The following is a 115,343-nucleotide window of genomic DNA, read 5'->3' on the forward strand; positions in this document are numbered from 1 at the left end:
TAAACACTCATAAGGCTATTAATCGTCAAGCAGTATAATTAAAATACTTTAAGTTTAAAGCTACGAGATTGACGGCAGAGCTGATCATATAAAATAGACTACCTTAGTAAATTATGACAGTCTGCTAGAACTATTATCATATTTATCCGAGATTGTATTCATATCTAAATCAAAAATATGACAGCTGGTCAACGTTGAGCTTTGGCCAGCTTGCTAAACACTATCAGGTGCAACGTTAATATAGAGCCATCAAAGAATACCAGTCATATGATAGCAAACGAAATAGGCTTTACTGTGGATATTAATCCAGTTGGTGAAAGCTTAAGTTTATCGCTCAATGACTGTAAGACTCACTATAAAACGCCATGTCAGTGATCCATCATCTTTACAGAAAACAATGAGCTTAATCTCATAATCAGCGGCAAAACCAATTTTATAGCTGGTACGATTACCACTATTGATGAAGCTAAATCTACAAGACTTAAAAGAAACCATGGCAGTATAGGAACTAAAAATATTGAGAACAGCACGAGTTAAGAGAGCGATATATAGTCAGTTCACTTTAAAAGAGTTATGGTTTGGATGAATGTCATAAAACAGCTTTGATAAGTCATTTTCTATCCAACCTTGTCTTAAGAATTTTACTTGAGCCCACTTGTTTTCGATAAGATTTAAGTCAGGACTGTAAGGCGGCAGCCAAAGGATACGATGACCATGACGGTTGAGCAGTTTGGCAATGCGACGGTTTTTGTGAAAGGAGGCGTTATCCATAACAATCACACATTTGGTTTTAAGGCTTGGAATCAGTTTGTACTTGCACCAGTCATAAATCACCCGCCAATTGACGTTCTTTTCAATGAATTCTAGCGCAAACAAGGCCTTTTGATATAAAGCTCCGATGACGTTGGTACGTTTTTTGCCTTGCCAATTGTCGCTGTCGATACAGGGCTTACCTATCGGTGCATAACCATATGGTCTTATCGTTTCATGCTCAAAGCCACTTTCGTCCATATAAACGATGGGAAAGCCTTGCTGTTTGAAGCACTGAAGCTTGGCTTCAAACTCAGCTCTTTTCATCGGGCAAGCGTTTGGGTGTTCTAAGGTCTTTTTTTTTGCTGATTCCCAAGCGCTTTAATGCCTCACAAATCCCTGAGGCACTGCAGTTCAAGCGGGCAGCACGTTCGTAATGATAGCTGTCGGGATAGTCTTCAACGTCTTTACGCAACGCATCATCGGGTATCTTTCGCGCGGTGACATTGCGAGTGGTTTTACTGTGAAGCCGCTTCTTCCACTTTTGAATGGTGGTCGGGCTGATGTCATAAAATACGGCAGCTTCAGCAAAGGTCATGCCTTTATCTAAGCTTTTAAGCACTTGTTTGCGAAAGTCTAAGGAATAGGTCATGATTCATTGAGGTGTTAGTTAAGATGTTTTATTTTATAACATTTTTAGGGTGATTTGGCTATAATACAATTTTTGTGGGAGTAAAAGTATATTGAAGCTCTTTTAGATATCGCTATTTAGAATAAATAGTATAAAATATATACTGATAAATGCATAATTTTTATACTTCATTAGTGACCAAAATCAGAATATTTAGCTCATTAAATAACTTTAAATTACGCTAAATGTCATTTAGTATATTATCCTTTACCCCTTTACATGTAAGGCTTCGTAGGTTAAAAAATTTAAGATGCATCAATAAAATATGTCTGCCCAGCCTGTTATGCAGGGGGTCGCGGGTTCGAGTCCCGTCCGCTGCGCCATATTTAAAACTTAGTGAGCTTTTAATTAAGTGCAAAATTTTTGACCTCAAGTAATGATTTGCTTGAGGGTTTTTTATGATGAAACCTTAATAAAAGATTTTAAGTTTAGCGTTAACTACTGCTAGAAGTTGAGGAAGTTAAAATTTAGTAAAATATTGTGGACTTAGTATCAGAGCAATATATAATCTTTATTTAAAAGAAGCTTTCAGATTTTTATTGCGATATTGAGCTACCATGCACGTTTTTATTTCTAAGCAATGCCAGCAAGAAGCCAAGGATTATCGAGTTGAACAAAAAATACAGGAATTAGCGGATTGGGTAAAATCAGGAGATTTACAAAAATTTTTTGAGTTGTTTGGGCGCTTTCAACACCCTTATTATGTGCGAAAAGGCATTGGCTATCGCTATCGCTTAGTGGTAAAAATGACGGAGGTTAATTACCAAAATCAAAGCCATCCAGTCATTGTATTTTTTCGAATATTTATCCGCAGCAGTAGTGATTACAAAACATTGTTTCATCAAGCTGACCAAAACGGGGATTTTTTTTATAATCAGCAGTGTCTAGATAACGAAATTTTCCAGTATGTAAAAAGTATCCTCACTGACCAAAAGTCTGAACCTTTATTAACTAGCAAAACCCTCACTCATAACGACAGCCTGAATTATTTGATGCAGGCTAAAGTTAACCAATTTTTGCTTAACAAGCCTCAAACGTCAGAAGAGTATTATCAAGAACAGAGCTCTTGGATTTTTGGGGTGCGAGCGTTACTAGATGACGCGCAGCTAGAGCAGGTTTTCGAGCATATCGGACGCGGTTTAGAATCTCAACAACTCCAGTCATTTAGCGTTGCCGGTAATGAGTTGCAATTTCAGCCCTTACAGTTGCTCTTGAGCCAAAATAGCGATTGTAGCTTTGACCCTTTTTCGCGCTATTTACCTATTGATAGTTTGCTTGAAAAAACAGCTTGGTTGCAATATCAGCAGCAGAGATTGCCGTTATATCTAAACGAGTTTCAGCAAACGGTTTGCGACACTATTTTTTTAAATAACGACAGCTTTCCCTTGCTGGTCAATAGCTCCGAAAATCATGGGAAAACCAGTTTACTTGCTGTGTTGACCGCTCATTATTTGTTGCAGCCAATCGATGAAAGTTATGGCATTTTGCCTGTGCTGCTGCTATGTGAGACGCATGAAAAACACGCATTAAAAACGGCGATTTTTCATTATATCCGCTATCAGCAGTCGCTAAATCCAGTAAGTCATCTAAATCTAGACAGTTTGTATCAAAAAATCAATCGCTGCTGCATGGATATGATGGATTTATTAAAGACGTTTAATCCCTTATCGATTAACGTTTTTGATGAGGATAAATTTATTGACCGGTATCAATTTGGCAAATTATGGAAAAAAGTGCCATTTATCAAAAATCAGCAGTTAAGTCATATTCCTGTAGATTTGGCATGGTTTGTCATTCAGCACTTAATTAAAGGCGAGCATGGGCTTTTGGGTGAGGGTCGGACTTTTAGTGATAGGCTTAACAGTTATAGCGGGCTTTCCTTTGAGTTGTATCAGCAGATTTATGAGGAGGTTTGGCAGGCGTGGTATCAGCCTTTAACGGAAGGCGAATTTTGGGATTATCAAGATGCCTTAAGCGCGGTGAATACCAACGCGGATTTTTCACAGCGTTATGCCGCGATATTGGTTGATAACGCCGAAAACCAGACTCATTTAGCTTATCAAGTGCTTATGCGGTGTAGTGCTTGGTGGGATAAGCCAAAACTGTTGCCTGCCGCGCCGATTGTTTTTATGGGAAACAGTCAAGCAAATATCCCTTATCAGCTGTTTAATTGGCAAGATGAGCTCAATACTTTACTGCACCGGCTTTATCAGTACCAAACTGAAGGTGAAACTTTTACCGCGCAGAGAATCAACTATATTGCTGATTTTGTGAGCCAAAGTCATTATGCCGTGCAATCTCAGCGCAGTAAGACAAATTTGATTAAGTTTGCTGACAGTATCAGCCAAGATACGCTTTTGGTAGATACCGAAGTTTTATTTGTCGATGCGCAAGATGATGAGCTGACGCAAGCGTTGCTACTGAGCCAAAATGTACCGTTAATCGTCAATAGTGAGGCTAAAGATGACGCCAATCTGCTCAAACAGTCTAAATATATCGGTCATTGGTTTGATTTTACTCATACTTCGCAAATAGATATTCCGCGATATAGTTTGGCGACATTACCTATCAAGCAGCATAGCATTGCTTTGATGAATTTTGTCCATCAAGATTTTATCTACTTTAAGGATAAAAAGGACAGCTTTGGCTTTTTAAGTTTTAAGCAGCGCTATCAGCTAAGCGCCCAACTCGATAGCTTAAGACAGGCGATGCAGCAAGGACTAAAGCGGATATTTATTTTAGGACATTGCCATGAGCTGCCGCTTTGGCAAAGTTTGTTTTGTTCAGTTTTAGACAGCGATTTCATTCGACAGGCAACTCTACAGGATATTAACCCAAACTTTTTGCAAGAGCGGCAACAGCTTGCCAAGCTTGAGCAGCAGGCGCTTGACGATCAAGATATTGAGCAAATTTTTGCTGTCGCTCAGTACTATTATCAGCGCTTGCAGTATCCAAAGTATTTTTATTTATTACTTAAGGGCTGTGAATTAAGCACCGATTATGCAGATTATTTTGAGCATTTGTTAACTGAAAACCAAAAGCAGTTGACGTTTGATTATTTGTGGCAGCAGCAGCAATCAAAAGTTATTCTTGATTACCATGAATTTATGCCCAAAGCTGCAAAAAATAATCTAATGGCGCTGCGACTTATTGAAGGCGTAAGTCTTGACACAAGCTTTGCCAATGCGTTTATCATCGCGACCAATCAATATGCCAAACAGTATAATTTGCCGGTTTATCAGGATTTTTGGCAAAGTGCTTTTGCGCAAATATTGGCTTTGCTGCTAGTCGATGATTTAGAGGCGCAGTGGTCGCTGATTAGCAAACAGCTTTATAAGCTTCGTGATTTAGGAATTTCGATTCCTAGTCATATCTTAGCCATGAGCCATTATCAGCAGCAGGAAACGCAAAAAGCACTTGCCTTATGGCAGCAGGTTGAGCGCCATGACGCCAACATTACCTTGCCAAAAGTCTATTATGAATTGACGTTGCAAAATACGAAAAGCTGGCAAGAACAAACTATTATTTTATTAAAATTGAAGCGATTGGGTGACTTGATGAACGTATTAACCGCGAATGACTTAAATGAGCTACAACTGAGCTATTGGGAAAAAATCCTACCGTATTTGTTTGAGGAAGATGAGCTTGAGCCGGTACTGCTTACGTTATTGCCGCAAGTCCATAATCAAGAAATTTTAGACAGAATTTTTGATTATTGTCAATCTGACGCCTCAGACAATTTTATGACGCGGTTACAACGTTTAAAAACGGTTCAGGCGTGTTTGACCGGCGATTGGGCAGTGGTGATTGAGCGGCTTGAGCACTATTTACCGGTTCAAGATGGGGAGGAGATGCTCACTAAACTCTCCCAAGCATTTACTACAAAAAAGATAGGGCGTGGTCCTAAAGCTATGCAAAAAACAGTGATGCGCAACAAACTGCCTAAACCTCAAGACGAGGTGGTCGATATTTTATACGCGTTAAATTTGAATTCTAAGATTTATAGCGCAATGACAGCGGCTGACTTTGAGCGTTATCAGCAGCAGCCACATATTAAACGGATTTTTGATTTGATTCGACAAATCTTGTCCGTTAAATCGGGCGAGGGTATTGATGACATCGCTTGGAATATAGACTTTGCCGCCATGCGTAGCCTCGCGTATTTGCTAGAAAAGAGTGACAACCTTGCCGATGCGCTGTCTTTTTATAGCAATGTCGCTAATTTTAGTAGCGATAAAAAGTTAACCATATTTGCCATAGAGCGGCTTTATGTTTTACTCAATCGTGCCAAACAGCTGCTTGCCGATGGTTTAAATGTTAGCGATAGTAACGAAACTGACGATTTGCACTCAAGTGAGGACTTGACGGCTAGTATTGGTAAACTTGAAAAGCATTTTGAAAAGCTGCTGAAAAAAGTTAAGTTAACTGAAGACGTGCAAGTTTTGCCACCTCTAAAATCAACGGAGGAGGTCATCAAATCGATTTTGGCGTTAACTCAAAAGGAGCATCGCGAAATTCAGTGCCTTGAAAAACAGCAGCGCGAAGCTGTGAAACAAAAAGAAGCAGAAGCAAAGCGTCAGGCGCTAGAGTCGCAACAGCTTGCCGAGCAGCAAGAAAAAATAAAACAAGCGTTGATAGCCAAACAAAGTGCAGCTGCTAAACTTGAACAAGAACGATTGGAGCAGGAGCGATTAGAACAAGAGCAATTAAATCAGAAAAAACTGGAACAACAAAAGCGAGAGCAGGAAACTCGGCAAGAAACTGTTAGCCAAGAACCGCAAGCGCTAGCTGATACAGATGGCTTTGAACAAAGTATAGCATCGACCTTGGCTGATGAGTCTAAAGCGGGTCAAGAGGTTCTATCAAACAACGAAAATGAACCAACAACGCCTGATGCTGAAAGCTATAATCAATCGCTGATTGAGGTAGAAGACACCGTTTTAAAGACAGCTTGTAGTAAGGTATCAGTAACGAGCAGTAAGCGACTTAGCTATAAAGCCACGACAGAATTACATTTTTTCAACTGGCGTATCTTTGTTAATCGCTTACATCAGCGCTTAAATATTGAAGATGGTACTACAGGTGAGCGCTGTTCATTGTATCTTGCTGAGCAGCGATTACAAAGTGATTGGGGGTTTGTACAACATGAAAACGGCTTTGAATTTAGCTATTTGCCTTTGAGGCTTAATTTGACGGGTGATGGCGTTGTTTTGACTCACATTGAGCATGGTGCTGAGTTGAGCGTCGCGTTTTAGTGCGGCAAGTAGACGTGGCTATAGTAAAAATCCTTCATTGCTATGAAGGATTTTATTGTCAAACAATAAAGTTATCAGTACCAAGCGTCTTTGGGTTTTTTGCCGTTTGGCCAGTCGTTGACCTTTTTAGCAAAGTCCGGTCGCGGCTGATGGGTAAAAAAGTGCGCCACATCAACCGCATCTTGGTCGCTGAGCACGTTGCAATGACCCCAAAGCCCTTTAGTTTGGGTTCCCATTGGCATATTGTATTTGACAAAGGCAGCGGCTTTATAAGTTCGCGCAAGCCCTGCGCCAATGTTAAACGACTCATCGCCCCAAAGCGGCGGAAAGATAATATCGCCGCGGCTGTCTTTCATGCCCTCACCATTGTCGCCGTGACAAGTGGCGCACTGGGCATGATAGATTTGCTCACCGCGAACGGGGTCGGGGACGAGCGATTCATCAATCTTGCCTGCGTTTTCGATGTCAACTTTTTGCGCTTTGGGTGTATTTTGGGCAAGCCATTTCATATAGGCCAAGATGGCTTTCATTTCGGGCGATTCACGATCCAGCGGTTTGCCGTTCATGGAGCGCTGAAAACAGCCGTTGACGCGGTCGGTTAAGTCAATCTCGCGACCAGCGCGTGGCATTACGCGTGGGTAAAAGTTATAGCTGTTAATGTACGGGTCACCTAAAGGAATTTTGCCCTCGGCGATATGACAGCTGTTACAGTTCATGCTTGCACCCACGTTTTCGGGCAGTAGCCGGCGCGTCTCGTTAAGCAGGCGTTTGCCGTAAATGATGTCGTCGGCGTTTGGCTCCTCTAAAATCGCGGTATCTTGCGGGATGATATAGGTGCCGATATCTTTATTCGCATCCTCTGCGGTAACCAAATCATTGCCGTCAGCATTGACCAGCTTATATTCTACACCACTGTGAGCGGCAGGTTCAGGGCTGCTACAACCGACAATCCCTGAGGCTAAAATGGCAGTGACAAGGGCAGCTTTGGGCAACAAATTCAAATTATTTTTCATGATTTGCTCCTTTTGCGTTTTTTGTGTGGTTGCTAACGGTCAAATCCGGCGCAATGTCGGTTGCTGTTTTGGGCTTTTTATTTAAAAACGCGCGCATTTTAACCACATCGTTAACGTCAATATTTGGCGCTTGGTTCGTCCAACTGTTGCGAACGTAGTTAACGACCTTAGCAATGTCCTCATCGGCAGGCATGGTAAAGGTCATCCGGTCGTGCGGTGTTTCGGGCATGCGACCGCCGCTTAAGGTGATTTGTAGCACGGAGTCTGCATTTCGGGCATAAACGGCGCTGTTGCCATCAAGGGCAGGGAAAATTCGCGGAACGCCTTTGCCATCAACGCGGTGACAAACGGTGCAGTATTCCACATAAAGCAGCGCGCCGCGAGAGTCGTATTTTCCGGCAAGCAGTTTTTCGGTGGTGGTGTCTTTTTTCTCAGGCAATTTGACTTCTTTATTTGGTGCAGGGCTTAGCGTTTTTAAATAAGAGGACATCGCATGAATGTCATCGTCGGTCATATATTGAGTGCTGTTTTCAACGACTTCCGCCATTGCCCCAAAGGCGGCGGTGGTATCGGTGCGACCGGTTTTAAAAAATAGGTTTAAGTCGTCAATCAACCATGTGGCAAGACCGCGATGCTCGCCGCGGATGCTTTTTGCGCGCCAACCGTCAATGACCGCGCCGCTTAGGTAGTCTTTGGAATCGGCATTAGTAAGGGCAACTTCTTGAAAGCCAATTCCACGTTCAGTATGGCATGAGCCGCAGTGACTGGGACCTTCGACCAAATATTGACCGCGAGCCAGCACGTTATCGCTCGATTCTGGAATAAACTCACGCTTGAGCGAAAACAGTGCCTGCCAGTATGCCAACGGCCAGCGCCAATTGAGAACAGGTGGCAGCTCGCTTTTTTTATTCGGTTCATTGACCGGCTCAACGCCGCTCATAAAGTAAGCATAAAGCGCTGCCATTGACCGCGCCCAAGCGTTAACGCAAGAGCGAACCAAAATTTATTACATTCAAAAGCTTTACGAGCAACTTACAGATAAAGAAAAGCAGGTCGCCAATGAGCTACTTCAGGGCAATCTGAACAAAATCATTGCCGACCGTTTGGACGTTTCTATCCGGACGGTGGAAGTTCATCGCGCTCAGGTCATGAAAAAAATGCAGTCGCAGCACGTGAGTGAGTTGATTCAAAAGCTTGCCATGCTAGAATCGCAAAGCAAGCTTGTTTAAAGATTAAAATTATCGGTTTAAAACCTACTGGCTTAAAATCAGGCTATCATCCTCAACTTTTTCGCCGCGCGTTTGCTCAAACATATCAAGCAGGTCATGAACACTCATTCCGCGGCGCTTTTCACCGGCTACATCCAAAACAACTTGACCTTGATGCAGCATCACGGTTCGGCTGCCGTGAGCCAGCGCTTGCTGCATGGAGTGGGTGACCATCATGGTGGTTAACTTATTATCATTGACGATTTTGTCGGTCAGCTCAAGCACAAACGCCGCCGTTTTTGGGTCAAGGGCAGCGGTATGTTCATCAAGCAGCAAGATTTTGGACGGCTGCAAAGATGCCATCAGTAAGCTGACCGCTTGGCGCTGACCGCCGGACAATAAGCCCATTCGATCGCTCAAGCGGTTTTCAAGACCAAGCTTTAACACCGACAGCTTTTCACGAAACAGTTCTCGGTTGTTTTGATTTAAGGCAAAATTAAGACCGCGTTTGCCGCCGCGCTTAAAGGCAAGCGCCATGTTTTCTTCAATGGTTAGCGCCTCGCAAGTCCCTGCCATCGGGTCTTGAAACACGCGAGCCACCCAATGCGCGCGCTGATGCGCTGACTTTTTGGTGACATCAATGCCATTGAGCAAGATGGAGCCGCTATCAACTTGCGTGGTTCCACTGACCGCATTTAAAAAGGTGGATTTTCCTGCGCCGTTGGTGCCAATGACGGTGACAAATTCGCCATCAGCAATGTTGAGATTAATCCCGCGAAGTGCCGGATTTTCAATCGGCGTTCCGGGATTAAAGGTTAAGCGCAAATCTTTTGCTTGCATCATAATGATGATTCCTTGTATTGGTGGTTATGATGCTCGCGACCGGCGGCTTAACACTTTACTCTTGGCTTTAGGTAATACGAGTGCCAACACGACCAGCAGCGCGGTGATGAGGTTTAAATCTTGCGGTCCAAAGCCAATGCTGCGCAGGGCGCTACTTGATAGGGCAACTTGAATAAACAGTTTATAAAGCATCGCCCCGATAATGACGGCAAGGGTAATGAGCCAAATGCGCTTAGCCGGAATAATGGTTTCACCAATAATGACCGCTGCAAGACCAATAACAATCGTTCCGATACCAATGGAGATGTCCGCGCCGCCTTGGGTCTGTACAAAAAGCGCTCCGGCAAGGGCAATTAAACCATTGGAAATTGCCATGCCAACGATGGTCATCTTTGAGGTGTTAATCCCTTGAGCTTGCGCCATCCGTAGGTTTGAGCCGGTCGCGCGCATCGACAGCCCAGTTTCGGTATTATAAAACCAATCCAAAAACAATTTGGCTAAAATCACCACCACGCCAATCACCAAGCAGCGCATCCAATAGCCGTTACTGTCGGTGACAAAGCTGCTAAAGACGGTTTGCTCACCAAGCAGCGGTAAGTTTGGTGCGCCCATGATTCGCAAGTTAACTGAATACAGCGCCACCATCACCAAAATACTGGCAAGCAATTGTAAAATTCCCAATTTAACGTGAAGCCAAGCGGTGACAATGCCGGCAGCAGAACCGGCAATCATGCCAAAAAGGCAGGCAAGCCAAGGGTTGACGCCTGCAATAATTGAAATCCCTGCCACCGCGCCGCCAAGCGGAAAGCTACCGTCAGCGGTCAAGTCAGGAAAATCAAGGGTTCGAAACGAGATAAGAACGCCCAAAGCCACCAAGCCGTAAATCAGCCCGCTTTCAAGCGCCCCAAAAAAAGCAATCAAAGACATAAGAAATCAATAAGCCAAAACCAAGCGGCTGACGTCAATGTCAGCGCTTGGGGGAAAATTTAACAGATTAAGCAATCTGCAGTTAGAATAAACCAAAACATGGTGCCTCACTCAGCAGCCGTGACGGTTAACAGTAAAATCGCGTTATTTTACCACTTCTTTGGCTTTATCGATAACCGCTTGTGGTAATGTAATACCTTCAGCTTTGGCATTGCTTGGGCTGACGTACAAGTCAAGCTTTTGCGGGGTATAAACCGGAATTGACCCTGCTTTTTCACCATTTAAAATTTTGGTGACGATTTTGCCGGTTTCGCGACCCAAATCATAATAATTCACCCCAAGCGCTGCCACCGCGCCGCGCTCAACCGAACTGGTATCAGACGCAATCAATGGGATTTTGCTTTCTTTAGCAATTTGGAATAACGACTCGTAAGCGGACACCACGTTATTGTCCGTTGAGGTGTAAATCATATCTACTTTGCCCTCAAGGCTTCGCGCTGCCATGGCAATATCATTGCTGCGCTGGGCGGGCGCTTCATGAACGTTAATGCCAAGCGGGGTTAATTTTTGCTTTAGGTTTTTTAAAATAATCGTTGAGTTCACCTCCCCAGGGCTATAAACGTAGCCGACGTTTTTTAAATCAGGGATGATTTGGCGCATCAGCTCAATTTGCGGCTCGTAGGGCAGGGCATCGGACGCGCCCGTTACGTTCGTTCCTGAACCATCAAGCTTAGGAACAAGTTTGGCTTCAACAGGGTCGGTGACCGCTGAAAATACCAAAGGAATGCTGCTCGTTGCCGCAGCTACCGACTGCGCTGATGGGGTAGCAATGGCAACAATCACGTCTGGGTTGTCCGCGACAAACTGCTTGGCAATTTGCCCTGCCGTTGCGGTATTGCCTTGAGCGCTTTGAAAGTTAACCTTTAAGTTGTCGCCTTCTTTAAAGCCAGCTTCTGCAAGCTCCTCAATCACGCCGCGGCGAACGTCATCAAGCGCGGGATGCTCAACAATGGCGGTAATGGCAACCGTTTTGGTGGCGCTGTTTGAGGCGGTAGCTTTGTCGCCGCCTTCGCTTGCGGTATCGCTAGGCTGGCTGCAACCGGCAATCATCACACTGCAAAGTCCGCCGCACAATAACGCTTTGGCAAATCGGTTTTGGTAAAACATAACAGTCACTCCTGATTGAGTCCGTATCATTTATAAAAAATTGCGTTTATTTTGTCGCCTCAACCTTCGTATTGGCGTTGGCTTTGCTATCGACATTGACCGCGTCTTTCATTAAGTCCGCGCTTAAGGCTACCCCTTGAGCTTTGGCATGAGTGGGGCTGACAAATAAAGTCAGCTTATTCATAACTTCAGGCTTAACTTGATTGACTGGCTCACCATTTAAAATACGATAAACCATTTTGCCGGTGGTTCGACCAAACGCATAATCATTCACCCCAAGTGCGGCAGTTGCCCCGCGCGTGACGCTAAATTCATCCGAGGCAACAATCGGCAATTTTAGCTCGTTTGCCGCTTGCGTCATCGCTTCAAAGGCAGACGCCACATTATTGTCCATTGAGGTGTAAATCACTTGCGCGCGACCTTGTAAGCTTCGCGTTGCCATGCCGATATCGGTAGGTCGGTTTGCTGGAATATCGAGCAGCTTTAAGCCGCGATTGGGAAGCTCAGCTTTTAGGCGGTCACGAAGCGATACCGAATTGGCTTCCCCTGGGCTATAAACATAGCCAACGGTTGTTAAATTTGGGACAATTTTTTGCAATAAATCAAGCTGCGGCGGCAATGGCAGCTGGCTTGAAAGTCCGGTTAAATTGTCCTGAAACGGTTTGCCATCTTGAGTTAATAACTTGGCGCCAACAGGGTCAGACACCGCCGTATAAATAATCGGAACGGTTTTGGTTGCCGTGACCATCGATTGCGCCGACGGGGTCGAAATTGCCACAATCGCATCCGGATTGTCACCGGCAAACTGCTTGGCAATTTGACCTGCCGTTGCCGTATTGCCCTGAGCGCTTTGAAAATTAACCGTTAAATTTTGCCCCTCAACGTAGCCATTATCAGCAAGCTCATCGATGATACCTCGGCGCATGTCATCAAGTGAGGGATGCTCAACGATTTGAGTAATGGCAAGCGTCTTTGCAGGCTGGTCCGCGCTTTTGGTGGCAGCTTCGGACTTGGTCGCTGAACCGGAATCATTAACCGGTTTTGAGCAGCCAACAAGCGTTAAAGCGCTTACAGCAATAGCAGCTAAAGCGGCGCTTGGTCGAAATAAGGAGGCAATCATCATGGTTTTGCAAACCTTTTAATTAGCAGCAATGGGTCGAAAGTTTGAGCGGTAAAATAATGAGCGACCAAATATAATAATATCGGCTATATTATGACAGCAATGTCACTTATCGCAATAAAAAATTACCTAGCATAAATGACTTGTCCGCCAATAATTCAATTAAATGCTATTTTTTAAAAATGGCATGAAAAAAAGACGCCCAATCGAGCATCTTTTTTTTATAAAACGGTTAAATCAAAACCAATAACATCAAAAATTAAGCTAAAACATCGCCAACGGTCGCCTCATCAGGCAACGTAATCACCGTAAGCTTGGTTTTTGGGTCACCTGACGATAAAATCATGCCTTGGGATACGCCAAACTTCATTTTGCGCGGCGCAAGGTTGGTCACGCAAATCACCTTTTTACCCAAAAGCTGACTTGGCTCATAAAACTTACGAATGCCGCTAAACACATTTCGCAGCTCAGCTTCGCCAACATCAAGGCTAAATTGTAGTAACTTATCCGCGCCGTCAACCAAATTGCAATCCAAAACTTTGGCTACTTTCATTTCAACCTTGGCAAAATCATCAATGCCGATGTAATCGCCGTCTTTACTATCGCTGTTGGCTTCATCTTTTTTAGCGTTTTTCTTAGCATCGTCTAGTTTTGTTGCAGTTTGACCAGCGTCCGCGATTTTCTCAAGCGACTCTTTGGATGCGGCAACCATCGCAGCAATATCTTTTTCTTCGATTCGCTGCATAAGCGGTTTAAACTTATTGATTTTATGAGCTAACAACCACTGGTTTCGGCTTTCAAAGCTCAAATCCTCAATGTTTAAAAAATCTTTAGCGTTGGCGGTCAATTCTGGCAATACGGGCGCTAAGTAAACCATCAACTGACGGAAAATGTTGATCGCCACTGAGCAAACGTCCTGAACTTCTTGCTCTTTGCCCTCGATTTTTGCAAGTGACCATGGTTTTTTGTGGTCGATGTACTCATTGGCTTTGTCAGCGCATTGCATGATAAGACGCATGGCGCGGGCAAATTCGCGATTCTCATAAGCTGCGGCAATTTCATCGCCGGTTTTGGTGATGTCTTCTAACAGTTCTGGCTCAGCGCAAATCTCGGTCAGCATACCGTCGTATTTTTTGACCAAAAATCCGGCGCTTCGGCTGGCGATGTTGACCACTTTACCGACAAGGTCAGAGTTGACCTTTTGCATAAAGTCTTCTAAATCAAGGTTAATATCCTCAACTTTGCTGGTCAATTTGCTAGCAAAATAATAGCGCAAATATTCAGGGTGCAAGTGTTCAGCAAAGGTTTGCGCTTTGATAAACGTGCCGCGCGATTTGCTCATTTTCTCGCCGTTAACGGTCAAAAAGCCGTGAACAAAGATTCCGGTTGGCGTTCTAAACTCACTGCCGGCAAGCATGGCAGGCCAAAATAGCGCGTGAAAATAAACGATGTCTTTACCGATAAAGTGATAAACCTCGGTTTTATTTTCGTTTTCTTGCCCCCAGTAACGGTCAAAATCAAGCGCGTTGTCAGTGCCTGCGCGCTTTTCGCACAGGTTTTTAAAGCTTGCCATGTAGCCGACCGGCGCATCAAGCCAAACGTAAAAATACTTGTCCGGCTCGCCTTCAGGACGGTCAGGGATTTTAAAACCAAAATAGGGTGCATCGCGCGAAATGTCCCAGCTGGCAAGACCGGCGTCGAACCATTCTTGTAGTTTGTTGGTGACCGAGGACTGCAAACGATTGTCTTCTTGCGTCCAGTTCTTTAAAAATTCAGCAAATTCGGGCAATTCAAAAAAGTAATGTTTTGACGTTCTTAAAACCGGCGTCGCCCCTGAAATGGTGGAGCGTGGGTTTTTCAGTTCGGTGGCGTGATAAGTGGTGCTGCAAACCTCGCAGTTATCGCCGTATTGGTCTGCCGCGCCGCACTCTGGGCAGTCGCCTTTGACAAAGCGGTCGGCTAGAAATAGCCCTTTTTCAGGGTCAAATAATTGCTCAACGTCGCGGGTTGAGATGTGACCGGCATTATTTAAGCGGCGATAAATCAGCTCTGAAAATGACTTGTTTTCTTCGGAATGGGTTGAGTAATAATTGTCAAAACCAATCATGAAATTGGCAAAGTCGGCTTCATGGGAAGCTTTAATTGTGGCGATATAATCTTCCGGTGCCATGTTATTTTCTTCGGCTTTGAGCATGATTGCCGCGCCATGAGCATCATCGGCGCAAACGTAAGTCACCTGATGACCTTGCGCCTTCATTGCGCGAACCCAAATATCCGTTTGGACATGCTCAACAAGATGCCCCAAATGAATATCGCCGTTAGCATAGGGCAGGGCACTGGTCACTAAAATCTCACGCACAATCATTACCTCGTTCATGATAAAAAATAGCTTATGATACCGTAAATTGGGGTAAATTGCGTTACCCGATTGCAATTAAGCGGGGATAATTTGGCAAGGTCAATAAAAACCAATCATAACTTTTTATTGGCGACACCCTAACTTTGTTTGCGCTATTTTTTGCAAAATTGTTCTGTTATTTTTAACAAAATGGTTTATATTAAGGGCGCATCAGCGTTCAGCGGAGGAAACTTGATGCCATCTGGCAAAGCTAAGCCGTTAACTTTTAACGCAATATTTTAATAATAATTAAAATTAGCAAAAATGATAACTCTTATATCACTATTGGCTAAATCACGTCTTTTCTTGACGATTTTTTAATTCTTTCAGCTAAGTTAGCCTTCTAACTGCCAAAATTAGACAACTTTCAATTATTTTTTTATCAAAAATAATTTTCCGTTTTACTGCAAACCATGAAGCAGTCTTTGCTTTGTGGGTTGTGGTCACAATAATGATGCCTAAACATAGCCCTGCTATCTTTTGCTCAATTCACTATAACTCAAAGATTAAGCCTTGATCTTAATCTTCTTGCGCGCTTGCGCCCTGCTTTCGTCATGTTAATTTTTAATGGCGACGCTTTTTATCACTCTAATAAGGATTATTTTATGACCCAAATTTGCCAAGACTTAACTGGAAAAGTGGCGTTAATTACTGGCGCTGCTGCCGGAATTGGTCGCGATATCGCCCTCACTTATGCCAAAGCTGGCGCAAAAATCGGCGTGGCGGACATTAACATTGAAGGCGCTCGCGAAACTGTGCAAATGATTAAAGACAATGGTGGCGAAGCGCTTGTCATCAATATGGATGTCCGCGAAGAAGACCAAGTCAATAGCGGCACCAAAGAGTTGGTTGATACGTTCGGCGGTCTTGATATTTTGGTGTCAAACGCTGGGATTCAGCTGATTGACCCGATTAATAAAATGAGCTTTGAAAATTGGAAGCGGCTGCTTGCGACCCATTTAGACGGCGGCTTTTTGACCACCAAAGCCGCGGTTGAATATATGTACCCTGAGAATAAAGGCGGCACGATTATTTATATCGGCTCAATCCATGCTCATGATGCCTCGCTATTTAAAACGCCTTATATCACCGCCAAACATGGTTTGCTTGGACTTTGCCGAGCGGTTGCTAAAGAAGGCGCGCCGCACAACGTTCGAACGCACATGATTTCTCCTGGGTTTGTAAGAACCGCAATGGTTAATGACCAAATTCCACTGCAAGCCAAAGAAAAAGGCATCACCGAAGATGAAGTGGTCAACGATATTATGTTGGTCAATACTTTAAATAAAGAATTTACCACCATTGAAGATGTGTCGCAAACGGCACTGTTTTTAGCAGCGTTCCCAACCAATGTCTTTACCGGTCAATCAATTAATGCAAGCCACGGTTGGTGCATGCGTTAAGAGCCACGTTTTGTTAAGTTAACATTTTGCTAAACAGCTCACTTTTTAAACGTTTTAAGCCATAAGGTCGGGCAATCTGGTCTTATGGTTTTTTTATGGGGTCAATTGGGCTAAACTGTGGGGCTATATAAGCATGGGCGCGCTTTGGACGTGATTAGCTTTGAAGTGATGGGTTATATTTTGATGGAATTGGGGAGACTGTGATGATGGACAACGAAGCTTTAGCGCTCAGTTTAAGTAGCGCCGTTGAAAATAAACAGTTTGCACAAGCCATCAGTCAAATTCAGGCGCTCAGACCGATTGATAAAGCCGATGTGATTGCCTTGATGCCGCCAAAGCTTGCTTGGCAATTGCTTGAGCAGCTGCCCAACCGCTCGGTGGTGTTTTCTTATTTAGATACTGACAATCAAGTCAGCATCGCCCAAGTGCCGCCGCGTGAGCAGATGGTGCAGTTAATCACCGAAATGCCAAGCGATGAGCGCGCCGATTTATACAAATCACTGAACCAAGAGCAGCGTGATGCGCTGCTGCCGGCGCTTGCCCAAGTCGAGCGCGAGGACATCCGCAGGCTGGCAAGCTATGAGGAGGGCACGGCAGGGTCGCTGATGACCTCGGACTATGCCACCTTACACATCACTATGAGTGTGGCTGAGGCGATGGCGTGCTTGCGCCGTGAAGCGCCCGATGCCGAAACCATTTATAATATGTATGTTATCGATGCGGCGCGAAAGCTTTTGGGCGTGGTGACCCTGCGGACACTGATTTTAGCAAATCCTGAACAGCCCATCAGCGACATTATGATGAAAACCATCGTTTCAAGTGGCGTCAATGACAAGCAAGATACGGTAGCTAAAAAAATCGCCCGCTATGACTTGATTGCGCTGCCGATTATTGATGAGGGCGGGGCGCTGGTTGGGATTGTCACCCACGATGACGCGATGGACGTGGCAAGCGATGAGGCAACCGACGACTTTCACAAATCAGGCGGCGTGACCACGATGGTTGGCAAGCTAAAAGACGTCAGCATCACCATGCTTTATAAAAAGCGCGTGTTTTGGCTGGTGTTTTTGGTCTTTGGTAATTTATTATCAGGGCTTGGCATTGCTCATTTTGAGGATATTATTGCTGCCAACTTGGTCTTGGTGTTTTTCTTGCCGCTGCTTGTTGATAGTGGCGGTAACGCCGGCTCGCAATCGGCAACGCTGATGGTTCGGGCGCTTGCCACGGGGGATGTGGTCATGCGCGATTGGTTTTCCTTGCTTGGTCGCGAGGCAATTTTAGCCTTGCTGCTTGGGGCTACGATGGCGGTTGCCATTGCCATTATCGGTTATATTCGCGGCGATGCTACGGTGTCTTTGGTGCTTGCCCTGAGTATGGTTTCGGTTGTTATGATTGGCTGTTTGATTGGCATGAGCTTGCCGTTTATTTTAAGCAAATTTGGTCTTGACCCTGCCAGTGCCAGTGCACCGCTGATTACCTCAGTTTGTGATGCCTCAGGCGTTGTCATGTATTTGTTTATTGCGTCATACTTTTTGCCGTTGTCTTAATTTTGCTAAAAGTCATTTGCAAAAAGTCGTTAAAACTAACTGTAAAAATTGCTTCTTAAAAATATAGTTGCAATCGCGTTATACTAAGCTGACTACCCTAACAATAAAAGAGCTGCTATGTTTAATTTTATAAAAAAAAGAGCGCAAGCTCCTGACAGTAATGCCATCGATAAAGTGCTTGCAACTTATCAAATCAATGGCAACAGTATCAAAGATTATCTGACCAAAATGGCACTAAACCAAGATGAGCTGACCCTTGATTTGCGGCTGCCACCTGAAGTTGACCCTGAAACCATTCAGCAGGAACTTGGGTCGTTGCTGCACCTTCATGGTATAACCGTGATTCACATGAATGTTCGCGTGAGCGCCGCGACCAAAGGCGAATCAAAAACCCTGCCAAAAACTACCAATGCGATGGCAAATAAAGGCTCAGCTAACCAAACTCAAGCCAATAATGAGCCGCCCATTACCAAAGCTGCGCCCACGCAAGCTCAGATAGCTCCGCATCCACGGATTCGCCATATCATCGTGGTGGCTTCTGGCAAAGGCGGCGTTGGCAAATCGACCACCACGGTTAATATTGCGCTAGCCCTGCAAAAGCTTGGCAACCGCGTGGGCGTGTTGGATGCTGACATTTATGGTCCAAGTATCCCTGCCATGCTTGGCGCAAGCAAGGTGAAGCCTGAGCTTGAAAATGAGCAGTTTGTACCAATTGAAGCTCATGGTCTTGCGATGTTATCGATTGCAAGCCTGCTTGATTCGGACAACACGCCGGTGGCTTGGCGCGGTCCGAAAGCTACCGGCGCCTTAATGCAGCTTTATAACCAAACCAACTGGCCAAATCTTGATTATTTAGTCATTGATATGCCCCCCGGAACCGGCGATATTCAGCTGACTTTGGCGCAGCGCATTCCAGTGACCGGCGCGGTTATTGTGACGACGCCGCAGCATATTGCGCTGCTTGATGCCCAAAAAGGCATTGAGATGTTCAATAAAACTCACATCCCCGTCATCGGCGTGGTCGAAAATATGGCGCTGCACACTTGTAGCAATTGCCAACATACCGAAGCTATTTTTGGTGAAGGCGGCGGCGAGCAAATCGCTGAGCAATATCACGTGCCGTTACTTGGTCAATTGCCACTGGCAAGCGGTATTCGCAAGCAAGTTGATAGCGGTAAGCCAAGTGTGGCGGCGGACGATGACTTTACCATTTATTACCTTAATATCGCTAAAAATATCGAAGCCAATATCGCCAAATTTGCCAAACCGGTGAACAACCAGCGCATCTTTTAAAATCGTTTTAAGACGCTGTTGAAGTATTTGAAAGCTTGATTGGCGGTATAAATTTTTATCAAAATTGCGTATAATCGACGCTATTTTTACATTTAAAAAGGGTAGAGGTCATCATGTCAATTAAATCTGATCGCTGGATTCGCAAAATGGCCGCTGAGCAGGGCATGATTGAACCGTTTGAAGCTGGTCAAGTTCGCTTTAATGAAGCGGGCGAGCGCTTGGTCAGCTATGGCACCTCAAGCTATGGTTACGATGTTCGCTGTGCCCGTGAATTTAAAGTGTTTACCAACGTTCATTCTGCCATCGTTGACCCCAAAAACTTTGACGAGCGCAGCTTTATCGACATCGTTGGTGATGAGTGTATCATTCCGCCAAACTCGTTTGCGCTAGCAAGAACGGTTGAATATTTTCGAATTCCGCGTGATGTGCTCACCATCTGTCTTGGTAAATCGACCTACGCGCGCTGCGGCATTATCGTCAATGTCACCCCGCTTGAGCCGGAATGGGAAGGTCATGTGACGTTAGAATTTAGCAACACCACCAATTTGCCGGCGCGAATTTATGCCGGTGAAGGGGTCGCACAAATGCTATTTTTCCAAAGTGACGCCGATGATGTTTGTGAAACGAGCTATAAAGATCGCGGCGGCAAATATCAAGGTCAGCGCGGCGTGACTTTGCCTAAAACTTAACACTTTAAATTTTAAACCATAAACACCAAAAGCAATGCGACATCAAATGACGCATTGCTTTTTTTCATGTTGTATAATGAACTTTTCTCTGCTAATTTGACCAAAATATTTATAAAGAGTAATTTTTATCAATATATCATTCCAACTATGTTGATAATTAATTGCTACCTCAATAGCTATCAGCACAACTCATCACCCCTCAGAGGTTGTTATGAATTCAATGAAACATGCGCAAATCTCTGCCCGTCGCCGCGGTGGTCAGCCCAGTGATTATCTTGCCATTCATCAGTTTATCGACAGCACCAAAAACCTTTGCAGTGACAATCGCCATCGTATTTTTCATACCATGTGGGCGGTGAATGAAATCGTTCTTCCTATTTTTGGGCATACCCTCATTAATAGCGATGGCATAGAAATTGACATTAAAGACGTTTGCGAAAAAGACCACTTATTGGTGGATTTTCGCCATCGATTTATCCCCACGATAAGCGATTTTGTCCATGCCATGAAGGGTGAGCTTTGCCCCAGTAAAAAACAGCACATTGAGCAGTTTCATGCCACTTTTGCTTCAAGCCATCCTGCCGTTAGCCGCTTATTGCTGTCGCCTTTGGCAATAACGGGTCAGCTAAAGTCCTTATTATTGACGCATAACAGCTGGTTTATGCTTGAGGTCATACCGCGATTGCCGGAGTTGAACGCAGGGTCAGGTCAAGCTCAGCCTATAATTCACGATTTTAGCTTGTCAGGAAGTGGAATATTTCATGAAATGGCATTTGAGCTTTGGATGGACAATGGTAATGACTATCCGCCCTCCGCGCGCTTGCTTCATCGTCTTTAAAATCAACTTCTTTTTTATCCCAGTGTTATAACAACCAACGCAAAATCAACTAAAGGACGAATCTTATGAGTCAAAAATACGCCATTCACAAGTTTGATTTTATGTACAATGATGAATGGTACGATGCCGACCGTCGTTACGATACCTTGTACCATATTGCAGACGATGAGGTGAGTGCCCGACAGTACTGGGCTGCGCTTGAGCGTGATTCACTAGCAGAGTTTGAACTTGAAAACCTCAGCACTTTTAACAATGGCGAGTTGAGCGAAGCGCAATATCGCGACATTGTCCAATTTATCACTAATGATTGTGGTCTGCCATTAGCGGTAGAGGATGATGGGTTTTTTTATCCTGAGGAGGTTCCGCTTGACAGCATGAACGATGAGCAGCTGCTCACGTTTTTGCAGTTGGCACAAAGCAATCACTATATCTTAAAACCTTATATTTCAGGAGCGCCGCGTTACGTGATTTATACCCAAGAGCGCGGTTACTTGCTGCAAGACCCTAGTGGCTACTCAGAAAGTATTTGGTTTACTCATGATGGAAATGAGGTGATTGCGCAGTACTGTTCGAAAATGTACTGTCATCAAGATGATTTGTATGATAAACAAACTCAGTTGACCGAAGCAGATTTGCAAAATCCAATCGTCCAAAGCTTGATCAATCAGCCTGAAAGTGGCATTCGGATTGATTATAATGCTGATAAAACTCAAGGAACGATTTATTTTGAGGACTGTAGCTCAGAGGTGGTGACCGCGTTAAATGCAGTGTTGCAATGGCCGTCATATAAAGTTCAGCAAGTTGATGATGTGGCTTTTACTAAGATAAGCCAAAATCCCTATGAGCTTTTGCGCGACTAGAACGGGATAAAAATTCAGCTGAACGGACTTGAGCAGTTCAGCTGATTTTTAAGGACTAATCAATAGACTTACTTGAGCACTTTAAGCCCCGCTTTATTGTCGCGTTTGGGCTTTGGCGTTTCAGTGGTATTTTTAGATTCAACTGCCGGCTGATAATCTTCATACTCACTGGGGTCAAAAAACATCCCTTGTGAGTTTTCTTTGGCATAAATCCCCATCACCGCGCTCAGTGGCACCCAAATTTCTTGCGACACCCCACCAAAGCGCGCATTAAAATGAATAAAGTCATTTTGCATGACCATATTTCCGGTCGCGCGGCTTGCAATATTCAGCACAATGCGACCATCTTGAACATATTGTTTGGGCACTTGAACATTTTTTGCAGTGGCATCAACCATCAAATACGGCGTCAACTCATTATCTTCAATCCACTGATAAAGCGCCCGAACCATATAGGGTCGCGTTGGGGTTAAGGTTTCAGAATCACTCATATTATTTTCCTAATATCTTTGTTCATTTTATCGAATACTTGCTTGAAAACTTTGGCGTTCAAATAGCCGATTTTGATAGTCAATAAGCGGTCGGCTAATTGTCCGCGGCAGTTTAATCGCCATTTCATCAAGCCGCCAAAGCAGAGGGGCTAGCAAAACATCACACCAACCAAACTCATCGCTCATAAAATAAGGCTTGTGGGCAAATAAAGGCGAAAGGGTGATTAATGAATCTGACAGCTGTTTTTTTGCCAATAAGGCGCTTTTGTCATCGAAGCTGTCGGGGTGGGTGAGTAGCTGCTTGGCAAGCACAAGCCAGTCATTTTGAATTCGCCAAGCCAACTGCCGAAACTGCGCCCGAGCTTGCGGCGATTCAGGAAGCAATTTGTTATTGTGATAGCGCTCCTCTAAATACTCAAAAATCACATTGATTTCATAAAGGGCTATCTCGCGCTGTTGTAAGACGGGCAAAGTGTTATAAGGGTTTAATTCTGCCAAATCTTCAGGGCGCTCAAAATCAAGTTTAGACAAGTAATACGCCAACTGCTTTTCTTCTAATAATAGCCGCACCACATGGCTGTTGTAACCATCATCGGCATATAAAATCAGCTGCGAGCTTGGAATGTTTGCCGAATCAATCATGACATCCTAAGGAGTTTAAAAACAATTATCGTAAACAATGTTACTCATATTGGCAAGCAATAAACAAGGCTTTGCCGCTTTTACTCAATAATGACCATAAAAAAAGCACTACCGAAGCAGTGCTTTTTTATCGAAAACCAAACTATTTTACGTCTTTCCAGTACTCTTTGTTAAGCAGGTAAACTGGAATGAGAAGTACAAGTAAGAATAAAATCACAAAAGCGCCGTAAACTTTGCGGTCATGACGGGCAGGCTCTGCCATCCACGCCATAAAGTTAACGAGGTCACCAACTTCAGATTCAAATTCTTCTTTACTCAGCTCCTCTTGCAAGTTATGAAGCACGTGCGGCATGGCAGCGTTTTTGAGAACAAGGTTGTTCGCCCCCCAAGGTCGGCTTGGGTCTTCATAAAAGGATAAAAGGTAGGTATAAACCCAATCATCACCGCGAAGCCGTGTTTCAAGCGATAAATCCGGCGGCGCCGCCCCAAACCAAGACGCTTGAACTTCAGGGTCAATCTCTGCATCAATTTGATCGCCAATTTGATCGGTAGTGACCATCAAATACTTTTCAACCAATTCCGGCGGAATCTCCAAATCCTTAGCGATTCGTGAGTAGCGAACATATTTAGCAGAGTGACAACCGGCGCAGTAGTTTAAAAACATCTTAGCGCCGTTTTGCAAGGAGCCTTTATTGGTAAAGTCAATTGGGGCTTTGCTACACGCTAAGTGCTCGGTGGCACCTTTGGCATTAACGAATGTGCCGCAGCCTTTCCCTGATGCCATTGCGCCTGTTGCTGACAACGCTAATGCCGCACCTAAGCCCAAACCAGTTAAGGATTTTGTTAGGGTGTTCATCAGTGACCTCCAGTGACGCGTTCAGGTGGCTGTTTACACTTCTCAATTGAGGTGTAAATTGGCATCAATAAGAAAAATAAGAAGTACAAAATGGTAAAGATTCGCGCCATGATGGTTGCTGTTGGTGTTGCAGGCGTTGCCCCAAGGTAACCCAATACCACAAAGCTGACTGCAAAAATCGCAAGGGCAGCTTTTGACATCATTCCTTTATAACGGATTGAGCGTACAGGCGATCTGTCAAGCCAAGGAATCAAGAACAGAACGGCAATTGCCGCGCCCATCGCGATAACCCCACCAAGCTTACTAGGAACGGCGCGCAAGATTGCGTAGAACGGCGTGTAGTACCAAACTGGGGCAATGTGCTCCGGCGTTTTCAGGGAGTTTGCAGCCTCAAAGTTTGGTGGCTCAAGGAAGAAGCCGCCGCCTTCTGGGAAGAAGAACACCACGGCAAAAAAGCAAATGAAGAAGACCACAATCCCGACCATATCATGAACGGTATAGTAAGGATGGAACGCCACCCCATCAAGTGGAACGCCGTTTTTGTCTTTAAGCTTTTTAATGTCAATGCCGTCAGGGTTATTTGAGCCCACATGATGCAGGGCAACCAAGTGCATAAACACCAAACCGACCAGTACCAAAGGAATGGCAACCACGTGCAAGGCAAAAAAGCGGTTAAGGGTAATCCCTGAGATGATATAATCTCCGCGAACCCACTCGGCAAGACCATCACCGATGACCGGTAAAGCGGCTGGCAAGTTAAGAATAACCTGAGCGCCCCAAAATGACATGTTGCCCCAAGGAAGTAGATAACCAAAGAAGCCTTCCGCCATCAGCGCGAGGTAAATGCCCATTCCGATGAGCCAAACCAGCTCACGCGGCTTCTGATAAGAGCCGTAAAGTAGCGCTCGGAACATATGTAAGTAAACCACAACGAAGAATGCTGAAGCCCCCGTTGAGTGCATATAACGGATAAGCCAGCCGCCTTTCACATCGCGCATGATGTATTCAACCGAAGCAAACGCCCCTTCAGCGCTTGGGTTATACATCATAGTTAGCCAAATGCCGGTAACCAATTGGTTTACCAAGACCACCATGGACAATACGCCAAAAAAGTACCAAAAGTTAAAGTTTTTTGGTGCATAATATTTGGACATGTGGTATTCATAGGTTTCAGTCGCCGGAAAGCGCGCGTCCACCCAATGCATGAATCGTTTTCCCAAACTCATTGTTAAGCCTCCCCAACCGTCAAGATGGTACCATCCATGCTATATTCTGGGATGGGTAGATTAAGCGGAGCCGGAACGCCACTATAGACGCGACCTGCAAGATCATATTTTGATCCGTGACAAGGGCAGAAAAATCCGCCAAACCAATCATTACCGCCAAGATCAGCCGCGCCAACGTCAGGGCGGTAGTTTGGGGCGCAGCCTAAATGCGTACAAACGCCTTCGACCACCAAAATAGCAGGATCAAGTGAGCGCGATGGATTTTTGCAGTACTCAGGCTGAACAGAAGATGCTGAGTCGGGATCAGAGAGTAGGGATTTTACTTTTTCTAGGGTGCTGAGCATCTCTTCGGTACGCTTAACCACATAGATTGGCTTGCCGCGGTATTTAACCACGATCATCTGTCCTGCCTCGACAGAACCGATATCTTGGGTTACCGCAGCGCCGGCAGCTTCTGCTTTAGCACTTGGATACCAAGACCGAACAAAAGGGGTCGCCACCGCAGCGACGCCAGCTGCCCCAATTGCAGCAGTTGAGGCAATAAGAACTCTACGGCGTTGAACATTAACGCCTTCGGCATGGCTCATCAATACTTCCTCCAGGTGAATGAAATGGGATTATCCCACACTGGGTTTGTGACTTAGAACTCTGCAATATCAATTACAAGCCACGTTAGCTGTGCCTAATTTTGCTAATTGTTGCTATTCTAAGCTATTTTGGTCATAAAATAAATTATTGCGTTAAAAATAAAAACAGCTCATGATAAGTTTTTCAAACTGTCATGATTAAAAAGGTAAGATTTGCTAATTATAAGCTATCTAAAGAACTTTAGGCGCTCTATTATAAGCCAATTTACTGAACATTATGCCAAAATTCTAAGTTATTGCCTTAAAAATGATAGGGGATTTTATGTTTAGTAAATCATAATACTGGTAAAGTTATCGATAATAAGCTTTACCAGCCCGTTACCTTTTTGTTAGCCCTCAAGTTCATCCCAACGTTCAAGCTTTAGCATCAATTCCTCATCTATGGCAGCTAAGCGCTCACTGGCTTTAGTTGCCGCTGCCATGTCTGTGGTAAACCATGAGCCATCAGCAAGTTTTTCTTGCAGCTCTTGTTGCTCAGCTTCCAAAGCGGCAATTTCTTTGGGTAATAAATCAAGCTCGCGCTGATCATTAAAGCTTAGTTTTTTGCTAGGTTTTGCAACTGCCTTGGGGGCAGCGGCTTGAGCGCTTTTTTTATCAGCCGCTATTTTCTTGCTGTTTTTGGCTAAAATGGCATCACTGCGCTCTTTTTGGATTAAATATTCTTGATAGCCACCAACGTATTCATTGACAATGCCGTTGCCATCCTCGTCTTTATCAAACACCCAAGTTGAGGTGACGACATTATCCATAAATGAGCGGTCGTGGCTGATGAGTAAAATCGTACCATTAAAGCTTGCCACCGACTCTTCTAACAACTCAAGAGTTGCCATGTCCAAATCGTTGGTTGGTTCATCAAGCACCAAAATATTAGCAGGCTTGAGAAGCTGCTTGGCAAGCAGCACACGGTTGCGCTCACCCCCCGATAGCGCTTTAACCGGCGTTCGCGCGCGCTCAGGGGCAAATAAAAAGTCTTGCAAATAGCTCATGATGTGAGTTTTACGACCGTTGACTTCGATATAATCTGAGCCTTCGGACACGTTTTGTGCCACACTGGCTTCTAAATCAAGCTGATCGCGGAGTTGGTCAAAAAACGCCACTTGTAAATTGGTGCCAAGAGTGATGCTGCCTGACTGGGTAACTTCATCGTCGGACATGCCAAGAAGTGCTTTAATCAGCGTGGTTTTGCCCGCGCCATTGGGTCCAATAATGCCGATTTTATCGCCGCGCATCACGGTGGTGCTAAAGCTGTCCACCAAGACATTACCGTCATATTCAAGGTGCAAATTTTTAACTTTACAAACCAGCTTGCCGCTTTTTTCGCCATCATTCATGCTGATATTGACGTTACCAACTTGCTCACGGCGCTCGCGGCGCTCTTCACGAAGCGCTTTGAGCGCTCGAACGCGACCTTCATTGCGGGTTCGGCGCGCTTTAATCCCTTGACGAATCCAAACTTCTTCTTGGGCTAATTTTTTATCAAAGTTGGCATTGCTTTTTTCTTCGGCAATCAATTGCTGTTCTTTGAGCTCTTGATAGCGGGCATAGCCTTTAGCGCCTTGAGTGACGTCGTAGCTGGTCAGCTGACCACGGTCAAGCTCAATGATGCGCGTGGCAAGCTTATTCACAAAGGCGCGATCGTGGGTAACAAACAAAAGCGTCAAGCCTTGCCAATCAAGTAAAAAGCGCTCAAGCCACTCGATACTGTCCACATCTAAATGGTTAGTTGGCTCATCAAGCAGTAAGACATCCGGACGCGTGACTAAAGCTCGCGCCAGCAAAACGCGGCGCTTGCGACCCCCTGACAAGGACGCCAAATCCGCTTGTGGATCAAGCCCCATGGTGTCAATCAAGCGCGTGGCTTCGCGCTCCAAATCCCAACCATGAACCGCATCAATGTCATGCTGTAAGGTTGCCATTTGCTCACAAGCGTTCATGTCGCCCATCGCGCATAGCTCCACTTGCTCATTATAGCTTTTTAGCAGCTGAGCAGTTCGCTGATTGCCGCCCATCACGATATCTAAAATCCGGCCGCTCGTCTCAGGAACGTCTTGCTCAAGCATGGCAACGCGAGTGCTGCCATTAATAATAACCTCACCGCTGTCGGGAACAATGCTGCCATTAATAAGCTTAAATAAGGTTGATTTGCCCTCACCATTGCGACCAATCAAGCAGACGCGCTCGCCGGTTTCAAGGCTAAAATCAATGCCGTCCAAAATCGGCGCGACACCAAAGGCAAGATGAATATTTTTAAGATGAATTAAAGCCATAGGGATTGTAAACTTATACTTATCAAAGTGAAATTGCGCTAAAATGATAGGCAGTATAGCATGACCGGCTTTAACTGTATCTACTGCCTTAAAATTTTGTAAGGGTTTGCTAAGTCAGACTTTAGGGCATGTTAAGCGTCATAGTCCAATGCCACAATAACTACAGAGCGATAACCATGAAAAAGCACAAAGCATTAAAAGATGAGGCGACAGAGCAAATTTTAGACGCCAACGTAGAGGCGCAATTGGTTGAGTTGCAAATGAATGTGGCGCATTTAGAGTTGACCGTGGAGCAATTAAATCTTGTTATTACCAAACAAGATCATCAGTTGCGAACGCTTCAAAGACAATTGCAGTTGCTATACCAACAAATTGAGGGCGCTCAAGAGGACAGCGGCATTGCGCCTTTTAATTTAATCGATGATAAACCGCCGCATTATTGATTGAAATTGTTAAGATTACTCAAGTTAAAACTAAGAGGACAAAATTTATTTAATGAAAATGAACTTGCCAGTCATATTGACGTAATAACCTTGCTAAAATGTTGTTTTGCTATACAAAAGCCATTACTATCTTTATTAATGGACATCTTTTTAAAATTAGATGACCATGATTGACCTGCTCAAAATCAGGAAAGGACAATACTATAATAAGGAAGTTTGGAGATAAATTATGCGCAAAGTTTTTCAGTGGAATTCATTATCTATAGCCAAATCACCCTAAAAATGTTATAAAATAAAACATCTTAACTAACACCTCAATGAATCATGACCTATTCCTTAGACTTTCGCAAACAAGTGCTTAAAAGCTTAGATAAAGGCATGACCTTTGCTGAAGCTGCCGTATTTTATGACATCAGCCCGACCACCATTCAAAAGTGGAAGAAGCGGCTTCACAGTAAAACCACTCGCAATGTCACCGCGCGAAAGATACCCGATGATGCGTTGCGTAAAGACGTTGAAGACTATCCCGACAGCTATCATTACGAACGTGCTGCCCGCTTGAACTGCAGTGCCTCAGGGATTTGTGAGGCATTAAAGCGCTTGGGAATCAGCAAAAAAAAAGACCTTAGAACACCCAAACGCTTGCCCGATGAAAAGAGCTGAGTTTGAAGCCAAGCTTCAGTGCTTCAAACAGCAAGGCTTTCCCATCGTTTATATGGACGAAAGTGGCTTTGAGCATGAAACGATAAGACCATATGGTTATGCACCGATAGGTAAGCCCTGTATCGACAGCGACAATTGGCAAGGCAAAAAACGTACCAACGTCATCGGAGCTTTATATCAAAAGGCCTTGTTTGCGCTAGAATTCATTGAAAAGAACGTCAATTGGCGGGTGATTTATGACTGGTGCAAGTACAAACTGATTCCAAGCCTTAAAACCAAATGTGTGATTGTTATGGATAACGCCTCCTTTCACAAAAACCGTCGCATTGCCAAACTGCTCAACCGTCATGGTCATCGTATCCTTTGGCTGCCGCCTTACAGTCCTGACTTAAATCTTATCGAAAACAAGTGGGCTCAAGTAAAATTCTTAAGACAAGGTTGGATAGAAAATGACTTATCAAAGCTGTTTTATGACATTCATCCAAACCATAACTCTTTTAAAGTGAACTGACTATATTGCCGTTGCCGCTTTTTCAGTCGCAAGCATAGCAAATGCCGCCGGTCTTGACCGCTCGGGACAAGACATCACCGCCTTTTTGCAAGATGGTCTTTATGCCGAAGCCAGCTACACTTATTTGGACGCGGATGTTGGCGGTTATGACAATGCTTATATCGGCACCGATAAAGATGCTTTTCAAAAAGGCAATAAAATCGATGACATGGCAGAGTCGTATGACTTTTTCCGTTACGGCGTCAAAGCTGATTTGAACGACACCTTTAGCGTTGGGGTGTTATACGATGAGCCGTTTGGGGCAGCGGCAAACTATTCAGGAAATAATGATTTTGTGGCGCAAGGCAACCTTGATAATTCAGCCAAAAATTTTACCAATGGTCTTTATAACAACTTTTCGGATTTAAACACCGATTTTACTAAGGCTCGCAATACGGCGGTTACTGAAGCCGCTAATGCCGCTCAATATGCTAAAGATGCCGCCATTGCTCAACAAGCGGGAAATGCTGTAGAAGCTCAAAGACTTGGGGCACTAGCTCAGCAATCTGTAGCAGTCGCTCAAACGGCTAGATCTAAAGCAGAAGCACTAGCGCCTGCGTTAAGCTCAGTAGAAGCTGAATTTAATAATAAAGGTGAAGGCACTCAGGTTGAAGTTCGTACCGAAAATATCACAGGTATTTTAGGCGCGAAATTCGGCGCCAATAAAGAATTTCAAATTTATGGCGGTCCTGTGGCTCAGCGCGTTCAAGCGGACGTGAAGCTTCGCGGTATTGCTTATGGTCCTGCAACCGGCTATAGCGCTTATATCAGCCCTGACCAAGATTACGGCTGGCTTGTTGGTGCCTCGTATAGCAAGCCTGAAATTGCATTAAAGGCGGCGCTAACGTATCGCTCAGAAATTGATCACGATGTGAATGTCGCTGAAGTTTATCCTTTGGTTGCCGCGTTGGATCAAAACCCAAATCAAAGCAATACCATGCGAATTACGACGCCAAAATCAGTCAACCTCGATTTCCAAACTGGGGTTACTCCAACTATGCTAGCTACGGCAAAGGTGCGCTGGGTACCTTGGAGTGATTTTGCAATTGTACCGCCACTTTATAATGAAGTCAGCAAGCGTGCGACAGGTGATGATAAAGGCTTACCACTGGTAAGCTATGATAAAGACCAATGGATGGTTGAATTGGGACTTGCCAAGCGTTTAACCGAAGCCTTAGCGGTGACGGGTAACATTGGTTGGGACAGCGGCGCGGGCGATCCTGTGACTTCATTAGGTCCGATTGATGGCTATTATAGTGCAGGACTTGGCGCAAAATACAACCTCACTGAAAACTGGGCGATTTCCGCCGGTGGTAAGTACTTATGGTTTGGTGATGCCAAAGGTAAATTGCCAACCGACAAAATCGTTGGCGAATTCACCGACAACGATGGCTACGCACTTGGCGTAAAAGTATCCTATCAAGCCAAATAATTTTTTATAACAAAGTCATAGTAATAAAAAAGCGACCGCTCATTGGTCGCTTTTTTATTGTGCTTTAACATTAACGGTTCAGATGTTGCTCCATCTCATTAAATTTTGCAATAACCGTTGGTTTTGGTTCACCGGTTGCGAGGCTCACGATAACAATAGCAATTGAGCTTAAAATAAATCCTGGAACGATGGCGTAAAGCCAATCATTAAGCGGCATACCGTTATACTGCAAGCCGCCATAAACCCAAATAATCACCGTTAGCGCGCCAACAACCATTCCGGCAACCGCGCCGTTTCGGTTCATCCGTCGCCAAAGTAAGCTGAACACCACAAGCGGCGCAAATGCCGCGCCAAATCCTGCCCAAGCGTGAGAGACAAGGCTTAATACCGAGCTTTCAGGGTTGGATGCTAGTAAAATAGCAATGACAGCCACTAAAACAACCGAAATCCGACCTACCAAAACTTGTCTGGCTTCCGGCGCGGTTTTATCAAAAAACAGCTTATAAACGTCTTTGGTGAGCGAGCTTGACACCACCAAAAGCTGCGAGGAAATCGTACTCATAATCGCGGCTAAAATTGCCGCAAGTAAAAATCCCGAAACCAGCGGATGAAATAAAAACTGGGTAAATACCAAAAATATCGTTTCAGGGTCATCAAGGCTCATGGCGGTTTTTTGAACATAAGCGCGACCTGCAAAGCCGGTCATCAGCGCGCCAATTAAGCTGATAATCATCCAGCTCATGCCGATATTTCGCGCCGTTGGAATGTCTTTGACCGAGCGGATTGCCATAAAACGCACAATAATATGCGGCTGACCGAAGTAGCCAAGCCCCCAAGCTAATAGCGATATGATGCCAATCACCGTCATTCCGCTGGTGACATTTAATAAATTGGGGTCGATATTGCGAAGCGTATTGGTGGTGGCGCCCACGCCGCCAAGGTCGGTAAACGCCACTACCGGAACGATAACCATGGCAAATAGCATGATGACGCCTTGAACAAAGTCGGTCATCGATACCGCCAAAAAGCCGCCAAATAGTGTGTAAGCAACGACCACGCCTGCAGTTACCCAAAGCCCTGTGCTATAAGATAAATTTAAGGAGCTTTCAAACAACTTGCCGCCGCCAACCAAACTTGCGGCGGTATAAACGGTAAAAAATAAAATGATGACGACCGCTGAAATGACCCGAAGTAAATGCGAGGTATCCTCAAAGCGGTTGGCAAAATAATCGGGGAGGGTAATGGCATTGTCCGCAACCTCGGTATAAACTCGAAGCCTTGGCGCGACGATAATATAGTTTAAAAATGCGCCGCAGGTTAGCCCAAGCGCAATCCAAACACTCACCACGCCATCGGCAAACATGTAGCCCGGCAGCCCCAAAAGCAGCCATCCTGACATATCGGACGCCCCCGCCGACAGCGCCGTCACCGCAGGTCCTAAATTTCGACCACCAAGCATATAGCCTTCAGCATCGTTATTTTGCTTGAAATAAGCATAAATCCCAATACCAATCATCACCAAAAAATACGCCCCAAGAGAGACCAAAATCCCACCAGAAACTCCATTCATAATTGCTTCCCTTAACCAACGTTGTTGGCAATCGTGATGAGCTATACCGCTGTTTTAAAATTTTGTCTTAAGCTTTGTTAACTTCAAAACAAAGCCCAAAGCTTTAAATTAAAAATTTTAAAAATAAAAAAAGCCATTAGATTGATCATAATGGCTTTTGGTGTAACTCATGTGAATGACTCAAAAAACATTGCAACCTTAAACCTTACTTCAACTTATCCTCGTGTAAGCTGCAAGTTTTATCTGGTAAAGCAATGTTAATTGAACGATTGCAAACGATTATAACGTAACAACAGTCAAATTGCGAATAGCGCTCAATGATTCAAAACATCATATAATCACCTAACTATCAATAGGCGTTAGCATGTTAAGAAGCGCCTCAACGCTGCTTGATGGGGTGAGTTTTGGGTTAATGACCACCCCAAGATAACGCTGAAGCTCAATATTATCTGCCATATCAATCCGCGCCAAATCTTGGCTAATCAGCGTTTGCGGCAATACTGACCAACCAAGACCAACGGAAACCAGCATCCGAATCGACTCAAGCGGATTGGTGCTCATGGTGGCGTACGGTTTTAAGTTATGTTTGGCAAATTCTGCTAAGGTAATTTGACTGGTAAAGGTATTTGCGGAGGGCAAAATCGCCGGATAGCGCGCCAATTGCTCAAGGGTGACGTTGGTTTTTTTGGCAAGGGCAGACAGCGTTCCGGTCATAAAATAAAGCGGGTCTGACCAAAGGGTTCGATAGCTTAAGCGCTTGTCATAAACAGGTGGCAGCGTTAAAAACGCCAATGACAAATCGCCATCAAGAACCGCTTTGTGCGCTTCTTCGGAATCGACAAAGTGCACCTCAAGCTGAACGGCAGGATAGCTTTGGATAAAGTGCTTTAATACGGGTGCTAAATGGTGCAGCCCAATATGGTGGCTGGTGCCAATCACCAATTTTCCAGAAACGGTTTGCTGAGCGTTTTGCAAATTGATTTTAAAATTTTCGTAATCATCAAGCCAACGCTTGGCGTGCGGTAGCATCTCGGTTGCCGCTTGGGTCGGCACAATGCCGCGACCCACCGTGTCAAATAAGGTGATATTAAATTCATCTTCCAAATTTTTAATGCGCTTACTGACCGCAGGCTGAGTGATAAATAGCTTTTCAGCCGCTCCTGAAATGCTTCCTGTTTGCATGACCGTCACGAACGTTGTCAAGTTGGTGGTATTCAAACCGATGTCCTCAGCATTGTTAGTTTTTGAAAGGTTAAACTTTTAAAAGTTAAGCTTTAAAAACTAAGTTTTAAAAGCTAAGCTATAAATAAAAGTTAGCCTAACCAGTCAAAAAATATTAGAAATAAAAGTTTGTAAACAGATAAAAATCATCAATTATTATTATAGAATTAGCCTGTTATAATCACAAGACACAATCGTTATTTATCTAACTTTATTTATCCAAGAATTTGCGCTTATTTTGGCTAAATAATGGCGGCAAACCATGATGATAGCTAAAGATTGCAATATTATTAGAAAATTAATAGTATTGCCCCCATATCATCGATAACGATATGAACATGATTGTAATCAGCCAACCGCTAATTAAGGACAGCACTATGACCGGTCAAACGTTATACGACAAACTTTGGAACGCTCACGAAGTCAGCAAACGTGATGATGGCTCAAGCCTCATTTATATTGACCGTCATTTGCTCCACGAAGTCACAAGCCCGCAAGCCTTTGAAGGTCTTGAGCTTGCCGGTCGCAAGCCGTGGCGTTTGTCAGCGAACATTGCAAGCCCCGACCACAACGTGCCCACCGTCACCCGCGAGCGCGCTGAAGGGGTTTCTGGTATCAAAGATGAAGTATCACGCTTACAGGTCGTCACACTTGATGACAACTGCGCCAAATTTAACATTGCTGAATTCACCATTAATGACTCACGGCAAGGTATTTTGCACGTGGTGGGACCTGAGCAAGGTTTGGTTTTACCAGGGATGACGGTGGTTTGTGGCGACTCACATACCGCAACCCATGGCGCGCTTGGTTGCTTGGCGCATGGTATTGGCACCTCAGAAGTTGAGCACGTTCTTGCCACTCAGTGCTTAGTCGCCAAAAAAATGAAAAATATGCAAATCCGCGTCAACGGTAAGCTTGGTGCAGGGGTGACCCCAAAAGATGTGGTTCTTGCCATCATTGCGAAAATCGGCACGGCAGGCGGGACAGGTCACGCGGTTGAATTTGCCGGTGAAGTCTTTGAAAATATGAGCATGGAAGGTCGAATGACCGTTTGCAACATGGCGATTGAAGCCGGCGCTCGCGTTGGCATGGTTGCCGTTGATGACGTTACCATCGATTATGTTAAAGGTCGTCCTTACGCGCCAACGGATGAGCAATGGCAGCAAGCTGAGCAGTACTGGCGAACGCTTTATTCAGATGACGATGCGGTTTTTGATACGGTTATTGAAATGGACGGTAGCCAAATCGCCCCGCAAGTGTCTTGGGGAACGTCGCCTGAAATGGTCGTTGACATCACTGAAAGTGTGCCAACGCTTGACCAAGCGGCAGACGCGGCGCAAAAAGAAGGTTGGGAGCGCGCTTATACTTATATGGGATTGAGCGCCGGTCAAAAAATTACCGACATTCAGCTTGACCGTATTTTTATTGGCTCTTGTACCAACTCACGAATTGAAGACTTGCGCGATGCCGCCGCCGTCATTAAAGGTCGCAAAGTTGCGGACAACATCAAAGAAGCCATTGTGGTTGCAGGGTCAGGTCAAGTCAAATTGCAAGCCGAAGCTGAAGGCTTAGACAAGCTATTTACGGAAGCGGGCTTTGAATGGCGCGAGCCGGGCTGCTCGATGTGCCTTGCCATGAACGCCGATAAGCTTGAGCCAAAAGAGCACTGCGCCTCAACCTCAAACCGCAACTTTGAAGGTCGTCAAGGTAACGGCGGTCGCACCCATTTGGTCAGCCCTGCTATGGCTGCTGCTGCCGCTTTGGCCGGTCACTTTGTTGACGTTCGCGATTTTTAATCAAAGGATAAATAAGGAAAAATTATGCAAGCTTATACCACCCAAACTGGTCTTGTTTGTCCGCTTGACCGCTCAAACGTCGATACCGACCAAATTATTCCCAAACAGTTTTTAAAATCCATCAAGCGCACCGGCTTTGGTGTCAACTTATTTGACGATTGGCGCTATCTTGATGAAGGCTTTCCGGGGCAAGACCATTCCCGCCGCCCAATCAATCCCGATTTTGTGCTTAATTTGCCAAAGTATCAAGGCGCAACCATTTTACTGGCGCGTAAAAACTTTGGCTGCGGTTCAAGCCGAGAGCATGCGCCTTGGGCATTGTCCGAGTACGGCTTTCGCACGGTGATTGCGCCAAGTTTTGCCGATATTTTTTATAACAACTGCTTTAAAAATGGTATGTTGCCTATCGTATTAAGCGAAGAGATTGTCGATAAATTGATGAAAGCCGCGCTTGCTACTGAAGGCTACACCTTGACCGCTGACCTTGAGCGCCAAGTCGTCATCACCCCTGAGGGTGAAGAGTTTGGCTTTGAGGTTGACGCCTTTCGAAAGCACTGCTTATTAAATGGTCTTGATGACATTGGCTTAACTTTGCAGCACAGCGACGCCATCAAAGACTATGAAGCCAAGATGCGCCAAAAAACGCCTTGGATTTTTAACGACGTTCGCGCTTAAGGGATATTAACGATAAGGCGTTTGAGATTTGGCAAATAAAGCTTGGTTTGGGCTGACAACCGCTTTATTTTGCCAATAAAAACCGCTTAGATACTGGCAATCATTGAGTTATGGCGGCGAACTGGCTAAAATATCAGGTAGATTTTAATTTTCCTAAATCAGTAGCCGTCATTATGAATCAAAATTGTTATGTAAAAGCCGTTGCCCTTATTTTAGGCGCAAGCTTTGGATTGTCTGGGTGTCAGCTACTATCAGAGCCTGCGGCAACGGCTTCACCGCCGGTACTTGAGACTGGTTCTGGCAGAATTTATCCGGTCAAAGGCGAAGTCAATGTGGCTTGCTCAGGGACGTATCACTGTGAGATTTCCCAAGTTGATAACACTCGGGTGATTAGTAAAGAGACCCACAGACCGGTAAGCGCTGATATTGTTGCCCCAGCGGTAAGTAAATCAGCCGATGGCAAGCCAATTATGATGCCAGCGTTACTGCATGCCAATTCAGTTAAGGCAGTACCGCTTTTGGCTTCAAATATGAAAGGTTTGGTGAATTATTACGTTCGCATGAAGCCTGCAAAACGCGAAATCCACGTGAATTTTTATCCTGAAAATAACGTCGATTATGTTGAACGTTTTGCCATGATTCATGAGTTTAATGACGCCGGAACGTATCAACTCAAAGCCTACCGCAAAAAAGGCACTCAAGGCTCAGGAAGCTTGCTTGACAATGCGTCCCCTGACCCCTTATGCATTGATTTGCTGCAAAACAATCAACTTCAGCGCCGCTTTTGTAAGCAGCTTGATACCAAGCACCAAGGCGAATTTGTTGAAGCTGATTTGACCAAAAAAGTAACGCCAAAAGCTAAAGTTTAAGCGTTACTTTAATTTCAAATTCACCATTAACGACCAACAAGGATATGTATGGCAACCGTATTAACTCTTGCAGGTGATGGCATTGGTCCTGAAATCATGACCCAAGCCATCAATGTGCTAACTGCTGTCAATGATAAATTTAATTTAGGATTGACGCTTGAATCTGGGCTGATTGGCGGCGCGGCAATTGATGCTAAAGGCTCGCCCCTACCAGATGAGACGCTTGCCAAAGCTAAAGCGGCTGATGCGGTGTTGCTTGGTGCGGTTGGGGGTCCTAAATGGGATGCAATTGAGCGCAGCATTCGCCCTGAGCGCGGTCTGCTTAAAATCAGAAGCGAGCTTGGCTTGTTTGCCAACCTTCGTGTTGCCAAGCTTTATCCGCAGCTTGCCAATGCCTCAAGCATCAAGCCTGAGGTGATTGAAGGCTTGGATTTGCTCATCGTTCGCGAGCTGACCGGCGGTATTTATTTTGGTGAACCGCGCGGCATTCGAACGTTAGAAAATGGTGAGCAACAAGGCTTTAACACCATGGTTTACAGTACAAGCGAGATTGAGCGTATTGGCAAAGTTGCTTTTGACTTAGCGCAAACTCGCGCTAAAGCCTCAGGAAAACAAGCCAAAGTTTGCTCCGTTGACAAAGCCAACGTGTTAGAAGTGACCGAGCTTTGGAAGCAAACCATGATTAAATTGCAAGAATCAAGCTACAGTGACGTTGAACTATCGCACATGTACGTAGATAATGCCGCCATGCAGCTTATCCGTGCGCCTAAGCAGTTTGACGTGATTGTCACTGGCAACCTATTTGGCGACGTATTGTCCGATGAGGCGGCGATGCTTACCGGCTCTATTGGTATGCTGCCCTCAGCAAGCCTTGATGAGACGGGCAAAGGCATGTATGAGCCGTGTCATGGCTCAGCGCCAGATATTGCCGGTCAAGATAAAGCCAACCCCCTTGCTACCATTTTATCAGTTGCGATGATGCTTCGTTATACCTTTAAACAAGAAGATGCGGCACTTGCCATTGAACAAGCGGTCAGCGATGTTCTTGATGATGGTTTGCGAACCTTGGATATTTTAGACAAAAATGAACAAGGGGTGACTCAAGTGGGCTGTAAGCAAATGGGTGAGGCGATTTTAGCTAAACTTCATGCTTAATATATTGAAAGCAGTATATTTGTTTTAATCACGGATATTTAGTTTGCATGATTCCCAAAATCTAGAACTTAGGTTTTGGGATTTTTTATTGCCAATAGCTTTTCTTAACACAGTTACTGCATGAACGCCTAATTGATAACATTAATTGATTATATTGTCATCATAAACTATGTCAAAATGCTATGATTAAAAAATAATAACTTATAAAAAGTCAAAGAAAGACAATTAAAAAAAGCATAAGAAATACTTGAGGAGATTGTTATGCATGTTAAGACCCCCCTTCACAGCGCGCTTACAGCAGCGGGACTGTCGGCATTGTTGTTGGTTAGCCAAGGCAGCCAAGCCGAAGATGCTATTAAGCAAATGTTAGCAAATGTCGATTCATCGACCAAAACTGAGCAAAAAGCGGCGATGAATGTTACGGTGAAGGGCGCGCAAAATACCGCAAAAACCTCAGAGTTAAGCGCCTTGGTTGAGCCAACGCTGCAACCGGTCGCCCTAGCGAATACAGATAACACCAAAGCCGCCACGTTAGAGGCAACCGCTGATACTGAGACAAGCCCCGTCACTACTGCGCCGTATCAAGCGACAACCCTTAAAGCGTCAGCGGGAAATGGTCGCTTTTTACCTAAAATTACCTATACGACTGACAACTTATCCGCAGTCGCAAAGCAAGTAAACGCTGCCGATTGGAGCAAAAGCAAAAGCTTAGACCGAGCAACTGGAACGAAACTGCAAGCGTTACTTAATTGGCATCAAAGTGGTGTTGGCGCGGTCGATGGCTACTGGGGCAAAAATACCCAAAAGGCGATGCAAGCCTTTCAAAAAGCCCATAGTTTGACCGTGACCGAGCAGATGAATGACGAAACTTGGAAAGCGCTCACCAAAGATAGCAAGCTTGCCGCTCAGCCCGTATTGGTCAACTATAAATTAACTGACAATGATGTGTTTATTAAAACCGCCACCACCCCTGCAACTGCAGAGGAAAAATCCAAGCTTGACAGAATGTATTATCAAAGCGTGATTGAGGGCTTAGCGGAAAAATTTCACATGAGTCAGGGTTATTTAAAAGCGCTGAATCCAAACAGCAGTTTTAAATCAGGCGACATCATTACGGTTTATAATCCGGGCAATCCGATTAATAAACCGGTAACGCGCGTGGTGGCAGATAAAACCACGCAAACGCTCTATGCTTATGATGATAACAATAACTTAATTGCCAGTTACCCAACCACGGTTGGCAGTATAGCCACGCCTTCGCCAAGTGGCACGCATACGGTCAGCGTTAAAGTCCATGAGCCAAACTATACTTTCACCAAGGACGATGGCAGCAAGCTTATCATTCCACCAGGACCTAACAATCCGGTGGGCTTGGTTTGGATTGGACTAAGTAAGCCGTCTTACGGGATTCATGGGTCGCCTGATCCTGAGCGCATTAGTCGGCAAGCTTCAGCAGGCTGCGTTCGCTTGACCAATTGGGATGCGCTCGCGCTTCTTGGCGTTATTCAAAACGGGGCAACGGTTGAGTTTAAATAATCAATGGGCTTTCAACATTTCTTAAAACCTAAAAAATACCGCTATCAATGAGCGGTATTTTTACGATTGCCATCTTTATTATTATCGACCGGTTATAAGGCAAAGGGCGGTAAAATCAGTTTTTGCCGCGGTAGGTGATGCGACCTTTTGATAAGTCATAAGGGGTCATTTCAACCTTAACTTTGTCGCCAGTCAAAATGCGGATGTAGTGTTTGCGCATTTTTCCTGAAATGTGGGCAATGATTTCGTGACCGTTTTCTAAACGGACTTTAAATAAAGTGTTTGGCAGGGTATCGATAACCTCGCCTTCAAATTCAATAATATCGTCTTTTTTGGCCATAGATAGCTTCTATCAATCAATGAAAAATAAGCCAATATTATACGCAAGATTGGCATTAAACGCAACAAAAGAACTGATTTTTGCTTGACAGCCGATACTTAACTATGCTCATCGTTAAGATTGAGCCAAAGCGGTGTCAGTGGCACGTTTGGCAGAAGGGCTTGAAAGTTATCCGGATAATAAGCGTTGATAAAATAAAGCCCGTCGCCTGAGGCGGTCGGCGGGGCAATGGTTCTGTCTTTTTTTGCTAAAATCGTCAAAAAATCGGTCGGGACAAGCTCGCCCTTGCCAATAGCAATCAGCGTTCCCATGATATTTCTGACCATATGATGCAAAAATCCGTCGGCTTGAATGTCCATGACAATAAACGCCCCATGAGCAAAAAGGCGGGCGTGACTGACCGTTCGGATAGGCTGATTGGACTGGCAGGCGGCGGCGCGAAAGCTGCTAAAATCATGAGTGCCCTCAATCATCAAAGCCGCTTTTTGCATTGCCATCAAACCAAGGGGCTCGTGAATGTGAGTCACTTGATGATTTAAAATGGCAGGTCTTGTGGGTTGATTTAAAATGACATAGCGATACCGGCGAGCAATCGCTTTAAATCGGGCGTGAAAATCGTCCGGCATCGGACAAATCCAGCGAACGGCAATGTCATCGGGAAGTAAACTATTGATTCCGCGAAGCCAGTTATAGGTAGGGCGATAAGATTTGGTCACAAAGTGGGCAATCATATTGCCGGCGTGAACGCTAGCATCCGTTCGTCCTGCGGCAACCACCTCAACCGGTTCGTTAGCAACTGAGCTGATTGCCTTTTCAAGCACCTCTTGGATGCTAATAACTTCTTTTTGGCGCTGCCAACCGCGATAATTCGTTCCTAAAAACTCAATCCCAAGCGCGAGGGTATAACGCTGAGCGCTGTCAGTCTCAAGGAAAGCGGGATTTTTATTGGTTGGGTCGGTAGCTTGGCTTGGCATTTTGATTCGCAATTGCTGAGATTTTTGCTATTTTACAAGGTTTATGCCGATAAATCAGCGCTTTTTATGGGGCGCTGCTTTTTGAGTGAGACTCCATTGCCATCGCTGTCTGCGTCTTGCAGGTGTGTCAAATCGCAACAGCAGCCAAAGCAGGCGGGCATAAATGGCAGAAGTGGTCAACCTGCCGCCGCTTAATACATGATAGTCGTATTGCCAACTGCCCGCAGCATAGCTGTCACTTACGCCACCAAACGGGCACTGAGTTGCTGCGACGACCAAATGACCTTTTTCAAATGCTTGCGATAACGCCTCAGCCAGTGCCGCTGAAAAAGGCACATTTCCTGAACCAAATCCTAATAAAATAATACCGCAAGGTGGGCGGTTTAATAGCGCATTTAACTGAACCACTAAAGCATCGGCGTCATTTGGCAGACAGTATAAAGCAAAGACAGAAGCGGCTATTGCGCGCTCTTGAATACTTGGCAAAACCGCCAATTGGTCATCAAGCCAGTGCTGATAGCGCGCTTGGGGCAAGGCTTTGACAAAGCTGCTTGCCGGATAAGCTGCTCTTGAATGACCCGTAAACGCCATAAGGTCATGGCTATGAATTTTTTGAACCGTTTGCGCTGACCAAGCCTCGCCACCAAAGCTGATTTGAACGCCTGCCTCGATGCCGCCGGCGAGTTTTAACGCTGCGTCAAAGTTGCTCCAAGCATCTGAATTTTCATCAATATGATATTCTTGAAGTTTTGAGTTGTCCAAAAGCGGTCGCATACTTGCTGTCAAGATGACAGTAATATCAGACCCTGCAAAGGCTTCCGCTAGAAATGCGCCTAAATAACTGAGCGTATCCGTTCCGGTAATCAATAAGAACCGCTTCATTCCGGTCGCGTAAGCTTTCAATATCAGCTGATAAAAATGTACAAAATCTTGAGCATCAAACTGACTGCTGTCTTTAATCAGCCCGTTGTCAAGCCAGACTGTTGTTGGAAAGCAGTCTTTTGTATCAGCAATCAAGCCATTTAAAATAGGCAAGAAATCTTGCGAGCTTAGCGGCGCAAGTGGCTTACCATAGCTGCCAAACGTGCCGCCGGCGTAAATGAGTGCGACTTGATTTAACGGTGAGATTAAAGTCATAAATTACTTTTACAGTTATTTAAGCGGTTATTAAAATCAGTACAAGCATTTTAATGGTCTTAAAATGCTTGCTACTGTCTTAGGTCACGCAGTTTTAGCCAGCAAGGCTTGGGCTTGCTGCTGCTGTTGACTGTCACCGGTGTGAACCACTTCATCAAGCAGACGCTTAGCGCTGTCATATTCACCCAGCTCTAAATACTGTTCTGCAAGATTTAAAGTAATTTGATTAGGGTCAAAACTTGCAACGAAATCAAAGTCCTCAGCAAACTGTTTGCTAAGATCGGAATCTACAGTAACTGGTTCAGGAGTAGGAATCGCTTCAGTCGGTAACTCTGTAGGCAAGCTGACTTCAGGGGCAGCAGGTTGGGACTCTTGCTCAAAAATACTCAGAGACGTATTGTCATCAAAAAAAAGCGTGTCGTTTTGGGTGACGACCTCTGGCTCAGCAGGAGAGAATTCACTACCAGCTTCGGTCTTATCAAACGCCGCTTCTTCAAGACCAAACATCGCAAAATCATCGTCAGCAAGGTTTTCACTTTTAGCTGGTTCGGTCTGATCTTCTTGCTCTGCCTGTAGTAATAACTCATCGCTAAACACATTTGCCGCTGGGCTCAAGCTATTTGTTTTGTCATCAAGCTCGGTTAAATCCAAAGCAAAGTCATCAAAACGGTCTTCGGTAGCCACCTCTTGTGCTGCCGGTGCATCTTCTATGGCGGGCTTATTAGCCGAGCTAACAGATGGATCTTTTGCTTCATTAAGATCTAAATCCAAATCAAAGTCAAAATTGTCATCGTCTAAAGTAGCTGCTTTAGGGTCAGCTTTTGCTTCAACAGATGCGGATTCATTCAGCGCTAAAGCATCAATATCATCAAAGGACAGCGCTTCATCTTGAGATTCAAGAGCAGCTTGTGGCTCTAATTGAGCTGCAGAAGCTTTTTCTAAGTCATCAAAATTAAATGCGTTATCCTTGGCATCTTGAAGGTCTAAGTCAGTTACTACCGGCGTTTGAGCAGTCTGATTATTAGGGGTCTCAAAATCAAAATCTGAAGCTTCTAAATCTTCTAAAGTCAGATCAAATTCATTATTTAAAGGGGCGTCGTGAGATGGAGCGTCAGAATATGTATTTGCCGTCGTTGGGGTATTTTGCAGGTTTTCTGTATAAACAGTTGAATCCCCAACTTGAGATTCAATAGGGGCTTTTTGGTGGTTTGTTTTTTTATGGTCAGCGCCCAAGTCAAAATCTAAGCTTTCAAATTCAGGTTTAACTTCAAAATCCGCTTGGGTTGCCACCATTTGATGACCTTGCTCAGCATCAAACAGATCTTTGAGTTCTTGGGCTTCATTAAGCGCGGCATTGTCTGCCGCTTGTTCAATGGCTTGATAAGTGCTGTAAAATTCTTCAGGTTGTTTGGTGAGCGCGTAGATATTAAGCAGCTTTAACCGAAGTTGATGATTGCTTGGATTTTCAAGTAATCCGCGCTCAAGTGTTTCTATAGCTCGGTCGTAGCGCTGTTGGTCAATAAAGCGTTGAGCCACCGTTAAATCATCAAATTTGATGCTAGCAGCTGGGGTCACGGCATTGGCAGGAGCAGTTGACGGCGCGGGAGGTTGGTTATCGATGGGTCTTACGGGTGCTTGTGCCGGCGACTTATTTTTTTTCAAAAAAAGCACCGCAACGATAGCAACGATGACCAATCCAGCAATGATATAGAGCATATTATTCATGAAGATTTCCACACTTATGATGGCAGGTTAGCGAATGTCGGCTAAGTTTTGATGATAATTGCGTCCCAATGCCGCCAAGATTGTAAAGGTTAAGCCAAGCTTGTCATAACTTTAGTTGTTTTTTGCAATCAGCTCGAATCGATTGAGCGCTACTGTGAATCCTGTTGGAGGAGTTTTTTGTTGATCATAAGCAGTTTGCGGCATCGTTAACGTTTCTAAGTCAAATTTTTTGCTTAACAGCACTTCAGAAATATCAAGCTTTGCTGCTAATTTTAAATGATTTTGGCGCGGCTTGCCAATTGCAGTTTGTGTTGCCGTATTTTTGCTCTCAAAGCTATTGTTTGATGGATCTTGAGCAGGCACAAAATGATTTTTTATTGGATTGGCTGAGGTTTTAGATGATCGTGACTCGGTTATGGTTAAAGGTTGTTGCATTGCAAGCTGAGGGTTGAAGTCTTGCTCAGAGACCTTTACAGTAAGATCCGCTGATTTTGAGATCGGCTCAGCATCTTTTTGTTGAGCGATACTATTTTGGGCAGTTGCTACCGAAGCTGCTTGAATTTTTTGAGTGACGCTAATTTGTAAGACCTTTGCCATTAAGTTTTCAGAGGGATTGGAATTAAGCTTAGGCTTAAACTTAGGCATTAAGCTTGCAGGAAGCACCACCAACGGTTTGGACTGATCTGTTGCAAGCGCTTTAACCAGCAAGTCTTGATGGTTTATGTCGTGGCTAGACGTTGGTAAATGCGAATCAAATAACGGCGGCGGCATCTCATGGCTTACCAACAACGGCTTAGAATTTGCAGCTACGATTGAATGATCGCTACTTAAGTCATTGATCTTATCGTAGGCCATAGTAAGCGCATCATCAGGTAAGTTGACGCGACCTTGAAGCGGTAACAATAAGGTTTTTGGCATTAAGGTGTGCTGATTTTGATGATTTAAATCAAGAACCACATCAGCAAAGGGCAGGGTAATTGGCGTTTGAGATTGAATCACAATCTTGCCGCTTTGGCTTGACGTTGGCACAAACGTTGCCGATAACGTTGCGGCTCGTGACAGTCCCATTTTTTGATAAATGGTATCTTGAGCAAGGGTTGCGGAAAATGTGGTGGGGTCGATATCTGAAATGGCAATGCTGGCAAGCAACGGCTCATTTTGTATGGAGTGAACGACCGTCTCGCCAAAACTTAAGGCAAAAGCAGGAGCGGTTAACAAAGTCCCTAAAGACGCGCCAAGAACACTCAACGCTAAGCGCTGCTGAGGATAAAAAGAGAATTGCCAAGCCATACTGAGCCCTTTATTCACTGGTTTAATTATTAAATATTTGCTAACTACCGGTGGCGAATTTTACAAACCACTCATAAAATCATGCAATATTGTTTACTATGCAGTTATAGCAAAAACCTTTTAAGTTTACCAGTTTATTTCGCGATTATATTTTTATTTTAATAAAGGGCATAAGTAGTGAGATTGTCCGCCTCATTGCAAGTGGTAATTAAGCCTTTTTCAAGCAGTTTTCTGATCAAAATGAGCCCGATCAAGGAGCATCGCATCGCCATAACTAAAAAAGCGGTAATTTTGAAAAATGGCGTGCTGATAAGCGTTTTCAATGACATCTTTACCAGAAAATGCAGAAACAAGCATAAGTAGGGTCGATTTTGGCAAATGAAAATTGGTCAGTAACTTGTCAATGACGCCAAAGCGAAAACCGGGATAAATAAAAATATCGGTATCCCCCGACCAAGCGCTAAGCGGCGCGCCATCGATTGCCGTTTTTTGAAAGGCGGATTCTAAAACTCGGGTAACGGTCGTACCAACGGCAATCACGCGACCCCCATTGGCATGAGTTTGGTTGATTAAGTCGGCTGTCTCTTGCGGTAATTGGGCAAATTCGCTGTGCATGGTGTGCTCAAGCAAATTGTCCGTTTTGACCGGCGCAAACGTCCCTGCGCCAACGTGCAATGTCACAAATGCGGTTTGAATGCCTTTATCTTTAAGCGCTTGCAATACCTTATCATCAAAATGCAAACTTGCAGTCGGCGCGGCAACGCTTGCCAATTTCGATGGGTCGTGAAAGACGGTTTGATAGCGCTCATTATCCACGTCATCAGCGTGACGCTCAAAATACGGCGGAATGGGCAATTCACCAAAGCGTTCTAAATCCGGCAAAATTGGCTTTCGAAACGCCAAAATAAATAAGTTTTCTTGGCGACCAACCATTACTGCCTGCATTTCACCGCTCGCAAGCTCAAGGTTTTGCCCAAACTTCGGCGCTTTGCTGGCTTTAACGTGACAAAGCGCAAGGTGGAAAAACTCGTTTGAAATGGCAATATTGGCATCAGCAAGTTGGCTTGCCTCCTCAATAATGCGCTCAACCAAAACTTCAATTTTGCCGCCTGTGTCTTTTTGCCCAAACAAGCGCGCTTTCATCACTTTAGTATCGTTAAACACGATTAAATCACCGGAATTGAGCAAACTTGGCAACTGCTGAAAGCTAAAATCTTGCGGCTGACCGGAAAGCTCACCCGTTGCGGCAACATAAAGCAATTTGGACGCTGAGCGCGACTCAAGCGGATAGCGGGCTATCAATGATTCGGGCAAATGGTAATCATAATCGTCAACGCTTAAATAAGGCTCAAGCGCTGATGTTGGTATTTGTTGTTCAGGGTTTGATTCGGCGGTATCGTTGTTGCAAGTGGTCATAAAGGGCAAATCGTTCGTTAATAATTTTGCGGCTAGTTTAGCAGAAATTGGTAAAATAAAGCGGACGTTTTGGTCATTTAACCTACTCTTAAACTAAAAATAGCCTACGTATCTTTTCAATAAAAGCCAAAACCAAACCTTAAAACAAATCCAACTGCGGCGGCTGATAATCAGCAGGAACTAAGCTTGAGTAAGTCACCCCCACCAATCGGATTGCCTTATCGCGCGGAACATCCAAAAATAGCTTATCCAGCCAATAATGCGCTGAGTCTGCTGAGATAAACGGCGAGGATAGCGTATGCGCCCGCGTTAATGGAGTAAAATCAGCAAATTTGATTTTTAAGGTGATGGTAAAGGCAATCAGTTTTTTTTGCTCTAATTGATAAAAGGCATCGGCATTTTGTTCATAAATATGGGCTTTGAGCGCCGCGTTGTCTTTTGGCGTGTTGCCCAAATTGTCGCTAAAGGTGGTTTCTGAACCGACCGATTTGTGCTGCCGTTTGGCTTTAACCGGACGATGGTCGAAACCATTGGCAATGTCATGATAAAACTGACCGCGTTTGCCAAACTCGTGGATAAGTGTGGTTACTGGAATCCGGCGCAAATCTGCACCGTTTCGGACGCCAAGCTCATGCAAGCGCTTTGCCGTTGCCCGACCAATGCCATGAAAGCGCTCAATGGCAAGCTGACTGATAAACGCCTCGGATTGCGCAGGCGTAATGACCGCCGTGCCGTTGGGTTTGTTCAAATCCGAAGCAATTTTGGCAAGCATTTTGTTAAATGACACCCCTGCCGAGGCGGTCAGCCCCGTTTGTTGCAAAATTTGCGCCCGAAGCCAATTTGCCATCAGCGTTGCCGAGCCTTGATGGCAGTCAAGCCCCGTCACATCAAGGTAAGCCTCATCAAGCGATAGCGGCTCAACAATAGGAGTAAGACTGAGCATAATGGAACGGATTTCAAGGCTAACTTTGCGGTAAACCTCAAATCGCGGTCGCACAAATAGCGCTTCAGGACAGCGTTTTTTGGCTTCAAAGCACGACATCGCCGAGCGAACGCCAAACTTGCGAACCTCATAGCTAGCTGCTGCCACCACGCCGCGACCGTTTGGGTCACCGCCAACGACCAATGGCTTACCGCGAAGCTCCGGAAAGTCACGCTGCTCAACGCTTGCATAAAACGCATCCATGTCTAAATGAATGATTTTTCGCGGGGCGGTCGTGTTGCTATCTTGGTCATCTTGCAGAGGAGTAAAGGCAGTCATGACGGCTATTTTAGCTTAGTTTTAAAGGTGATAGCGTGAAATTTTATAATAAAAAAGCCTCCTTAAAACGGAAGCTTTTTTAATTGAACGGTTACAATTACTGCCCATTCCACATCAGCGCGACCAAACGCTGCTTTGAGGTGTGAGAGCCCCAGCGCGCCTGCAAAACGCGATAAGTCTCATCAGTAATGTCCCAATCCTTGTCATAGCAAGAGTCACTAAAGTCAATATGCTTATGTAGCAGCCCAAAGCCAATTTGGGTTTGGTCGTATCTTGGACAGTTGGCAAGCAAAAAGTTGTTGCCAGTGCAGGATTTTAGCTGCTTTGCCAATTGCGGTAGGGCGTTTTGCACCGCCGTGATATCGATGACGTTGGAGAATAAATGAAACGTCTCACCGCACGAGGTGTTGAGCGGAATTAGCGCCTCATCAAGCTGTCGCTGCTGACCGTGAATCGTCACCGCCATGCCATGAACTGCCGCAAGGCGCGAAATCAGCAATTTGGCAATATCCAAGCTCACCTTTGATGGTTCAATTAAATGCACCTCAAGCTTGCGACCTTTTGCGACATTTTTTTGCGCCAGATAGTCCATAAACGCAAGCGTCGCCACCCCTTGACCGCAGCCATAGTCCACCAAGCGGATACGCTCTTGCACATTGCTCGTGACATCGACCGTTTCAGCCAATAAATGCTGAACGCTTTGGTGGTGCTGCCAACCGTAAGCGACGATATAAAAAATCGCCTCTTGCTCTGAGATCAGCGCATTGGTCGCGCGGTTGGTGCGGCTGGCAAACGCGTGATAGTTTAAGTTTGCGCTTGGGTTATTATGAAAATACTCCACCATATTTTCATAATAGTCAAAAAACCCGTCATTCATCGCTTGGCAAGCCATATCGATTTGGGTCAAAGATTGGTTTGGCATAATCGCATCCTTTTAGGGAATGGGTGAGGTGATGAAGGTATTATTCATCAAATCAGCACACGATTTACCATTTGGCAAGCTTGTGACGTTTTTAAAAGGGATAAACCAAAAAAGCCGACTATAAAAGTAGGTGGCTTTTTGGCTTGGGTGTTGCAAATCAGGGCTTTTTTAACGCCTGCGCGAGCATAGCTCTTGCCTTGCGCTTCGGGCAAGCGTGCCCCACACGCTTGCTTATCTTCACTCACCTTAGAAATCAGGGATGAGGAGGGAAACAGCAAAGCACTGCTTTGCCCCTTTGCTGTCGAAAATCTGTGATTTTCTTTCAGACGATAAGGATTGAAGAGTGCGTCCTATGTTGACGTCTTTAGAAAATCCTATTTAAAGGATTTTCTCTTGCGAAGCTAAAATTGCATGCAATTTTTTAACGCTTCTCACCCTTAAAAACAGGGAGCGTTTCAGACCTCTGGTTTAGAGTCCGCAAAGATTCATACGGAGTCTTAATCCCTTAGAAATCAGGGAGCGTTTCAGACTTAGTGGAGGTATCAACTGAAGATGTGAGAATAAGTCTTAATCCCTTAGAAATCAGGGAGCGTTTCAGACGAAAACATTATGATTACCTTAGCACAGTTGAAAAGTCTTAATCCCTTAGAAATCAGGGAGCGTTTCAGACGAAAACATTATGATTACCTTAGCACAGTTGAAAAGTCTTAATCCCTTAGAAATCAGGGAGCGTTTCAGACGCATACCGAAATGGATAAATTTGTTAACAAATGGGTCTTAATCCCTTAGAAATCAGGGAGCGTTTCAGACAAACGAAAAGTAAACGTCCGCGCCTGTTTTCACTGTCTTAATCCCTTAGAAATCAGGGAGCGTTTCAGACCTAATCGTGTCGCCAATATCTGGAAACATTTTATGTCTTAATCCCTTAGAAATCAGGGAGCGTTTCAGACCCTCCAAAACATGGTGGGAGATTCGACAGAAACAGTCTTAATCCCTTAGAAATCAGGGAGCGTTTCAGACTGTGGCGCGATTTTTAATGTTAATAAAATCAATGACTTACAATTAAAAATTTTACCAACAAAAATCGACTTAAAAGTTGCTGTTTTTTTGACCACTTTTTTATTCAAAATTGCTCAAAAAATAACCAATTTGCCGTCTGAAATGTTAAATAGTGACCACCACTTTCATCAAGTAGCGCCTGAAACGCCCTGATTGCTCAGGGTGTGATTGGCATCACCACAGTAGTGTAGCCGATAGTGCTAAGCAGTTCAAGTCAACCCTGCGTCATAATTAAAGCAAGGGTGGTCAAAATAGCAGTTTGCCGCCGTCACTTATCATCATGATGTCCTCATCGCGTTTGCCAATCACAAAGGCGTTTTCAATCGGCTCAACCTCATAAACGCGAACGTCATCATCGTGCTTGTGAATGATTTTTTGAATATTAACAATCAAGTTGTCCATCGCCTGACACGTCATGCGACCATAATAGACCGAGTATTGAAGCTGCCAAAGCTCATTGCTAATAAGGCGCTGAAGCCGTTGCAGCCGCCTTTTATTTTTGATGTCATAAGCGACAATAAAACAAGTCGTCATAAAGCCTCACGTTTAATCTCAGTTAACAATAGGCAAAAAATAATAGCGTTGGCAGACTTGTATCACCGCTCAAGTGCTTGACTGACAAAGGTCAAATCAGATGGCATATCGGTACTAGCGCTTGGGTGATAGTGCTTGAGCCGCCGCTGCCAAATCCAAACATGAGCCAACGCGTCTTTGCTAAGTTTGGCGCGAAATGCCGAAAATGCTTGATAATATTTGGCGCGACCGGATTTGAGTAGCTCGCAAGGGTAGCGCTCATTATTTTGCGCAAAATCCTCAAGGGTTAAAATATCGTCGTCGAACAACTGCCAAACCCAAAGCTCAACCGCGCCGCGCTGAAGCTCCACAAAATCGCAAGCCAAGGACTGCCGACCGTAGCTTGGGCTATGCAGTACGCCGCGGTAAGGGTCAAAGCCGATACTATAAAGCGCTTGCTGATAGATGTGCTGCAACAAGGTATAGCTAAGCGACAGCACGACATTGACAGGGTCTTTTGGCGGTCGCTTGCTGCGGTGGTCAAACTGCCAATGCGCCGCAAAAAAGCCTTGATAACACTTAAAATACAGCGCTGAGCCGATACCTTCTGTTCCCAAAATACTGGCAATGGGCAGCTTGCAATGGTTGGTATAGTCAAATGCTTGAGAAGTGAGGCTTGAGGTCAGTGTGGGTTTAGTGTTCAAGGGCACTTTGCAAAGCTTATTGCGAAGCTCTTGTAGCTGCTGCACCGCTTTGGGCACTTGTGTTAATACTTCGCGTTGAGACTCACTTAAGCAAGCGGTATCTGACACTGCAATACGCTGCATGGCAAGCAGGGTTTTTGCTTGTTGTTGCAATTTAAGCCGGATAAGCTTTGCTGCCCAGTAGCTTTTTGCTGAGTCACAGCTTACGATGGCATATTGAACCTCGCGCCGGCGGGTTGCGGCATGCCAGCTGCCAAGCAAAAAACAAGCCTCACCCGAGCGAGTCGTTGGCAATACGCAAACGCTGACCTTATGCTCCGCCAATCGCGTCAGCAACTGACTGCTTAAATCAGCTTGCGTGGTGATGGTCAGGCTTTGAATTTGGGAAAATGGTATCTGAATGGGCTTGGTAAGGCTGCTGTGATGAATGGTGAATAGCTTGCGCTCCATGCCAAGCTTGCAGCCTTTTTTATCAATAACTAAATTTTGCATGACGACACCTCAAAAGGGCAGTTAACCAAAATAAAAATAATCACTAGCGGCTAGCTTTGCCGCTGACGCGTTGTCTTTGGCAGGTTTTGACCAGTAGGTTTTCATGGTTTTTATGATAAAAAACGAGTCTTGACGCTCTATTTTGGTCAGGGCAAAGTCCGACAACTGCCGCTTAGCAAGCGGTGATAGCCGGCACTCGTAAGCTGACTTTTGCCCTGATGCGGTGTGATTTTTGACTTGATAACGGATAACGGCTTGCCGCTTTGGCTCACCGATATCGTAACCGACCAAATAGCAAGATGACGGCATGGCTTGATATCCTTATCAAATCCCAACCTAAATAAAAATTGCCAACATAACGGCTACAACGTCAATCAAATCAGCTTAAACATGAATCGTTCGAAAGGTCAGATTGACGCGGCTGGCTTTGATTTTTTTTTGTTTAGGGACGCTATGCTGCCAGTGATGCTGAAGCGCGCCTGCCATCACAAGCACGCTGCCATGATGCAGCGGGATTTCAAGCTTTTCGCTGTGGTCCTCGCGGCGGCGCAGCAAAAAGCGCCGGCTTGCGCCAAAATTGACTGATGCAATCAGCGGATTGCGCCCAAGTTCGCGCTCAGCATCGGTGTGCCAGCTGATATGGTCCTCGCCTGAACGGTACCAATTGAGCAGCACGCTGTTAAACTGCCGCTTGCAAACAGGAACGAGCGCTGTGCGCAGGGTTAGCAAAATCTCATTCCAAGGTTTTGGTTGCAACGTCATGCCCGAGTAAGTATAAGGTCGGTCATCATCGCCATACCACGCCGACAGCCGCGGCAGCTCATGGGTTTTGCCAAACATACTGACGCTGTCTTGCTGCCATGCGATATTGTCAAAATCGACATCGGCAATATCCGTCTGCTGCCAATCGTGATTGAGCGCATCAATGCCTTGGCAGGCAAGCAGCTGCTGCAAAGTCGCGTCACTAAAGGCGCGCTCAAAAAACTGCGGCGCGTAATACAATCTGCCGTCAGGAACATCAATCACGATGCCGCGACCGTCTTCATGGTAATGCGCCAAGTAGTCGCTTTGCATAAATTTGCCATCACAAATCAAGTCAGCCAACGCTGATTGCAGCGGTTGTGAGTTATCAAACAAATCCATAACGCCCTCATTATCCAGTGGTGGTCAGCACTTATTTTACAGAAATAAGCCAGCATTGGCAGTTAAGCCGCTTTTGGTAGCGGCTCATCTTGTGCGGCATTGTGATAGCAAAGCCCCATCATCGTACCAATAGCTTGGGTCTGCTCCCAGTGATGGTTGGTGATGGAATAATTCTCACTTGCCACTGCAAATTTTGCCACGTCTTGCTTCACGCGAACGCCTGTCAGTGCGCGTTTTAGCAGCTCAAGCCCTTGGGTGTGGTTTGAGTAGTTAGGACCTACTCCAAGAATCAGCTGCTTGCCCGCTGTTGCCGCAATTTGTGCGGCAAGGGTTGGGATTTGCGCTTGAACGGCGGCAATATCTAGCACGTTTGACAACAGATGCAGCACGCAATCCTCATCAGCGACGTTCAGCGACGAATTTTGTAAAAAATCCGCCAAGCTGCCGTGATGTTCATGAACATAAGTGGTTGCTGAAATACGTGATGCCATCGCCGTAACTGCGCGCGCGGCAAGCGTCAGCGTGGTTTGCGATGGCTCGACCAAATGCAGCTGTAGCGTGATTTGCTCGCAATTAACAAACTGCTTGAGATAGTCAATAAACGCCAAGCTTGCCAGCGCCTGACCGCAGCCATAATCGATAACATGAATGGTCATCGTCTGCGCCTCGGTGCGCTTATGCGTGCCTAAAAGCTGCTTGAGCGCAAACCCAAAACGCTCAAAATGCGCCTTAGCGTACAGGGTCGAGTACATGACCGCCTGCTCATTTGAGGTCAAGGGCTGCGTCGCGCGCTGCGTAGCATTGGCAAACTCAGGATAGCGTAAGGCTTGAGCGACTTTGGAGACGTAAGCACCGACCATCGCATTGTAATAGCGATTAAAGCCATGTGATTTTAGCTGACCTATGGCATGGTCTAAATGCTCATCAAGGCTGCAAATGCGTTGGGTTTGGTGAAAGGCAATCATCGCGGTCTCCAGTAAGCGGTTGATGTGCTTATTATGGAGGGCTTTTGTCAATTCAGTGGCAAACGACAAGCTTGCGGCTTTTAATCTTTTAAATGCAAAAAACCACCTGAATGAACTGACCCCCATAAGTTGTGTCCAACTTATGGGGGTCAGTTCATTCAGGTGGTTTTTTCAAAATCAGGGAACGCTTTAACAGCTTTTGCTTTACGTCAGCGTCTTCAGAAAATGCTATCTAAAGGATTTTCCCTTGCGAAGCTAAAAAAGCAGTGCTTTTTTTATACGCCTACGCGAGCATAGCTCTTGCCTTGCGCTTCGGGTGAGTGTTTCCCAAACACTCACTAATCCTCGCTCACCTTAGAAATCAGGGATGAGGAGGGAAACAGCAAAGCACTGCTTTGCCCCTTTGCTATCAAAAATCTATGATTTTCTTTCAGACATTCTCGCTAAAGCACTTTGTTAGAAATCAGGGAACGTTTCAGACTTAATACCAAAAACACTTAATTTTTTAAGAATTGTCTTAATCCCTTAGAAATCAGGGAGCGTTTCAGACATTGCTCAACGCGCCACTGCTCTGGCTTACTTAGTCTTAATCCCTTAGAAATCAGGGAGCGTTTCAGACCAACGTGCGGTAGGATTAACTTGTGATGCTCTTCGTCTTAATCCCTTAGAAATCAGGGAGCGTTTCAGACGTATGAAAAATGAGATATGGGATGTATACAACGGGTCTTAATCCCTTAGAAATCAGGGAACGTTTCAGACTGCTAAAGCGGCTTTAAAGGTATTTTATGATATGTCTTAATCCCTTAGAAATCAGGGAACGTTTTAACCGCTTTTGCTCTGCATTATCGTCTTCAGAAAATCCTATTTAAAGGATTTTCTCTTGCGAAGCTAAAATTGCATGCAATTTTTTAACGCTTCTCACCCTTAGAAATCAGGGAACGTTTCAGACACAGTGCCGCCAAAGGTCAAGACGACCTTATAATGTCTTAATCCCTTAGAAATCAGGGAACGTTTCAGACAGAGCATAAGAATCTATTCCCTTATGAAGTAGAGTCTTAATCCCTTAGAAATCAGGGAACGTTTCAGACTTTAGAAGATTTTTAAACAGTAGTGCTAAGAATAAGTCTTAATCCCTTAGAAATCAGGGAACGTTTCAGACATTCGAGAAGGTAGACGCTGGGTCTATTATTGAGTCTTAATCCCTTAGAAATCAGGGAACGTTTCAGACCTTGAGATACCATACCTTCTAGAACAGAGATAGGTCTTAATCCCTTAGAAATCAGGGAACGTTTCAGACCGGTACGCCTCCGTAATATCGTCATCCACTTCCGTCTTAATCCCTTAGAAATCAGGGAACGTTTCAGACTAATACTAATGGGAGAACGAAAGTCTTTACGTGTCTTAATCCCTTAGAAATCAGGGAACGTTTCAGACTATTAGACGGTATAGTCTCTGACGGCACGCATGGTCTTAATCCCTTAGAAATCAGGGAACGTTTCAGACGAAATGTTGAACGCTGTTATCGTCAACACTGATGTCTTAATCCCTTAGAAATCAGGGAACGTTTCAGACAGTATTCATACATGCCATTGCCGAAGAACAACCGTCTTAATCCCTTAGAAATCAGGGAACGTTTCAGACTAATGCGTTTGTCGAAATACCAAGCCTTGCAGAGTCTTAATCCCTTAGAAATCAGGGAACGTTTCAGACGAATCTTGATTCTTATAAAGACTATAATCTGTAGTCTTAATCCCTTAGAAATCAGGGAACGTTTCAGACCTTATAAAAAAGAAAGATGTTTCCGATAGATTGTAGTCTTAATCCCTTAGAAATCAGGGAACGTTTCAGACCTTGATGGTGTAATCTATACTAACGCCCGTTAATGTCTTAATCCCTTAGAAATCAGGGAACGTTTCAGACTAATCAAAATGCCGAAATAAGGGAACCGCAAGTGCGTCTTAATCCCTTAGAAATCAGGGAACGTTTCAGACATTTGTTGCAGCGCAAGCAAACGGGTAGCAATGCGTCTTAATCCCTTAGAAATCAGGGAACGTTTCAGACGACAAAGAACTCTCTCTTACTAAAGTAAGATATGTCTTAATCCCTTAGAAATCAGGGAACGTTTCAGACCCATTAAAAGATGATAAAAGAAAGGATATATATTGTCTTAATCCCTTAGAAATCAGGGAACGTTTCAGACAGAGCATAAGAATCTATTCCCTTATGAAGTAGAGTCTTAATCCCTTAGAAATCAGGGAACGTTTCAGACTTTAGAAGATTTTTAAACAGTAGTGCTAAGAATAAGTCTTAATCCCTTAGAAATCAGGGAACGTTTCAGACATTCGAGAAGGTAGACGCTGGGTCTATTATTGAGTCTTAATCCCTTAGAAATCAGGGAACGTTTCAGACTAAATGTATCTGCTGTTGCGGGCACCGCCAGTTGGTCTTAATCCCTTAGAAATCAGGGAACGTTTCAGACACCAGACGGTAGCGTTTTTAGGAACGCGCGGTAGGTCTTAATCCCTTAGAAATCAGGGAACGTTTCAGACTGTGGCGCAATTTTTAAGGTTAATAAAATCAATAACTTACGATTAAAAAATTAACCAACAAAAATCGATTTAAAAGTTGCTGTTTTTTTGACCACTTTTTTATTCAAAATTGCTCAAAAAGTAATCAATTTGCCGTCTGAAATTTTAAATAATGACTGCCAGTCTCATCGAATAGCGTCTGAAACGCCCTGATGTCAGGGATAGCATAGCTGCTATTTGCTTATCATAGACCATACAAGCTCGATGGACAAGGAAAAGTTACCAGATTGCGGCATGATTTTTGACCGTTGCGCGATTTTTAAAGCAAAAGTTTGTCAAAAAAACGCACTGAATAAACGCCCGTTTTAATTCTGAATTATTGATAATTAAAATATAGTTGGTTACTATCGTTGGCATGCTTTAGCAAACTCAACGGTCAAACGCTCCGCTTATATCAACCCAACTTCCTTTAAATTTAATATATCAGGATTTCCCATGCAAACCCATGAAAAGCTATTTATTAGCCCCTCAGTCGTCATCGAGTCCATGCGCGACAACGGCTACAAAAATACTGCCTACGCCGTCGCTGAGCTGATTGACAACAGCATCCAAGCAGCAGCAACCGAGGTCTATTTTGTGGTCTATGAAAAGCAAGTTCGCAATAGTGATGGCTCAAAAGGTGGCAAACAAATCGACAAAATTGCCATCATCGACAACGGTAGCGGAATGCCGCCTGAGATTTTGCACGCCGCGTTAGAGTTTGGCGCTTCAGAAAACCGCAAAAACGCCAAAGGTATGGGCAAGTTTGGGATGGGACTGCCAAACTCCAGCATCTCACAGTGCTTAAGAACGGACGTATTCAGTTGGCAATTAGGTCAGCCAGCTTTTACCACTTATCTTGATATTGTAAAAATTCAAAAAGACAAGCAAGAGCATATTTTATACCCACACCCAAGCGCGCTTCCTGAATATTTGACCTTACCGTTTGATGGCGACCTGCCAGCATCGGGAACGGCGGTCGTTTGGAGCAATTTGGACAAGCTGCATTGGAAAACTTCCGCCGCGCTACTTCGTAACACCCAAGACATCATTGGCCGCATGTACCGCCGAATGATTAATAGCGGTGATGTTCAAGTTATCTTTCAAAGCTATCAGCTGACCGAGGACGCGCTATTTGGCTCAGAGTATGTCCGTGAAAACTCAGTCCCATTTGTCGCCAACGACCCGTTGCAGCTTATGGAAAATACCACGCTCAAAGACATCAAAGACTATCCGCAAGAGATTACAAGCGCGGCATTTGACAAAGCATTTTATGACCGGTTTGAAATCAAACTTGATAATGGCAAATCAGGGATGGTGACGATCAGCTCGTCTGTCATTTCAAACGATTTGGTACAAAAGCTTCGTGAAACCACAAGCGGCTATATCGGTAGCACGAATGTCGGCGCGAAGCTAAAAAGCAACATTGGGCTGTCAATCATGCGGGCAGGGCGTGAGCTTGATTTGATTGAAAATTTTAAATTGTTTGATAATAAATTAAAAGATCGCTGGCTTGGCGTTGAGATTGAATTTGAGCCGGTGCTTGATGACTTTTTTGGCGTCACCAATAATAAGCAGTCAGCAAATAAAATCCGCCCCATTGATATGCAAGACATCACTAAGCAGTACGGCAGTAATGACGCTGCAGAAGCACTTGCCTTATTAGAGCGGCAAAATCCTGAAGATGCTCAACTGATTAAATGTATGAATAAAATCATCTCAGCGTTTGAGATGTCCTATCGTAAAGTTGAAAACATGAACTTTTCAGGATTAAAGCACCAACAAGTCGATCACTATGATCTTAAAACTGACGATGTGAATATCAAAGCAACCCAAGCCAATGAGCAAAGCCGTAAAAAACGCGGCGCGGACACGCCAAAGCCTACCAAAGAGAGCCTAGAAAAAAGCTTTCAAACTTTGGCTGATAAAGGTCTTATTTCTCAAGAAAAAGTGCCGCAGCTGATTGAAGAGATTTTAGAAAACGATCTTCGCGTCAAGTTTGAAGAAGTCAATTTGCCTTATGATCAGTTTTTTGAAGTGACCGTTAGTGATGGCTTTATTTTAATTGAAATCAATCCTGATCATAATTTTTATAAAAACTTTATCAATAAAGCCAGCGATGAAAACAAAGACTTGTTGAAACTAAGCCTTGCAGCTTGGGGTCACATGGAATCAGAAGCCATCACCTCAGAGCGTAGACGGCAGTATGAAGTCGTCCGCCAAAATTGGGGTCAGTTTTTATCAGAATATATGGCAGTTGACGATCCGCAGTAATCGTTTTTTGGATAGCTATTCTTTTTGGATAATGATATAGGTGGGTTTTGCTCATCTATATCCTAAAGCTAATGCCGAATTTTTTGCGCTTCGGTTGTGATCAAATCTATAGCGCAGTCGATCTCATCTTTGGTCGTCAGCCGACCAGTGCAAATCCTAAAGGCACATTCAGCTCTTTGTTTAGAAATTCCCATGGCTTTAATAAGAGGTGAGTACTCACGGGTTAAACCATCACAAGCTGATCCCAAAGAAAACGCAAGCTTTGGCTGAACGTTGTTAAGTAGCTGCATGCTATCGACACCCTCAATTATAAGATACAAGTTTCCAGGATGGCGAAGATTAGCGTCACCGACAACAGATACTGGCAAGACTTTTTGTAACCCGTTAAGCAAACTACTTTTTAACGCCATCAAGCGCTCGGCTTCGGTATGCTTAATATCCTCTAAAATCGTAATGGCTTTTGTCATCCCAACAATCAAAGGGGCTGCAAGCGTGCCGGCGCGAAGACCATTTTGCTGACCGCCACCGATGATCAAGGGCTTAAAATCTGAGTTTTGCAGATGCTTTGAATACAAAAGCCCGATACCTGAAGGACCATATATTTTATGAGCTGACATCGTCAAAAAGTCAGCTTCTAAATCAGCACAAGACAGATCTGTATATCCTGCCTGCGACGCATCAACATGAAACATGGCATTATAATGTTGGCAAATCGTCGCAACCTCAATGATAGGCTGATTTGTCCCGATCACACCATTTGTTGCAGGACAGGATACCCAAGCGACGCGGTGCTCGAGCATCTTTTTTTGTAAGTCTTGTAAATCAAGAATACCTTGCTCAGTGATATCAATATAAATAATATGAAAGCCATATTTGTCAGCCGCATCATGTAGCGGGCTTAATACCGATTTATGCTCTAATTGACTTGTTAATATAGTATCTGCTAAAGGATTGATATGCTTAGCAAGCTTAAGACCTGAATATATCGCAAAATTATTTGCCTCCGTTGCCCCTGAAGTAAAAATTAGATCATCTTCAAAGCAATCATAACTCTCAGCGATTAAAGCTAAGCTGTCATTGATGAGCGTCTCTTTTTGCCAACCAAAAGCGTGATGACTTGAATGAGGGTTGCCAGGCGTTGACCAAACGCTATTCATAGCTTCAATGACAGCAGAATCGCAAGGCGTCTGAGCATTATAATCTAAATATATGGAATTCATTTAAATACGCCATTGATAAATAATTTTATTATTAAAACTAAGTTTATTAAAAATTAATCGAGTTACAGCTTAAAGGTTACATGTTATAATCGCTTGATATTGGAAGCAAGTTCCAAATCAAGTTTTGCAGATTTTTTTATGGGCTGATTAATAATTATGCGCTATTTTTCCTCTTTAATTGAGAATATAAAACCTACTTTATCAGGGCATGATACCTTTCCTTTGAGATATAGCTGGCTTAAAAAAAGCTTTGATCAGATTGCAGATCAAGAAGATACTAACGACAATATTTTTGCTAAAGATACCGCGATTGCCGATTTTGGTGTCGGTAAAAACATGCTCAACGCTTTGCGGTTTTGGTCAATGCAGACAGGAATGATTTACCGAAATGGCAGCGCGTATCATAATACATCCTCAGCGCAGCTGATTAACCCTATGAATGATGCCGCGCCTTTAGATTCGCTAAGTCAGCTAAATGCACTTTATAATGCTGAATCGATATTTGCAAATGATGGGCTTGATCCTTATCTTGAGTCGCCGTCTACCATTTGGCTTTTGCATTTAAGCCTTGTGACCAATCCAAATCTTGTGACTTATTACTGGCTTTTTAATATCAATACCAAATCTGAATTAAGCCGAGAAGAGTTTGCAAGACTCTTAAAAGATTTTTTAAAAGACTATGGCTTAAAAGCGCCCTCGGATTCAACGATTAGAAAAGATATTGAATGCTTAATTCAAAATTATACGGCAAAATCGCGCAAATCTAAGGATAATTTTGAAGGCTCTTTAGAAGGGCCTTTGGTTGAGCTTGGACTGCTCACGCGAATCAATAAGCATAATATTCGTGCGCTTAGAGGTGAGAAAAACGATTTAACGCTGCATGTTTTTATTTATGCATTAATTAAATGCTGGCGAATTCATAACCCGTCAGCAGATACCTTATCGCTTGAAACTTGTACTTATGATGAGTGTTCTCCAGGTCGCGTTTTTATGTTGGATGAAGACGCCATCATCAGCTATGCCGAGCAGCTACAAGATACGGACTATCATCTAACTTGGACACAATCTGCAGGGATACGCCAATTTCAAATTACGGATGGTAGCAATCTAGATGCTATTTTTGATCGCTGCATGGCTTATATGAAAAGTGAAGACTACAGTCGCTCGTAAACCGCTACGAAGATAATTTGTTTATAAGTTCCTTAAATTAAGAGTTGCCAGTCATTATGAAAACCCAAGCTAATCAAAAAGACTATCTTAACGAACACATCGACCGTAATCAGTATTTTCAGCGTTCTGTCAATATTTATTCAGACAGCCAAAGCCGAGTTGCTATTCGCAATTTTTATTGCACCGCTTCATATGAGCATATCTTGCTCAATATGATTGAGCATATCAAATCCGGACAAACTGCCTTTACTTGGACCGGGCCTTTTGGCTCTGGTAAATCAAGTTTGGCATTATTTTTACAAGCCTTGGTCAGCGATGACGACAAAACGGTGGCGCTTGCCCAAAAAAAGCTCAGTGATAAAAATAAAAAAGCCATCACTGATTTTTTTCATCCCCAAAAAAAGACGTGGCAGTCGTTAAATTTAACCGGTCAAACCGTAGCTCCTGAAGCGCTTTTTAAAGACGCGTTAAAGCTTGAGGCAAACTGCAGCACAAATGATATTTTAGCGGCTTTAAAAGGTATGGTCAGTGAAGATCAGCACCTATTTATATTTATTGATGAGCTTGGAAAAGTGTTTGATGGCGCGGCCAAGAGTCATCGCCCTGAGGACATTTATTTTCTTCAGCAGCTGGCTGAATTTGTTAACAGAACTGATGGCAAGATTATCTTAGTAGGGATGCTTCATCAGTCGTTCACAGCTTATGCGCGTCAAGCAACAGCAAAGACGCATAACGAGTGGATGAAGATTCAAGGTCGATTTGTAGACTTTGCCATTACCTTATCTATTGAAGAGCAAGTTTATCTTATTGGTCAAGTGATTAATATCAGTGGCGAGCGTCTAGAGCATCAAAAAAACGGGGCTGAAGTTGCAGCCCAAACTCAAGCTATTGTAGATAATATTGCCAATTTTAGACAAATTGATGCCAAAGCATTGACTGCGCTACTGCAAGATGTGTTTCCGCTGCATCCTTTAGTGGCTATCTTATTATGTAAGCTTTCGCAAAAAAACTTTGGTCAAAATCAGCGCAGCATCTTCTCATTTTTAATGTCATCTGAGCCGCATGGTTTTGGCTATTACTTAAAAAATACCACGATTGACGATTTTTCATTATTTAAGCCGTATCAGTTTTGGGACTATTTAGACAGTAACTTAAGTAGTGCTATTATTGCTTCAGAATACAGTAAGCAGTGGCTATTATCGCAAACAGCGGTCAATCGCTATGAGGGGGCGGGAGATGATCTTGCAATCAAGCTTATCAAAATCATCTCGCTGATCAGTATTTTTGCTGACGGTACAGGTGTTCATGCCAGCCCTGATCTTCTTATGTCACTTTTACAGATAGATCAAAAGCAGCTTGCAAGCTTAATTCAGTCTTCAGAGTCAGCGTCAGTAATTTTTTATAGCAAATTTAAACAATCGTATTTGCTAAGCGAAGGCAGCGACTTTAATTTAAATGATGCCATAAAGGAGCAAATTCAGGATTTAGAGGCGCTACCCTTTGAGCAATTAGAACAATTTGAGCCTATTGTTGCAAAAAAACACTATCAAATCACTGGTAGCTTGCGCTGGATGCAAGTTAAATTGCTTCCGGTTTCAGACAATTTAAATGATGTGCTTGAGCAGTTGCAACAGCAAATAGACGCCTCTTTGGTTGGCTTTTTTTGCTTGTTGGTGCCGACTAATGATGAAGAGGCGACAACAGCACAAAAGGTTTGCTATGAAATAGTTAATAAAGATAATTTTAGCAACCTCGTTGTTGCTGTTTTAGACAGTCACTCTGCCATCATCGATATGCTAAAAGATAAGATTGCGCTGCGAAATATATTGAAAAGTGAAGAGCGTCTTCTTAATGATAAAATTGCTCGGCAAGAAACCGAAGGGCGATTGGTTGAAGTTGAAGATGCGCTAAATAGAGCGCTTGATAAAAGCCTGAACACCTCAACATGGTTTGGTCAAGATCTACAAGCGGCAGGCGAGCGTCTTAATCGCTTTAGACTCTCAGCGCTTGTATCTACGATTGCTGATCGGCATGTTCCTCTAAACTTTGTTTGTAATAATGAGTTGGTCAATCGTACTAAGCCATCACCAAGTGCTAAAGGGGCGATTCGCGAGCTTCTTAAGCGAATGATTGAATGCGGGGATGAGGCAGGACTTGGTATAGAAAAGTTCCCACCAGAAAAAGGTGTTTATGAGTCAGTTATTGCAAAAAATGGCTTACACCGCAGCGATGATCACGGCAATTATTATTTCGCTCGGCCAACTGATGGGTATTTAAAGTCTTTGTGGGAGTGCGCAGATCGCCTTATTGCAAAAAGTGAAGGCAATTTGGTAACGGCTAGGCAGATATATGATGCCTGGCAAGCCGCGCCTTATGGCGTAAAAGCAGGTCTTCATGAGATTTTGTACATCGCTTATATCTTGTCACGTTATAGCGATTTGGCAAACTATATCAATGGTGAATATAAGCCTTCAGTTCAGTATTTGCTGGCTGAGTACCTAATTAAAGTTCCAGAAGATGTCGGGATACGTGAAGTCTCATTTTTAGAGGGCGCTCAGTCTTGGATTTATCTATTAAAATCGCGTTTGCAGGCGGAGTTTGGAGCGCGCCTGCCAGCTCATATTAGTGATGAGCCATTACCTATTGCTCAAGCCTTAATTGGCGTATTTTTTGGTATGCATCCTTATGTTCAGCGTACCAATGATTTGACGGTCAAAACAAAACAGCTTCGTAATATCTTAAAGCAAGCTAATGATCCTAATCAGCTTTTATTTGATGATTTGCCCAAGTTTTTTAACGCAAATGATAATGACGAGGATAAAGTCGAAAAAATCATAGCGGCGCTACAAGAGCTTGATAAAGTCTATCCAGACTTGGTAGTTGATATCAATATAAAATTGCAGCGTCATTTGAAGGTTGATGAGGAAGGGGTAAGTCCTTATCTTGAAATCAATCAGCGCGCTAAGGCTTTGTTTGGTAAATCAGGTGATTATCTATTAGATGCTTTTATTGCAAGACTGGTGCAGTATGATGGCTCAATGAATGACACAGGCAGTTTAATTAGCCTGTTAGCCGGCAACAAGCCTGCCAAAAAGTGGATTGACCAAGATATCATAAAAGCCAAACAGCGACTTGCAACTTATGGCTTTCAATTTTTAGAAACCGAGGTTAACGCTGATATCAATGCCGATGCAAACAGACAAAAAGTAGGCGTGATTACCAAGATGCCAAATACCACTAAAACTTTGGTTAAAGAGGCGCACATAACTTCTCGCAATGCAACCTTGGTACAAGAGCAAGCCCGAATTATCTTAGAAAACTTAAGTTATGATTCACTTGATACCAATGATAAAGTCGCGGTTATTGCTCAGCTACTGCAAAACTTGCAAGAAGATGAGGCGATTAAAGAGGAGTCTTAAATGTCAGCAATAAAACATGTCTTAGGAATATCAGGGGGTAAGGACAGCGCAGCGTTAGCCATTTATATGCGTGACAATTATCCTGAGCTTGATATTGAGTATTTTTTTACAGATACCGGCAAAGAGCTTGATGAGGTTTATGACTATCTGTCTTATTTAGAAGGCTATTTAGGTAAATCAATTCAGTATATTAATCCTGATCGAGATTTTGACTTTTGGTTAACTCAGCACAATAATTATTTGCCTTCACCACAGGCGCGTTGGTGTACCATCAAGATGAAACTCAAGCCCTTTCAAGATTGGGTTCAAGGGTTTTTAAATGACGGTTATGAGGTGCATTCATACGTTGCTATTCGCGCTGATGAGCCGTATCGAACGGGTTATGACTCTAACGATGATAAGCTTGTGATTAAGCTGCCCTTTAGAGAAGACGGTGTGGATAAGCCAGGAGTGATGGATATTTTAGAAAATTCAGGCGTAGGATTGCCTTCATACTATGAGTGGCGAACGCGAAGTGGCTGCACGTTTTGCTTTTTTCAGCGCAAAATAGAATGGGTTGGGCTGCTTGAGCGTCATCCTAAGGCCTTTAAAGAGGCGATGGCTTATGAAAAAGAGGCGCTTGCCAATCAAACGCCTTTTACATGGTCAGAGCGCGAATCACTAGAAGAGCTTAGCCGCCCTGAGCGTATCGCCGAAATTAAAGCAGATCATGACAAACGAATTGCAAAAATGAAAAAGCGGATTAAGATTAATCCGCTTCGACCTGACGGTGAGCCTGAATTAGATATGGATGATATCTATGGTCAGGGTAAAGTTTGCGTCATGTGTCATAAGTGACGTTAATTCATATTAACAATAGGGGCGTTAGTTGAGCCAAGAGATCAGCTCGTCCCAAGCTAAACCATACAAATGCCCTGAGCGCTTCACAATCCAATCTGCATCCCAGCGAGCTTCCATTTTGCTCAAAGCCACGAGATTTGGCATATAGCTTTGGGCGTCGATAACATCTTTGGTACTATTACGAAGTTCAAAATTTTGCTTAACTTGGGCTTCTATCAAAATATCATTGGCCTCTGCTTCTGTCCGAGCACCAACAGCACGATAAAGCACGCGTTTTTCATTCCAAACCCGATTGCTTAGTGATGAATTTAGTTTTGAGGAAACTAATATCAAATTGCCTAACGTATGAACTAAAGCGCCTTTCGCATAAATCTCTTCATCCCAACCGCTGCTGTACGTTTGAGGGGCAACATGCTCTAGCGATAAGTTGCGTTCATCATTATACATATCGGCCGTCAAGCATGAGTTTAGCGCCTCTTTGCCTTTGATCAATAAGCCGTGATTGTTAGGGTCTTCGATAGTGTTGTGGTGGGCCGCTAGCAATAAAAACTTAGCGACTTTTTTATTGGTATTGTAAATAGGCAAATCAACAGACTTTTTAATAAAGTCTTTTTTGTTCTCTAGCTGACCTTTACGATTTGGATCAGTTAATCGCGACTTCATCTCTTTTTTAAATAAATGAACATCAATGATATTGTCACGCAGCTGCTGTCTTGACATAGGAAGCAGTCCTGAGGGCATATTAAGCGTACCTAGAAGCTCGCGATACTGATTGTCGATACCTCCGGTGCCAGTTCTTGACGCTCGCCATAATACGCTAAATGCAACAATTATCTTAAGAGCCTCTTCAAAATCGTTTAATCGTAATCGTTTTTCATCGATCGATTCGGCATTAACGATTTGAGTGAAAAAGTTGATTAATATAGGAATCACAATCGTATGATTTAAATCACTTAAAAACGTTAGGCATAGCTTTGAGGTGCTAGACAGCTCTAAATTGCCAATAAATTTGTGAATGTCATTAAAATTAGTAGCGTCCCAAAAGTAATTTCTAAAATTAGCCGCATCGCGCATGGTTTGAATGAATCTCAATTTCTCTTTTTCAGAATGAGTATTTTTTTGAGCGCTTTCAAATCCCAATTTTAAGGCTGATCGCTGATCGGCAAGCCGGCGCGGCACTTTTTTGCCCTCATAAGCCCCAAAGAAATCTATCAAAAGTGACATCGTTTCTTTTTGTAAGTCTTTGCCTGCAGAAAACTGGCTAAGATAACTTGAAATCTCATCCATAAGGACTTTTTCTTCTGAGGTTTCATAGTTTTCTAATTCTACTGAACCGACAACGCGCGGCTTAAACGTTTCAAACGCGGTTAATGGCTCGCCTGTCGTATTTAGTGACTCAAAAATAGTGAACGCGTAATCCTCATTTTTACCTTGAACGACGGTGACGACCACTCGGCTTAAAACGTAATTAGCATAAAACATGAGCAAAGACAGCTCATCAAATTGCTTTCGATATTCATCTTTGATGTCTTTGATGCTATCAACCGGGGCGATGTGGTTGAGCAATCCTAGCTGAAGTGTTTTTGACTCATAAAGCTCATCATTGGTCGGAACTTCTTGAATTTCCTCATCATTACTTTTTCCAAGTTTACCCAGTAAGCTTTTAAGTTGGTTAAACCGATCAACCAAGGCTTCTTCGCCTTCAATGTTCTTATCTGAGCGTTTTGCAGGTTTAAATGGACTAGGAACATAATCAACGCTTTCAATTTGCTCGATATAGGTATTGATTAAATGGGCGATTGATGAGTTGTATTTGCGCTTTTTTGTGGTTTTAGACCACTGATCATCTAACGATCGGATCATTCGAGGATAAAGCGGCGTTTCGCCATAAGGGTATTTTTCATAAAAGGTATTTGCTAAGGCATTAATGACTTGTCTGGTTTGACCGTCAAGCCATTCAAACGCATTGCGAAAATTTTGTAGCTCGTCTTCTTTTTCGTCGCCAAAATCTAAGCTGTTTTGTACTTCATCGACTATGGTTCTTTCAATTTTAGTTTTATATTTGATGTATTTTTGATGAACGACAGAGATTTCATTATGCAATGCCATACAAAGCAATAATAGCGTGGTCATTCGCTGCTGACCGTCGATGACTGTCAGTACTTTACTTGGAACGTCTTGTCTGACAATAGGCTGAACAGTGACATGTTTGTGATCGTGAATCGTAATCACCGTTCCTAAAAATGTGAAACTGTCTTCAGAATCTAAAAGTAATTTAAAGCCATGGCTTATATCTTCAATCAGTCTATTAACTTTTTCTTTATCCCAACTATAGGGGCGCTGATAAGAGGGGATATATAATCCAAGTCCTCGGTCGGTTAATAACTCTGATACCGGTTTAGTAATGGCTTCAAATATATTTTTTGGATCGGCAGACATTTTAATCCTTAGTGATTGATAGGGTACTATTGTTTCTTAATGGAGATTATCCAAAACTTTTGCTATTTACTTGTGTTCAGTTTATCTTGGTATACTAACCTGAAAATAGTAAATAATCTACTTTGCACTATAGCTGTTCACTGAGTTTTATATGGGATTAAGTTTTAAAGATTTGCAGTTAAAAACCGTTTACCGAACCGGCGAAGATAATTTATTTAGCGATTTTTATCGACCCCTACTGTCTGAAACAATACGTTATGATAGGGCAGTAGGCTTTTTTTCCTCTGAGATTTTATCTTGTAATTTAAAAGGGTTAAGCCAATTGGTTCGTAATGATGGCCGAATGCGCCTGATTATTGGTGAGCCGTTAGGTAAAGAAGAGTATGAAGCTATAGTGCATGAAAAGGCTGAGAACAGTCAAAAAGCGGCTGATTATTATATAGATAAGCTTTTAGATATGATTGACGGCATAGAAAATCATGCCGGAAGGATACAAATACTTGCATATTTGGTGGCATCTAATCGCCTCGAAATCAAGTTTGCCATACGCCCAAAGGGTATGTTTCATGAAAAAATTGGCATTGCTTATGATGATTATGATAACTGCGTCGTCTTTCAAGGCTCTGCAAATGAGACACCATCAGCGCTTTTTGAGCATTTAAATGCTGAGTCTATCAGTGTTTATAAAAGCTGGCAGGAGTCGGTATTTTTAGATTATGGTCAGCATTATCTAAAGGCTTTTAATCAGCTTTGGGAGGGCAATAGCGCAGGCACGATTGTATTAGATGTCGTATCCAAACAGTATGAGCGTATTGCCAATTACGTTTATAGTCAACTTCGCAGAAAAAAAAGCAATCGTTTGGACTTTGAAAAAATTTTGCAGCAGCTAGATGATGGCTTAGACGACGGTACTGTTGCTTCAGCCGGCAGTTATTATCCCAAAGTTCCTGAGTATTTGGGAGTCAATAAATTTGATATTCGGCCGCATCAGCGCCAAGCGCTAATCAGCTGGCGCGCCAATAGCTTTGTAGGGATTTTAAAGCACGCTACAGGTTCAGGTAAAACCATTACCGCCATTTATGCGCTAACTAAAATATTTGAAGCAAAAATAAAACAAGATCAGCCGCTAATCGCGATGATCAGCGTGCCTTATATTGATTTGGCTAAGCAGTGGGTAAAAGAATTAAAGGCTTTTAATATCACGCCTATCGAGTGCTTTGACAGTCGATCTAAATGGGAGCGCGCGCTTGAAAGAAATTTGCAGCTTATTGAGCTTGGGAGCTCTAAATTTATTTGCATTTTAGTAGTCAATAAAACGCTATGCTCTGATCATTTTCAAAAGGCAATAAGTGGCATCAATCCAAAAAGCTTAATGTTTATAGGAGATGAGTGCCATCGGCACGGCGCAAGTCAAACCCGAGCACTACTGCCTGATGCCAGCTTTAAAATCGGTTTGTCAGCGACACCATTTAACGACGACGATGAGGTGCTAGAAAACCCTTTTGGCAATGATGCTATGGAAAATATCCTCGGCTATTATCAAGCTATAGTCGATGAATATAGCTTAGAAGACGCCATCATTGATGATGTATTGACGCCTTATGACTACCATATTATTCCGGTTTATTTAACTGAAAATGAGCAAGAAGAGTACGATGAGATTTCTGAAGCGATCAGAGGCATCATGATCAGCTCAGGTAAGCGACTGTCTAAAGAAAGCCTTGAAAGGGTGATCAGCTTAAGCGCTAAAAGAAGCCGATTGTTAGGTGGCGCTGAAAATAAACTGTTTAAATTAAAAGATATCACATCTCAGGTCAACGAAGATGACCGCAAACTGTCACTGTTTTATGTTGGTGAAGGAAGAGATGCTGAAGATAACGTAATTATTGATAAAGTAACAGCAACTCTAAGATCGAATGATTGGAAGACGGCTCAGTTCATCGGTAAAACGTCGAAAAAAGACCGAGATGAGCTTATGAGCTTGTTTAAGCAAGAGCGAATAGATGCTTTAGTAGCTATGAAAGTTCTCGATGAAGGTATTGATGTTCCTGCCTGCAAAACGGCTTATATTTTAGCCAGTACCAAAAACCCTCGGCAATATGTTCAGCGGCGTGGAAGGGTATTAAGAAAATTCCCTGATAAAGACAAAGCGACAATTTATGACTTTGTGGTTTTGCCTTGTCCTCACGTAAGGTCGGAATTTGCAAAAAAGCTTTATGAATCGGAGCTTGAACGGATAAGAGATTTTTCTTTATTAGCCACAAATAAAGTTGCAATTGAATCACAAATTCATGAAATGGAGATTTAACATGTCTGATTTAGATATTAGAAGACTGTTTGAAGAAGCAAGTAAGATGGCAGATTTAGGTCTTGAGTCACCTTTAAGACAACTGACTCGAAAAATACTCAATGAAGAGCGGATGTATCTTTATTCTGATCAAAAACCTGCCCAACGTAAAAAAAACATCAAATTGTTTATTGAAGAGGCTAGACAGTCGGGCAGTTTTAAAAAATAGGTCAAAAAAAAGAGGTCAAAAAAGTTAAGGAAGTCGAGGTATAAATGAAAATTATTTCATTAACGTTAAAAAATTTTAGACAGTTTTATGGCGAGCAAAAAATAGAATTTTCTACTGATAAAGACAAAAATATTACGCTCATTCATGCAGAAAATGGGGTGGGAAAAACAGCATTATTAAATGCCATAAAATGGTGCTTATTTGAACAAACGACCAAAAACTTTAGTCAAAAAGACAATTTAATCAATCATTACGCCAAAGATAATGCCGAGGATAGCTATTACGTCGCTCTTGAGTTTGAAGAAAATGACAGTATTTTTTATTGCGAGCGCGGCTATAACCGGATCAATAAAACGTATTTTAAAATGAGCCGAGAGGATCATCGCAGAGGTATTATGCCTATTGATGATCCAGATTTGTTTATCAACTCCATTATGCCAAAAGAGATGTCGGAATATTTTTTCTTTCAAGGCGAAGGCGTAGATAGCTTGACTAAGTTTAAGGATGGTCAGAACTTTGAGGTCAAAAGGGCGATTCAAGATGTTTTAGGCTTTAAAACTGCAAAGCAGGCTATAAAAGATCTTGATGATATCAAAAAGGACTACCGAAAAGAGATTGCATCTCGCAATAAAGACCCTGAGCTTGCAAAATTGCATCGAGAGATATCAGAACTTGAACAAGAAAGGACTAAAAAGGCAGATCGCCACGCTGCTTGTATTGAAAATATAACTAATTTGAATAGTCATATAAGTGGCATTGATGCAAAGCTTGCAAACAGCGACAGCGCCGTCATTAAAAAAAATCATCAAGATCGGGTCAATCTTGATAAAAAAATCCAACTGTTAAATTCAGAAATTGACAGAAAAGAGAAAGAAAAAGTTAGATTAATCAGTGGCTATGGCGCTCATGTATTTGCTAAAAAACTTGCTTCACAAGCGCTAGATTTTATTAACGAAGAAGAGTTTAAAGGGACGATTCCGGCGCCTTATAATGAAAATTTAGTAAGACAGATTCTTGAGCAGCACGAATGTATCTGCGGCGCTCCTATTAATGATCACTCTGAAGCTTATAACAATATTAGTAAGTTACTTAAAAACGCGGCAGATCCTGATCAAGGTAATAGAGTCATCCGAGCTCGCGAGACGCTAAAATCTATCCAAACTAAAAATGAAGACTCTAAAGATAGGTTACTAAGTAACCGGCAAGACTTATTTAGACTCAAAAATGAGTTGGAAGAAACCAAAAAAGAGCTTGAACAAGTTTCTTTAAAAATGATCGAAGTTAATATCGATGAGATATCGAGTTTAGAAAAACAGCGAAACCATTATCAAAAAGAAAAAGACAGTGAGCACAGATTGCAAGGAAACCTTGAAGCCAATCTTGAAAGGTTGCAACCACTTATTGAATCTAGGCAGTCGCGAATAAACCAACTACGAGCGGAATCTACGGGTATTGACATTTATCAAGAATCGCTTGATATATTATCAGAGGTTGAAGGTTTACTACAGGACACCCTTGCCAACGCTGAAAAAAGCTCTTTTAGTGAACTATCAAGGTTAATTAACCAAACGCTTGATAAGTACGTTAGACAAGATTTTAAGGCCAAAATTGATAAAGACAGCTTCAATATCCGCCTAATTGACAATCAGCAAAGAAGCGTTGCCATGAGTGATGGTCAGCAGCTACTGCTAAGCCTTACCTTTATTTCAAGCTTGATTGAGCTGGCAGCGAGCCGCAAAAATGCCCAAGGCGAAATCCTAACGCCGGGTGTCATTGCGCCATTTGTCATTGATGCCCCGTTTGGTGTTTTGGACAACACTTATAAAGGCAATATGGCAAAATCTATCCCGGAGTCTGTCGAGCAAGTCGTCTTTTTGCTGTCGTCAAGTCACTGGGAGGGGACAGTGGAAGAAAATATTCGCAGCAAAGTTGGCAAGGAATACAACCTCGTCGCTGAGGTGAACGGAGCTCAAGGCAGTAAAGAGTTGAACCCCATCTGTATTAAAGGCAGAAAAATAGATACGGTTCGCTATAAGTGCGATATAGACAGAACGGTCATCGAGGAGGTCAAAGTATGATAAGTGGGTTAAATAAAATCGATTGGCGCGGGTTAAATGTTAACCGTGATAGAAAACATGAAAATCTGATTAAGACGCTGGTCGAAAATAAAGACACTGCAATATTTAGGTTTAATAAGGACTTGATGGTATTTGCTGCCATGATTGGCCATGCTGCGAATAAACGTTTGGCGCTATCGAGCGATAGAATCCCTATCACCCTAGGAACTTATCACAGTACCGAAGATGATGGGTTTATCTATCTTTTGGCATTGATGGAAAACAAAAATGCAACTTGCCTTAAAGATCCAAATCTGGCGGCTTCTATCAAGATTTTTGAGGAATACTGCAATGGCGGATTGGATTTGATTCAAGACTGGTTCAGAAGCAATCCTACGGACAGCTCGCGTGTTGAAACGATAGAGAACAAACTCTGGGAGTATCTGTATCAGCAAGAATCGTCAACGACGCAGATTAATAACAGCAGCCTTGAGGTTGAGTTTTAAACTTTGTTTTAGGTAATAAAAAACGAAGGCTCAGACCTTCGTTTTTTTATGGGATGATGCTAAGCGTTTGGGACATTGTAGGAGCAGGGATGAGGAGGGAAATAGCAAAGCACTGCTTTGCTCCTTTGCTGTCGAAAATCTATGATTTTCTTTCAGACGATGAGGGTTGAAGAGTGCGTCCTATGTTGTCGTTTTTAGAAAATTCTATTTAAAGGATTTTCCCTTGCGAAGCTAAAATTGCAAAGATTTTAACGCCTGCGCGAGCATAGCTCTTGCCTTGCGCTTCGGGTGAGTGTTTCCCAAACATTCACTAATCCTCGCTCACCCTTAGAAATAGGGAGTGTTTCAGATCTTCTCAACTGGTGAGACAACAGCTCACATGCTGTCTTAATCCCTTAGAAATCAGGGAACGTTTCAGACGCTTTAACTTTTGTACCTCGTATTGAGGTGCCTGGTCTTAATCCCTTAGAAATCAGGGAACGTTTCAGACACTTTTTATCTTGACCGCTGCCCGACCAAACACCGTCTTAATCCCTTAGAAATCAGGGAACGTTTCAGACCGTACAATAAGATTACCTCGCGTTATTCTGATTGTCTTAATCCCTTAGAAATCAGGGAACGTTTCAGACAATGAAAAATGAAAAGTATAAAGACGATGACTTGTCTTAATCCCTTAGAAATCAGGGAACGTTTCAGACGCAAGGGGTTCTGAAAATCGTAGTATATTTGCGGGTCTTAATCCCTTAGAAATCAGGGAACGTTTCAGACGGACTCCGTGGGGTAAGTGGTGAGTGGGTAGCTGTCTTAATCCCTTAGAAATCAGGGAACGTTTCAGACCAATGCAAAGCGGATGAACCGTGTTAACGCTTCGTCTTAATCCCTTAGAAATCAGGGAACGTTTCAGACTTAACCCTTCTTTCACTTCTTGTACTCTGTGTATGTCTTAATCCCTTAGAAATCAGGGAACGTTTCAGACCACGAGCATCGTAAGATTCTAAAGCAACGTTATGTCTTAATCCCTTAGAAATCAGGGAACGTTTCAGACCATACGAGCCTTCACCTTGAAGGGTCTATCGGTTTGTCTTAATCCCTTAGAAATCAGGGAACGTTTCAGACGCTCAAAGAGAATAAGACCTGGAATAACAACCAGTCTTAATCCCTTAGAAATCAGGGAACGTTTCAGACAGCCCTTTGATTGGCCTGGAGGAGTTCTCTAAGTCTTAATCCCTTAGAAATCAGGGAACGTTTCAGACTTAGTATTTTTCAGTTTTGCTGCTATCTTTTCTGGTCTTAATCCCTTAGAAATCAGGGAACGTTTCAGACAAAAGCGTGTATATAGTTCATCTTAACGGTGAATGTCTTAATCCCTTAGAAATCAGGGAACGTTTCAGACCTCTAAGTTTCGTTTACAATACCCAGGCTATGAAGTCTTAATCCCTTAGAAATCAGGGAACGTTTCAGACGGACTCCGTGGGGTAAGTGGTGAGTGGGTAGCTGTCTTAATCCCTTAGAAATCAGGGAACGTTTCAGACCACATGGTAAACCGTGCTACAAAAGCGTCGTTGTCTTAATCCCTTAGAAATCAGGGAACGTTTCAGACAGTCAAGTTTTGGTAGAGGGTTCTGGGGGTCAGTCTTAATCCCTTAGAAATCAGGGAACGTTTCAGACCAACACGCCGCGTACTGAACAAGTAAATCGAAAGTCTTAATCCCTTAGAAATCAGGGAACGTTTCAGACTTGGGTCAATCACTACAAAGGCATGTCTTCTAGTGGTCTTAATCCCTTAGAAATCAGGGAACGTTTCAGACTGATGAAATCCTAGGTAAAGAATGTGTACATATGTCTTAATCCCTTAGAAATCAGGGAACGTTTCAGACAACTTAACGTTAAAACACCTTTAGAAGGCGAACAGTCTTAATCCCTTAGAAATCAGGGAACGTTTCAGACGGCACGACTATACCCTGTCCGCCATGATAGGCGTCTTAATCCCTTAGAAATCAGGGAACGTTTCAGACCCTTTCAAACCTCCATCTTTATACTTCTAAAACGTCTTAATCCCTTAGAAATCAGGGAACGTTTCAGACTTATTACAAGCTGTTACCTAAGAGTATATCTAAGGTCTTAATCCCTTAGAAATCAGGGAACGTTTCAGACGAATTAAATTGGTTAGAAGCATATAAAGCTAAAGAGTCTTAATCCCTTAGAAATCAGGGAACGTTTCAGACGGCGTGGCGGCAGGTTGCGCGCAGCCCTCTAATGTCTTAATCCCTTAGAAATCAGGGAACGTTTCAGACTTCTGCGGGCGCGCTGGGTTCCGGTATCTTTGGGTCTTAATCCCTTAGAAATCAGGGAACGTTTCAGACTAGCTTGGCATTATCCAAGGAGTTTAGCTCCAAGTCTTAATCCCTTAGAAATCAGGGAACGTTTCAGACCCGGGCTTCTGTGAAGTTCAGCCTGATGGTTCTGTCTTAATCCCTTAGAAATCAGGGAACGTTTCAGACACATCTGAGGCTGTACAACTAGCTCGTAAACTTAAGTCTTAATCCCTTAGAAATCAGGGAACGTTTCAGACTTTGCTCATGAGTGAGCCCCAAGCTTTCATAAAGTCTTAATCCCTTAGAAATCAGGGAACGTTTCAGACAAACATGCTCAATGATGTAGCAGATGCAGCGTCGTCTTAATCCCTTAGAAATCAGGGAACGTTTCAGACCTTTGAAAAAACATACACCCTAAAGGATTTCAAGTCTTAATCCCTTAGAAATCAGGGAACGTTTCAGACTGTGGCGCGATTTTTAATGTTAATAAAATCAATAGCTTACGATTGAATTTTTTACCAACAAAAATCGATTTAAAAGTTGCTGTTTTTTTGACCACTTTTTTATTCAAAATTGCTCAAAAAATAGCCAATTTGCCGTCTGAAATGTTAAATAATGACCGCCAGTCTCATCGAATAGCGTCTGAAACGCCCTGATGTCAGGGGTAGCTTTTGGCTACAGACTTATCTTAATCGAAATCTGTAGCGCAAACAACCGCTATTTGCAAAGCCATATCATATAGCCCCAAAAGCTACAAAAATTAATCAGTGCAGTGCTGCCGCCAGACTTTGTAGCTGCATGGTATTGCCATTTTTTATCATAAATATGCGCTGATGGTCGTCAAGGTCGCACTCATGTAGGTTTTGGTCTTTGTACTGCTTTGCTTGCAGCGCTTTAACGTCCAAAGATTTAAGCATTTTGCTGCTGCCTGACTCAAGGTATACCGCCAAGTCATCAAGGCGCTCATTTATCAGCCGTAAGGTGGTCACGTCGGCTTTTTTGCAGCTGTCAATAAACTCATCTGTGATGATGATTTGCGGTGAGGGGCTATTCCAAACGCGGGCTTGGTACAGTTTGGGCTTGGCATCTGCCCAAATCAGCTCGCCCCATTCAGACAGCATCGTCTCAGCCCCGCTGCCAAAGCGCCAAATTTCAGGAATTGCGGCAACATCGACTCCTAAATGGTCTAAGTTTGGGTTTGCAAGGCGGCGCATGGCGGTAAGATTGTTTTTAATAATGTCCTCAGCGTTTAGCTGATACGGCAGCTTTGGGATATAGAGTAGTGCCTCACTGCCCTCAAATAAGTAATAGGTCTGGTCGGCAAATACGGTTGCTAACGCCTGCAAAAAGCCGTTAATGCCCTTAAAGCCACCGGTGAGGTTAAAGTTGACCTGATAGCCACTGGCTTTATGGCCCTCAATGATGTCAACAAGGTGGCGCGTCAGCTCCGATAAGGCGCAGCGAAAGCCATCAAGGTTGGCAGTATTGAGCCCTGAAGCAGTCAGGATTTGAGTTTGATAGCCTTGGCAGTTAAGCCAGTCTTGAATCATGGTAGCGGTTGCTTGCCCAAGCTTGGTATCGGTGGCAACGAGGTAGCACTGCTGCTGAGGGTCATTTTTAGCGCTTGGATTGTCCGCTTGCCACGCCAAAAAGCCGTTCAATTCAGCGCTCATTCTGCGGACGGTGGCAGTATCAGCGCTGATCACATCTTTGCAGCGCTCATCAAGATGGCGTGATAGCGTTGCCGCGTCCCCTGCATTGATAGTGGCAAACATTTTATCGGTGGTGTTGGCGTTACGGTTGATAAGGCTTCGTAGCGTCTGGTCAACGCCATTGGTAATAAGGCTCGTGCCGCAAGTCATAAAGGTGATGGTAGGCATAACGGTAATCCTGAAGAATATGAGAAGTGATTATGGCTAATTTTATAGATTTTTGTCTTTTAAGAATGTTTTAGGTTAAAAAAGTACTACCGCAAATGTAAAAAAGTCGCCAAGAGTATTGGCGACTTAGCTACTGCTTTGAAATATCAATCGTTAATGACGTCTGTAATCTACTTATTTTGTAAAGCTAATAGACGGTCAATCCAAGCTTTTTGCGCTGGTTTTTTGATTTTGGCAGGGTTTTTAACCTGACTTGCATAATGGATTTTAGCAATCGCAAGGAGCTTAACGGCGCTGTTAGCATCAAAATCAGCTTCAAGTCTATCAAGCCAGCTTTCAATAGCTTTGCTAAACTTCGTTTTGGCAACATCGTTGTTGTCCTCCCACTTTTCAGCATTAATAAGGGTCAGCAGTTCAGCTTCGGTGGCAGAGCCTGCCTTGCTTATTTTTTCAGCTTGTTGCTGTTCTTGCTTGTTGGACTTTATCTTATTTAGATGCTGATCTAACAGACTATCTTGAATATCAAAATAGCCAAATCCTGAGGCAGTTTTGCTACCAAGACCTTGGTCGCTAAGTAAGCGAGTTAAGATGTTTTTAGCAAGTTGAGCCCAAGCGTGAACGCCCTCAATGACAAAATAAAAGCTGCCTTGAATAGCGACTTGCAAGCTTGGAGTAGGGCTTTCAGTGTCATCAGCGGTAAGTTCATTACCACTATAGTAGTCTTGATGATGGACAGTGACCACATCTTTGGCAAACGGTTTAGCAATCGGTGTGTCAGGAATCCACCACGCATCATGCCAAATCAGATAGCCTGCCTCAGGGTTTTCATCGTCGTCACTACCAAACAAGACTTCAATGACGGCAGCATCTAGCCCAATAGTTTGGGCATAGTGACGTGCTGCTCCTTTAATCGCTGACCCTGCCAGTAGCGGCATGCCATAAGTATGATGGGTTGCCGCTCCAGTCTCAAGCGTGCCGCCGAGTGGCAGCCCTGTAAGGAGTCGACCATTGATAGTCGCGCTTAACGTTGCAAAATTAGGATTGTCATTGTCTGGGTTGTCATTGGTCACATCAAGCCAGCGCTCAAAAGCAAGGCGGTACAACTCATCACTTTTGACAGCAGCGATGGTGGCGAGCAGCGTCTGCTTGCAGGGTTTGTCGCCTTCTTCCCAAACTGGAAGTGCGCGCTGAATGAGTAGCCCTGCGTGAGCGGTGCTGATGTTTCCTGATACTAGCGTGTTTAGGTTATCGCGCATAAGCTTCATAGCAGTCTCCTTAATCTTGAGGATTGGCAGGCTTGCTCTCAAGCATGGCTTGGGTGTAGCGCTTAAGCCACGAGGTTGCCTCTAGCGCATTTCGGGTCAATCGCTGATAGTCGCTTAGTTCTGAAGCTAAAATGTCAGCGTGCATTTTTTTAACAGTATCTGTGCCTTGATATTCCAAAAGCTGAGCAACATGCTCAAGCATGGTTTGGTGCTCGTCTTTGCCTTTTGCCATCAAAAATCCGACAGCTTGCGCAAGTCCCGATTGCATAATCATTGTTGGGAAAGTAAGAGCAAGCGTTCGGTATTTTGCCTCAACAGGACGACCTTTAATGGCGCTGACCATTGGGTAGGCAAGGCTTGCATATTTTTGTGTCCGAATCATTACTGCCTCCTTAAGCGTTTTGGTTGTCAGCAGTTAACACAAATCGGCACAAGCCGCGACCAACGGTGTGTTTGCCGCCCACTTGAATCATCAGCTCATTTTGCGGCAAAAGTTTTGACAGCGCATCGGCGCTTTGACGGCTGTTGTCTTTGGCATCGCTAATGCCCAAAATACCCCACAAAACAGCTTCGGCAGGCAAGTTTTCTTCTGACCAAAGTGCCCCTTGTTTGACCGTCCGCGTTTTTTCGTCAATGCGAATTCGCGTTCGAACCTCAGTGGCGGTGTCTGCTAAGAATGAAAAAATGTTGTCAGGTAAGACAATAAAGCGTGAGCTGAACTCAGACTGCCAAGCCTCAGCGTTAAGGGCGCTGTTTGGATAAAGCTGATTAGCAATGACCGTTGCCCAAGCGTCGACATCGGCCGTCACGTCTGCTTGAATATCTAAGTCTTCAAGCGCAACTTTACTACCACTAATAATCAGCTTGCTATCTTTGACTAAGCCCGCACGGTCGGTGATATTAGGAATGGTAGTGGTCAGCTGCAAGTCGCGAGCATAATGGCGCAAAATAAAAGGACAAGTCGCAAAAGCAACCGTTCCTGAAAAAGAGCGAATCGGCAGAATTAACAAATGCGCATCGCCAAAAGCCAAAGCGCCGGCGTGGCTGACCTCGATAGTGTTGTCAGGGCCAAATAAAGTGTTGATTTGCTTTGGTTCAAGTCCTAACTTGGCAGGCTCATCACGCAAAACGCCTTTGATAGCAGAGCCGGCAACAATAGGTAAATTGGTGGCTTTAGCACGCGCGATAGGTAAATCGACCACGCCAACGCCTTGACCTGTACCAACGTGAAGTGCCGATAGAGCGTGCAGATGAAAAATTCGAGAAAGCATATTGAGTCCTTATAATAAAAATTAATTTATCATTAATAAGTGGGTAGTGTTTTATTTGTTAGGTTGCCAAGGGTGAATGATGGCAACGCCAAAGCTGTCACGGCAGTCTTGAGGGTCGTCGCTGATACAGCTAAGCCAAGATGAGCTTGCATCAACCTCAGGACTTAATACTTCAAACCAATATACCGCACCGGCAGGAACGGCTTTGCGCATAGCTTTTGGCTTGAACTGCTGCAAGTCCCAACCCGAAACAGGCTGCCAACGGTCAACGGCAGCAGCTTTCAGACGTACTTTGGTGGTCGATTGCGGTAGCGTGCCCTCAAGGGTTGTGGGATCAAGCCAAGCAGGTAAAAAACCATTGGTAAAAATCGCAGGCGTCAATAACGTGATTAACAAACCACCTTTGGCTTTGATATCCTCGTTAAGGCTTTTGGGCGCAGCAAGGGCATTATTTGCCTGAGTGGTGACTGCAATCATCGTTGACAATCGACCTTCACCACCAAAGCGAACTAAGGTATCAGCGGGCTTTGTTGGACTGTCAAGTGGCGCTTCAATACCAGTTAAAAATCCAAGCTGCAACTCATCCCAGCCTTGATGATGGGGTTGCCGCTTCGCGCCCAAGTCAAGCCCTGCGGTTTGAAACAATTGACCGTCCTCTGAAGATAGGCTGTCATCATCAATCGCCACATGGGTTCGGATATCGATAGGAATACTGTCAAGACCGTGGGTGCTTATGGTAGCAAAGTCCAAATCGCAACCTGATTGCCAAGCTAAAAAGTCTTCAAGCCGCCAAAAGCTTGCCCCTTTTTGCGGTTTACCTTTGAGATTTTGGTCATCACCGCAGGCTTGAACAAGTTGCAGACCGGCAGGTAAATCTGTACCACAGTCCTGATAGTCGACGGCGCTTGGAGCTAAGCGGACGATAGTTATTTTTGCCTCAGTTGCACCCTCAGAGCTGACTTTAAGATACATGGCATTGCTAGGCTTGGGCACAAGCACGGTAAAGTCTTGCGGATAGTCCATTGGAAAGCGAACTAATAAGCTGCCAAAGGTTGGTACGTTAAGTAGGGCTTGATAGTCTGCCTCAGTCAGTGTTCCGCGGTTTTGTTCACCGACTTCAGTTAAGTTGATGTTGTGATGGCGCATATATTGGTAGCGCATCAGCCCTGCTGAACTGGACGGCAGTGGGAAATTGGCATCACTTGCGCCCGCTTGCGCCCCAAACGGTTTTCCTGAACGGAACACAAGCGGCGCTTGGGCGTCAATAATATAGTAATTCATAGCAGTCATAAGGTTGCCTCAATTAGTGTTTGCCAACATCGCGTTGGGTTTGCATCGCAAGCCAGCGCGCGACAATCAGCTCCGTGGCAAGGTTTTCAAAATTGTTATCCAACTCATCTAAGCGGCTTTTGAGTTTAACTTTGATATCGTTTGGAATGTCTTTGCCATCAGAGGTTTGCGCGTGGTCCAGCATCCGTGAAAACTCGGCGCGGCGGATGTCTTGCAATCTGGCAACGGTTTTTGGGTTTTGCAGTGCTGTTGAGTTGCCTAATGTTGGGAAATCGGTTCGCAAAAATATCTCGCGGACGTCATAAGCAATGCGACTTGGTAGTTGCCGATTGTTATTGTCCACGCCATAAGCTTGAACCCAATCATTAAAATGTTCAAAGGCTTGCTCATCATCCCAACGCAGTCGCAAATCGCTGATTGCCCCTGAACGAACCGAAAGGGTAATGCCAAGTGCGTTTCGTGATAGCGCGTCAGGAAGTAAATCCCCCTTAGCAATGGCTTCAGCGCGCTTTGCCAAATCGCGAATTTGCCCCATAGGCGTCATGACATGGGCGATGGCAAGTCCAACGGACAGCGTTGGCGTGGCTGAATCAAGCTTATCGGCAGTTTCTTGTAAGCTGTCGTGAAACAGTTTTCGCAGCGCTTGCGCACAAGCGACAGCTTGATGCAATGGTACAAATCCCAATACGTCGTCGCCGCCAGCATAAATGGTATGACCGCTAAACTTGCGCATGGTTTCGGCAACGTTTCCTGCAAAGTCCGACAACGCTTGAGTAATGGCTTGATGATGCTCAAGAGATTTTGCGTTATCGAGCAGCACGCCCATTTTGTCGCCATCGGCTAATAACAAAACGCCATAGCTACTTGGCTGACCGATACGCTGCCAAATCGGGGTTAAAGTGTCATCACGAAGCGTTTTGAGCGTCTCATAGGCGGTGTTTAAATCTGCGTCACCCTCTACATCTAATAAGCGCTTGATTTGCATCAGCTCAGCATCAAGCCTTGCTGGAATTAGCAATTGACCATCAAAAGGCAATGCGTGATAAATGGACTTGCCATTGGCGTCCTTATTGCCGCTGACTCGGGTGGCGCGTCCGCAAGCAACCAATTTTTCATAGCTGCTATTGATGGCAGCTAGCTCCTCACCGTTTAAGCGCTCAATCCAAGCTTGGGCTGCCACGCGGGTAAATGGGGTAAATTGGTCAGTTTTGCCACCCAAACGCTTAACAATGCCAATGGTATCCAACTGCTCTGTTTCCGACAGTCGCAGCTGAGCGCGAATTTTATTGAGTGACTTTTTGTTGTTAGGAAGCACCGTTTCGTAAGCGCCATCTAAGGAAGACTTTGGAATCATAAAGCGTGAATCAAAGGCATTTTTGGCAGCGGACGGCAAAAAGTCGCGGGTAGCTTTGCGAGCAGCTAAAGCTTTTGCTGCGCGCTCGCTAGCGTTTTTATAATCACTATCGGTATCGCCCATAATAAGCGCCCAAGCAGCCTGAACTTCGATATAGCCTTTAATCTGAGCGTCCCAAATGTCGTGGCGCAGCGTTTGGTCGCTTTTGATAAGTGCTTTGGCGCGGTAAGCTTCTTCTTCAAAGCGGGTTTGAGCTGCAATTTGTGCTTGCTTAGCGATGGCTTTTACCGCTTCGATATTTTCTGCTTGAATGACTGCTTGAATTTTATTGCCAACCGACAAATCGCTTCCTGAGTCCAGCGCTTTTGCATCTGTTACGCAAGGAAAAACCAACGTTGCTTGCTGGTCAGACAGCATTTTAGCGACAGCTTTGGCGATTTCTGAGAGCAGCCAAGAGCCACTCCATAAGTCGCGACTGGTTCGCGCTGAAGCAATAAAGCTTTGAACGGGTCCTACAGATAGCAGTAATACGTATTTTTTCATAATTTCACTCATTATTATCAAGCTTGGTTGGCAAAAAAGCGCAAAAAGGCTTGTAAAGGATTGCCGCCGCCATTGTCCTTAATGGGTCGAATAAGCTCATCAGCGCCTGCATTCCAGACCTTAATAGGTTGTCTATTAATTGGCTCAAGCATCATCTCATTAGGTGCTTTGTGCGGTAGCAATAATGCGCTCGGATACCAGTCTTTGCCATTAAAATAAGCGCGTAAAATGATGGGGCTGCTCATTCTTTGAGCATCTACTAGGTTAAGTGTGGTATCTCTTGGTTCGCCCACGCCTACAAAATGAAAAATAATGGGTAAGCCAAACATCGCCCTTGGAAAAATATTTCCTGCTCGATGCTCAGGTTTATGGTTGCTATGATGCGTGTTTTGCAATCGGCGCAGCGCATCAGGCTCAGGCCAGCGACTGCGACCAGGCCGAGCCTTTCCTTGGTTTCGACCCACGCTCGGTCCTTGACGAAACTTTTGCATGGTGTTTACGCTTGTTGTCCAAGCTTGGGTGGCATCTCTGCTTTTTTTACCAACGACCAGTTGGCAGCCTGCTTGAGCAACATCGCCAGTGCTTAAAGGCATGCTGACGTCTTTTAGCTCGTTTAAGCCCACCGCTTTGATACTCCCAAGACCGCGCCGCGACCTTGCCCCAAGACCGCCAAAGTTGACCCACCAGCGCAGGGTTTCAAGCACTTGCTGACGCTGAGGGTCGCTCATCGTTTCGGCAAATCTTAATTGCAGCTTAAAGTTCAGCCCTGCTTTTGCAAGAGCATGCGGCGCTTGCGAATCAGGCAAGCCAGGCTTTTTACCTTGAGCAGGAAACAGTGCGTAAGGTGCATTTGCCCAAACCTCGGGGGTAGGAATAGACTGAAAACCACCTCTATGATGGGGTTCATATTTTGCCCAAGGCTCTACTTTTAAATTGCGAATATCGCTAACTCGCAAAAACACCTGACTTGCCAGCCCGTCCGTATCGCCTGACCCCATTCCGCCCCAAAGCGCAAACTCGAGCTGACGAATGGTTTTATCATCACCCAACTGCCATTTGTTTTTTGCCAACAGTCGCCACCAAAAGCGCAGTTGACCGCGAATGCTGCTGGCGCGAATCGGCAGCTGCTCATCGACCACAGCAGAGGTAACGCCGCCGCCATACATCGGTGTAACTAGCTCACAATTTAAAGTATGCCACTTTAAAACGGGCTCAGACTCTTTAAACAAAGGTAACTCAATACTCTTATCAGGCACTCTGATACTCATTAACGACTCCTTTAGAATTTTATAATGGTAATTTGCAAAAATTTTTACGCCAAATGCTCATTCTGATGTCAGCTTTTTGTTTACAATGCTCGGCAACTGTTTTTTAAAAATTATTTCAAAATTATGGCAACTGTACTTTAATCTGTTATTTTTGTATAGCTTTAGCTTCATCAAACTAGATATTTAAATGTGCTTTAGGATTTAAACTACTGTTTTTACTATAAAAAAATAAACAATATTTTTGCCAATTAATCATTTGTTTACGGATTAGACAGCATATTTATGTGTAATGACTGCGCCCATCAGTTATTAGATTGATTCAATCTAAAGCTTGTCATAATCAGTTTGTGACAAAAATCTTGAACGTCATCTTTATATTTATGACAGTTAAGCGAGGTCTTGACGATATTATCCGCTAAAGCGCCACACTTTTTAGTATTTCGCAAGCTTGCGGGGTCGTAATTTGATCAAATAAAAAAGCCGCCCATTAAAAATAGGCGGCTTTTGGGTTTAGAGCTTTAAAAGAATCAGGAATCATCTTAACCACTACTGTTCTGCGTCATCGTCTTTAGAAAATCCTATTTAAAGGATTTTCTCTTGCGAAGCTAAAAAAGCAGTGCTTTTTTTATACGCTTCTCACCCTTAGAAATCAGGGAGCGTTTTAATAGCTTTTGCTCTGCGTCATCGTCTTTAGAAAATTCTATTTAAAGAATTTTCCCTTGCGAAGCTAAAATTGCATACAATTTTTTCACGCTTCTCACCCTTAGAAATCAGGGAGCGTTTCAGACCTCGCATTGAGTGGATTGGTGACAAAACCCAAGCGTCTTAATCCCTTAGAAATCAGGGAGCGTTTCAGACAATTAGTGGTGACGCGCCACGAGTCGCTAATTGAGTCTTAATCCCTTAGAAATCAGGGAGCGTTTCAGACGTATGAACCGAATCAACTCGACTACCCAAGTGGGTCTTAATCCCTTAGAAATCAGGGAGCGTTTCAGACTAAACGGATACGGTTCACCCAGCTCCATCATTTCTGTCTTAATCCCTTAGAAATCAGGGAGCGTTTCAGACTTCAGCGCTTGGTGTATATGGAGTGACACTTGAAGTCTTAATCCCTTAGAAATCAGGGAGCGTTTCAGACAAAGCAGCAATGGTAAATGCGGTTCGCATGAACGTCTTAATCCCTTAGAAATCAGGGAGCGTTTCAGACCTGAGATGTTTGGTCAACAGCGTATCATTGATATGTCTTAATCCCTTAGAAATCAGGGAGCGTTTCAGACGGAGCAAATGCACTTGTACGGTAAAACCCCCGTGTCTTAATCCCTTAGAAATCAGGGAGCGTTTCAGACGTACGAACCGCATTAATTCAACTACCCAAGTGGGTCTTAATCCCTTAGAAATCAGGGAGCGTTTCAGACTTTACGATTGCGCTCGCCGCGCCGGTAATACCGGTCTTAATCCCTTAGAAATCAGGGAGCGTTTCAGACATAGCAGGGTCATGACCTACAGGGCATCCATTATGTCTTAATCCCTTAGAAATCAGGGAGCGTTTCAGACTTAAAGATATGTGTATAAATTCTTTTAATCATGCGTCTTAATCCCTTAGAAATCAGGGAGCGTTTCAGACCATCTTCCGGCATCGGAACCAGTTTGTTTAAATGTCTTAATCCCTTAGAAATCAGGGAGCGTTTCAGACCATTCGTCTTGACGAGAGCGACCCTTTACATAAAGTCTTAATCCCTTAGAAATCAGGGAGCGTTTCAGACAGCGCTCATTGGAGTTGGACATGGAGAAAGTGCGGTCTTAATCCCTTAGAAATCAGGGAGCGTTTCAGACTGTGGCGCGATTTTTAATGTTAATAAAATCAATAACTTATAATTAAAAATATTACCAACAAAAATCGATTTAAAAGTTGCTGTTTTTTTGACCACTTTTTCATTCAAAATTGTTTAAAAAGTAACCAAATTTGCCGTCTGAAATCTTAAATAATGACTGCCAGTCTCATCGAATAGCGTCTGAAACGCCCTGATGTCAGGGAGTCACTTAAACTTAACAAGTGACAAGACAATAGTAAAGTAAGTAGCAAGCTTTTGCAAGCTGCAAACCAAACCAAGTTAAATCAGCTGCCGTATTGCAAGCGCTGCTGCTTGCGCTCAAGACCGCGCTGATACCAGTTGCGACCTTTTTGACCACAGTTGTCGCGGATATATAGCTTATAGTCGTGAGTGGCGGCGTTGAGCTGACGGATTTCGCCGAGCAGCTTTGTTTTTTCTTGCTTGAGCCGTGCCAGTTGCGCTTTGGCTTCTTGAAAGTGCGCGCGAACTTCATCAAGCTGCGCTTTGATTGCGCTTTTTTTGATGCCCGTCGCGGCGTCGCGCTGCTGTTTTAAGCCTATAATACAGCGCGAAAACGAGTGCTGCTTGTTTTGAAACATAGCGACCATTTTTTTATGGGTCTCATACTGCTCATAGAGGGCTGTTGCCGTTTTCATTGACGCAAAGTGCAGCTCAATATGCTCGTAATAGTCCTTCTCACTGTGGTAACGCGCTTGACTTGCTGCCATCTGCTGCTGACGAAGCTTAGTTTCGCTTGCCAAGCGCTCGCTTGAAGTCAGATAGCTGTTATAAGCGCTTTGCTCTTCACCGCTAAGCCATGCCAGCGCACCAACTCCGGCGACAACTGCCGCTGCACCAATCAACCAAAACATAAGCCACTCCCCAACAAAACCAAATTTAAAAACGACTGCCCGACCAACTTGACCACTAGCTTACGTCGGTAAATACCGGTGGCTGAGAGTTATCGCGCAGGCTGTCGGCAAATAGCGCAAAGGCATCAAGCGGCGCTCGTGAGTTTCCGAGTCGGCTTTCTGTGATTTTGCTTTGTTCTTCTAACAACTTATTGAGAACAACAAACAGCCCTTTTTTTATATCATCATCGACAGTGCCGTCTGCAATCATAATTAAGATGTTATCGACTTTTTTGTCAATATTATTCATTGACGCAACGATCAGTGCTTCAGGCTGCTTTAAGGCGCTTAGCGTTTGGTCGTACTTTTGCGCAAGTGCTGCAATTTTTGCCATGTCTTTATCATAGTCAAATTGTAGCTGCTGCATGGCTTGGTTAGCTTGGCGGTGCATGGTCGCGCGCTGAACCTCGATTTGTTGAGCTTGCAGTCGGTATTGCGCGATGGTGTGGCAAAGGGCAACGCCTTCTTTTAAAGCAGCAACGGCAGCAGTTTGACCAGCTAAAGCGACAGGTAATGCCATGGTATTCTCCTAAACATTGAGTGTTTGCTGTTGATAGAGTAACTATACTGCCAATGTGCTTTAAAAACTAAGAGCGCAAGCTTGTGCTAATTAAGCCGCCTATTTCATGTCATAAATCGTAATGGCATCAGGGGCGACATTGAGCTGAAAAGGCATCCCTTTACCGCGCTGAGTAATATCAAGCTTAGCGGCAAGCTCAATGCCAACAGCATCCTTAAGCGCCGTTTGCAATCTTGATTTAGCGCCTTGAAAAAACTTTTTATCTACGCTGACTTCTAAGTTTTCATTATTTTTATGGTCGTAATAATAATCAAAAAAGTCCTCAGTAAGTGCTTGGATATGCTCATCTTGACCATCGTTACTGCTTTTTTCATTGCTATTTTTGCTTGGCGCAATAATGCCGCCTTTGTCATTTTTGCGTCGGTCAGCGAACCAGTGCAGCAGTGCCCATTCGCGTGGCGGCAAGTCGCTGATCACAAATTGGTCATTAATAATGGCTTTGCGGCTAAAGGTATGCAGCTCAAGCGTAATGTCTTCGAATGAGGCGTTAATTTGCTGAACCACTTCGCTAAAGCTGTGGTCTTTTTTCAGCTGATGTTTAGGCAAAATGGCATCGCGCATTCTTACAAACGGAATGTTGGCGAGCCAAACTTTCGCCTCTTGCGCGTTACCGACCACTTTTTCATCGCGGTCTGACACCAAATGCTCATTTGGGGTGGGATAAAAGAAGTTTACCGCGCGCTCAAACTTTTCTTCAACCAATACGTGCGACAAGCTGTCTTGAGCGCGACCATAAAGCGACAGCGCGTAGCCTGCATAAAAGCCCATGGTTTTGCGACCGCCGGCGATGGACACATGAACGCTGGTGTCTGGCATGTCAGTAAATTCTTTAATTTTTTGGCAAATGATGTCAGCCGACTTTTCATTGTCCTCAGGGGTTTTTAAATCAATCAGCGCTTTTCCATGTTCATCGGCGATGACGTGTAAGTGTGTGGTAGGGTCAAATTGGACGTTTGCAAGCTGAGGGTAGTCTTGTTTGAACTGAGCAAACACGCCATTTTCAAACAAGCGTTTGCGAATTTGGTTTAAGCCATCTTGGGTGCTCAATACGTGAACTTCATCAGGAATCCAAGTTTCGGCATTGTCATCGCAGCCAAGTGCCCAAATGGTCTCAGTGATGATTTGCGGGGTCATTCCAGTAACTAAAAATAAAATATTGCGTGACATAAATTGTCCTTATTGGTTTGTTGTGATGGGGTGTATTATAAAGGGAGCTTAACGGCGGCTTGGCTTACCGCAAGCTTGCGGTAAACCTCTACCAGATGGGTAAACAGGTAGCTAACGAATATAACGACCGATATCCAAAAGCTGCTTGCCAGTAATTACCTGAATACTAAGGTCATTTGCTACCGCTTGTGATTTATCAGAGATATCAAACAAGCTGACAAAGTAGCCATGGGTGTTTAAGCCGCCGACTTGACCAATAGAGTGCAGCTTGTGCAGATTAGTATTAACCGCTGTCGTAGGTGCTGCCAGTTTGTCCCAATTAATAGTTTTGCATTCAAAAAGATGTAGGTAGCTTGATTGGACAAATGCCACGTCAATCTCGTTGCCATCACTCGATTTTTTAAATTGCAGCCCGATTTTAATATCGACTTCTTGTGCTTTTGCCGTGTAATGCTGAAAGATAAGTAAGGCTGCAAGCACTTCAAACCACTTTCCGCCCACGAATTGAACGGCTTGCTTGTCTTGCCAAGTCAGCTTGTTGGTTTCAGCGTCAAACAAAAAGTACGGCTCTGGTAATTGCGCCAGCATTTTTATCCAGTTTAGACAGTCCTTTGCTGTATTAGTTTCAGTCAATTGGATACTGTGCGGAAAACTGGCTTCAGATTTATTCAAAAATTCTGAAGCAAGGGCGTTGAGCAGTGAGGCAAGCTTTTGCGCCTTGTTAACGTCTGCCATCATATAGCCGCGCATTTGGTCAGCGTATTGATATTGCGCGGCAGGTAAGTTTAAAAATGCCGTTTCGGTACTGACCGCTTCATAACCACGGGCTTTGAGTCTGACCTCGATATTTTCTGGCAATATCAAATCGTAGCACTGCGCAGCTGTGCGGTTGTACCAGACCAGTTGGTTATTAGAGCGGCTTTGATAAACGCACTCATAACGGCTATTGGTCTGGGCTATTTGATCTTGAGCGATGCTCATAAGCTTGGTGCCGCCGGTAATGTTAAAGATGATGCTTGAGGGCTTATTGGTTTCAATCCAATCAGTAATCGCAGTTTTAATCGCTGCCATATCACTTTCTTCAATGCCATTTTTTAGGTGCAGCTCTTCAACCGAAACGTTGTGAGTTTCATTCAGATTAACGGCTTTTAGGACGCCAATAAGGTTGTTAACGTGACCATTTTTTTGAGTGAAGTCGGTGCTGACGATGACGATTTTTTGAATGTCAGTATTGCTATTTTTAAATAAATGCCAAGTCATGTAATAGTTGGCTTCGGTTTGGGCGGTGGCGTTAATAAATAAGGTTTTCAAAATAAAACTCCTGATATTGGCTTTAAAAAATAGTAAACATAAAACTGCTAGGCAGTCAGACAATACAAGCTTTTGTGCTTATTTTCATCATTTATTTGCTTAAGATGATGCTCAATGACTGCCAAAATTTGTAAGCAAATTGCATCCGCCGACTGAGCTTCGGTATTATAGTGATAAATATCAATAGGCTGATTGATTATCGCTTTTGCCGATGCGCTGGTGAGCCACTGATACATATCTTGAAAATTGGCGCGCATTTGTAGCATGCCGCTTTCCGTTTCTTCGTATTTGCCATAGTCGCGCCCGCGCTTTTGATAGCGCTCAAGCAAAGTGCTATCACTGGCATCGAGCTGAATGACAATGTCAGGAATCGCGATAACATGCTCCTGAGCTCGCAGTTTTTGAAAATAAGTGCTTGCATCAAGTCCCGCGTTTTTGGCATCGTGCCATCTGACTGCTAAACTGGTCAGCAAACTGCGGTCACTGATTATCAATCCTGCGGCGTTCCAATCAATGGCGCTGGCGTGATGGTTTGAGCGCTTGGCATACAGCTGCTGCAAAAACTCACTGTCGTTTTGACGCTCATGAAAAAGCGCCTCAAGCTTATCATTTGGAATGGGCTTTGTCGGGTTGAGCGCCTGAACAGTGCCAAGATGACAAAAGCGCGTGCTAAGTTGGGGCAATAACGCCTTGATTAACGTGCTTTTGCCTGTGCCTTTTAGTCCTTCGATTGCAATATACATTGGCGCTCCTAATAAGCTTGATTTTATAATTTTGGTAGTAGGTAAGATGCACACTTTATTGCTGTGCATCTCATTGAGGCTTAAAACGTCATTATTTTTTTGCGCCAGAGTGCAGCTCGACGACCTCAATTTCCCAAACTTGGTTGCCAAGTATCAGCTCATCGGAGGTATCGCCTTCTTGCAGCCCAATGATGGCTTTGGCGAGTGGGGCGTTATAGCCAATCTTGCCCGCGTTAATATCCGTTTCGTCAAAGCCTGTGATTTCCCAAGTTTCCGTTATGCCTTGATCGTCATCTAGCGTTAAGTTCCAGCGGATAATCTCAACCAAAGAGCCGATGGCAACGTGCGCCGTTGGGCGGTTGTTTGGGTCGATTTGTACGGGGCGCGCCACTTGCAAGCGCTCGGTTAAGGTTTTGACCGTATGGTTTAAATTGGCTTCAAGCTGCTGCTGACGGTTAAACTCAGGATTGTCATGCCAGCCATCGCCTGACATCTCAAAAGCGATTTGGCGGTGCTCGCGAACCTCAGCATACTCAGCTTGTTTGCGGGCAAGTTGCGCTTTTAAGTTGTCAAATCCAGTGTCAGTCATATAGATAGCTTGCGTCATCATCGCTCCTAAAAATAAATCGTGAAATAAAAACAAGTTGAATAAAAATCAGTCAAATACAAGACAGCTAAATAAACCATGTAAGCGTTAACTGTCTTGTTGATTGGTACACTATAAACCTATGCTTAATATTTGGGCGTTTTGGCAAGCTTGCGGGTCAATGCTCTCATAACTTGCTAAAAGCTGAGCCAACGTGTCAGCGCATGATTGCTCAACCTTAGCTTCGGCAGTTTTTTTAAGCTGATGGCGTAGTGCAATCATCTGATTGACACTTAAGGCATCAAATTGCAGCTCGGCAACTGCTCGTAGCGTTTGGTGCGGCTGCTTGTCAGTTAGGCGGTAACCTTGAGCCAGCAGCGTTAAGCTGATATGGCGAAATAAGCGGTCATAAGCGTTTAGATAGCCAAATTTCGTATTTAGCAACTGACTTTTTAATCGTAGCCGCGCTAAGCTTTGCAGCTCTTGTTCTTGCAAGTCTTGGCAATTGCAAGCGGGCAAAATATGACCTGAGCGGCGCAGCTTGTGAATGAGCGTTGGCGGTAGGGCAGGCGTGTTAGTATCCATAAGGACTCCTAAAATAAAAAAAGTGGGCAAGTGTTTCATCAAGCATTATGAGTTACGCCGCCATCGCCACAGGGCAAATTTGCTCAAGGTAATCTGTCAGCGCGTCTTTTAACGCCGCCGCTGTCAGCTTTTTGGGGTGCAGCTTGGGATGGTCGGTCGTTGGAAACAAACGGTTGGTCAAAACCTCGGTCGGCGCGGTGCAAATGATGGTCGCCACCAACTCTTGACCAGGGTGATTGATACGGTGCAGCTGGTCTTCGGTCATGATGTAGCTGCTGCCGGCAAGTTGAGTGACGTCTTGCTGCTTGGCAAGGACAGCATTGCCAAGGGCTTCTTTGGTCGCTTTGATGGTTTGCAAGTGCTGTTTGTGTTCGGCGGTATAGCGGTATTCCGTCGCTGTGATGGTATCTGCGTCCTCATTTGCCGCATCTGCCCAAAGCTCGCTTTTAAGCGCGCCGGTCAAGATATGCGAGGCAAAGCCCCAACGGTGGCTGTGGATGTTTTCCTCGCAAGCGCTGCCTTGAAACCAAATATGCAGGCGCAATTTGTAGCCACGGTCAAGCAAAACGACCTTTAAAAAGCCGTTGCCATGCCAATATGAGCGCGCGGCAATGCCCTCAAGCAATTCTGGGCTTTGGATAATGTCGGCAAGTAAATGGCGTATTTCTTGGATATTGCAGCGCTCGCTTAGGGTATCGGCGATATTTAACAAAGTGACGGGCGCAGGGCTGGTATTGTTAGCAAGCACTGTGCTAGTATGAGCGCCTAACTCCAATTGAGACTGCAAATGATGATGAATAAGCTCAAGCTGAGAAGTCGCGCGCTCAGTTGCTGCTACTGATAAAGTTTGAGAGGTCATCATCGAAGTCATAAGCGTTTCCATAGTTGCCTTGTGAAGTGCAGCTATTAAACCTTATTTATTGACCTGAGCCTTAAAGCGGCAAGCTTGTGGTGAGGGGCTATTTGATGACAGCGACCTTTTTGAGCTGATATTGTCCCAATCCCATCGTGGTATTTTTGCCAATATGTAATATCTCGCCCAATTGCAGGGCAGGCAGCAGCTTAATTAAATTCCCCGTTTTCTCATGATCTATCAAATCAATCTGACCTTGCAGTCCAAACAGCTGCATTTTGCGCGCTTGCCGATTTGAGCGCCGAGCGACATGATGACTTTCAAGGTTGACCACCATATCCAGACGATTGATATCGGCTTTAAATGCATGATAATCTTGATAGCCAATATCCCAAGGCGTATCTGGGCTGTGATGGCGCTGACAAAGCTGAATACGATTGTAAAGCGAGGCTAAAAACGTCACCGAATCGAGCATTTGTGTTTTTGCGGCAATCTTGCCATGCTGCTGATGGCGAAACGGCGTCACAAATTGCAAGCTTAACTGGGTCAATGGCGCATTTTCATGAGCCAAAAGCTGGTTTTGATAAAGCTGAGTGCTAGGCTTAGGAGTTGACAATAAGTGGCTGGACTGACGCATATCATAAAGCGGCACGCCATCACAGCGCACTTGCAACAATCGCGCCTTTTGATACGGCGCTCGCGCTCCAAGACCTTGCTGCAAGGCGGTGCGCCACGCCTGAACAATCAGCGCGCAATCCTCAATCGCTGACCCCATAACGCTCATGCTAAAATGCCAAATATCGTCAGCAGCAAGGCGCTTAGCGATAATTGGCGGATGAATGATATAAGGGTTGACCGCTTGCACTTGCGCCGTGCTTAAGGCAGGTCGCTCAAAGATATGAGGAAATCTACAATGCGCTTTGAGCGGACAAAGCTTGCACTCGCTCAAGTCGGTCACACAAGTCAGCAAGCGTAGCGCAGTGCCAAACGCACCGCGCAGCATCGACCCTGAATGCTCAGGCAGGGTCAAAGGATCGATTTGCTGAACGGTAATCTCAAGCGTAATCAGATTGGCAATATCTACAAAAGCGCCGTCACGTCGCTGCATTTAACCTCCAAGGATGGCTTATCAAACCAAGTAGCGTTTGGGCATTATAAGGTGCAATCGCTTAATCGGGCAAAAAGATTGCACAATTCTTTAGCATCTATTATGATAGTGGCTAATGCTTGTCAGCTTTGACAAGCGTTCCCTGATATCAGGGCGTTTCAGCGCTATTCGATGAGAGTTGCGGTCACTATTTTAAATTTCAGACGAAAATTGCTCACTTTTTAACCAATAAATCACAAATAATTGGTCAAAAAAACAGCAACTTTTAAACCGATTTTTGTTGGTAAAAAATTCAATCGTAAACTATTGATTTTATTCACATTAAAAATCGCGCCACAGTCTGAAACGTTCCCTGATTTCTAAGGGATTAAGACATTCTATGTAATAATGACTTGGCTTCGTCAAAGGTCTGAAACGTTCCCTGATTTCTAAGGGATTAAGACATATCATCCGGACCAGTGGTCTCGTACGTGTGGAGTCTGAAACGTTCCCTGATTTCTAAGGGATTAAGACCTATCTTCGTAAACATCACGACCGCGAGTATTATAGTCTGAAACGTTCCCTGATTTCTAAGGGATTAAGACATCCACCAATTTCTCGGTAGAGATACGCTCGGAGTCTGAAACGTTCCCTGATTTCTAAGGGATTAAGACAAGGTTATTGTATAACATCTCCTCCACTTTCTTTGTCTGAAACGTTCCCTGATTTCTAAGGGATTAAGACGTCCACTGGATGCCCTTGGTACCCACTGTGCTAGGTCTGAAACGCTCCCTGATTTCTAAGGGATTAAGACAGCTTCGGCTCTCTCTTTTTTATGCGCTCACTGATGTCTGAAACGCTCCCTGATTTCTAAGGGATTAAGACATCACAAATCATTCATGTTGACCCTTCTGACTTTGTCTGAAACGCTCCCTGATTTCTAAGGGATTAAGACTTTCTTGGCACGTTGCTTGGCGATGCGCTCATCGGTCTGAAACGCTCCCTGATTTCTAAGGGATTAAGACGGATAGAGGTTACAGTTTGCGGTACTTACCGTCAGTCTGAAACGCTCCCTGATTTCTAAGGGATTAAGACTCCAATCACATTACGACCTTTGATTGCCTCTGGCGTCTGAAACGCTCCCTGATTTCTAAGGGATTAAGACGTCCGTGCTTACCGCTGGGTTCTCCTCAATGTTCGGTCTGAAACGCTCCCTGATTTCTAAGGGATTAAGACGAAGCACTATAGCCCCCTTCTTGAACCTGTAGGTCTGAAACGCTCCCTGATTTCTAACAAAGTGCTTTAGCGAGAATGTCTGAAAGAAAATCATAGATTTTCTCTTGCGTCGGGGCAAAGCAGTGCTTTGCTGTTTCCCTCCTCATCCCTGATTTCTAAGGTGAGCGAGGATTAGTGAGTGTTTGGGAAACACTCACCCGAAGCGCAAGGCAAGAGCTTTGCTCGCGCAGGCGTTAAAGTGTCTGCTTTTTTAGCTTCGCAAGAGAAAATTCTTTAAATAGGATTTTCTAAAGACTGACAATAACCGCCGTTAAGAATGTTTCTAATGCCAAATAAAAGCGCTTGAGTGCGATTACCCAAGCGCTTTTTTTATCTGCTATTTAACAAAAGTACCGTCATTTATTGGCTTTTTACCGTAAACGATTAGACTTTTATCCCACCCTATTGCCAAAAATCACGGCAAGCGCGTGACCTGATAAGTCTCAATCTTGGCATTGAGCGCGGACAACTGCTCAGCGCTTAGCTCGACCCCGCGTAGGTTTTCGGGGATATATAAGCTTAAATGCTGATACGTGACCCCAAGCGCGTTTAAATCAGCGACGATATTAATCGGCAGTGAGCCGACGATAGTATCGCCTGCCGCAAGGGCGCTGTAGTCTTGCAGATGCGTCAGATGCTTATCATAGGCATAGCCCATGTGAGTCATCCAATCGACTGCGCCTTGATGGCGGCTTACCAGATATATGGTCATAGCGCTCCTTTTGATGAGTGATGCTTGCGATTGATGAGCGCCATTATAGCGCCGATTTTGGCAGCTATGGCAAATGGCAAGCTTGCAAAACCATCGTCTGCATATGACATAAATAACCATCAGCAAAAATTATTTTGGCGATAGCCGACCGTAAATCAACGACAAATTTGAGTTAATTAATGAACATCAATAAAAGCATCAGCGGAGTTTTTTTAGCGTTAACCATAAGCGCCATCAGTGCCAATAGCATGGCAGCGCTACAAGCGTTTGAAACAAGCGGTGATTCTGAAACGCTTTGCGGTTATAAAAACGCCCAAGGTTGAGTTGTCGTTCCGGCAAAGTAACAACACTGTGGCGATTTTTATGACGGTAGAGCTTACGTCAGCGTCATGAAAATTGTTAAAGCGAAAGGCTTAGATGACTATGATGATTATATCTATTTACAAGGCTATATTGATGAGGCAGGAAAGCTGATTATCCCTACTGAGCATGAAGCGGTCGTTGGTGAGTATTCAGTTATAAAATATCGTAACTTTAGCGATGGCTTAGTCGCTGTATATAAAAACGGTAAATATGGCTATTTGGACAAAAACGGCAAGTTAGTCATACCATACAGCTATGAGAGCGCTGGGAACTTTAACGGCGGGGTTACAGCTGTTAGCAAAAATGGCAAATTTGGCGTTATCAATAAAGCCAATAAACTTATCGTACCGTTTAAATTTAACTGGCTTGAGGATTATTCAGAAGGGTTAGCCGCTTACAAAACGACATCACTATATGATGAAGGTAAATTTGGATTTATTGACCAAACTGGCAAAATCGTCATCCCTGCCAAATGGAATGAAGTTTACCCTTATCTTAGTCGTCAGCTGCCACTGGCTAAGTCTGCCGGTTACGGCGGCGTTGATGGTTTAAAAAAGGTGGTGGCGATGAATCAGGTCGCTATTAATACCGCCGGTAATCAAGATGAGGCGGGTAATAACGTCGTCAACTTATTACAAAAAATCAACTCGCGCGAGTTTAAACAGCAAATCAGTAAGCAAATTGCTCCTCAAGCTGGCGACCCGCTACTACCAAAATCAAAAGGCGGTGGACTTGATTGGTCAGAGTATGCCCGTCAGCAAAAAGCAAAGGGCGTGGATCAAATTGATGCGTTTGTCGCCTTGCTTGAGCGTGAGATGGCAGGAAATAGTCAATATCAGGACTTAAAAAGACAAGCTAGTGAAGCTAAAGGCGAGGAGGCAAAGGCGCTGTATGAGCAGATGACTAATATGTTTGAGGGGTCAGCACTGGGTGAGGTCATTGCTGATCGTCAAGCATTGATGGCAGCACTGGCTATCAGTCAAAATGGCGCTGAAAATGAGCGTATTAAGTCGGGGCTAGATGGTGCAAGCGGTACAATCGATGGACTTTATGAGCTATTTAAAGGTGATGAGTGGGCAACAGCGATGGCTCGTCAGCAAGAGGCGCTTGGTATTAACTATACTCTTTATACTCAAGTCAATGAGCAGCTGAGCGCCTTTAATTCGGCAGCGGCAGGATTTATGGAAAATCATGCGGGGCTAGCTACGGCGGCTTATGGCGCGGGACTTGCTTTGGCGACTCTTGGCACGATTGCTACTGTCGGTGGCTTGCTCGGTGGTGTGGGCGCTGGGGCAGCTGGTGGCGCGGCGGGTGGGCTACTTGGTCGCGCAGGCGGCGTGCTTGGTCGGGCGGGCGGTGCAGTGGGACGCGGCGTCTGGGCGGGCGCAAGTGCGCTGGTGTCGGCGTCTGGGGCGGCGGTTGGCTATGCAGGGGTGGGTGGCTATGCTTTTGGGACAATATTAAGCAAGGCGCTGATTGAAAAAAATGCCGACCTATCTGACAAAATCGGCGGTACGATACATACCGCGCTTGCGAATTTGGGCTTTGAGAGTAGTCAGCAAGCCCTTGAGGCGCATTTTAATAGCTTGATTCAGCAAAGCGAGCAGACGCAAACCAAGCAAGACCAAATGGTCAATGAGCAGACGCAATCTAAACAGATTCAAACTCAGATGCTCAGCCAACAAGCTAAGATGATTGCCCAGCAATCTCAGATGATAGGTCAGCTGCAAGCCATCGCCAGTAAGCCTGTGCCAAGCTTTAACCCAAATATCACCATCGCGGGGCGACCGCTTGCGATTAATATGATGGAGGAAATCGGCAATCAGTCGAAGCGGGGTAAGTTTGGGCCTTTTGTTTAAGTGACTTAATAATATGAGCCACAGCGTCTATTTTCGTATTTAGCTTTATACTCTTGAAATAAGTTTTGATTGAGGTTGTCTGTGGCATTATTCATAACATAGTCGTAGGCAATACAGATTTTGACTTTTTCAGCACTATTTTCTTCTAAGAATTTGGCTTGTTGTATTAATTCTTCAGTGCGGGTAACCTCTTTATCCGCCTTTCTATCCTCTCTGTAGTTTATCCCATACATCCAAAAGATTAATAAAGGCAAACTAATTAGCCACCCCACAGCTATAGGCTGTTTAGCTTTCCACTGATTCTTTGCCATCCACCACCCAGCCACCCAAAAAACCGACCAAACACCTAGCAGTACATATATGTTCATCGCTTAAACCTGAAAAAATAGTGAATATTATGCCATATAACAAATAAAAATCGATAATTGAATATGGAAAGCTTGGCTTAGTCGTTAGATAATAGGTACTCATACAATCATCGTGGCAGCATTGTTTTCTAAAATAAGGTGTATAAAATGTTTAGAGACGACAGCGGTATTTTCACCTTTATAGGTGTTTTCGTCTTATTAACAGCTGTTATCTGGCTATTGCTTGAGTTTGGCAGTATTGGCTTTTGGGTACTAATTATACTAGCGGCTGTTTCTTTTTGGGTATTCAAGCGGGTTCAGCAAAAGGCATATCACATAGATAGACAAGCATACAACGAAACTATCAGGCATGAAAACGAGCAAATACAGATTGCTTTTAATGGGCTGATATTATTGATGCTGTCGCTGCCCACCTATGACAAAAGAGAAACTGAAAACAACATCAGTCTTTTTAATAGAAGCCAGCATAAGTACTGTAAATATTTGCCAGTTATCAGAAATCTTGAGCTAATATTAGAAAGCTTTGATATTGTTAAGAAAAGTTCAAACAAAAAAACCATAGCCAGTAGATTTGAGCTAATAGATGAAAAGCTTGCAATGTTATATGAGCAGGAAAGCTATTTTGAGACTGAGACATTTAAGTTTATGAAAGAGGACTTGGCGCGGCGTAGACAATTTATTCGTACCTTAATATATGTGAATGTCGCTAAAAAGCAGTTGGAGAAATCCGAGGAAGTGGTAAGAGGCTCAACTAAGCAAAAATACAAAAACCTTGCTATTGAGACGCTGAAAGAGGGTCTAACAGACCCAGAGGCAGACCATTGTACATTACAAGCGATGATAAATCAATTTAATATGAGATAGTTATCTGCAACAAAAGCCCTGCCATTTGGTGGGGCTTTTTTATGCCTGTAATCTCGGAACTGTATCCCCAATATATAAAGCGGCTAGTATGCCACAATCTTTCATTATCAATATAGCTTTGAGACCCCTATGGCTTGGCAGCATACCCTTTATGACGCTTCCTTTCGTGGCGTGAGTTTTGAGTACTTTGGTGTTGATGACAGCCAAGATAAGTCGCTCGCCCAGCATCAAGGTCCTTATACCAATGGGGCGACTATTTTTGATATGGGGAATAACCCTAAACATATCACGATGACTGCCCTTGTTGCAGGTGTTGAGTATGAGCAGGCGCTTGAGTCGTTACTCATCGCGCTTGATGCTCAAGGCTCAGGGGAGCTTATGCACCCGATACTAGGGGCGCTTGAGGTATTTTGTGCCAGCTATCGGGTTAAGCATGATAGCGACATCGTCGATGGCTGTACGGTTGAAATGCAATTTATCAGCCATTTGCCCGCGATGAATATTCAGCACTTTACGCCCGAGCCAATGCCGACCAACGCGGCGCAAGCGGATAGCCTCATTTTGGAAAAACCTAGCGAGGCGCTGAGCAGCTATCAAGAGCAACTGATGGCACTGGATACCGAAGCGGCGCAAGTCGAGGCGCGATTGATTCCTGAGCAAATCCGCAGTAAATTGCGCGAGGTGCGAACCGCTTTGGGAACCAATTTGGTTCGAATGGACGATTTGCTCAGTCCGCCAAGTTGGCTTGGCAGTATCGTAGGCGATGTGGATATGCTAGTGAAAATGCTGCCGCTTGATTATGACCCGATGAGCAATTGGCGGCGGCTGTTTAATCGAGTTAAAGCGCTTGGCAATGTGTTTGATGACGGTACGGCTCAGCCCTTGCAGCGACTCGGTCAGGTGCTGCCAGCAGTGATGCTCAGTCGGGGAGTCATCACGATATTAACAAGTGAGCAGCAAAGCCCAACGCTGACGCCAAGTGAGCTTATAGCCATTAAAGATGAGGCGCGGCAACAAATTCAAGAGGCGATTGAGCAAATACGAGCCGATAGTGGTGTTCAAAATGACCACGATTTGCCAGTGGTCAATACCGATATCACGCCGGTGGTTCAAGACCTTAAAAAAGCGGCGGCGCAGTTGCAACGGTTAACCGAGGCGTTGATAAATCGCAGACCGCCTTTAATTCAGCATCGCGTCACTGTGCCGTGTTCATGGCGGCTGCTTGCGCATCGGCTTTACGGTGACCACAGTCGCAGTGAGGAGTTGGCGCGGCTCAATCGTGGTTTGGTTGATGCTTCAGTCATTGAAGCAGGGACTCAGGTTGCCGCTTATGCAAGCTGATAATACGTCGCTTGAGCTGTCGCTACATATCGCAGGGATGGTTTGCGCCACTTGGGATGAGTTGAGCGTTGATAGTGATATTGGCGTTCCTGCTGATGCGTTTAGTTTCAGTTGGTTTGGCGCTGATGGCGACCTATTGCCTGCTTATATTGTCGCAGGAGCGCCGTGTCAAGTGAGGTGTAATGGGGCGTTGGTGCTAACGGGCGTGCTTGACCGAGTCAGTCAAACCGTGGGGCGTAGCGGCTTTACCACCAATTTGTCGGGGCGCGATTTGGCAGGGCAGTTGCTTGATTGCTCAGCGCCGATTGATGCGGCGGCAAATTTAAGCCTGTCTGAGATTATTCAGCGCTATGTGGTGGGCGGCGATTTGGCGCGCTTGCCTATACGCTTGGGGCGGGTACAAAATGATTGGCTCAAAGCAAAAACAGGCGTCGATATTGGTGAGTCGATTTGGGATGTGCTCACGGCGGCCGCGCAAGCTTCAGGGCAATATGTTTGGCTGTCGGCAGATGGCGCGCTGATGATTGGTAACCCCTTTGATGTGCCGCAGCCGCCCACCATGCCAAAGTTATACCTTTGTACCGATGATAGAAATCCTTATAACAATGTGCTGAGTGCTGATTTTAAACATGATATTTCCAATGACTTTAGCAGCATTCAAATTGTCGGTCAAAATGCCAAAGGCAAAAATTTTAAGGCAACCGCCACTGACCACCGCTTGCCGCTTGCGCGCCACCGAATCATGAGTGACAGCCGCTCGGACACTCAAGCGGAAGCCGAAAGATTTGCCGCCAAAGCCATGAGTGATGCCAAGCTTGATGCCATTGACTTAACGCTTACCATGTCAGGCTGGACGTTTAAAGGGCTGCCTTGGGCGACAGGTTGGAAAGTGAGCTTTGATAGCAATGTGATGCCGCGAGCTGCGGGAGATTGGGTGATTTATGGTCGCACCATGCAGCTGTCACGCGATAATGAGATGACCACGGAGCTGCGCTTAAAACGTCCTGAGGACTGGATGCAGCCGATCAAATTTGCCGATTTGATAAAAAAATGATTAAAAAGTGAGTGCAAAATGAAGCCATTTAAACAAGCCCCAACCCTTCGTCAGGCGCTTATCGGCACAATCAAGCGTACTGGAAATAAAGCGCTTCAGGTGATGGGGCTTAGTGGTGAGTTGGTCGATGATGTGCCACTTTATCAGCAAGTTGGCTTTGCCAGTTGGTTACCCACCGATTGCGAGGTGGTCATGTTGCCGCTGCAAGGTCGCGCGCGTAATTTTGTCATTATTGCAGGAAATGATGCGGTGACGATTGAGCTTTCTGAGGGTGAAACGGTGGTTTATAACCAACATGGCGTTGAGCTGCGACTTGCTAAAGATAAGATAACGGCGAACGTTTCCTTAGAGATTGACGGTGATATTACGGCAACTGGCAATGTTGCTGACAAAGCAGGCTCAATGCAGTCGATGCGCCAAATTTATAATGGTCATAGTCACGCCAATAATGGCGCTGCGCCCCCTACGCCTTTAATGGGAGTCTCAGATGCGCTTTGACCAAACGACTCATGACTATACCGTAGCTGGCATTGATGCGCCCCCTTATTCAGGCAAAAATGCCTTAACTGAGGCGGCATATTTGCGCTTGATGACGCCAAAAGGCTCATATTTTGCAGACCCAATATTAGGCAGTGAGCTGCACAAACTCAAACGCAGTAAAGATGTGCCAAGATTGCGCCGAATGGCGATGACCATGGCAAAACAGGCGTTAGAACCACTTAGACTGCCTTATTATCTAACGGATATTGTGGTTAGTATAGACAGTGCGCTTGCAGGGGTTTTATCCATCAAAGCTTTGCTGACTCAAGCTGATGGAAGTCAAACCGTCACAACTATTAATGTACAGGTAGCCGGATAATGTATCAAACGCCTAAATATAGTGATATTAAAGCCGTCATCATGCAAGAATATGTCAATCAGGTTGGGGTATTGCCTTCGCGTGACTCAGATGCTGACGTTCGCGCCTCAGGAACAGCGGCGGTTGCTGAAGGCTTATATAGCCATCAAGAATATATTCTCAAGCAGCTTTTTGTCCAAACAGCGGACGAGCCATACCTATATATACATAGTGAGGAGCTGGGATTGCCGCGACTTGGCGGCTCAACGGCGACAGGGCAAGTCTGGGCAAGTGGCACAACAGATGGGGTGATACTGCCAAGTGGTAGCAAGTTGACCGATGGTTTTGGTCACTACTGGCAAACGTCAGCTGAGGTGGAATTGGTCGGTGGCAAACAAGTTGCAGTTCCGGTGCAAGCCGCTCAGGTTGGGGCTACTTTTAACGTAACAGGAACTCTGCTTTGGGTGTCACCTGTTGCTGGATTGCAAAGTGTGGCGCAAGTTGAGGTGATGAGCGGCGGCTCAGATGGCGAAAGCCTTGAGCGATGGCGTACTCGGCTTTGGAATAAGAAAAAGCTGGGTAAAAGTTTGTCGCGTGCGGAGGACTTAAGACAAGCTGTACTAGGCGTAGCAGGCATTGCCAATGCTTACGTCTATCCGCTACGGCGCGGTGCAGGCAGCGTTGATGTTGCCATCACCGCTCAAGGTGCCAATGGTGCAACCTTGCCAAGTGATAACTTATTGGCGCAATCTGAGCAAGTATTAAAAGATACGGCAGCGTTTTGGGAAGACGTGCGCACTTTTAAGCCTACGATTGCCGTGCTCGATGTTACTGCAAAAGTCACAGGCGTTAATATTAATACCGGTGAGATTAGTGCCATTATTCACGATTATCTCAATGCCATGACCCCTGCTGAAAGTTATAAAGCGGCGGTGCTTTATAGTCTTATCATGGCAGTTCCCGGCATGATTGATGTTCAGTTGACCCCAAATAGCAATGTCAATCCTACCGTTAGTATGGAGCAGGTCGGCTGGCTACGCCCTGCTAATATTAAGGTTATCCTATGAGTCAGACGTACAAAATCGCAGACACGCTGATGCAGCATCTGCCGTATGGGGCTTATGACCATAGTCATAAAACAGTTATATATAAAGATATAGTAGCACATAGCAAAGCGCTTACCCAAGTCAAAGAGTCAGCGGCGCGTATTTTTGCGGTATTAACTGGCATTCCTGATGAGCTGATTGATGAATTTGAGCGCGAATATGGTCTACCGCTGCTTTGTGGTCAAAATGATGTCGGTAATACTACTTCTGAGCGCCGTGCTGAAATTGAGCGCGTCAAGCAGGAGGGGCACGTCCTGCTTAACTTTGCAGGGCTACAAAAGCTATTTTTGCGCTATGACCAAAGCATATTAGCGGTACAAACTTATGTACCGATGCAATGTACAGGCTCTAGCGCCGCGCCGCTGAATACTGCAAGGCTGCGCTTTCGGGTGACGTTAACCCTTGCCAAGCCTGTTCGTGCTGACATGGCTTGTTTATCCAAAAACTACCTACCTGCTTCACTTAGAATTGACCTCAAATAAGGACATACTATGCACCGCATTGACTCCGCAACGGCGCGCCAAGACGCCAATGGCATTGGTAAAACTGGCTTTCATGATAATGCTGATTTGCCCAATCAGGACGCGACCTACTTCACGCCTGAGTGGGCTAATGCCTTGCAAGAAGAGATTGCAGGCGTCATTGAAGGCTTAGGACTGGCATTAGATAAGACAGATAATGGTCAGCTTTTAGCGGCATTGGTTCAGCAGTTTGGTGAAAAAAAAGTGCTTGAGGCGGCTATCGTAGAGTACAAAGAGATGATTGACGCTGACCGTTTGCGCTTAGATGAGCTTGAAGCTAGGACTTATGAAGATACGAAAGTGGGCGAGTTATTTTGGACGACAGAGCACTTCTTGACGTCTGAGGAAGTCGCTACTTATAAAGGCTATGGCACGTGGAAGCGGGCGCTGCAAGGTCGCGTCGCGGTGGGCTTTTCTGATATTGTCGATGACCCTGCCGAATTTCGTACGGTGGGCGCTATGTATGGTGAGCGTGAGCATACGCTAACCGTGGATGAGATGCCAAGTCATCGGCACACACTAAAACACGGTAGAGATAACGGTTCAACTGACAATGATGCGGGCACAATTGCTAGTGATACGTCAACATGGTCTAACCAGTACATTCCGGATAGTACTATCGGCTTAACAGGTGGCGATCAACCGCACAATAATATGCAGCCGTCGCAGACCGTCGATTGTTGGCAGCGGGTAAGTTAAAGAATATCTAAACGAGAAGCGGAAATAATGCATTAGTGCAGAATGACTTACAAAAACCTAGTGCAGAATGAGATTCAAATTAGTGCAGAATAAATTGTGAAGTTACAGTGCAGAATGAGATTCAAATTAGTGCAGAATAAATTGTGAAGTTACACTGATTTATCAAATTAAGCTTGAACTTGAATCAAAGTGTACACTGTGGCGTACACGCTAAAAGTTAAGTTAACTTTAAACCCTTAGCAATCAAGCACTTAACTTGAAATATTGGTACCAGTGGTCGGACTCGAACCGACACGCTTTTAAGGGCAACGGATTTTGAATCCGTCATGTCTACCAATTCCATCACACTGGCATGTGGGGCGATAACCGAAGCTATCAAATTGGGCTACAGTAATCGCTGTATAGGCTGCGTATTATAGCAGCCTTATTGCTGCCGTCAAGATATTTTTTAAAGTTTTTTAACCAACGAACGCACGCTCTACCACGTAGTCCGCTTGAACGCCCATTCTTGGCGATACGGTCAAGCCAAAGTCATCTAAAATCGCCGAAACTTCGGCGTTAAAGGGCATACTGCCGCAAAGCATAGCGCGGTCGTCGTCTTTATTCATCGGCGGCAAACCGATATCTTCAAAGAACTTGCCCGATTTCATAAGTTCGGTGATGCGACCTTTATTTCTAAAGTCTTCACGGGTGACGGTTGGGTAGTAAATGAACTTTTCGCGGAACCATTCGCCAAAGATTTCATCGTTTGGCAACTGATTTTCGAACATATCGCGGTATGCCAAATCATTAGCGTAGCGAACGCCGTGAACCAAAATCACCTTATCAAAGCGCTCATAAACTTCAGGGTCGCGAGCAAGCGATAAAAAAGGTGCAAGCCCCGTTCCGGTTGACAGCATATAAAGGTGCTTGGCAGGCAATAAATCGTCTAAAACCAGCGTTCCGGTTGGTTTTTTACTGACCAATAACTCATCGCCGACTTTGATGTGCTGCAAGCGTGAGGTTAAAGGACCGTCTTGAACTTTAATGGAAAAAAACTCCAACTCTTCTTCGTAGTTGGGGCTGGCAATCGAGTAGGCGCGCAGTAGCGGCTTGCCATCCACAACCAAACCAATCATCGCAAATTCGCCGTTGCGAAAGCGCAACCCATCGTCACGGGTGGTTTTAATGCTAAATAAATCGTCGTTCCAGTGGTGAACCGCTGTGACCGTTTCGGTGCGAAGTTTTGACATAACGTCCTCGTCGTTGGCAAAGCAAATGGTTGAAAAAAGCGCAAAGGCTATTATTTTAATGGTTTTGAGCAGAATTGATACAAAATTTTATGTTGAGATAATAACTTGAGCGAATGCAAGCCATTCTCAATAAAGGTAATTATGATAGCAAACTTTAACGTAAAAATCCGAGCAGCTTTCGGCATATACCATGATAAAATGGAATATCGTTAGCGAAAAATAAAGCTTAGTGGCGCGCCGTTCGAGCGATTGTCAATTAAACCATTCATAATAAAGCAAATCATAATCAAGGAAAACTATGGCAGAGCATACCGCGCCCATTATTGGTTATTTAAAATCGCCGCTATCGCAAAAGTTTGGTGCGCCAAGACAGCCCAATTTGGTTGCCATTTCAGGGATTATTGACATGATTTCGCCGTTTGATTCGCCGGAGGCATTTGCCGGAATTGCTGATTTTAGCCATCTTTGGCTCACTTGGCAATTTCATCACAATGAGATTAAAAAGACAGCTCAAAACGCTAACACCAACGCCGATAAGCAATTTCGCGCCCAAGTCAGACCACCGCGATTGGGTGGCAATCAAAAAATTGGTGTGTTTGCCAGCCGCAGTATGTATAGACCCTCAAGGCTTGGGTTGTCAGTGGTGAAACTTGATAAGGTATTGATCATTGACAACCGCGTGATGCTGCAAATCAGCGGCGCCGATTTGATTGATGGCACGCCGATTATTGATATTAAGCCTTACGTTGCCTATAGTGATGCGCTGCCGCTGGCAAATTCTGGCTTTGCAGCAAGCGCCCCGAAGCCGCTTTTGGTCACTATGGCAGCCGCAGCGCAAGCGCAGTTTGATGCTTTAATTGATAAAATTTTTGCCGATAAAAAATCGTTAACTTACGAACAATTGCTTGGTGATATTCAAAGAAATTTAATGCTTGAGGATTTACCAATTATTAAAGACTTAATCGCTCAAGACCCGCGACCGGCTTACCGGCAAGACGAAATCGGCACGGTCTTTACCATGCGTTATAAGTCGGTTGATGTGAGCTTTTGCCAAGTTCGTTTAGGAGAATTGCAAATTTGTGAAATTAAGCAAGTGTGTTAACTGTCTTTTTTGTTAACCTGCGTTGCTGATAAATGTTTTTTATAAAAGCTAAGCGTTTAAAAAATAGGCGCTTAAAGATTTGGCGTTGAAATTTTAAGTTCAGCAGCTATTTATTGATAGTTTTATTAAATCATTGAAATAAAGAGATTTTTTATGTTTACAGACAGCCATTGCCATTTAAACCGATTGGATTTAAGCCGCCATGACGGCAAGCTTTCAGGGGCAATTGCGGCGATGAAAGAGGCAAACGTCACCCGAGCGATGGCAATCATGTGCGATTTTGCCGAATTTGACGACATCCGCGCAATCGTCAATGAGTTTAGCGATGATACGCTTAATTTAGGAATGAGCGTTGGCATTCATCCTTGCGAGGATTTGGCGGTGCTCAAATCAGCAACCGTTGAGCGTTTAATTGAAACGGCAAGCGATGACAAAGTTTGGGCGATAGGGGAGACGGGGCTTGATTATTATTGGTCAACGGAAAACAAAACCGAGCAGCAAGCAAGCCTTGCCCGCCATATTTATGCCAGTCAAACGCTGAAAAAGCCACTCATCGTGCATACGCGTGAGGCAAAACACGACACCCTTGATATTTTAAAGTCAGAAAATGCCGAGCATGGCATCATTCACTGCTTTACTGAGGATTGGGAGACGGCAAAACGGGCGCTTGATTTGGGATTTTATATCTCATTTTCGGGGATTGTCAGCTTCAAAAGTGCGCAAACCATTCGCGATGCAGCAATGAAAGTGCCCAAAGATAGAATCTTAATTGAAACCGACAGCCCTTATCTAGCGCCCGTTCCTAAGCGCGGCAAGCCTAATGAGCCTGCATTCGTGCCCTTTGTGGCAAGCTGCTTGGCGGACATGTTTGCTATGAGCACAGACGACGTTGGACAATTGACGGCAAGAAACTTTGAAAATTTACTGGCACAGTATGCTTAAAATGGTTATGCTATGACTAGTCAGTCATTTATGACAATGGTGTTCAGTGGCTATAACTTTAATAGCTGTTTTTAATAGCTATGCTGAACGCCGCGCCACTTAGGAGAGATGATGAGCCGTCAACACCAATTTAAAACTCGGGAAGAAAATATTTTGGCGATGGCCGAGCAGTTGCTGCTTGAGTCGGGAGACGGGGACATCACGCTTGACAGCTTAGCCGACCAGCTTGATTTGGCAAAAGGCACGCTTTATAAGCATTTTTCGAGCAAAGATGAGCTGTATTTGCGAATTATTATCCGCTATGAAGAGCAGCTGTTTTTAATTAATAACATCGACGATGGGGCAGCGGCAGGGGTGTCGCGGGTAATTTTTCAGCAGTTGTTAAACCCGCAAAAAGCGATGCTGCTTAACCAAATTGAAGAGCGTCTTGCCGCCTCGGTGACCGGCTTAAACCGCTTGTTTGGCGAGCTTTATGACATTCGCCGAAAGCGCATGCGCCGCTTGCTTGATATTGTCAGCGCTTATCTAAAAGAGCAGCAAAGCAGTATGAGCGCTCGCGATTATTTGTCCTCGATTTGGGCGCTGGGTCAAGGCGGCGCGGGGCTGTTAAATTCAAGCTTTTATCAGCGTTATTTGGGTCGCCGTGATACGCTGCGAATGGCGTTTGTTCAGCATATGCTTGATTTGCCAAAGCTTTATCCGCTTTGCAGCGATGGTGATAATTTAGATGCCGACAAAGAGGAGTTGGTTGAGCAAATCGATACCGAGTCCGAGGAGCACCGCAATACCACGTATTAGCCCAAGTATTAATCTATATCCTAATCAGCGCCGACTACAATCGGGGTTTACCCTCGTTGAAATTGTGGTGGTCGTGGTGATTTTGGCAGTATTTGCAGGGCTTTTAAGCTTGTCGGTTGGCAGCAGCGAAGCCCGAAAAAACCGCGCATTTTATGAGCACTTAATCGACTCGCTTAGTTACGTTCGGCTATTGTCCGCTGAGCGAATGCAGCCGATGGGACTTGCCTTAAAAGCCGATAAAGAAGGTCAAGTTAGCCCCGTTATCGTGGCACTAAGCAATCCTTATTCAGCACTGCAGTCGCAAGAAAAGCAAACCAAAAACGCCATGGAGTTAAGCGCTGATATTGATGGTTTATCCGCGATGAAAGGCGAAAAAGTGACGCCAAGCTGGCAAGAAGCGCCTGAAGTTCAGCTGCCACCATTGCCGGCAGACGTTACTTTGACCATTGCGTCACTTGAGCAAGTGCAGGACCGCCGACAGCTTCAGCCGTGGTTTTTGGCGCAAGATGTGCCAAAGGCGCTTTGGTTTGGCACCGGTCAAGCCGCACCAGTGACCATTGAAGTTCGTCATCAGTCAAGATTGGTCGGTGAGGTCATCACCATCATGCCCGATGGCAGCATTCATCAAGGTCAGCAGCAATAATCAATAAAGGCATAAATTATGCGCCGCGAAAGTGGGTTTACCTTAATTGAAGTCATGGTGGCGCTTGCAATTTTGGCGGTGGTTGCCGTTGCTGCAAGCCGCGCCAGTAGCGCTTATTTAAATTCGGTTGAGGTACTTACCACCAAAACCTTAGCGCAATTTGTCGCTCAAAATACCGCTGCGGACTTGCAAATTAATGAAGTTTGGCTCGAGGCACCGCAAACCAAAATGGTGAATGAGCAAGGCAGAATATGGCAAGTGGCAATGACCCCAAGCGATACCATGACCCCTGCGCTCAAGCAAATCACCATCAGCGTGGCTCCCGTCGTTGACGGTCAAGCCAAAGGGGCGGTGACGGATTTAACGATGCTGCTTAGCAATCCTGACCAAGATATTGGCAGTTTGGATTTGACCAAGCTTGCTGCTAGCAATTAAGGATGGTTGTGAAAATAACTGAGCGCGGCTTTACCTTACTGGAACTGATGGTGGCGATGGCAATATTTGCAGCGCTTGCCGTGTCCGGTTGGCAAGTGTTTGACAGCGTTAACCGCGCTCGCGACCGCGCTCAAATCCATGCTGAGCGCTTAGCTGAGTTGCAATTTGCCTATTTGCAGCTTCAGCAAGACTTAAGCCAAATTGTGCCGTATCAAATCCCGATTGCGCCAAATAAAGATAACAATCAAGAACTGCCACTTGACCTAAAACCGTTTACCAAACTAGATGCCAATTCGTTCAGCTTTGTTCGCTTTGCCGACCCCGACCCAAGGTTTCAATCAAGCCCTGCCCTTGAGCGCATCGATTATGTATTTGATAACGAGCGCCTGATTCGCAAGCAGTACTTTTTAACGGAGGATAAAAATAGTGCTGCAAGCCTTGATAGCGTCATTTTGACTCAAGTTGATGAGGGGCGCTGGCAAGCATTTTTGCCCAAATTAAGTACGACGTTTCCAAGTAACGAGCCAGTCGCTGATACTCAAGACAATCAAGAAAGCTCGCCATTATTATTACCAAAAGGCGTTCAGCTTGCTTTTTCGCATAATAATTCGCCGATTACTTGGCAATGGGCAATTGTGGCAGACCCAACGTATGATTTGCAATTAGCAAAAACTGAAGCCGCTAACGATAAAAACACGCCATCGCCGAATAACGCTAACGAAAATACGCCGCCGCCAAATAATAAATTCAGCAATCCATCGGATGGTTTGCTATGAAAAAACCAATAATGATTGACCATCAGCGCGGCGTGGCACTTTTGACCATTTTATTGCTTGTTGTTAGCATCACCGTGGTAGCAGGGGCGATGCTTGCCAGTCAAAAGGTAATGATTCGAAAAAGCGGCGTGGTTCGCGACCAAACTCAGCTGATTCAAGACATTCATGCCGCGCAAAAGCTTGCGATTACCGTCATTCAAGCCAATAACGCGCTTGCCGATTATGACCACGCTAAAAGTCTTTGGGCGCAGCCGCTGCCGCCGATACCTTTTGGTGACCATAGCGTCAGCATTCAAATTGCTGATGAAGCCCGCAAATTTAATATTAATAATTTATATCATGATGGCAAAGTCGATGAGGCGGCGCTCAACGTGCTCAAGCGATTGCTTATCAGTCTTGATTTAGAGCCGAAAATTGCGGTCACCATACTTGATTGGCAAGACCCAGATGGCGAGATTTATCAAGATGACGGCGAGGAAGCTCTCGTTTATCGCAGTCAAAATCCAAACGTTACTATTCCCAATCAGCCTTTTTTAACGGTTGATGCGCTGCAAGACATTCCCGAGATGAACGCGGAAAAACTGGCAACGCTCAAGCCTTTTATCACCGCCGTGCCGTATTATTTGCCGATAAATATCAATACGGCAAGCCCTGAGTTGCTCGCCGCGCTGATAGATGGCGCAGCTGTTGAGCAAGTTAAGCCGCTGATGGCGCAGCGAGAACGCCAGCCGTTAGAAAGTCTTGATAGCATTTGGCAGCAGCCGCCATTTAGCCTGATTGATGAGGCACAAAAAAAGGCATTAACGCCAATGCTTGCGGTCGATAGCCAAGCGTTTTTAGCCATTATTAGTGCCCAAGCCGGAACGAGTGAGACGCCAAAACAGCGCTTTGCCACGGTGCTAATCAGCAATTTTGCCGAAAATAACGACACGAAAAGTAATAACAACGACAATAGCACGGCAATGGCAGACAATAATAACGATAAGACTGCCAAAAAATCAGTAAAGGTCATTTCGCAGCGGCTTTGGGCGTTTAAGCCGTTACTTTAACGTTTTTAAGTTAACTTGCAAATTTTAATCCGCAAGTTTGGTTTCCTCGCTTGATTTCCAATTGTAAGCACCGTAAAACAGCATTTGCGCTTGCCGCGTGCAGTTGTGCAGCATCAGCTGTTTTTTGGCTTCGATTTCTGCCAAATCGGCTTCATCGTCATAATTTTCTGAATCGGTCAGCTCAAGCCAATCAATAATCCAAGAAAAAAACATATTCACGCCTGCCTCTGCCAATAGCCGTCTGTCATAAGCATTGATATGGGCAAAGGCAGGTTGCAGCGCCAAATCTTCGCCCAAAATTTGAGCGTGCATTTTTACCAAATCGCTAATCGCGCGGCGAACCGCTTCTGAGCCGCCAAAGCGCTCGCTGATTAAAAACTGCCAATAGCGCGGTTCACTGCTGACCGTTTTTAAAAACAGCTGAATACTTTTGGCAATTTGCCGGTCAAAGCTGCGTTTTTTGCCGATGTGAAGCCCATTTCGCAAGATTTCAAGGGTACTGCCAAGCTCTTCAACGACCAGTGCCTGACCAAGCGCTTCCATGTCATCAAAATGCCGATAAAACGCGGTGGGAACGACGCCAACTTCACGGGTGACTTGGCGCAGGCTGATGGAGCTGAACGACTGACCGGTCATGCACAAATCTAAGACGGCGTTAAAAAACGCATGGCGGGTTTGCAGCTTTTTTTGTTCGCGGCTGATGATGGTCATGACGCAGTATCCTTGAAATCTTGTAACACGTTCACGCTAAACTTTTAAATGCTGGCAGGCAGCTGACCTTGAAGCTCTTGGGCAAGGCGGTAGGCCTCGTGGTCGTTCATTCCGGTGATAAAATCTAAAATGTTCAGAATATTTTGATAAATGTCCTCGCCAAGCTTGCGCCGATGTTCGCGTAAATGCGGCGCTAATAACAAACGCAATCGCTCCTCTTCAAAGCTTGGCGACGGCTTTGCCAAAGCAAGCGGTATAAACGCATCAAGCAGGCGATTTAAGCACTGATTGGCGGTCAGCTCCATGCGGACTTTGCTTGGGTGATTAAAAATTTGTGCTTGCGCCAATAGTTTTGCTGCAACGATGCCATCTTTGATATCGTTTTTGCAAAGGTCAAACAGGCTACCTTGAAGCTCACCTTGTAAAATCGTGTCGTGATGCGCCACAAACACATCGGTAATCTGCCCCACCAAGCGCATCATCGCTCGCGCCCGCAGCATGGCTAAATGCTGGCGAATTGAGGAATATTCAGGAACCGGCGATGGCGCCTCACCAATGATAGCAAATAAAATCGCGGTGACGTCACTGACATTTAGCATATTTAAATGAACGCCATCTTCTAAATCAATCAGCGCATAGCAAATATCGTCCGCCGCTTCTAATAAATAAGCGAGCGGGTGACGCGCAAAGCCATCATGATAAGGCGATGGTGGCAGCCCAAGCGTTTCGGCAAGCAATAAAAGCTGCTCCGATTCACTTTGAAAGCTGCCAAATTTTTTTAGTTTTTTAAAACTTTGCAAGTTATCAGGACTTTGGTTAAGGTAGCTTTGATTCACGTCCACCGATAGCCACGGATATTTCATAAACGCGCCTAAGGTGGCGCAAGTTAAGCGCATGCCACCTTTGTCCGGATGGTGCTCATTTTGGGTCAATAAGCGAAAGCCTTGAGCATTGCCTTCATAAGCCAATAAATCAAGCTGCTCATGAGCGCTTAAGTTGTCAAGTATGGCATTGTACTTAGGGTTTGCAAACCAATCGCGAATGGCAAACTCACCGGCGTGACCAAACGGTGGGTTGCCAATATCGTGAGCAAGGCACGCCGCTTGCGTCACCACCCCAAAGTCGGTTGGCGTAACCCCGCTTGGAAGTCCCGAGGGCAGCGCCGATTGCAACTTTTCAGCCGCCAGCATCGCAAGTGAGCGCCCGATACAGGACACCTCAAGCGAGTGGGTCAGCCGCGTGTGAATCCCAAGCTGATTGGTTAAGGGGTGAACTTGGGTTTTTTGATTGAGCTTATGAAAGGAGTGCGAAAACACCAATCGGTCATAATCTTGATGAAAGGCGCTGCGAGCGCTTGAATTGGGTAATGGTGCGCCACTTCCTAAGCGCTGATTGCTCAGAAGCTTGCGCCACTTGTCCTGAACCGATACGATTGCCGTGTTTGTTATCATAGCCCAAACCTTATCTTAATAATGATTTAAATCAGTATAGCCAAAAAAAGCTGACATCGCCGCCAGCTTTTGGTTGAGGTTTGCAAGACTATGTAAGCGCTTTACGATTAACTTTAAAACGACTTAAAAAATTAAACGTTAAAGCGGAAATGCATCACATCGCCGTCTTGGACGATATAAGTTTTGCCCTCAAGTCGTGATTTGCCAGCGGCAGCTGCCCCTTTTTCACCGTTAAATTCAATAAAGTCATCATAGGCAATCACTTCAGCACGAATAAAGCCGCGCTCAAAGTCTGTATGAATGACCCCTGCCGCCTCGGGCGCCGTTGCGCCAACTTTGACCGTCCAAGCGCGAACTTCTTTGACCCCTGCGGTAAAGTAGGTTTGCATATCAAGCAGCTCGTAACCGCCGCGAATCACTTGGTCAAGACCGGCCTCCTCCATGCCAAGCTCGGCTAAAAAGTCGGCTTTGTCCGCCTCATCCAATTGGGCAATTTCCGCTTCCAACTGATTGCAAAGTGGAATGACAATCGCGTCATCGCCTTTGGCATACTCACGAACAGCGTCTAAATACGGATTATTTTCAAAACCGTCCTCGCTCACGTTGGCAATATACATAATCGGCTTGAGCGTGATTAAGCCATAGCTGCGAATCAGCTTTTTTTCATCCGCATCAAGATTGGCAACGCGAGCAGGCTTGCCATCGGCAAGTAACGGCTCGATTTTTTCAAATACCGCAAGCATCGCTTGGGCATCTTTATCGCCGCCTTTGGCTTTTTTGGTGAGGTTGTGAATAGCGCGGCTAACCGCTTCTAAATCAGCTAAGGCAAGCTCGGTATTAATCGTTTCGATATCATCAATGGGGCTGACGCGACCATCAACGTGAACGACGTTGTCATCATCAAAGCAGCGAACCACATGGGCTACGGCGTCAGTTTCGCGGATGTTGGCTAAAAACTGGTTTCCCATACCTTCGCCTTGTGATGCTCCGGCAACCAGCCCTGCAATATCGACAAATTCCATCGTTGTTGGCAAGACGCGCTCAGGTTTTACGATGTCGGCAAGTGCCTTTAAGCGCGTATCAGGAACCGGAACGATGCCAGTGTTTGGGTCTTTGGTACAAAAGGGGAAGTTTTCCGCCGCAATTCCGGCTTTGGTTAAGGCGTTAAATAAGGTCGATTTGCCAACGTTTGGCAGCCCAACGATGCCGCAATTAAATCCCATAGTCATCTCGCAATAAAATTTTTAAAAGAAAAATACTAAAAAGTAAGGCGTAAAAATTGAGCGTATTGTAGCAAACTAAAGCGGCTCTTTGGCGAGTTTTGGCAATTAGTTTGCCACTGCACCAATCATCACCCCCATATCCTGTTGGTC

At 44.5% G+C, this 115,343-nt stretch carries 98 protein-coding genes, 1 tRNA gene and 5 CRISPR repeat arrays (2 of these 104 cut by a window edge); of the genes, 43 read left to right on the forward strand and 56 right to left on the reverse strand.

Translation table 11 applies throughout. From position 1 onward, the window contains the following. Window positions 1-13: the end of a hypothetical protein gene (locus ACZ5XY_RS09495; protein WP_464741092.1), read on the forward strand. 647 nt of this gene lie to the left of the window's left edge; 13 of the gene's 660 nt are visible here — the last part of the coding sequence; its start codon lies beyond the left edge, outside the window; its stop codon occupies window positions 11-13. 539 nt (window positions 14-552) lie between these two features. On the opposite strand, the gene ACZ5XY_RS09500 is transcribed toward ACZ5XY_RS09495, so the two are convergent. Beyond that, window positions 553-1,077, reverse strand: a complete 525-nt coding sequence (locus ACZ5XY_RS09500; protein WP_464741094.1) for an IS630 family transposase — start codon at window positions 1,075-1,077, stop codon at window positions 553-555. Continuing rightward, a complete protein-coding gene (locus ACZ5XY_RS09505; RefSeq protein WP_464741096.1) occupies window positions 1,064-1,402 on the reverse strand; it encodes an IS630 transposase-related protein in 339 nt (112 codons plus the stop codon). The genes ACZ5XY_RS09500 and ACZ5XY_RS09505 overlap by 14 nt, the downstream gene beginning before the upstream one ends. 596 nt (window positions 1,403-1,998) lie before the next feature. Here ACZ5XY_RS09505 and ACZ5XY_RS09510 point away from each other — a divergent pair. Continuing rightward, on the forward strand, window positions 1,999-6,696 hold the full coding sequence (locus ACZ5XY_RS09510) for a hypothetical protein (protein ID WP_464741098.1): 4,698 nt from the start codon (window positions 1,999-2,001) through the stop codon (window positions 6,694-6,696). A 74-nt stretch (window positions 6,697-6,770) separates the two neighbouring features. Here the strand turns inward: ACZ5XY_RS09510 and ACZ5XY_RS09515 are convergent, their stop codons facing one another. Together ACZ5XY_RS09515 and ACZ5XY_RS09520 are read right to left on the reverse strand one after the other, a co-directional pair. After that, window positions 6,771-7,709: a c-type cytochrome gene (locus ACZ5XY_RS09515; RefSeq protein WP_464741100.1), complete on the reverse strand. Its 939-nt coding sequence runs from the start codon at window positions 7,707-7,709 to the stop codon at window positions 6,771-6,773. After that, window positions 7,699-8,673 (reverse strand): c-type cytochrome, encoded by a 975-nt coding sequence (locus ACZ5XY_RS09520; RefSeq protein ID WP_464741102.1) that lies wholly within the window; start codon window positions 8,671-8,673, stop codon window positions 7,699-7,701. Before ACZ5XY_RS09520 ends, ACZ5XY_RS09515 begins: the two co-directional genes overlap by 11 nt. Window positions 8,674-8,797: 124 nt before the next feature. Between ACZ5XY_RS09520 and ACZ5XY_RS09525 the strand changes: the two genes are divergently transcribed. Beyond that, window positions 8,798-8,938: a LuxR C-terminal-related transcriptional regulator gene (locus ACZ5XY_RS09525; protein WP_464743853.1), complete on the forward strand. Its 141-nt coding sequence runs from the start codon at window positions 8,798-8,800 to the stop codon at window positions 8,936-8,938. Between the two features lie 24 nt (window positions 8,939-8,962). Here the strand turns inward: ACZ5XY_RS09525 and ACZ5XY_RS09530 are convergent, their stop codons facing one another. The 5 genes from ACZ5XY_RS09530 to metG all read right to left on the reverse strand — a co-directional run bounded on the left by ACZ5XY_RS09530 (window position 8,963) and on the right by metG (window position 15,339). Further along, window positions 8,963-9,760, reverse strand: a complete 798-nt coding sequence (locus ACZ5XY_RS09530; RefSeq protein WP_464741104.1) for an ABC transporter ATP-binding protein — start codon at window positions 9,758-9,760, stop codon at window positions 8,963-8,965. 24 nt (window positions 9,761-9,784) lie between these two features. After that, window positions 9,785-10,687, reverse strand: a complete 903-nt coding sequence (locus tag ACZ5XY_RS09535) for an ABC transporter permease (RefSeq protein ID WP_464741106.1) — start codon at window positions 10,685-10,687, stop codon at window positions 9,785-9,787. Window positions 10,688-10,831: 144 nt separating this feature from the next. Next, window positions 10,832-11,854 carry an ABC transporter substrate-binding protein gene (locus ACZ5XY_RS09540; RefSeq protein WP_464741108.1) on the reverse strand — a complete coding sequence of 341 codons (1,023 nt, stop codon included), beginning with the start codon at window positions 11,852-11,854 and terminating at the stop codon, window positions 10,832-10,834. A 46-nt stretch (window positions 11,855-11,900) separates the two neighbouring features. Beyond that, the gene (locus ACZ5XY_RS09545) at window positions 11,901-12,977 is read right to left on the reverse strand and encodes an ABC transporter substrate-binding protein (RefSeq protein WP_464741110.1); all 1,077 of its coding nucleotides are present in this window, start codon (window positions 12,975-12,977) and stop codon (window positions 11,901-11,903) included. Window positions 12,978-13,233: 256 nt separating this feature from the next. Continuing rightward, complete coding sequence (metG, locus tag ACZ5XY_RS09550; RefSeq protein ID WP_464743855.1) at window positions 13,234-15,339, reverse strand: methionine--tRNA ligase; 2,106 nt, start codon at window positions 15,337-15,339, stop codon at window positions 13,234-13,236. Window positions 15,340-15,977: 638 nt separating this feature from the next. Here metG and ACZ5XY_RS09555 point away from each other — a divergent pair. From ACZ5XY_RS09555 to ACZ5XY_RS09580, 6 genes are all read left to right on the forward strand, one after another. Continuing rightward, window positions 15,978-16,775, forward strand: coding sequence for a 3-hydroxybutyrate dehydrogenase (locus ACZ5XY_RS09555; RefSeq protein ID WP_464741112.1), 798 nt, complete (start codon window positions 15,978-15,980; stop codon window positions 16,773-16,775). 206 nt (window positions 16,776-16,981) lie between these two features. Next, window positions 16,982-18,322 (forward strand): magnesium transporter, encoded by a 1,341-nt coding sequence (gene mgtE / locus ACZ5XY_RS09560; protein WP_464743857.1) that lies wholly within the window; start codon window positions 16,982-16,984, stop codon window positions 18,320-18,322. 117 nt (window positions 18,323-18,439) lie between these two features. Further along, window positions 18,440-19,615, forward strand: coding sequence for an iron-sulfur cluster carrier protein ApbC (gene apbC / locus ACZ5XY_RS09565; RefSeq protein ID WP_464741114.1), 1,176 nt, complete (start codon window positions 18,440-18,442; stop codon window positions 19,613-19,615). A 113-nt stretch (window positions 19,616-19,728) separates the two neighbouring features. Next, window positions 19,729-20,304, forward strand: a complete 576-nt coding sequence (gene dcd / locus ACZ5XY_RS09570) for a dCTP deaminase (protein WP_464741116.1) — start codon at window positions 19,729-19,731, stop codon at window positions 20,302-20,304. 211 nt (window positions 20,305-20,515) lie between these two features. Further along, on the forward strand, window positions 20,516-21,142 hold the full coding sequence (locus ACZ5XY_RS09575) for a DUF6915 family protein (RefSeq protein WP_464741118.1): 627 nt from the start codon (window positions 20,516-20,518) through the stop codon (window positions 21,140-21,142). A gap of 65 nt (window positions 21,143-21,207) precedes the next feature. After that, window positions 21,208-22,002, forward strand: a complete 795-nt coding sequence (locus ACZ5XY_RS09580; protein WP_464741120.1) for a hypothetical protein — start codon at window positions 21,208-21,210, stop codon at window positions 22,000-22,002. A gap of 68 nt (window positions 22,003-22,070) precedes the next feature. Here ACZ5XY_RS09580 and ACZ5XY_RS09585 read toward each other — a convergent pair whose 3' ends face one another. The 6 genes from ACZ5XY_RS09585 to ACZ5XY_RS09610 all read right to left on the reverse strand — a co-directional run bounded on the left by ACZ5XY_RS09585 (window position 22,071) and on the right by ACZ5XY_RS09610 (window position 28,131). Continuing rightward, window positions 22,071-22,493, reverse strand: a complete 423-nt coding sequence (locus ACZ5XY_RS09585) for a ClpXP protease specificity-enhancing factor (protein WP_464741122.1) — start codon at window positions 22,491-22,493, stop codon at window positions 22,071-22,073. Between the two features lie 27 nt (window positions 22,494-22,520). Next, complete coding sequence (locus ACZ5XY_RS09590) at window positions 22,521-23,135, reverse strand: glutathione S-transferase N-terminal domain-containing protein (RefSeq protein ID WP_464741124.1); 615 nt, start codon at window positions 23,133-23,135, stop codon at window positions 22,521-22,523. Between the two features lie 142 nt (window positions 23,136-23,277). After that, a complete protein-coding gene (locus tag ACZ5XY_RS09595; protein WP_464741126.1) occupies window positions 23,278-23,991 on the reverse strand; it encodes a cytochrome c1 in 714 nt (237 codons plus the stop codon). Beyond that, window positions 23,991-25,196: a cytochrome b gene (locus ACZ5XY_RS09600; protein ID WP_464741128.1), complete on the reverse strand. Its 1,206-nt coding sequence runs from the start codon at window positions 25,194-25,196 to the stop codon at window positions 23,991-23,993. Before ACZ5XY_RS09600 ends, ACZ5XY_RS09595 begins: the two co-directional genes overlap by 1 nt. 23 nt (window positions 25,197-25,219) lie before the next feature. Then, on the reverse strand, window positions 25,220-25,804 hold the full coding sequence (gene petA, locus ACZ5XY_RS09605; RefSeq protein ID WP_464741130.1) for a ubiquinol-cytochrome c reductase iron-sulfur subunit: 585 nt from the start codon (window positions 25,802-25,804) through the stop codon (window positions 25,220-25,222). Window positions 25,805-26,193: 389 nt separating this feature from the next. Next, the gene (locus ACZ5XY_RS09610; RefSeq protein WP_464741132.1) at window positions 26,194-28,131 is read right to left on the reverse strand and encodes an ATP-binding cassette domain-containing protein; all 1,938 of its coding nucleotides are present in this window, start codon (window positions 28,129-28,131) and stop codon (window positions 26,194-26,196) included. 176 nt (window positions 28,132-28,307) lie between these two features. On the opposite strand from ACZ5XY_RS09610, the gene ACZ5XY_RS09615 reads away from it, so the two are divergent. From ACZ5XY_RS09615 to ACZ5XY_RS09630, 4 genes are all read left to right on the forward strand, one after another. Beyond that, window positions 28,308-28,574, forward strand: a complete 267-nt coding sequence (locus tag ACZ5XY_RS09615; protein ID WP_464741134.1) for a SlyX family protein — start codon at window positions 28,308-28,310, stop codon at window positions 28,572-28,574. Window positions 28,575-28,898: 324 nt separating this feature from the next. Next, window positions 28,899-29,237, forward strand: coding sequence for an IS630 transposase-related protein (locus ACZ5XY_RS09620; protein ID WP_464741096.1), 339 nt, complete (start codon window positions 28,899-28,901; stop codon window positions 29,235-29,237). After that, window positions 29,224-29,748, forward strand: a complete 525-nt coding sequence (locus tag ACZ5XY_RS09625; protein ID WP_464741094.1) for an IS630 family transposase — start codon at window positions 29,224-29,226, stop codon at window positions 29,746-29,748. Before ACZ5XY_RS09620 ends, ACZ5XY_RS09625 begins: the two co-directional genes overlap by 14 nt. A 4-nt stretch (window positions 29,749-29,752) precedes the next feature. Further along, window positions 29,753-31,219: an outer membrane protein transport protein gene (locus ACZ5XY_RS09630; protein ID WP_464743859.1), complete on the forward strand. Its 1,467-nt coding sequence runs from the start codon at window positions 29,753-29,755 to the stop codon at window positions 31,217-31,219. 70 nt (window positions 31,220-31,289) lie between these two features. Here ACZ5XY_RS09630 and putP read toward each other — a convergent pair whose 3' ends face one another. Together putP and ACZ5XY_RS09640 are read right to left on the reverse strand one after the other, a co-directional pair. After that, window positions 31,290-32,789 (reverse strand): sodium/proline symporter PutP, encoded by a 1,500-nt coding sequence (gene putP / locus ACZ5XY_RS09635; protein ID WP_464741136.1) that lies wholly within the window; start codon window positions 32,787-32,789, stop codon window positions 31,290-31,292. Window positions 32,790-33,131: 342 nt separating this feature from the next. After that, window positions 33,132-34,007 carry a LysR family transcriptional regulator gene (locus ACZ5XY_RS09640; protein WP_464741138.1) on the reverse strand — a complete coding sequence of 292 codons (876 nt, stop codon included), beginning with the start codon at window positions 34,005-34,007 and terminating at the stop codon, window positions 33,132-33,134. Window positions 34,008-34,387: 380 nt separating this feature from the next. Between ACZ5XY_RS09640 and leuC the strand changes: the two genes are divergently transcribed. The 5 genes from leuC to ACZ5XY_RS09665 all read left to right on the forward strand — a co-directional run bounded on the left by leuC (window position 34,388) and on the right by ACZ5XY_RS09665 (window position 40,041). Next, window positions 34,388-35,806, forward strand: a complete 1,419-nt coding sequence (gene leuC, locus ACZ5XY_RS09645; protein WP_464741140.1) for a 3-isopropylmalate dehydratase large subunit — start codon at window positions 34,388-34,390, stop codon at window positions 35,804-35,806. A 24-nt stretch (window positions 35,807-35,830) separates the two neighbouring features. Next, entirely contained in the window at window positions 35,831-36,481 is a 651-nt protein-coding gene (gene leuD / locus ACZ5XY_RS09650) for a 3-isopropylmalate dehydratase small subunit (protein ID WP_464741142.1), read from the forward strand. A 173-nt stretch (window positions 36,482-36,654) separates the two neighbouring features. Next, window positions 36,655-37,350, forward strand: a complete 696-nt coding sequence (locus ACZ5XY_RS09655) for a hypothetical protein (protein WP_464741144.1) — start codon at window positions 36,655-36,657, stop codon at window positions 37,348-37,350. Between the two features lie 48 nt (window positions 37,351-37,398). Beyond that, entirely contained in the window at window positions 37,399-38,505 is a 1,107-nt protein-coding gene (gene leuB, locus ACZ5XY_RS09660; protein ID WP_464741146.1) for a 3-isopropylmalate dehydrogenase, read from the forward strand. A 261-nt stretch (window positions 38,506-38,766) separates the two neighbouring features. Further along, on the forward strand, window positions 38,767-40,041 hold the full coding sequence (locus ACZ5XY_RS09665; RefSeq protein WP_464741148.1) for a L,D-transpeptidase family protein: 1,275 nt from the start codon (window positions 38,767-38,769) through the stop codon (window positions 40,039-40,041). Between the two features lie 115 nt (window positions 40,042-40,156). Here ACZ5XY_RS09665 and infA read toward each other — a convergent pair whose 3' ends face one another. The 13 genes from infA to ACZ5XY_RS09730 form a co-directional block, all read right to left on the reverse strand. After that, a complete protein-coding gene (gene infA, locus ACZ5XY_RS09670; RefSeq protein WP_169391838.1) occupies window positions 40,157-40,381 on the reverse strand; it encodes a translation initiation factor IF-1 in 225 nt (74 codons plus the stop codon). 98 nt (window positions 40,382-40,479) lie between these two features. Next, complete coding sequence (gene truA, locus ACZ5XY_RS09675) at window positions 40,480-41,355, reverse strand: tRNA pseudouridine(38-40) synthase TruA (protein WP_464741150.1); 876 nt, start codon at window positions 41,353-41,355, stop codon at window positions 40,480-40,482. Window positions 41,356-41,409: 54 nt separating this feature from the next. After that, window positions 41,410-42,492 carry an asparaginase gene (locus tag ACZ5XY_RS09680; RefSeq protein WP_464741152.1) on the reverse strand — a complete coding sequence of 361 codons (1,083 nt, stop codon included), beginning with the start codon at window positions 42,490-42,492 and terminating at the stop codon, window positions 41,410-41,412. 84 nt (window positions 42,493-42,576) lie between these two features. Next, window positions 42,577-44,217, reverse strand: coding sequence for a FimV/HubP family polar landmark protein (locus ACZ5XY_RS09685; protein WP_464741154.1), 1,641 nt, complete (start codon window positions 44,215-44,217; stop codon window positions 42,577-42,579). 111 nt (window positions 44,218-44,328) lie between these two features. Further along, window positions 44,329-45,507, reverse strand: coding sequence for a type IV pilus assembly protein FimV (locus ACZ5XY_RS09690; RefSeq protein WP_464741156.1), 1,179 nt, complete (start codon window positions 45,505-45,507; stop codon window positions 44,329-44,331). A 219-nt stretch (window positions 45,508-45,726) separates the two neighbouring features. Continuing rightward, window positions 45,727-46,923, reverse strand: a complete 1,197-nt coding sequence (gene queA / locus ACZ5XY_RS09695; protein ID WP_464741158.1) for a tRNA preQ1(34) S-adenosylmethionine ribosyltransferase-isomerase QueA — start codon at window positions 46,921-46,923, stop codon at window positions 45,727-45,729. Between the two features lie 139 nt (window positions 46,924-47,062). Further along, entirely contained in the window at window positions 47,063-48,184 is a 1,122-nt protein-coding gene (dinB, locus tag ACZ5XY_RS09700; protein WP_464741160.1) for a DNA polymerase IV, read from the reverse strand. Window positions 48,185-48,281: 97 nt separating this feature from the next. Next, a complete protein-coding gene (locus ACZ5XY_RS09705) occupies window positions 48,282-49,106 on the reverse strand; it encodes a methyltransferase domain-containing protein (protein ID WP_464741162.1) in 825 nt (274 codons plus the stop codon). A 494-nt stretch (window positions 49,107-49,600) separates the two neighbouring features. Continuing rightward, window positions 49,601-50,126: direct repeats of the CRISPR family, unit length 36 nt; unit sequence GTCTTAATCCCTTAGAAATCAGGGAGCGTTTCAGAC. Window positions 50,127-50,411: 285 nt separating this feature from the next. Continuing rightward, complete coding sequence (gene cas2, locus ACZ5XY_RS09710) at window positions 50,412-50,699, reverse strand: CRISPR-associated endonuclease Cas2 (RefSeq protein WP_464741164.1); 288 nt, start codon at window positions 50,697-50,699, stop codon at window positions 50,412-50,414. A 62-nt stretch (window positions 50,700-50,761) separates the two neighbouring features. Then, window positions 50,762-51,874 carry a CRISPR-associated endonuclease Cas1 gene (gene cas1, locus ACZ5XY_RS09715; RefSeq protein WP_464741166.1) on the reverse strand — a complete coding sequence of 371 codons (1,113 nt, stop codon included), beginning with the start codon at window positions 51,872-51,874 and terminating at the stop codon, window positions 50,762-50,764. Between the two features lie 21 nt (window positions 51,875-51,895). Then, window positions 51,896-52,183, reverse strand: a complete 288-nt coding sequence (locus ACZ5XY_RS09720; protein WP_464741168.1) for a CRISPR-associated endonuclease Cas2 — start codon at window positions 52,181-52,183, stop codon at window positions 51,896-51,898. A 75-nt stretch (window positions 52,184-52,258) separates the two neighbouring features. Beyond that, entirely contained in the window at window positions 52,259-53,017 is a 759-nt protein-coding gene (locus ACZ5XY_RS09725; protein ID WP_464741170.1) for an alpha-ketoglutarate-dependent dioxygenase AlkB family protein, read from the reverse strand. Between the two features lie 62 nt (window positions 53,018-53,079). Then, entirely contained in the window at window positions 53,080-54,051 is a 972-nt protein-coding gene (locus tag ACZ5XY_RS09730) for a hypothetical protein (RefSeq protein ID WP_464741172.1), read from the reverse strand. Between the two features lie 445 nt (window positions 54,052-54,496). After that, a CRISPR array of direct repeats spans window positions 54,497-56,531; the repeat unit is 36 nt; unit sequence GTCTTAATCCCTTAGAAATCAGGGAACGTTTCAGAC. A gap of 474 nt (window positions 56,532-57,005) precedes the next feature. On the opposite strand from ACZ5XY_RS09730, the gene ACZ5XY_RS09735 reads away from it, so the two are divergent. After that, on the forward strand, window positions 57,006-58,823 hold the full coding sequence (locus ACZ5XY_RS09735; protein ID WP_464741174.1) for an ATP-binding protein: 1,818 nt from the start codon (window positions 57,006-57,008) through the stop codon (window positions 58,821-58,823). Between the two features lie 68 nt (window positions 58,824-58,891). Here the strand turns inward: ACZ5XY_RS09735 and ACZ5XY_RS09740 are convergent, their stop codons facing one another. Beyond that, window positions 58,892-60,043 carry a cysteine desulfurase family protein gene (locus ACZ5XY_RS09740; protein WP_464741176.1) on the reverse strand — a complete coding sequence of 384 codons (1,152 nt, stop codon included), beginning with the start codon at window positions 60,041-60,043 and terminating at the stop codon, window positions 58,892-58,894. A 222-nt stretch (window positions 60,044-60,265) separates the two neighbouring features. Between ACZ5XY_RS09740 and ACZ5XY_RS09745 the strand changes: the two genes are divergently transcribed. From ACZ5XY_RS09745 to ACZ5XY_RS09755, 3 genes are read left to right on the forward strand one after another with little or no spacing between them, the layout of a single operon-like run. Further along, complete coding sequence (locus ACZ5XY_RS09745; RefSeq protein ID WP_464741178.1) at window positions 60,266-61,213, forward strand: DUF4007 family protein; 948 nt, start codon at window positions 60,266-60,268, stop codon at window positions 61,211-61,213. Between the two features lie 56 nt (window positions 61,214-61,269). Further along, window positions 61,270-64,632 (forward strand): hypothetical protein, encoded by a 3,363-nt coding sequence (locus ACZ5XY_RS09750; protein ID WP_464741180.1) that lies wholly within the window; start codon window positions 61,270-61,272, stop codon window positions 64,630-64,632. Further along, window positions 64,633-65,469, forward strand: a complete 837-nt coding sequence (locus ACZ5XY_RS09755) for a phosphoadenosine phosphosulfate reductase domain-containing protein (protein ID WP_464741182.1) — start codon at window positions 64,633-64,635, stop codon at window positions 65,467-65,469. Between the two features lie 27 nt (window positions 65,470-65,496). On the opposite strand, the gene ACZ5XY_RS09760 is transcribed toward ACZ5XY_RS09755, so the two are convergent. Continuing rightward, on the reverse strand, window positions 65,497-67,911 hold the full coding sequence (locus ACZ5XY_RS09760) for a DUF262 domain-containing protein (RefSeq protein ID WP_464741184.1): 2,415 nt from the start codon (window positions 67,909-67,911) through the stop codon (window positions 65,497-65,499). Window positions 67,912-68,062: 151 nt separating this feature from the next. Between ACZ5XY_RS09760 and ACZ5XY_RS09765 the strand changes: the two genes are divergently transcribed. Genes ACZ5XY_RS09765 through ACZ5XY_RS09780 form a run of 4 tightly spaced genes read left to right on the forward strand, consistent with a single transcriptional unit; the run spans window position 68,063 to window position 72,990 of the window. Further along, complete coding sequence (locus ACZ5XY_RS09765; RefSeq protein ID WP_464741186.1) at window positions 68,063-70,219, forward strand: DEAD/DEAH box helicase family protein; 2,157 nt, start codon at window positions 68,063-68,065, stop codon at window positions 70,217-70,219. 1 nt (window position 70,220) lies between these two features. Then, window positions 70,221-70,427 (forward strand): hypothetical protein, encoded by a 207-nt coding sequence (locus tag ACZ5XY_RS09770; RefSeq protein WP_464741188.1) that lies wholly within the window; start codon window positions 70,221-70,223, stop codon window positions 70,425-70,427. A gap of 44 nt (window positions 70,428-70,471) precedes the next feature. Continuing rightward, window positions 70,472-72,505: an AAA family ATPase gene (locus ACZ5XY_RS09775; protein WP_464741190.1), complete on the forward strand. Its 2,034-nt coding sequence runs from the start codon at window positions 70,472-70,474 to the stop codon at window positions 72,503-72,505. Then, window positions 72,502-72,990, forward strand: coding sequence for a DNA phosphorothioation-associated protein 4 (locus ACZ5XY_RS09780; RefSeq protein ID WP_464741192.1), 489 nt, complete (start codon window positions 72,502-72,504; stop codon window positions 72,988-72,990). Before ACZ5XY_RS09775 ends, ACZ5XY_RS09780 begins: the two co-directional genes overlap by 4 nt. Window positions 72,991-73,374: 384 nt before the next feature. Then, window positions 73,375-75,769: direct repeats of the CRISPR family, unit length 36 nt; unit sequence GTCTTAATCCCTTAGAAATCAGGGAACGTTTCAGAC. Between the two features lie 300 nt (window positions 75,770-76,069). Here ACZ5XY_RS09780 and ACZ5XY_RS09785 read toward each other — a convergent pair. The 17 genes from ACZ5XY_RS09785 to csx16 all read right to left on the reverse strand — a co-directional run bounded on the left by ACZ5XY_RS09785 (window position 76,070) and on the right by csx16 (window position 95,818). Continuing rightward, window positions 76,070-77,185: a putative CRISPR-associated protein gene (locus ACZ5XY_RS09785; RefSeq protein WP_464741194.1), complete on the reverse strand. Its 1,116-nt coding sequence runs from the start codon at window positions 77,183-77,185 to the stop codon at window positions 76,070-76,072. A 170-nt stretch (window positions 77,186-77,355) separates the two neighbouring features. Continuing rightward, entirely contained in the window at window positions 77,356-78,450 is a 1,095-nt protein-coding gene (gene cmr6, locus ACZ5XY_RS09790; protein ID WP_464741196.1) for a type III-B CRISPR module RAMP protein Cmr6, read from the reverse strand. 10 nt (window positions 78,451-78,460) lie between these two features. After that, complete coding sequence (gene cmr5 / locus ACZ5XY_RS09795; protein WP_464741198.1) at window positions 78,461-78,832, reverse strand: type III-B CRISPR module-associated protein Cmr5; 372 nt, start codon at window positions 78,830-78,832, stop codon at window positions 78,461-78,463. Between the two features lie 10 nt (window positions 78,833-78,842). Next, a complete protein-coding gene (gene cmr4 / locus ACZ5XY_RS09800; RefSeq protein WP_464741200.1) occupies window positions 78,843-79,721 on the reverse strand; it encodes a type III-B CRISPR module RAMP protein Cmr4 in 879 nt (292 codons plus the stop codon). A gap of 51 nt (window positions 79,722-79,772) precedes the next feature. Further along, complete coding sequence (locus tag ACZ5XY_RS09805) at window positions 79,773-81,011, reverse strand: type III-B CRISPR module-associated Cmr3 family protein (protein ID WP_464741201.1); 1,239 nt, start codon at window positions 81,009-81,011, stop codon at window positions 79,773-79,775. Between the two features lie 13 nt (window positions 81,012-81,024). Then, the gene (gene cas10, locus ACZ5XY_RS09810; protein ID WP_464741203.1) at window positions 81,025-82,908 is read right to left on the reverse strand and encodes a type III-B CRISPR-associated protein Cas10/Cmr2; all 1,884 of its coding nucleotides are present in this window, start codon (window positions 82,906-82,908) and stop codon (window positions 81,025-81,027) included. 17 nt (window positions 82,909-82,925) lie between these two features. Continuing rightward, window positions 82,926-84,176, reverse strand: coding sequence for a type III-B CRISPR module RAMP protein Cmr1 (gene cmr1 / locus ACZ5XY_RS09815; protein ID WP_464741205.1), 1,251 nt, complete (start codon window positions 84,174-84,176; stop codon window positions 82,926-82,928). A 752-nt stretch (window positions 84,177-84,928) separates the two neighbouring features. Next, a CRISPR array of direct repeats spans window positions 84,929-86,009; the repeat unit is 36 nt; unit sequence GTCTTAATCCCTTAGAAATCAGGGAGCGTTTCAGAC. 283 nt (window positions 86,010-86,292) lie between these two features. Next, window positions 86,293-86,880, reverse strand: a complete 588-nt coding sequence (locus ACZ5XY_RS09820) for a hypothetical protein (protein ID WP_464741207.1) — start codon at window positions 86,878-86,880, stop codon at window positions 86,293-86,295. A gap of 55 nt (window positions 86,881-86,935) precedes the next feature. Continuing rightward, entirely contained in the window at window positions 86,936-87,439 is a 504-nt protein-coding gene (locus tag ACZ5XY_RS09825) for a hypothetical protein (protein WP_464741209.1), read from the reverse strand. A gap of 99 nt (window positions 87,440-87,538) precedes the next feature. Beyond that, entirely contained in the window at window positions 87,539-88,666 is a 1,128-nt protein-coding gene (csm6, locus tag ACZ5XY_RS09830) for a CRISPR-associated ring nuclease Csm6 (protein ID WP_464741211.1), read from the reverse strand. Between the two features lie 111 nt (window positions 88,667-88,777). Beyond that, window positions 88,778-89,977, reverse strand: coding sequence for a Card1-like endonuclease domain-containing protein (locus ACZ5XY_RS09835; protein ID WP_464741213.1), 1,200 nt, complete (start codon window positions 89,975-89,977; stop codon window positions 88,778-88,780). Between the two features lie 47 nt (window positions 89,978-90,024). Continuing rightward, window positions 90,025-90,720, reverse strand: a complete 696-nt coding sequence (locus tag ACZ5XY_RS09840; RefSeq protein ID WP_464741215.1) for a deoxynucleoside kinase — start codon at window positions 90,718-90,720, stop codon at window positions 90,025-90,027. A gap of 91 nt (window positions 90,721-90,811) precedes the next feature. Then, window positions 90,812-91,327, reverse strand: coding sequence for a GreA/GreB family elongation factor (locus tag ACZ5XY_RS09845; protein ID WP_464741217.1), 516 nt, complete (start codon window positions 91,325-91,327; stop codon window positions 90,812-90,814). 111 nt (window positions 91,328-91,438) lie between these two features. Next, on the reverse strand, window positions 91,439-91,891 hold the full coding sequence (locus ACZ5XY_RS09850; RefSeq protein WP_464741218.1) for a hypothetical protein: 453 nt from the start codon (window positions 91,889-91,891) through the stop codon (window positions 91,439-91,441). A gap of 52 nt (window positions 91,892-91,943) precedes the next feature. Continuing rightward, a complete protein-coding gene (locus tag ACZ5XY_RS09855; RefSeq protein WP_464741220.1) occupies window positions 91,944-92,762 on the reverse strand; it encodes a hypothetical protein in 819 nt (272 codons plus the stop codon). A gap of 88 nt (window positions 92,763-92,850) precedes the next feature. Further along, window positions 92,851-93,852 (reverse strand): CRISPR system precrRNA processing endoribonuclease RAMP protein Cas6, encoded by a 1,002-nt coding sequence (cas6, locus tag ACZ5XY_RS09860; protein ID WP_464741222.1) that lies wholly within the window; start codon window positions 93,850-93,852, stop codon window positions 92,851-92,853. Window positions 93,853-94,190: 338 nt separating this feature from the next. Beyond that, a CRISPR array of direct repeats spans window positions 94,191-95,067; the repeat unit is 36 nt; unit sequence GTCTGAAACGTTCCCTGATTTCTAAGGGATTAAGAC. A 454-nt stretch (window positions 95,068-95,521) separates the two neighbouring features. After that, entirely contained in the window at window positions 95,522-95,818 is a 297-nt protein-coding gene (gene csx16, locus ACZ5XY_RS09865) for a CRISPR-associated protein Csx16 (protein ID WP_464741224.1), read from the reverse strand. Window positions 95,819-95,997: 179 nt separating this feature from the next. Between csx16 and ACZ5XY_RS09870 the strand changes: the two genes are divergently transcribed. Next, window positions 95,998-96,141 carry a hypothetical protein gene (locus ACZ5XY_RS09870; protein WP_464741226.1) on the forward strand — a complete coding sequence of 48 codons (144 nt, stop codon included), beginning with the start codon at window positions 95,998-96,000 and terminating at the stop codon, window positions 96,139-96,141. 66 nt (window positions 96,142-96,207) lie between these two features. Then, the gene (locus ACZ5XY_RS09875; RefSeq protein WP_464741228.1) at window positions 96,208-98,040 is read left to right on the forward strand and encodes a WG repeat-containing protein; all 1,833 of its coding nucleotides are present in this window, start codon (window positions 96,208-96,210) and stop codon (window positions 98,038-98,040) included. A gap of 5 nt (window positions 98,041-98,045) precedes the next feature. On the opposite strand, the gene ACZ5XY_RS09880 is transcribed toward ACZ5XY_RS09875, so the two are convergent. After that, a complete protein-coding gene (locus tag ACZ5XY_RS09880; protein ID WP_464741230.1) occupies window positions 98,046-98,351 on the reverse strand; it encodes a hypothetical protein in 306 nt (101 codons plus the stop codon). A gap of 204 nt (window positions 98,352-98,555) precedes the next feature. Here ACZ5XY_RS09880 and ACZ5XY_RS09885 point away from each other — a divergent pair, with 204 nt between their 5' ends. The 8 genes from ACZ5XY_RS09885 to ACZ5XY_RS09920 all read left to right on the forward strand — a co-directional run bounded on the left by ACZ5XY_RS09885 (window position 98,556) and on the right by ACZ5XY_RS09920 (window position 104,831). After that, the gene (locus tag ACZ5XY_RS09885; RefSeq protein WP_464741232.1) at window positions 98,556-99,272 is read left to right on the forward strand and encodes a DUF4229 domain-containing protein; all 717 of its coding nucleotides are present in this window, start codon (window positions 98,556-98,558) and stop codon (window positions 99,270-99,272) included. 129 nt (window positions 99,273-99,401) lie between these two features. Further along, the gene (locus ACZ5XY_RS09890) at window positions 99,402-100,613 is read left to right on the forward strand and encodes a DNA circularization N-terminal domain-containing protein (protein WP_464741234.1); all 1,212 of its coding nucleotides are present in this window, start codon (window positions 99,402-99,404) and stop codon (window positions 100,611-100,613) included. Then, a complete protein-coding gene (locus ACZ5XY_RS09895; protein WP_464741236.1) occupies window positions 100,603-101,667 on the forward strand; it encodes a phage baseplate assembly protein in 1,065 nt (354 codons plus the stop codon). The genes ACZ5XY_RS09890 and ACZ5XY_RS09895 overlap by 11 nt, the downstream gene beginning before the upstream one ends. Window positions 101,668-101,685: 18 nt before the next feature. Then, entirely contained in the window at window positions 101,686-102,165 is a 480-nt protein-coding gene (locus tag ACZ5XY_RS09900; protein WP_464741238.1) for a phage baseplate assembly protein domain-containing protein, read from the forward strand. After that, window positions 102,155-102,526, forward strand: coding sequence for a phage GP46 family protein (locus ACZ5XY_RS09905; protein ID WP_464741240.1), 372 nt, complete (start codon window positions 102,155-102,157; stop codon window positions 102,524-102,526). The genes ACZ5XY_RS09900 and ACZ5XY_RS09905 overlap by 11 nt, the downstream gene beginning before the upstream one ends. Next, a complete protein-coding gene (locus ACZ5XY_RS09910; protein ID WP_464741242.1) occupies window positions 102,526-103,572 on the forward strand; it encodes a baseplate J/gp47 family protein in 1,047 nt (348 codons plus the stop codon). Before ACZ5XY_RS09905 ends, ACZ5XY_RS09910 begins: the two co-directional genes overlap by 1 nt. Beyond that, window positions 103,569-104,093, forward strand: a complete 525-nt coding sequence (locus ACZ5XY_RS09915; RefSeq protein WP_464741244.1) for a hypothetical protein — start codon at window positions 103,569-103,571, stop codon at window positions 104,091-104,093. Before ACZ5XY_RS09910 ends, ACZ5XY_RS09915 begins: the two co-directional genes overlap by 4 nt. Window positions 104,094-104,102: 9 nt before the next feature. Further along, entirely contained in the window at window positions 104,103-104,831 is a 729-nt protein-coding gene (locus tag ACZ5XY_RS09920; RefSeq protein ID WP_464741246.1) for a phage tail protein, read from the forward strand. Window positions 104,832-105,096: 265 nt separating this feature from the next. On the opposite strand, the gene ACZ5XY_RS09925 is transcribed toward ACZ5XY_RS09920, so the two are convergent. After that, window positions 105,097-105,183: transfer RNA gene (locus ACZ5XY_RS09925), tRNA-Leu, on the reverse strand. Between the two features lie 106 nt (window positions 105,184-105,289). Then, complete coding sequence (locus ACZ5XY_RS09930; RefSeq protein ID WP_201532839.1) at window positions 105,290-106,063, reverse strand: ferredoxin--NADP reductase; 774 nt, start codon at window positions 106,061-106,063, stop codon at window positions 105,290-105,292. A gap of 298 nt (window positions 106,064-106,361) precedes the next feature. On the opposite strand from ACZ5XY_RS09930, the gene tsaA reads away from it, so the two are divergent. The 7 genes from tsaA to gspK all read left to right on the forward strand — a co-directional run bounded on the left by tsaA (window position 106,362) and on the right by gspK (window position 111,808). Continuing rightward, window positions 106,362-107,165: a tRNA (N6-threonylcarbamoyladenosine(37)-N6)-methyltransferase TrmO gene (gene tsaA / locus ACZ5XY_RS09935; RefSeq protein WP_464741248.1), complete on the forward strand. Its 804-nt coding sequence runs from the start codon at window positions 106,362-106,364 to the stop codon at window positions 107,163-107,165. A gap of 153 nt (window positions 107,166-107,318) precedes the next feature. Continuing rightward, complete coding sequence (locus ACZ5XY_RS09940) at window positions 107,319-108,107, forward strand: TatD family hydrolase (RefSeq protein WP_464741250.1); 789 nt, start codon at window positions 107,319-107,321, stop codon at window positions 108,105-108,107. 111 nt (window positions 108,108-108,218) lie between these two features. Then, a complete protein-coding gene (locus tag ACZ5XY_RS09945) occupies window positions 108,219-108,905 on the forward strand; it encodes a TetR/AcrR family transcriptional regulator (RefSeq protein WP_464741252.1) in 687 nt (228 codons plus the stop codon). After that, a complete protein-coding gene (locus ACZ5XY_RS09950) occupies window positions 108,856-109,548 on the forward strand; it encodes a prepilin-type N-terminal cleavage/methylation domain-containing protein (RefSeq protein WP_464741254.1) in 693 nt (230 codons plus the stop codon). Before ACZ5XY_RS09945 ends, ACZ5XY_RS09950 begins: the two co-directional genes overlap by 50 nt. Window positions 109,549-109,566: 18 nt before the next feature. Continuing rightward, window positions 109,567-109,983, forward strand: coding sequence for a type II secretion system minor pseudopilin GspI (gene gspI / locus ACZ5XY_RS09955; RefSeq protein ID WP_464741256.1), 417 nt, complete (start codon window positions 109,567-109,569; stop codon window positions 109,981-109,983). An 8-nt stretch (window positions 109,984-109,991) separates the two neighbouring features. Beyond that, entirely contained in the window at window positions 109,992-110,759 is a 768-nt protein-coding gene (gene gspJ / locus ACZ5XY_RS09960) for a type II secretion system minor pseudopilin GspJ (protein WP_464741258.1), read from the forward strand. Beyond that, window positions 110,756-111,808 carry a type II secretion system minor pseudopilin GspK gene (gene gspK, locus ACZ5XY_RS09965; protein WP_464741260.1) on the forward strand — a complete coding sequence of 351 codons (1,053 nt, stop codon included), beginning with the start codon at window positions 110,756-110,758 and terminating at the stop codon, window positions 111,806-111,808. The genes gspJ and gspK overlap by 4 nt, the downstream gene beginning before the upstream one ends. Window positions 111,809-111,832: 24 nt before the next feature. Here gspK and ACZ5XY_RS09970 read toward each other — a convergent pair whose 3' ends face one another. The 4 genes from ACZ5XY_RS09970 to ACZ5XY_RS09985 all read right to left on the reverse strand — a co-directional run. After that, window positions 111,833-112,519 (reverse strand): TetR family transcriptional regulator, encoded by a 687-nt coding sequence (locus ACZ5XY_RS09970; RefSeq protein ID WP_464741262.1) that lies wholly within the window; start codon window positions 112,517-112,519, stop codon window positions 111,833-111,835. A 44-nt stretch (window positions 112,520-112,563) separates the two neighbouring features. Continuing rightward, on the reverse strand, window positions 112,564-113,970 hold the full coding sequence (locus ACZ5XY_RS09975) for a deoxyguanosinetriphosphate triphosphohydrolase (protein ID WP_464741264.1): 1,407 nt from the start codon (window positions 113,968-113,970) through the stop codon (window positions 112,564-112,566). A 131-nt stretch (window positions 113,971-114,101) separates the two neighbouring features. Beyond that, entirely contained in the window at window positions 114,102-115,193 is a 1,092-nt protein-coding gene (gene ychF, locus ACZ5XY_RS09980) for a redox-regulated ATPase YchF (protein WP_464741266.1), read from the reverse strand. Between the two features lie 105 nt (window positions 115,194-115,298). Beyond that, window positions 115,299-115,343 carry the final stretch of a phosphodiester glycosidase family protein gene (locus ACZ5XY_RS09985; protein ID WP_464741268.1) on the reverse strand. 732 nt of this gene lie beyond the right edge of the window, so 45 of the gene's 777 nt are visible here — the last part of the coding sequence; its start codon lies off the right edge, out of view — the gene reads right to left on this strand; it ends in the stop codon at window positions 115,299-115,301.

It is taken from the genome of Psychrobacter sp. GTC18467, from assembly GCF_055397455.1.

Coding starts and splice junctions, on each gene's coding strand:
- ACZ5XY_RS09885 (WP_464741232.1), top strand. CDS start 98,556: ATGTTTAGAGACGACAGCGGTATTTTCACCTTTATAGGTGTTTTCGTC.
- ACZ5XY_RS09600 (WP_464741128.1), bottom strand. CDS start 25,196: ATGCATTGGGTGGACGCGCGCTTTCCGGCGACTGAAACCTATGAATAC.
- ACZ5XY_RS09875 (WP_464741228.1), top strand. CDS start 96,208: ATGAAAATTGTTAAAGCGAAAGGCTTAGATGACTATGATGATTATATC.
- ACZ5XY_RS09720 (WP_464741168.1), bottom strand. CDS start 52,183: ATGCCGTCATCTTGCTATTTGGTCGGTTACGATATCGGTGAGCCAAAG.
- ACZ5XY_RS09595 (WP_464741126.1), bottom strand. CDS start 23,991: ATGAACACCCTAACAAAATCCTTAACTGGTTTGGGCTTAGGTGCGGCA.
- ACZ5XY_RS09620 (WP_464741096.1), top strand. CDS start 28,899: ATGACCTATTCCTTAGACTTTCGCAAACAAGTGCTTAAAAGCTTAGAT.
- ACZ5XY_RS09690 (WP_464741156.1), bottom strand. CDS start 45,507: ATGGCTTGGCAATTCTCTTTTTATCCTCAGCAGCGCTTAGCGTTGAGT.
- cmr5 (WP_464741198.1), bottom strand. CDS start 78,832: ATGATTCGGACACAAAAATATGCAAGCCTTGCCTACCCAATGGTCAGC.
- ACZ5XY_RS09655 (WP_464741144.1), top strand. CDS start 36,655: ATGAATCAAAATTGTTATGTAAAAGCCGTTGCCCTTATTTTAGGCGCA.
- ACZ5XY_RS09970 (WP_464741262.1), bottom strand. CDS start 112,519: ATGACCATCATCAGCCGCGAACAAAAAAAGCTGCAAACCCGCCATGCG.
- ACZ5XY_RS09975 (WP_464741264.1), bottom strand. CDS start 113,970: ATGATAACAAACACGGCAATCGTATCGGTTCAGGACAAGTGGCGCAAG.
- ACZ5XY_RS09500 (WP_464741094.1), bottom strand. CDS start 1,077: ATGAAAAGAGCTGAGTTTGAAGCCAAGCTTCAGTGCTTCAAACAGCAA.
- ACZ5XY_RS09740 (WP_464741176.1), bottom strand. CDS start 60,043: ATGAATTCCATATATTTAGATTATAATGCTCAGACGCCTTGCGATTCT.
- ACZ5XY_RS09625 (WP_464741094.1), top strand. CDS start 29,224: ATGAAAAGAGCTGAGTTTGAAGCCAAGCTTCAGTGCTTCAAACAGCAA.
- cmr4 (WP_464741200.1), bottom strand. CDS start 79,721: ATGCTTTCTCGAATTTTTCATCTGCACGCTCTATCGGCACTTCACGTT.
- ACZ5XY_RS09910 (WP_464741242.1), top strand. CDS start 102,526: ATGTATCAAACGCCTAAATATAGTGATATTAAAGCCGTCATCATGCAA.
- ACZ5XY_RS09780 (WP_464741192.1), top strand. CDS start 72,502: ATGATAAGTGGGTTAAATAAAATCGATTGGCGCGGGTTAAATGTTAAC.
- ACZ5XY_RS09590 (WP_464741124.1), bottom strand. CDS start 23,135: ATGATTGATTCGGCAAACATTCCAAGCTCGCAGCTGATTTTATATGCC.
- gspK (WP_464741260.1), top strand. CDS start 110,756: ATGAAAAAACCAATAATGATTGACCATCAGCGCGGCGTGGCACTTTTG.
- ACZ5XY_RS09945 (WP_464741252.1), top strand. CDS start 108,219: ATGAGCCGTCAACACCAATTTAAAACTCGGGAAGAAAATATTTTGGCG.
- queA (WP_464741158.1), bottom strand. CDS start 46,923: ATGACCACTTGCAACAACGATACCGCCGAATCAAACCCTGAACAACAA.
- ACZ5XY_RS09540 (WP_464741108.1), bottom strand. CDS start 11,854: ATGTTTTACCAAAACCGATTTGCCAAAGCGTTATTGTGCGGCGGACTT.
- leuC (WP_464741140.1), top strand. CDS start 34,388: ATGACCGGTCAAACGTTATACGACAAACTTTGGAACGCTCACGAAGTC.
- cmr1 (WP_464741205.1), bottom strand. CDS start 84,176: ATGAGTATCAGAGTGCCTGATAAGAGTATTGAGTTACCTTTGTTTAAA.
- ACZ5XY_RS09750 (WP_464741180.1), top strand. CDS start 61,270: ATGAAAACCCAAGCTAATCAAAAAGACTATCTTAACGAACACATCGAC.
- ACZ5XY_RS09765 (WP_464741186.1), top strand. CDS start 68,063: ATGGGATTAAGTTTTAAAGATTTGCAGTTAAAAACCGTTTACCGAACC.
- apbC (WP_464741114.1), top strand. CDS start 18,440: ATGTTTAATTTTATAAAAAAAAGAGCGCAAGCTCCTGACAGTAATGCC.
- mgtE (WP_464743857.1), top strand. CDS start 16,982: ATGGACAACGAAGCTTTAGCGCTCAGTTTAAGTAGCGCCGTTGAAAAT.
- ACZ5XY_RS09770 (WP_464741188.1), top strand. CDS start 70,221: ATGTCTGATTTAGATATTAGAAGACTGTTTGAAGAAGCAAGTAAGATG.
- cas10 (WP_464741203.1), bottom strand. CDS start 82,908: ATGAAAAAATACGTATTACTGCTATCTGTAGGACCCGTTCAAAGCTTT.
- gspI (WP_464741256.1), top strand. CDS start 109,567: ATGCGCCGCGAAAGTGGGTTTACCTTAATTGAAGTCATGGTGGCGCTT.
- truA (WP_464741150.1), bottom strand. CDS start 41,355: ATGCCAAGCCAAGCTACCGACCCAACCAATAAAAATCCCGCTTTCCTT.
- ACZ5XY_RS09880 (WP_464741230.1), bottom strand. CDS start 98,351: ATGGCAAAGAATCAGTGGAAAGCTAAACAGCCTATAGCTGTGGGGTGG.
- putP (WP_464741136.1), bottom strand. CDS start 32,789: ATGAATGGAGTTTCTGGTGGGATTTTGGTCTCTCTTGGGGCGTATTTT.
- ACZ5XY_RS09920 (WP_464741246.1), top strand. CDS start 104,103: ATGCACCGCATTGACTCCGCAACGGCGCGCCAAGACGCCAATGGCATT.
- ACZ5XY_RS09555 (WP_464741112.1), top strand. CDS start 15,978: ATGACCCAAATTTGCCAAGACTTAACTGGAAAAGTGGCGTTAATTACT.
- ACZ5XY_RS09760 (WP_464741184.1), bottom strand. CDS start 67,911: ATGTCTGCCGATCCAAAAAATATATTTGAAGCCATTACTAAACCGGTA.
- ACZ5XY_RS09785 (WP_464741194.1), bottom strand. CDS start 77,185: ATGCCTACCATCACCTTTATGACTTGCGGCACGAGCCTTATTACCAAT.
- ACZ5XY_RS09510 (WP_464741098.1), top strand. CDS start 1,999: ATGCACGTTTTTATTTCTAAGCAATGCCAGCAAGAAGCCAAGGATTAT.
- leuB (WP_464741146.1), top strand. CDS start 37,399: ATGGCAACCGTATTAACTCTTGCAGGTGATGGCATTGGTCCTGAAATC.
- ACZ5XY_RS09930 (WP_201532839.1), bottom strand. CDS start 106,063: ATGTCAAAACTTCGCACCGAAACGGTCACAGCGGTTCACCACTGGAAC.
- ACZ5XY_RS09940 (WP_464741250.1), top strand. CDS start 107,319: ATGTTTACAGACAGCCATTGCCATTTAAACCGATTGGATTTAAGCCGC.
- ACZ5XY_RS09845 (WP_464741217.1), bottom strand. CDS start 91,327: ATGACGCAAGCTATCTATATGACTGACACTGGATTTGACAACTTAAAA.
- ACZ5XY_RS09685 (WP_464741154.1), bottom strand. CDS start 44,217: ATGAATAATATGCTCTATATCATTGCTGGATTGGTCATCGTTGCTATC.
- ACZ5XY_RS09680 (WP_464741152.1), bottom strand. CDS start 42,492: ATGACTTTAATCTCACCGTTAAATCAAGTCGCACTCATTTACGCCGGC.
- ACZ5XY_RS09895 (WP_464741236.1), top strand. CDS start 100,603: ATGCAAGCTGATAATACGTCGCTTGAGCTGTCGCTACATATCGCAGGG.
- ACZ5XY_RS09840 (WP_464741215.1), bottom strand. CDS start 90,720: ATGTATATTGCAATCGAAGGACTAAAAGGCACAGGCAAAAGCACGTTA.
- ACZ5XY_RS09705 (WP_464741162.1), bottom strand. CDS start 49,106: ATGCCAAACCAATCTTTGACCCAAATCGATATGGCTTGCCAAGCGATG.
- ACZ5XY_RS09535 (WP_464741106.1), bottom strand. CDS start 10,687: ATGTCTTTGATTGCTTTTTTTGGGGCGCTTGAAAGCGGGCTGATTTAC.
- ACZ5XY_RS09855 (WP_464741220.1), bottom strand. CDS start 92,762: ATGACTTCGATGATGACCTCTCAAACTTTATCAGTAGCAGCAACTGAG.
- ACZ5XY_RS09530 (WP_464741104.1), bottom strand. CDS start 9,760: ATGATGCAAGCAAAAGATTTGCGCTTAACCTTTAATCCCGGAACGCCG.
- ACZ5XY_RS09900 (WP_464741238.1), top strand. CDS start 101,686: ATGAAGCCATTTAAACAAGCCCCAACCCTTCGTCAGGCGCTTATCGGC.
- ACZ5XY_RS09825 (WP_464741209.1), bottom strand. CDS start 87,439: ATGGCATTACCTGTCGCTTTAGCTGGTCAAACTGCTGCCGTTGCTGCT.
- ACZ5XY_RS09890 (WP_464741234.1), top strand. CDS start 99,402: ATGGCTTGGCAGCATACCCTTTATGACGCTTCCTTTCGTGGCGTGAGT.
- dcd (WP_464741116.1), top strand. CDS start 19,729: ATGTCAATTAAATCTGATCGCTGGATTCGCAAAATGGCCGCTGAGCAG.
- ACZ5XY_RS09915 (WP_464741244.1), top strand. CDS start 103,569: ATGAGTCAGACGTACAAAATCGCAGACACGCTGATGCAGCATCTGCCG.
- ACZ5XY_RS09805 (WP_464741201.1), bottom strand. CDS start 81,011: ATGACTGCTATGAATTACTATATTATTGACGCCCAAGCGCCGCTTGTG.
- ACZ5XY_RS09870 (WP_464741226.1), top strand. CDS start 95,998: ATGAACATCAATAAAAGCATCAGCGGAGTTTTTTTAGCGTTAACCATA.
- ACZ5XY_RS09735 (WP_464741174.1), top strand. CDS start 57,006: ATGCAAACCCATGAAAAGCTATTTATTAGCCCCTCAGTCGTCATCGAG.
- infA (WP_169391838.1), bottom strand. CDS start 40,381: ATGGCCAAAAAAGACGATATTATTGAATTTGAAGGCGAGGTTATCGAT.
- csm6 (WP_464741211.1), bottom strand. CDS start 88,666: ATGTCACGCAATATTTTATTTTTAGTTACTGGAATGACCCCGCAAATC.
- ACZ5XY_RS09820 (WP_464741207.1), bottom strand. CDS start 86,880: ATGTTTTGGTTGATTGGTGCAGCGGCAGTTGTCGCCGGAGTTGGTGCG.
- ACZ5XY_RS09850 (WP_464741218.1), bottom strand. CDS start 91,891: ATGGATACTAACACGCCTGCCCTACCGCCAACGCTCATTCACAAGCTG.
- ACZ5XY_RS09725 (WP_464741170.1), bottom strand. CDS start 53,017: ATGGATTTGTTTGATAACTCACAACCGCTGCAATCAGCGTTGGCTGAC.
- petA (WP_464741130.1), bottom strand. CDS start 25,804: ATGAGCCATGCCGAAGGCGTTAATGTTCAACGCCGTAGAGTTCTTATT.
- ychF (WP_464741266.1), bottom strand. CDS start 115,193: ATGGGATTTAATTGCGGCATCGTTGGGCTGCCAAACGTTGGCAAATCG.
- cas1 (WP_464741166.1), bottom strand. CDS start 51,874: ATGCAAAATTTAGTTATTGATAAAAAAGGCTGCAAGCTTGGCATGGAG.
- ACZ5XY_RS09610 (WP_464741132.1), bottom strand. CDS start 28,131: ATGGCTTTAATTCATCTTAAAAATATTCATCTTGCCTTTGGTGTCGCG.
- ACZ5XY_RS09580 (WP_464741120.1), top strand. CDS start 21,208: ATGAGTCAAAAATACGCCATTCACAAGTTTGATTTTATGTACAATGAT.
- ACZ5XY_RS09775 (WP_464741190.1), top strand. CDS start 70,472: ATGAAAATTATTTCATTAACGTTAAAAAATTTTAGACAGTTTTATGGC.
- ACZ5XY_RS09515 (WP_464741100.1), bottom strand. CDS start 7,709: ATGAAAAATAATTTGAATTTGTTGCCCAAAGCTGCCCTTGTCACTGCC.
- leuD (WP_464741142.1), top strand. CDS start 35,831: ATGCAAGCTTATACCACCCAAACTGGTCTTGTTTGTCCGCTTGACCGC.
- ACZ5XY_RS09585 (WP_464741122.1), bottom strand. CDS start 22,493: ATGAGTGATTCTGAAACCTTAACCCCAACGCGACCCTATATGGTTCGG.
- ACZ5XY_RS09755 (WP_464741182.1), top strand. CDS start 64,633: ATGTCAGCAATAAAACATGTCTTAGGAATATCAGGGGGTAAGGACAGC.
- ACZ5XY_RS09615 (WP_464741134.1), top strand. CDS start 28,308: ATGAAAAAGCACAAAGCATTAAAAGATGAGGCGACAGAGCAAATTTTA.
- dinB (WP_464741160.1), bottom strand. CDS start 48,184: ATGACTGCCTTTACTCCTCTGCAAGATGACCAAGATAGCAACACGACC.
- csx16 (WP_464741224.1), bottom strand. CDS start 95,818: ATGACCATATATCTGGTAAGCCGCCATCAAGGCGCAGTCGATTGGATG.
- tsaA (WP_464741248.1), top strand. CDS start 106,362: ATGGCAGAGCATACCGCGCCCATTATTGGTTATTTAAAATCGCCGCTA.
- ACZ5XY_RS09505 (WP_464741096.1), bottom strand. CDS start 1,402: ATGACCTATTCCTTAGACTTTCGCAAACAAGTGCTTAAAAGCTTAGAT.
- ACZ5XY_RS09665 (WP_464741148.1), top strand. CDS start 38,767: ATGCATGTTAAGACCCCCCTTCACAGCGCGCTTACAGCAGCGGGACTG.
- ACZ5XY_RS09575 (WP_464741118.1), top strand. CDS start 20,516: ATGAATTCAATGAAACATGCGCAAATCTCTGCCCGTCGCCGCGGTGGT.
- ACZ5XY_RS09905 (WP_464741240.1), top strand. CDS start 102,155: ATGCGCTTTGACCAAACGACTCATGACTATACCGTAGCTGGCATTGAT.
- cas6 (WP_464741222.1), bottom strand. CDS start 93,852: ATGCAGCGACGTGACGGCGCTTTTGTAGATATTGCCAATCTGATTACG.
- ACZ5XY_RS09545 (WP_464741110.1), bottom strand. CDS start 12,977: ATGATGATTGCCTCCTTATTTCGACCAAGCGCCGCTTTAGCTGCTATT.
- cas2 (WP_464741164.1), bottom strand. CDS start 50,699: ATGACGACTTGTTTTATTGTCGCTTATGACATCAAAAATAAAAGGCGG.
- metG (WP_464743855.1), bottom strand. CDS start 15,339: ATGATTGTGCGTGAGATTTTAGTGACCAGTGCCCTGCCCTATGCTAAC.
- ACZ5XY_RS09520 (WP_464741102.1), bottom strand. CDS start 8,673: ATGGCAGCGCTTTATGCTTACTTTATGAGCGGCGTTGAGCCGGTCAAT.
- cmr6 (WP_464741196.1), bottom strand. CDS start 78,450: ATGAAGCTTATGCGCGATAACCTAAACACGCTAGTATCAGGAAACATC.